This window comes from Stenotrophomonas sp. GL_111, from assembly GCF_057835245.1.
Map to the genome: position 1 here is coordinate 4,225,125 of NZ_CM174421.1, position 114,402 is coordinate 4,339,526.

Sequence of the window (114,402 nt, forward strand, 5' to 3'; positions counted from 1 at the left end):
CCAGCACCAGCGCGACGGCGCGCTCATCGGCGGCAGGCACGTCGCGGTAGGCCTTGAGGATGCGCGAGACGCGGGTGCGGCCGATCAGTTCATGCGACAGGCGCAGGTCCAGCGGCGGCAGCGCCAGCGCCTTGTCATCGATGACTTCCACGGCGGTGCCGCCGCGACCGAACACCACCACCGGGCCGAAGGTGGGATCGTCGGCGATACCGGCGATCAGTTCGCGTGCCTTGGGCCGCACGATGGTGGGCTGCACCAGCACGCCGTCGATGCGCGCATCCGGGCGCTTTTGGTGGGCGCGGGCGAGGATCGAGGTGGCGGCGGCGTGCACGGCCTGCAGGCTGCCGATATTGAGCCGCACGCCGTCCACATCGGACTTGTGCGGGATATCGGCCGAGAACACTTTCACTGCCACGGTGGCGCCCTGTTCGAGCAGCGGCTGCGCCAGGTCCATGGCCTCGTGTGCATCGCGTGCCAGCATCACCGGCGCCGATGGAATGCCGTAGGCGGTGAGCAGCTGGTGGGTGGCGATCGGGTCCAGCCAGTGCTGGCCCACGGCCAGTGCGGCCTCGACCAGCGCGCGCGCGGCGGCGGTGTCCACCACGAAATCCTCGGGCAGGCTGGGCGGGGTTTCCATCAGCGCGGCCTGGGCGTCGCGGTAGCGCACCAGGTGCTGGAAACCGCGCACGGCTTCGGCCTCGGTGGGATAGGTGGGCACGCGTGCGGCGTTGAGGGTGGCGGTGGCGCGGTCGTCGTTGCCCAGCCACACCGCGAACACGGGTTTATCGCGGTGGTGGCGCGGGCGCAGGCCGAGGGTGCGGGTGAGCGCCTGCGCGGCGTCGGCCGAGGAGGTGAACGCGGTGGGTACGTTGACCACCAGCACGGCGTCGTTTTCGCTGTCGGACATCAGGGCGTCGATGGCCGCGGCATAGCGCTCGCCATCGGCGTCGACCACGATGTCGACCGGGTTGCTGCGCGACCAGCCTTCGGGCAGCACGGTGTCGAGCTGGGTGACGGTGGCCGGCGAGAGTTCGGCAAGGCTGCCACGCAGCGCCAGCAGCTGGTCGACGGCGAGGCGACCGACGCCGCCGCCGTTGCTGAGGATGGCCAGGCGGCGGCCGGGGAAGGTGCCGAGGCGGCCAAGGGTTTCAGCAGCGGTGAACAGTTCGTCCAGGGCGCTGACGCGGAGCAGGCCGGCGCGGTTGAACGCGGCACCGTAGACGGCATCGCTGCTGGCCAGGGCCTGGACGTGGGTGTCGGCATCAGGATCGATGCGGATATGGCGGCCGGATTTGACCACGACAACCGGCTTGGCACGCGCAGCGGCACGCGCGGCGGACATGAACTTGCGCGCGTCGCGGATGTTTTCGACGTACAGCAGAATCGCGCGGGTGCGGTAGTCGGTGGCGAAGTAGTCGAGCAGGTCGCCGAAGTCGACGTCGAGGGTGTCGCCGAGCGAGACCACAGCCGAGAAGCCGACGGAGCGGGCGACACCCCACTCGACGAGGGCGGCGGCGATGGCGCTGGATTCGGAGATGAGGGCAAGGTCGCCAGCCTGGGGGAAGTGCGCGGCGATGCTGGCGTTGAGGCGGGCATGCGGGGCGATGACGCCGAGGCAATGCGGGCCGAGGATGCGCAGGCCTTTGGCGCGGGCAGCGGTTTCGACCTGGGCGGCGAGCGAGCCGGGGCCGTGGCCGAGGTTGGCGGTGAGGATGATGGCGGCGCCGACACCGCGTTCGGCGGCGGTGGTGATGACCTGGGGAACGATGCTGGCGGGCGCGGTGATGACGACGAGTTCGGGCACCCAGTCGAGGTCTTTGAGGCGTTTGACGGTACGGATGCCGTCGATGTCGCTGTAGCGGGGGTTGATCCAGGCGACTTTGCCGGGGAAGCCGGTGGCGCGGAGGTTGCGCATGACGGCGCGGCCGGCGGAGCGTTCGCGGGGGCTGCCGCCGATGACGGCGACGGATTGCGGGCGGAACACGGACTGAAGGTGGTAGGTGCTCATGGGGCGGAACGGTCACCGGGGCGCGTGGGTACACGGTACACGGGTGGGGGTGCGCTGGGCATGATCTGGCGCAAGATCCGGCATCTGCGATCTGCGTCAACGTCAACGTCAACGTCAAAAGCGTCGGCTGTTTTGGACTTGGCGCCTGGGCATGGGTCGGTACGCCCCCGACGGGACACGCCGTGAACCCGTCCATGGGGGCTCGTCCACAACATCCATGTTGTGGACGGTCCCGTCGGGGGCGTACCAACCCATGCCCTCCGTTGAGTACATGCAACCGGTGGGTTTGGTAGAGCCACGCCATGCGTGGCTGCATGCCACCCCATTCGACTACAACAGCGTGCCGCTCAGAATCATCGCCGCAATGCTGAAATGAATGACCAGGCCGGTACGCTCCCGCCGGGAGCGCACCAACCTCGGTGGGTTTGGTAGAGCCACGCCATGCGTGGCTGCGTGCCACCCCGCTCGACTACAACAACGTGCCGCTCAGAATCATCGCCGCAATGCTGAAATAGATGACCAGGCCGGTGACATCCACCAGGGTGGCCACGAACGGGGCCGAGGCGCTGGCGGGGTCGAAGCCTAGGCGTTTGAGGATGAAGGGCAGCATCGAGCCGGACAGGGAGCCGAAGGTGACGATGCCGACCAGCGCCGCGCCGATGGTGAGGGCGAGCAGCTGCCAGTGTTCGCCGTAATCGTGCAGGCCGAGCAGCTGCCAGGAGACGATGCGGATCATCGCCAGCACGCCCAGGATGGTGCCGAGGGTGAGGCCGGTGGGGACTTCGCGCAGGGCGACTTTCCACCAGTCGCGCAGGCGCAGTTCGCGCAGGGCCAGGCTGCGGATGAGCAGGGAGGTGGCCTGGGAGCCGGAGTTGCCGCCGGAGCTCATGATCAGGGGGATGAACAGGGTGAGGACGACGGCGCGGGCGAGTTCGTCTTCGTAGTGCTGCATGGCGCTGGCGGTGAGCATTTCGCCGAGGAACAACACGCTGAGCCAGCCGGCGCGCTTGCGGATCATTTCGAAGAAGCCGATCTGCATGTACGGCTTTTCGAGGGCTTCCATGCCGCCGAACTTGTGCGCGTCTTCGGTGGATTCCTCGATGAGGGCGTCGAGGATGTCGTCCACGGTGACGATGCCCAGCACGTGCAGCTGGGCGTCGACGACGGGGATGGCGAGCAGGTCGTGGCGGCGGATGAGCTGGGCGACTTCTTCCTGGTCGAGCATGGCGTCCACAGTGACCGGGGGATTGACCTGGGCCACGTCGAGGATGGGCTCCTCGGGCAGGCCGGTGATCAGCCGGCGCATGGTGACCACCTGCACCAGCACGCGGCTGTGCGGGTCCAGCACGTAGATGGCGTAGACCGTTTCGCGGGTGCGTTCGACTTCGCGGATGTGCTGCAGGGTGCGGCCGACGGTCCAGTCGGCCGGGACGCTGACGAACTCGGTGGTCATCAGGGCGCCGGCGGTGTGCGCGGGGTAGCTGAGCAGCTGCTGGATGGACTGGCGCGATTCGGGGCTGAGCAGCGGGATCAGCCGCGCGCGCTCGTCATCGTCCAGTTCGTGGACGATGTCGGTGGCGCGGTCATCGGCCATCAGCCCGAGCAGGGCGGCGGCGCGGGCGACCGGCAGCGCGGCGACCAGGTCACCACTGCGGTTGAGCTCGGGCTGTTCGAGCATCTTGACCGCGCGCGACAACGGCAGCGCGGCCAGGGTGTCGGCGGCGCGCGACAGCTCCAGCGTATTGAGGAATTCCACCGCGTCGGCGGTGTTGTACTGGGCCAGGGGCGCGCTCAGGGTGGCGGCATCGGCCACCGGGCGCAGCAGGTCTTTCTGGTTCATCGGGTTCGCCTGTGGGGATCGCCTTGCGCGACGCCAGCGGGGGCGAACCGGCCCGATGTCAGGCGGCAGCCATCACTGGCGTCGAGCAAGGTCGACTTCTACTGTCGCTGGACATGGGTTGGTGACTCCGGAAGGGTGTACTGGCGGCCGCACGGATGTGCCGACAGCGGCGGGCAGTCTGGACCCGGGCGCCGATGGGGTCAACCCGCTGCCCTGCCCTGCTGTTGGGCCGGGATTGGCGTTGCTCACACGTCCCGGTCGCATAATGGGCTGCGGCCACCGGTCGCCGCCCCGCGCCGCGGGGTGCGCCTCCCCGACTCGACGTGGCCACGATTCCATGAGCAGGTTCCCCCATGCATAGCGGCGCCCTCGAGCTGGCCCTGGTGCTGCTGCTGGCCGCGGTGATCGCAGTGCCGGTGTTCAAGAAGCTCGGGCTGGGCGCGGTGCTGGGCTATCTGGCCGCCGGCGTGGTGCTGGGCCCGGACGGGCTGGGCTTCGTGCAGGATGCCGACCGCATCCTGGGCGCCGCCGAGATCGGCGTGGTGATGCTGCTGTTCGTGATCGGGCTGGAGTTGTCGCCGGCCCGCTTGAAAGTGATGCGGCGTTCGGTATTCGGGGCCGGTGCGTTGCAGGTGGCGCTGAGCGCGCTGGTGCTGGGCAGCCTGTTGCTGCTCGACCAGTTCCAGTGGAAGAGCGCGCTGATCGTGGGTATCGCGCTGGCGCTGTCGTCCACTGCGGTGGGCCTGCAGCTGTTGTCCGAGCACAAGGCGATCAACAGCGACTACGGGCGTTTGGGCTTTGCCATCCTGCTGTTCCAGGACCTGATCGCGATCCCGCTGCTGGCGGCGATTCCGCTGCTGGGCGGGGCGCGCAATGAAACCCTGCACTGGAACGACGTGGCCATCGCGCTGGGCGCGCTGGCGGTGGTGATCCTGTGCGGGCGGCCGGTGCTGCGCCAGCTGTTCAACATCATCGCGCGCACGCGCAGCCCGGAGGTGTTCACCGCAATGGCGCTGCTGGTGGTGCTGGGCACCGCCTGGTTCATGCAGGAAGCCGGGCTGAGCCCCAGCCTGGGCGCATTCCTGGCCGGTGTGCTGCTGTCCGATTCGGAATTCCGCCACGAGCTGGAATCGCAGATCGAGCCGTTCAAGGGGCTGCTGCTGGGCCTGTTCTTCATCGCGGTGGGCATGGGCATCGACCTGGACCGGGTGGTCGCCGAGCCGTGGATGATCGCCGCGGGCGTGGCGATCCTGCTGCTGGTCAAGTTCAGCCTGCTGTTCGGCATCGGCAAGCTGGCCAAGCTCAGTTCGCGCCACGCGATACTGCTGGGCAGCGTGCTGTGGCTGGGCGGCGAGTTCGCCTTCGTGGTGTTCAACGAAGCGCAGCGCGCGCAGCTGCTGGGCAATGCCAACCATGACCGGCTGGTGGCCATCGTCGGCCTGTCGATGGCGATCACGCCGCTGCTGATGATCGCGCTGATGCGTCTGCTCGGCCGCGATGACCAGGCCAAGGCCAAGGCGCCGCCGGCCGACAAGGTCGAGATCGAGGGCAGCCAACCGCAGGTGATGATCGCCGGCATGGGTCGCTTCGGCCAGGTGGTGGCACGCCTGCTGACCGCGCAGAAAATTCCCTTCGTGGCGCTGGAATCCAACCCGGATACGGTTTCAGACCTGCGCCGCTTCGGCAACAAGTTGTTCTACGGTGACCCGACCCGTCCAGAAATGCTGCGCGCCGCCGGGGGCGAGCACATCCGTGTCTACGTGGTGACCCTGGATGACCCGGACGCGAACATGCGCGCCACCCGTCTGATCCGGCGCATGTACCCGGATGCGGTGGTGCTGGTGCGCGCACGCAATCGCCAGCACGCCTGGCGGTTGATGGACATGTCGGCCGAACCGTTCCGCGAGGTGTTCGGCACCAGCCTGGAACTGAGTGAGCGGATGCTGGTGGCGCTGGGCATGTCGGCGGCCACCGCGCGCAGCCACGTACAGCGTTTCCGCGAGCACGATGAAAAGCTGCTGCGCGACCAGTACCTGGTCTACGACGATGAAACGGCGGTGATCCAGACCTCGCGCGATGCGCGCGCCGATCTGATGCACCTGTTCGAGGCCGATGCGGAGAGCGAGGGCAAGGCCGCGCGTGGAGAGGGGGAAACGCGCGGGAGTTGAGCGGTGCGCTGCGGGGGTGACGAGCATGCCGATGCACGCGTGCGAACTGGACCGACAACGAATACAGGGAATACGGCTGCCAATGGTGGCCCAGCGCAGCGCATCCTTGGCCTGAGCCCCGTTGGCTGCGGGTTTCCGCCAGCCAGAAAGAACTTACCCCGGCCGCGTGCCAGTGGCAGAGACGGTACCGGGGTATACGGGGCCAGCGTACCTCGCCCGGGGCGACGGCTCAAGTGAGGCCACTCATGATTATTGAGATGGATTCATGGCTTCCGATAGCTTTGAGGAATGGCTTTCCGAGGAGCGCTTTGCGCGCTACCTGCGCTGGGCAGATGGCTGCCGAAGGCGCGCCGCCGAGCTCTATCGACTGAACATGCAACTCAGCGAGAGCTTCTACCCGTCCCTGCATACGCTGGAAGTCCTGCTGCGCAATCGCATTCACCACGCGCTGGCCGGTACCGCGAACACCGCGTGGTATCTCCCCGCGTCCAGGGTTCTACAGACCGTACAGCAATCCGACCAGGTCCATCGCGCCCTGTCGGACCTGCACCGACGCCGCAGGCCAATGGTCCCGGGCACCATCATCTCCACGCTGACGTTGAGCTTCTGGACCACCATGTTCAACACCGAGTACGAGGTGCTGTGGCAGCAAAAGCTGCATGGCATCGTCGTGCCACCGGCACGGCGCGGACTGCACCGGAAACACTTCTCGGGCCCGTTGACGGAGATTCGGCGGTTGCGCAACCGCATCGCACATCACGAACCGATCCTGCACTGGCCGCTGCAGACGCAGCATGATCGCCTGATGTGGCTGATGGCATGCATGTCGCCCTCGACCGCTCAGTGGTGTCGGAAACATGATCGTTTCCGTTCGCTGTACCCGGCCAGCGGTGTCGCGCTCGTCAGCTGAGTACCGACCCACGGTCGGCACCCACCGCGTCGCCGCGTGGATCGGTAGCGCGTTCGCTCAACCGTTGTCGCGCAGGAACCGGGCCATCGACGAGACGCCGGGGACGCGGGGTTCGAACTCGCCGGCGACGTCGATGAAACCGCGCATCACCGCGATTTCGCGCGGGCTACGGTTGAGCGCATCGCGCACTTCCGGGTCGGCACCGGCGCGCAGCAGGCGCTGCACCAGCAGCGGCAGCCCGTGCAGGGCGGCCAGATGCAGCGGGCCGAAGCCGCGCGGATCGCGCACGTCCAGCGACACGTCTTCATCGAGCAGGCGTTCGACCGCAGCCAGCACCACCTGCTCATCGCACGCGGTGCCCGGTTCGGCACGCGCACCGAGCAGCAGCAGCAGCGGCGTGACCGAGCCCGCGGCGGCCTGGTCGGGTTCGGCCCCGGCCAGCAGCAGGGTGTCCAGCAGCGCCAGCAGCCGTGCACGGTCACGTGCGCTGAAGCCGTACAGCGCGGCGCAATGCAGCGGGCCCAGTTGCTGGGCGTCGCCGGCATGCACGTTGGCACCGGCGGTGAGCAAGCGCGCGACGATGTCGGGCAGGCCCAACGCCGATGCCAGCATCAACACGGTCACCCCGCCCGGCAGGCGGTATTCGAGTTCGGCACCGGCATCGAGCAGGGCCGAGACGATGTCGATCTGGCGCATGCTGACCGCCGCCGACAGCGGTGTAGCACCACTGGCGGCCGCGTGCTGGGGGTTGGCGCCACGCGCCAGCAGCAGGTCGACCACGGCCAGCTGGCCACCGCCGGCGGCGCGCAGCAAGGCGGTACAGCCCTGCGCGTCGACCACATCCACCGCGAATCCAAGATCGATCAGGCGGCGCACCGCATCGGCGTCGCCGGCCATGGCCGCGGCTGGCAGGTCGCCATCGCGCAGCGCGCGACGCGGCAACGGCCACACCCGCCAGTCCAGCCAGTCGGCCAGATCACGGCGGCCGATCGACAGCGCCACGCCCAGCGGCGTCTGGCCATCGGCGGCGCGCGCTTCCGGCGAGGCACCCTGTTGCACCAGCAGCTTCAGCGAACCTTCGCGGGCCAGCGCGGTGGCCAGGTGCAGCGCGGTCATGCCATGGCTGTCGCGGGCTTCGCGGTCCACGCCCAGCGACAGCAGCGCCTGCTGCAGGCGCAGCCAGCCCAGCCGGACCGCCAGCGACAACGGCGGATCGCCGGCCGGGGACGGCGCGAACGGATCAGCACCGCGTTCAAGCAGTTCCAGCGCCAGCTGTTCCAGCCCGCGCGAGGCGTGGTCGTGCTGCGCGCAGGCGCTCAGCAGGCGGGCCAGGCCGCCACGACCAGCCGGCGACAGGCCACGCCGGAGCAGGACCTGCAGCGCCGGTACGGCGTCGATGCCGCGAGCCAGCAGCGCGAACATCGGGGTATCGGCGCAGGCATCCAGCACTTCCGGGGCAGCGCCGTGCGCCAGCAACCAGTCCACCGCATGCGGATCCAGCGCCAGTTCGGCATCGTGCAGCAGGCCGCCCAGTTCTTCCGGCGCACACAGCCGCGCCAGCGAAGCCATGCCATCGACATTGCCGAAGCTCAGCGCTTCGCGCAGCAGCTCCAGCGGCGGGCGGTCCGGTAATGCAGACGTGCCGGTGTCGGTATCGCTGCTGGCGGTGAGCCCATCGCTGACCGCGGCCGGCAGCGGGTAGCTGCGGTCGAGCAGCGAGACAATTGCCCAGCGCCCGGCGCTGGCGGCGATATCCACCGCGCGGCGGCCCTGCGGGTCCGGCACATCGGCGGCGATGCCCAGGTCGAGCAGGCGGCGCACCAGCAGCGGCGACACGGTGTCGGCCATGCAGGCCAGCAGGACCGCGTTGCGGCCTTCGCCATCCACCGCGTTGAGCTCGGGCTGGTGCGGCAGCAGGTGTTCGATCACCGCGGCACGGCCACCGCGCGCGGCTTCCAGCCACGGCGTGCGCGACAGCGCGTCGCGCGATTCCAGGTTGGCACCGGCGGCGAGCAGTACATCGATGATGTCGACGTGGCCGGCCAACGCCGCTTCATGCAGGGCGCTGCGGCGCTGGCGGTCGCGCGCATCGGCGCGCGCCTTGTGCTTGAGCAGCAGCTGCACGCCGGCCGGATCGTCTTCTTCGGTGCCGGCCGCGGCCAGCAGCACGGGCGTGCCTTCGGCCGGCTCGGTCTTGGCACCGCGTTCAAGCAGGAACTTGGCCAGGCGCCAGTTGCCGACCTGGCAGGCCACCGCCAGCGGCGACCAGCCTTCCCGGTTGAGCGCGTCGACTTCGGCGGCGGCGTCACGCAGCAGCGCGGCCACGCCCGGGTCGGAGCTGCGAGCGGCGTGATGCAGGGGGGTGTTGCCTTCGCCATCCACGGCGCGCGAATCGGCACCGTTGGCGAGCAGGGTCATCACCGCTTCGGGGCGACCGTGCCAGCTGTCGCGGGTGGCGGCCAGCAGCGGGGTCATGCCGCGATGCGGGGCGTTGATGTCCACGCCACGCGCGATCAGCTCGCGCAGCAGGCGCAGGTCCGGCAACACGGCGGCGAGCACGACCAGGCTGCGCTGGTCGCGCCAGTTCGGATCCGGCGCGCCGAAGGGGTCGGCGCCGGCGGCAAGCAGCTGCAGGGCGCGGTCGACGCGGCCACTGCGCGCGGCTTCATACAGGGCCGGCAGGCGTTCGTGCTGGCCCAGCGCTTCCAGCGGCTGCGGCGGATGCGCGGCATCGGCGAAGGCATCGGCCGGCGTGCTGTCCAGGTCGAGGTGGGTCCGCGTGGCCAGCGTATCGGCCGGTGGGATCGACTGCAGCAGCAGGTGCGCCAACGGCGAGAGCACCACCACGGCAATGGCCAGTGGCCAGCGCAGGCCCTCGGCGACCAGGCCCGGCCACGCCGGGATCACCACCAGCGCGCAGACCGCCACCACCAGCGCGGCCACGGCCAGCCCGCGCCAGGCGCTCAGGTCACGCCCGGACAGGGCCTGCCAGTGCCGGCTCAGGCTGCCGTCACTGCGTTCGAGTTCATTCCACAACGGCCACGTGCGCCACACCCCAAGCAGCGCGGCGCTGACCGCAACGCTCAGGCCAAGCACCGCGGCCAGGCTGCCGCTGTCGTGCAACGCGCCCAGCGGCCAGGCCACCAGCGCGGCGAGCAGCAGCGGGCCGGCCAACCACGGCACCAGCAGCGCCGGTACGTCCTGACGGGCCAGCTGCGCCAGCGCGGGGACCGGACGGGTCCGCCGCCACCACGACACGCCCAGCGCGAACGCCGGCTGGGCCAGCGCGGCGCCCAACGCACCCGGGATGCCGCCGAGCACGCTGGCCAGCGCCAGCAGCGCGCCGACGCCGAACGCGGTGGCCAGGGCGCGGGAGCGCAGGGATTCAGTCATTGCGGCGCGGCACCCGCACGGGCGCGACCGGGGGCGGTGGCAGCTGCAGGTGGAATCCGCGCTCGGCCAGGTTCGCGCGCACTTGCGCGGCGTCGGCCAGGGCAAGGCGACGGTCGGGAGTGAGGGCAACTTCGAGCACGAATGCGAACGGCGCCAGCGTGGCTTTCAACGCATCGGGGATGGCGTTGAAGTCGTCGCGGACGGCGAGGTAGACGAAGGTGTCCTGCTTGCGTTGGCTTTTGTAGACGTAGGCTTGCATTGCCCGCGGGGCTTGGCCCTGGGAGAGAGTGGGATGATTGTGGAGTAAAGCAGGCAAGGGGGAAAGCCGCATCACGCGCGCGGCGGCGGTTTACCGGCGCGCGGCAGATTCAGGTTCATCAATGTCGCGGCGTTGTTCAGGTGGCGCGGCGGCTGCGCGCGGCCACCGCTCCAGTGGAACGGTGGCCGCCAAGGGCCTTACTTCACCTTGGCGTAGGTGCCCTTCAGCGCAACACCGGCCATCAGCGTGCCGGCATAGCATTCGTAGTTGGTGCTGCTCTTGAACTCGTTCTTCTTGTAGTAGCTGACGATGTCGACCACGGCGTTGCCGCCGCGCGACTTGGCGCCATCCTGCAGCGCGCGCAGCGCCGACAGGGCGACCCAGCGGCAGGCGTCCTCGTCGGACTTGTTGGCGGCGTTGGTCTTCTTGTTGGTCACGTCCTCACCCAGGCGCTGCTGGACGTTGACCTTCTCCCCGGCCAGGTAGAAGCGCACGCTGCCATCGATTCCGGCATCGCGGGCGGCCTGGGAATTGACCAGTTCGCGCAGCGACTGTTCAACGCGGGTGTCACGGGCCTGGGCGGTGCTGGCCAGGGCGAGCAGCGCGGTGGTGGCGATCAGGGCAAAACGACGCATTCAAACTTCTCCTTGTTGGTAGGGCGCGGAATGACACAGGGGGGACACAGCCCGCCGGCGACGGGTGGGCTACGGCTTTCAGTCCTGCCAGCGACGGAAGATCAACGAGGTGTTGATGCCGCCGAAGGCGAAGTTGTTGCTCATGACGTAGTCGGTCTGCAGGCGGCGGCCCTCGCCCCGGATGTAATCGAGCGCGCCACAGCGCGGATCGACCTGCTGCAGATTCAGGGTCGGGGCGAACCAGCCTTCGCGCATCATTTCGATGGTCAGCCACGCCTCGAACGCACCGCAGGCCCCGAGCATGTGGCCGACATAGCTTTTCAGCGAGCTGATCGGCAGGGTGGGCCCGAACACCTGTGCGGTGGCCTGGGTCTCGGCGATGTCGCCATGGTCGGTGGCGGTGCCGTGGGCGTTGACGTAACCGATCTGCGCCGGCTGCAGGCCGGCATCGTCCAGCGCCAACCGCATCGCCTGGGCCATGGTGTCGGCGCTGGGCTGGGTGACGTGCTGGCCGTCGCTGTTGGTGCCGTAGCCGACCACCTCGGCGAGGATGGTGGCCCCGCGCGCCTGCGCGTGTTCGAGCTCTTCCAGAATCAGGGTACCGGCGCCCTCGCCCAGCACCAGGCCGTCGCGGTGGGCATCGAACGGGCTGGGCGTGGTCTGCGGCGCCTCGTTGCGCACGCTGGTGGCGAACAACGTGTCGAACACGGCCGCGGCGGTGGCATCGAGCTGCTCGGCGCCGCCGGTGACCATCACCAGCTGCTTGCCGCTGCGGATGGCTTCATAGCCCGCACCCACGCCCTGGCTGCCCGAGGTGCAGGCGCTGGAAGTGGTGTAGACCCGCCCGGACAAACCGAAGAACACCCCGATGTTGACCGGCGAGGTGTGGCTCATCATCTTCAGGTAGGTGGTGGCGCTGATGCCTTCGGTGGTGTGCTCGTGGAGCATCCGGCCGAACTCGGCCGTGGCTTCGTGGCTGCCCGAGGACGAACCATAGGCGACGCCGGCCATGCCACTGCGCAGCACCGGGTGGCCGAGCAGGCCGGCCGCTTCCAGCGCCAGTTCGGTGGCGCGCACCGACATCACCGCCACCTTGCCCATGCTGCGGGTGGTCTTGCGGTTGTAGTTGGCAGGCAGGTCGTAATCCTGCACGGGGGCGGCCAGGCGGGTATTGAGCCCGTCGAACACTTCCCACTCGGGGATGTAGCGCACGGCATTGGTGCGTGCATGCAGGCGCTCGCGGATGCTGGCCCAGTCATGCCCCAACGGGCTCAGCGCGGCAGCGCCGGTGACCACGACGCGACGATCGGTTCGGCTCATCAGACCATGCCTCCATTGACCGAAATCACCTGGCGGGTGATGTAGCCGGCCGACTCGGACAGCAGGAAGGACACCGCGTGGGCGACCTCCTCCGGCTGGCCCAGGCGCCCGGCGGGAATCAGTTTGAGCGCGTGCTCGACCACTTCCTCGTTGACCATCTCGGTCTCGATCAGGCCCGGCGCCACGCAGTTGACGGTGATGGCGCGGCTGGCCAGTTCCAGCGCCAGCGCCTTGGTGGCACCGATAATCCCGGCCTTGGCCGCGCTGTAGTTGGTCTGCCCGCGGTTGCCGACCAGCCCCGATACCGAGGACAGGGTGATGATGCGGCCGGGCTTGCGCCGGCGCACCATCGGCATCACCAGCGGGTGCAGCACGTTGTAGAAGCTGTCCAGGTTGGTATGCACCACGGCGTCCCAGTCCTCGGCGGGCATCGCCGGGAAGGCGCCATCGCGGGCGATGCCGGCATTGCAGACCACGCCGTAGTAGGCGCCATGCGCCTCGACGTCAGCCTCCAGCGCGGTGCGCGCAGCATCGCGATCAGCGACGTCGAACGCCAGCACGCGGGCCTGTCGCCCCAACGCCTGGATCTGTGCGACCACCGCCTGTGCTTCCTCCACGCGGCTGCGGCAATGCACCACCACGTCGAAGCCGTCGCGCGCGATCCGCAGCGCCACGGCGCGGCCGATGCCGCGGCTGGCGCCGGTCACCAGCACTGTCAAATTCCCTGTCATGCCTCTCCACTCTCCAGATAGGCCATCGCATCGCGTGGTTCGAACACGGATACGTTGGCGACTGCCAATTCGGTCGTGCCTGCCAGGATCCGGCAGGCGAACATGCCCAACCCATTTTCGCCCATCAGCTCGCACTGCGCCTCCACCCGCAGGCAGCTGCCCGGGGTGAAGTACGGCTGGTGCGCGGTATAGCGGCGGGTGCCAAGCAGAAAACCGATCGAAGGCTCCGCCCCGGCCTGGCGCGCGCGGCACCCGGCCCAGGCGGCGATCGCCTGCGCCATGTATTCCACCCCGACCCAGGCCGGCACGCCCTGCGGGCTGCTGAACAGGCCGTGGGCAGGCACATCAACCTCGACCACGATCGCCTCGGGCTGCCAGGCGATCACCCGGTCGATCAGCCGCATGCTGTCGCGGTGGGGCAGCACCGCATCGATGTCATCGGGCAGCCACATGCTCAACCCCGCGCCAGGGCCAGCACGGCATTGCTGCCGCCGAAGGCGAACGAATGGCTGAGCACGTGCTGCGGCGCGCGCGCGGCACGGGCGCCGGGGGCAACCAGCGCCAGCGCGGGCAGTGCCGGGTCGGCCACGCCGTCCCACCAGTGCGGTGGCAGCTGCTGGAGCGGGTTGTCGGCCAGAGTCATCCAGCACAGCGCCGCCTCGATTGCCCCCGACGCGCCCAGGGTGTGCCCGGTCAGCGGTTTGGTCGAACTGGCCGGCACGCCGGTACCGAGCACGGCCGCCACCGCCTGGCTCTCCATGGCATCGTTGTGGCCGGTGGCAGTGCCGTGCAGGTTCACGTAGTCGACCTGCGCGGCGGTCAGCCCGGCGCGCTGCAGCGCCTGCTGGATCGCATCGATGGCGCCACGCGCCTGCGGATCGGGCGCAGACATATGGTGCGCATCGGACGATTCGCCCCAGCCGGACAGCTGCACCGGGCCAGGCTCACGGGTCATCACGAACAGCGCCGCGCCTTCGCCGATGTTAATGCCGTTGCGATGCAGCGAGAACGGGTTGCAGCGCGCCGCCGAAACCGACTCCAGCGCGCTGAAACCGGCCACGGTGAACCGGCACAGCGAATCCGCACCGCCGGCCACCACCGCATCCACCACCCCGGCACGCAGCAGACGCGCGGCCGACATCAGCGCCTTGGCGCTGGAGGAGCACGCGGTGGACAGCGTCCAGGCCGGGCCGCAGCTGCCGATGCGCTCGCGCACGAAGCGCGCCGGGCTGCCCATCTCCTGTTGTGCGTAGTGGAAGTCGGCCGGCCAGTGGCCGTGCTGGTGCTGCGTGCGCAGTGCATTCTCCGACTCGCCGATGCCCGACGTGCTGGTGCCGATGATCACGGCGACGCGCTCGGCGCCATAGCGCGCGATCGCTGCATCCACTGCCGGGCGGATCTGCAGCAGCGCGCATTCCAGCAGCGCGTTGTTGCGCCCCCGCAACGCCACCGGCAGTGCTTCCAGGCTGGGCAGCGCGGCGCGGACCTCGCCCAGCGCCAGGCGACGCCCGGGCATGACCGTGTCGTTGTCGTGCAGGCCGCCGGGCTGGTCGGCGAACAGACCTGCGCGCACCTGTGCACGATCGGCGCCGAGTGCGCAGACCACGCCCAGTTCATTCAAATAGATCGCACTGCTGCTCACGGTTGCGCGTGTCCCATGTCCAACGATTCAATCACCAGTTCGTAGCCCTCGGCCAGGTTGCGCAGGCGCACGCGCCCGTCGGGCAGCGGTTCGCGTACCAGCCAGGGCGTGCCCTGCAACTCCAGGCTGCGCACGTCGCCGTCTTCGCGCAGGCTCCAGCCGCTGGGCAAGGCCGCGCGGATCGCCGCGGCCGGCCACAACGCGAACTGCAGGTCATCCAGCACCCGCTCACCGCGCACCTGCGGCGGCAGCCATGGCGCGCGGGTCTGCTCCAGGGTGTGCCCGTCCCAGACCATGCGCACGCCGGTCTGGCCCATGGCCTGCACCGCCAACCGCACCTGCTCGCCGTCCGCTTCCAGCAGCGCGTCGAGCTCGCGCTCGTGGCTGCCGAAGCGGAACTGCAGGCGTTGCTGCAACTGCAGCGGCTGCGGCAAGGCCGCAGGCGCCAGCTGCAGGGTGGGCAGCTGCACCTTCGGCGCGGGCATGCCGGTGCTTGCGCAGGACGCCAGCAGCAGGCACAGCAACAGGGTTGCGATCAGGCGCTGCACAGTTCCTCCAGCACCCGCAGGCGCCGACCGCTGTCATCGGCCACGTACGGATTTTGGGTATCCCAGGCGTAGCCCGCGAGGATCGAGGAGATCATGCGGCGCACGTCCGGCTGCGGATCGGGGTGGTAGATGATCTTCTGGAAGCCACCGGCATACCAGGCCTCCACGAAGCGGCGGAAGGTCTTCACCCCGGCGCGCAGCGGGATGGAATAGTCCTGTTCCCAGTCCACCGTTTCACCGGCGTGCTCGCGCGCCAGGCAGGCGCTGGCCAGCTGCGCGGACTTGAAGGCGATGGTCACCCCGGAGGAGAACACCGGGTCAAGGAATTCGCCGGCGTTGCCGAGCAGCGCGTAGCCCTCACCCCACAACGAAGACACGTTGGCCGAATACCCGGTGATGGTGCGCACCGGCAGCACCGCCCATTCGGCGTTCTTCAGCAGACGGGTCAGGTTGGGGTCTTCGCCGACGATGGCGCGCAGCTTGTCTTCGTCGCTGCCCGGGTACTTCGCGAAGAAGCTCGGCTCGGCCACCACGCCCAGCGAACAGCAGCCGTTGGAGAACGGGATGGTCCAGTACCACACGTCCACGTGCTCGGGATGGGTGGTGATCAGGATCTTGTTGCGGTCAAAGCCGGCATCGGCGGGAATGTGGTCGCGCACGTGGCAGAAGATCGCCCCGCGCACCGGGAAGTTGGACGGCGACTCCAGCTTCAGCAGGCGCGGCAACAGACGCGCGAAACCGCTCGCATCGAGGATGAAACCGGCTTCGATGACGTACTCGCTGCCGTCCGGGCGACGCACCTGCACTCGTGCGGGGCGGCCGGGCTCGACGGCCAGCACTTCGTCGCCAAAGCGCAGCGTGGTGCCCATGCGCTCGGCGCCACGGGCCAGCACGTCATCGAAGGTGGCGCGCTGTACCTGGTAGGTGGTGCCCCAGCCGGGTGAGAACTTGTCGCGGAAGTCGAACTCGGTGGTGGCCTCGCCGCGCACGAACGCGGCGCCGTTCTTGTACTGGAACCCGGCCTCGACCACGTCCTGCAGCAGCCCGGCCGCTTCGATGTACTCCATGCTCTGCGGCAGCAGGCTCTCGCCGATGGAGAACCGCGGAAAGTGCTGGCGCTCCAGCATCAGCACCTGGCGGCCCTGCTGGCGCAGCATCGCCGCGGCCACCGAGCCGGCCGGGCCGGCACCGATCACGAGGATTTCCGTACGTTCCACCGCGGCCTGCGCGGAGGCGGATTCAGCCACTTGCGGGTTCATCGATACTTCCTTGATCAAAGAGGTGAGAGGACAAGGCGGGTTGCCCGGACAGGGCGTGCTCAGTGCGCCGCATCGTGCGGTGGTGGGCGGAACAACGGCGAGATCAGCCAGACCAGGCCGATGCCGAACAGCAGGGTCAAACCGAACGCACGCAGCGCCGGCGTCGCCGACAGGCCGAGCAGGCCGAACGACAGCCAGGTGCTGGCCGCGCCCACGCACACCGCCAGCCAGGCGCTGGCATCGCCCCGGTGTTCCACCAGGAAGATGCCGTAGTCGATGCCCATACCCAGCAGCAGCATCAAGGCCAGGATATTGAACAGCTGCAGCGGCTGCCCGAACAGCCCGAGCAGGGCCAGGGTCAGCGCGCCGGCCACCAGGGTCGGGGCGAACACGCGCCAGGCCTGCGCGCGGTAGCGCCAGTACAGCACCGCGAACACCAGCACGATCCCGACCAGCAGCAGCACGCTCATCAGCTTGCGGTAGTGCTTGAGCAGCTTGGAGAAATCGGCGGTGCGATCCACCCAGCGTACGCCGTCGATGCCCTTGGCCTGCGCCTGCAGCAGGCTCAGCCCATCGGCGCGCGAGAGGTCATCCACCATCACCACCGAGGCCATGCCCTGCCCCACCTTGCCCAGCCACAGGTGGCGGAACGGCATCGCCGCCGGCGAGGCCAGGAAGGCCTCGGCCTGCAGATCCTGGGCGGCGTAGTCCGGGCGCAGCAGCGGCTCGCCGACGGCCGCGCCGACCTTCTCCAGCACCTGCGGCTCGACCTTGGCGGTCAGTGCGGCATCGGCGTGCTGGCGCTGCACCGACGGCAGCCACTCGCTGATCGCGCGGTAGCCGCCGATCTGCTTGTCGGCAGCCAATACACGCAGACGCTCGATCAGGGCCTCTTCGCGCTGCAGCACCTGCTCGGCGGTGTCGCCCTGCACCAGGTAGAACTGCGCCGGGCTGGGCAGGCCCAGCATCTGGCTGATGCGGATCTGCTGGGCGATCAGTGCCGGCGGCGAGGACTGCAGGCTGCGCAGGTCATCATTGCTGGTCAGCCGCGTCATGCCGAACGCCGAAAGCAGCGCGATCACGCCGAGGAAGACCACGGTCCTGCGCCCCTGCAGGCGCGGCCAACGCTCCAGCGTGCTGCCCAGCCACCGGGCGAAGCGCGTGGTGCGGATCTGCCCGCCATCCAGCCACGGGAACCAGAAGATCACGGTCAGGAATGCGGCGGCCAGCCCGACCACCGAGAACAGCGCCATCTGGCGCAGGCCCGGGAACGGTGCCAGGCCAAGCGCCAGGTAGGCCAGCGCGCTGGTCAGCAGCGCCAGCCACAGGCCTGGCAGCAGATGCCGCAGCAGCTTCCAGCGGCGGTCGGCCGGTTCGGCCTGGCGCGAGGCGAACCAGTGGATGCCGTAGTCCTCGGCGACGCCGACCAGCGACGCGCCAAATACCAGGGTCAGCACGTGCACCTTGCCGAACACCAGCACCGTCACCGCCAGCGCCACCCCGCAGCCGATCAGCAGCGAAGCGCCCACCAGCAGGATCGGGCGCAGCGAGCGGAACGCCAGCCAGACCAGCAGCAGCACGGCGGCCAGCGAGCCCCAGCCGATGGTGTTGATCTCGCGATTGGCCTGTACCGCGGCCGCCTCGGCATGCAGCGGCACGCCGGCGCGGAGGATTTCCAGACCGGGTGCATGCGTGCCCGCAGCAGCGGCGGCCTCCTCCAGCAGCGCGTCGATATGGCGTTCGCCATCGAGCTGGAAGGCCGAGCCCACGGTGTCGTACTGCACGATGGACCAGTGCTTGCCGTCGGCCTCGAGCAGGCCGTCATCGCCCATCTGCAGCCCCGAGCCGAGCGCGCGCTCCTGCCACCACTGCGGCCACAGCGACAGCGGATCCTGTCGCCACTGCGTCAGGCGCGGCGCCCCCATCGGGCCGTACAGCGCGGCCAGCGCCGATTCGGACAGGGCATCGGTCGAATCGTCCTGCAGGCGCTGGCGCTGCGTGGTGGTGAGCAGGCGGTCGCGGTACGGCGCGTAGAACGTGCGCGCCTGCTCGAACCAGCCTTCGATCGAGCCGCTTTCCTGCAGCAGCGCCTTGCCCTGCGCGCTGTCACGCAGGGTGTCACGGAACGCCTGTTCGGCTGCCTTGGTCTGCGCCGCGTCCGCACTGCCCAGCAGCACCACGATCTGGCGCGCGTTGGCATCGGCGATGCGCCGGGTCACATCGGACAGCAGCCGGTCGTGTGCATCCTGCGGCAACAGCGCCAGGATGTCGGTATCGATGCGCGCTTCGCTTTTCCATAGGTGCCACTGCTGCGCGCCCAGGCCGATCAGCACCAGCAGCCACAGCACGGCCAGCCAGCGCCAGACGCGCTGCAGGCGGCCGTCGGCCATCAAGGCGGTCTTCAACGACTCATTCAAACTTGCGGCCCTCGTCGGCGCTGAGCTGCGCCGGCGTCTCGCTCATGCCGCTGAACTGGATGCGGGTGACGTCCTGGTTGGCCTCCACGATCTCCACGCTGCGCACATAGCGGTCGCCGCTGAGTGTGAGCGCGGTGAACACCTTGCCCAGCATCGCCGAGCGCGGATGGAGCTGCATGCGCCAGCCGTTGTCCGGGAGCGTCTCCACCTTGACCGTGAACTGCGCCGACAGTGCCTGCGCATCACCGCTCATCAGTGCAAACATGATCGCGTTGACCGAGCGCATCGCCGGTTGCTGGCGGCCATCCAGTTCCACTCGGCTGCTGCCGTCATGCTGGCGGCTGAGGATGCGGTCGCGGGTGACCACCACTTCGGAGGGGAACGGCTTGAGCGTGCTCCAGACCACGCCGTGGTCCTGGGCGAGCACGAAACGGCCCTGCGAGCGCAGCGGATTCTTGAACCCGGCCACCTGCTTTTCCTGGCTGAACGCACCGCGCAGCACGCTCACCTTGGCCACGCGCTGTTTGACCGCGTCGACATCGGCGGCCGGGGCGGCCAGCGACGGCGTCGCCACGGCCAGCAACAGGGGCAGCAACAGCACATGCAACGTGCGCAGGATCTTGATCATGGGGCGTCCACTCCAAGGCGCTCCCACAGGATCGCCGGGCACAGGTACAGCATTTCGTTGGTGGTCGCGTCGACCGCGACCTGGATGGTGTGGGCGCGGGTGAGCACCGCACCACTGTCGGCATCGAGGATTTCGTAGGCGATCTTCAAGCGGTTTTCCCACTCGGTGATGGTCGCGCGCACACGCAGCGCCTGGCCGTACAGCAACGGGCGGATGTACTTCACCCGCGCATCCACCACCGGCCACAGGTAGCCGGAGTCGCGCATCTGCGGGTAGTCGTAGTCGTAGCGCTGCAGCAGTGCGCAGCGCGCGACCTCGAAGTACTTGAAGTAGTTGCCGTGCCAGACCACGTGCATCGGATCGCAATCGTGGAAGGTCGGCGACAGCGTGATCTCACCGCTGAGTTCAGGGCTGGTCATACAGGCTCCAGCGCTGGCTGCGGATGTCCTCAAGCAGGGCGCGCAGCTCGGTGTCCAGCGCGCGGTCCTCCTCGATCAGCGCGATGCGCGCGCACAGGTCCTGGTACATCGCATCCAGCGCGCCGTGCAGGCTGGCCTTCATGCCCACCCGCTGGCGCAGCGCCACGCCCTGGCGGGCAGTGATCAGCAACGCGGCGACCACCTGCTCGGTCAGCTCGATCACGCGCAGGCAATCGCGCGCGGCGATGGTGCCCATGCTGACCTTGTCCTGGTTGTGGCATTCGGTCGAACGCGAGAACACCGAGGCCGGCATGGTCTGCTTGAGCGCTTCGGCGGTCCAGGCCGAGACACTGATCTGCAGCGCCTTGAGGCCATGGTTGATCGCCGCGCGCTCACCGCTGGCGGCCGACAGGTTGGCGGGCAGGCCATGATTGAAACGCGCGTCCACCACCAGCGCCATCTGCCGGTCGAGCAGGTCGGCCAGGTTGGCGATGGTGGTCTTCAGCGCATCCATCGCAAAGGCGATATGGCCGCCATAGAAATGACCGCCGTGCAGGATACGTTCCCCCTCGACATCGATCAGCGGGTTGTCATTGGCGCTGTTGAGTTCGGTTTCGATCAGCTGGCGCAGGAACGGCAACGCGTCCTGCACCACGCCGATCACGTGCGGCGCGCAGCGCAGCGAGTAACGGTCCTGCAGGCGCTGCTCGTTGCGTGGCGGGCGGTCGCTGTGCAGGTCCTCGCGCAGGCGCGCGGCAATCTGCATCTGGCCCGGGTGCGGCTTGGCCGCGAACAGCATTTCATCGAAATGGTGCGCGTTGCCGTCGCTGGCCAGCACGTTGAAGGCGGTCAGGCGCGTGGCCAGCTTGGTCAGGTAGTCGGCGCGGTCATAGGCCAGGCAGGCCAGCGCGGTCATCACGGCGGTGCCGTTCATGATCGCCAGGCCTTCCTTGGGGCGCAGCCGCAGCGGGGTCATGCCGATCTCGGCCAGCACCTCGGCTGCCGGGCGGCGCGCGCCCTGGTACATCACCTCGCGCTCGCCACACAGCACCGCAGCCACGTAGGACAGCGGGGTGAGGTCGCCACTGGCGCCGACCGAGCCTTCAGCCGGGATCAGCGGCAGCACATCGTGGCGCAGCAGCGTGGCCAGGCCCTGCAGCAGCGGATGGCTCACGCCGGACATGCCGCGTACCAGCGAGGCCAGACGCGCGGCGATCACCGCGCGGGTCTCCTGCGGGTCCAGGAACCGGCCGAGGCCGCAGCCGTGGTAGGTGAACAGGTGGTGCGGCAGTTCGGCCACCAGCGCCGGCGGGATGTTGACCGTGCACGAATCGCCGTAGCCGGTGGTCACCCCGTAGATGACGCCGTCCTCGCGCAGCAGGCGGTCGAGGAAGTCGGCCCCCTTCTGGATGCGCGCCTGGAAGGCCGGGTCGTCGCTGACCACGGCCTGGGCCTGGCGCTGCGACAGCGCGACCACGTCTTCGATGGTCAGCGGCGCATCGCCGAAGCGGATATCGGGTGACTTACTTGCCATGAGATGCCTGATCCCAGAAGGGGAAGAAATTGAACCAGTCCAAGGGTGCCTGGGTGACCTGAACTTCCAGCCACCGGGCGAAATGTTCGGCCTGCGCAGTCAGCGCGGCGTCACGCGAGCCGCGCGGCAGCACGATGCGGTCGCTGAAATGCTCGAAGCGCACACGGTAGCCGTCGCCGTCGTGCAGGCAGGCCATGGTGTACACCGGGCAGGCCAGCGCGGAGGCCAGCACGTAGGCGCCGATCGGGAACTGCGCCACATGGCCCAGGAACGGTGCCGGCACGGTACGCCCGCCACGCAGCGGCACGCGGTCGCCGACGATGGCCACGAAGCCGCCCTCTTTGACCCGGCGCTGCAGTTCCACTGCGGTGGCCGGGCCCATGTCGGTGACCTGCATGAGCTCCACCGACGCCAGCGGATCCAGCCGCTGCATCAACCGGTTGAAGCGTTGCGCGTGCGCGGTGTGCACCAGCACGGTGATGCGGAAACCGGGGACCTGTTCGGCCAGCACCTGGCACAGCTCCAGGCAGCCGATGTGCGCGGTGAGGATCAACCCGCCCTCGCGGCGTGCGATCTTTTCCAGCATCAGGTCGCGCTGCAGGCGGATGCGTTCGGGCGGATAGCGCCCGCCCAGGCCGAGCAGCTTGTCCAGCAGGGTATCGGCGAACAGCGCGAAGTGTTTCAGGCTCTGCCAGCGGCCGGGGGCAGCGCCGAGCACACCGGTGTGGGCCTGCAGCCGCTGCAGGTACTGCATCGAGGACTGGCGTGCCACGCGGTTGCCCAACCAGTGGCACAGCACCACCGGGTAGACGCACAGCCGGAAGGGCCAGCGCCCGAACCAGCGGTGCACCCAGCACAGGAACAACACCCCGGCGGCCGACGTGGTTTCGCCAAGATCGGCCCAGTGCGGGCTGCCGTTGGAGGCAGGCGTGCTCATCGGCCTGCAGCCACGGTGCGTTGCCAGAGCAGACGCGGCGCGCGGCGCAGCATGCCGAAGAACAGGCGCGTGTGCATGCAGCTGATGCGCACGTTGTCGCGCCACACATCGAAGTGCGACACGCCATCGCTGGGATAGGTGACCCGGGTGGGCACGCTGATCACCGCCACGTTGCGCCAGAACAGCCGCACCAGGATCTCGCTGTCGAAATCCATGCGCCGGCCGATGGTTTCCTCGCCCACCAGGCGTGTCACCGGTGCCAGCGGATAGACCCGGAACCCGCACATCGAATCGCGGATGTGCAGCGACAAGGTATTGATCCAGACCCAGATATGGGTGGCGTAGCGACCGTACAGGCGCGCCTTGGGCACGCTGGCGTCATAGGCCGGAATACCGCAGATCACCGCCTGCGGGTGCGCCTGGGCCAGGGCGATGAAGCGTGGGATATCGGCGCTGTCGTGCTGGCCATCGGCGTCGATCTGCAGCACGTGGCTGTGCCCGCGCCGCGCGGCCTCGGCGAACCCGGCCAGCATCGCCCCGCCCTTGCCCTGGTTGCGCGGCAGGCGCAGCAAGGCCACCTGCGGCGCATGCGCCTGTGCCAACGCGTCCAGCACGCGGGCGCAGGACGGCTGCGAGCCATCATCCACCAGCAGGCACGGCACGCCGCTGGCCAGCACGCCACGCACCACCGCGCCGATCGCGTGTTCGTGGTCGTACACGGGAATCACCACCAGCGGCGCGAAGGCGGCCGCCGGCAGATCGATGCCAGGGGTTTCACGCATCGCCGAACACCACCCGGCCGCTGGCGTGCACGCCGTGGTCGGACACGTAGCGGAAGCTGAGCACCGATTTCACCGCGTCCCAGTCCAGGCGCAACTGCAGGCGATCGCCCGGGCGCGCGACATGCTGGAACTTCAGCGCGTCCATGCGTTCGAAAAGCGGCGGCATCGTGAAGGCTTCACGCCCGTAGTGGATCGCCCAGTCCAGCTGGACCACGCCGGGCAGGATACGCGCCTGCGGGAAGTGACCGTCGAAGGCGACCAGCTCCGGGTCCAGCGGCAGTTCCAGCACGGCATGGTTGGCCTCGCGCTGCTGCCACTGGGCCGCCGGCAGCAGCGGCCGGAACAGCGCGGCCAGCGCCGCTGCGGTGACTTTGCCCTGCGCATTGATCGGCAGTTCATCGACGAAGCGCCAGCGCCGTGGCCGGGTCACCGCATCGTGGCTGTGCGCCAGATGCGCGCCGAGCGCCTGCGCATGGCGACGACGCTCGGCCTCGTCCCACTGCGCTACGCCCGGCTGCGCCGGCACCACCACGGCGGCCAGCTGCTCACGGGCGCCCGGCAGCACCAGCACGCGCACGTCCTGCACCTGCGCATGGCCGCGCAGCTGCTGTTCCAGTGCATCCAGCGAGACCCGGCGCTCTTCAATCTTGACGATGCGGTCGGCGCGACCGAGCAGGCGGAAACTGCGCCCGGCATCGGCCACCACCCGGTCCTGGGTCTGCCACCAGGCAGCGCTCTCCAGGTGCGGCGAGGACACCGCCAGGCAGCCATCGTCGATCCGCCAGGACACGCCCGGCAGCGGGTGCCACTGCGGCTGTTCGGCACTCCAGCGACGCCAGGCGATACCGCCGGTTTCGCTGCTGCCGAACACTTCGGTCGGGGCCACGCCGAGCAGCGCGCGTGCCTGCAGGGCCGCGTCCTCGGGCAGCGGCCCACCGGAGGAAAACACCGCGCGCAGCTGGCCGGCCAGCGCGGACCAGTCCAGCTGCTCGGGCAGGCGCTTGAGGTGGGCCGGGGTGGCCACCAGCACCGAAGGCTGCTGCGCCAGCGCGCTGACCAGGTCTTCGTGGAAGAAGCGACGCGGCTGGATCGGGCGCCCGGCCACCAGCGGCCACAGCACCCGGAACAGCAGGCCGTAGATGTGCTGGTGCGAGACCGTGCCGTGCACCTGCGCGCCTTCCAGCTGTTCGCCGAAGGCGGCCTGCAGCGCATCCACTTCGCGGGTCAGCTGGCGCATGCGTTTGACGATCGCACTGGGCGCGCCGGTGCTGCCGGAGGTGAACACCACCAGTTCCAGCTCGTCTTCGTCCAGCGCCTGCAGCACCGTGGCCGGGCCCACCTCGGCATCGGCCTGCAGTGGGGTCCAGCGCGCCGGCACGTCACCGGCGAAGCCGGCCACGCGCGGGCTCAGCCCTTCCAGGGTGGCCGGCAGGCTGTCGCCGCCAAGAAACACCCGCTTGCCAGCGTGCCACGCGCCCAGCAGGGCGGCGGCAAAGGCCAGCGTGTCATCGAAGTACAGGGCCCAGTCGCGCCCCGGGGCGCGCGCGAAGGCCTGCTGCCAGCGCAGCACCTGCGCGCGGAACTGCGGGTGGGTGACGGGTGCACCGCCCGCGTCGATACCGACCACGCGCGCCGGGTGCGGCCGCAGCGCCAGCTGGTCCAGTGCGATCCACTCAGCCATGCGCGTGCGCCGCTTTCACCCGCAGTCGCACCAGCCATTCACCGGCAAACAGAACACCCATCATCAGGTAGGCCAACAATCCGTTGTACAGCGCCCAGACCTGGTTGGACGCCCACAGCGCCGTTGCCAGGGCCAGGCCCCCATTGAGAACGAAGAAACCGCACCACACCCAGGTGACGCGGCGCGTATAGATCACCGCAAAGGGCGGCAGGTCCGGTTCACCGAGACGCGCCAGGCGTTCCACCGCGCTGGGCGGGAAGCGCAGGCTGGTGGCGAAGATCACCAGCATCACCGCATTCACCAGCGCCGGGTACAGCTTCAACGGCAAGGCCTGGTTGAAGGCGGTGGCGACCAGCGCCAGCACCCCGGTGCCCATCGCGGCCACCCACCACACCGGCTGACGGGTGGTCAGCGCGCGCAGCGCGGCCAGGCCGAACAGCAGCAGCGACAGCCAGCGTGGCTCGAAACGGCCCAGCGACAGGTACACCACCACCGGGTAGGCCAGCGACAGCACCGCAAACGCCGCGACGCGGACCCGGACCATGGTCAGTCTTCAGCGGCAGCCGTCAGGCGGCCGCTTGCCCGGGCAGCAGCCCATGCACCACATCCACGATGTCCTGCACGGTGCGGACCGCCTTGAAGGCTTCCGGCTGCAGGTTGCGGCCGAGCAGCGGCTTGAGCTGCACGATCAGGTCGACAGCGTCGATGCTGTCGATGTCCAGGTCGTCGTACAGACGCGCCTCGGGGGTGATGCGGGTCGGCTCGATCTCAAAGCTGTCCTTGAGGATCTTGACGATACGCTCGAAAAGTTCGGTCTTGGTCATGGCAAATCCTGACGCAGCGTTACGTCGGCTGGCGTGCGGCGACAAACTCGCTCAATGCACGCACGCTGGAAAAATGGCGACGGGTCTCTTCCGAGTCCGCGGACAGGCTGACACCGTACTTTTTCTGCAGGGCCAATCCAAGTTCAAGCGCGTCAATCGAATCCAGGCCCAGCCCCTCGACAAACAGGGGAGCCGCCGGATCGATATCGTCAGGAGTGATGTCTTCCAGCGAAAGCGATGAAATGATCAATTCCTTGATCTCGTGCTCAAGTGCCTGCACGGCTCGGTTCTCCAGCGGTATCGAAGTAATGGGCAAGATGATCGGTCACACGCCTGGCCGCCAAGGCATCCCCCCTGGGCGGGTCGTCGGTCCCCGTCAGGAACGGGGCAATCGGGATATCTTCCCCGACTTCCAGCTGAACGTGAAAGCGCCGTGAGGGCACACGATACCATTTCTGGCCCTTGGTCAGTGTAGGCGGGCTGCAGCGGATGGTGACCGGGGTGATGTCCAGCCGGCCGCGCACGGCGATATTGGCGGCCCCGCGCTGCAGGCGCAGCGGCTGTCCCGGCACGCTGCGGGTGCCTTCCGGGAAGATCACCAGGGTGCCGCCGGCCTTGACCGCGGCGATGCAGTCATCGATCAGCCCGGCACCGTCGTCATTGGACACATAGCCGGCGGCGCGGACCGGCCCACGCATGAACGGATTGCAGGCCACGGCCCGTTTCACCACGCAGTCGGCGTTGGGCAGCTGGGCGATCAGCAGCACCACATCGATCAGGGTCGGGTGGTTGGCCAGGATCAGCAGGCCGTCGCGCTGCAGGCGTTCGCCGCCACGGATTTCATAGGTCATCACCCCCAGCCGGTGCATCAGCCCGACATGGCTGGCGAAACTGAACTGGACCAGCCGCCGCGCCAGCCGTTGCCGGCGCGCGGTGTCGCGCACCAGAAACAGCAGCGGGAACAGCAGCCCGCCCAGCAGCAGCCCGCCGATCCCGAAGACGGCAAAACTCAGCCCGGTGCCCAGCACCCGCCAGGCATGGTCGAGGCGGGCCCAGCGCTCAGCCATGGCGCTGCCAGGTCCATTGCTGGCCGTCGCTGCTGAACTGCAGCGCGGGCTGGCCGGACAGCAGGAAGCGCAACGCGTCCAGGCTGTGCGGCAAGGCGCCGGGGCCACTGTCGGCCGTGGCGGGGTCCCAGCCCAGCGAGATCCGGGTGCCCGGGCGGTCGGCCTTGCCCAGCCGCCAGCACCAGGCGAAGTACGGGTCCGGCTCGTCGGCGAAATCGCTGTAGATCGGCGGCAGCGGCGATTCGTAGACCACCACGCGCACTTCCGGCGCGCCATCGGCAAGCAGGCCGAACGCTTCCACGCACGCCGCCTCGACCGTGGCGCGGCCAGCGGCCAGGGCCAGGTAGTTGCCGCGGTGGCCACGGGCGATCGAATACAGCGCCGCCACGGCGTTGTGCACCGACAGCCCGAAGGCGGTGGGCGACATGCCGCTGTCGTTGCTCAAGGTGTCCAGCAGTTCCATCGAGCGGGCAACGTCGCCGTGCCGCGAGGCGAACACCAGCGGCACCTGGCCGGCGTCATCGGGTTGCTCGCACCAGCAGGCGGCCTGGATGGCCATGCGCCCCAGGCGTTCGATACGACGCCGCTGCATGGCCGGAATCTCGGCCAATGCGGGGGTGTCCTCGCCGTGCGGCAAGGTCGGTGCCTGCGCCCAGGACTGCCACGCCTCGCGGCTGGTCAGGCCTGGCGCCCACGCCGACCACTCCATTACTGAAAACTCGATCATTCACGCCGCCCCGCGCCCGGCTTCAACATCGTCCGGCACCCGCAGGGACGCCGTGAAAGGAGCGCACGCTATCATGACAACCTCGGCACTGGCAGCATTCACAATCTGAAATGAGCAGCACGATCCACACGGCGCCAGCGGCGCAGGTCGCTTCGATTCCCACCGCGCCGTTGTTCAGCGCGCACTATGCGGCGGCCGACCAGGCCGGGGCGGCATTGGCTGACCCGTGCACGCTGGCGGTGTTCAGCTTCGGCGCGCGCGCGGCCTCGCTGCCCGACCCGCGCCAGGTGCAGGTGCCGCTGGCTGAATGCGGCCCGGCGCAGATCGAGATCTGGCGCAGCAGCCACCCGGTCGAACACGGCGTCACCGACGACGTGCGCTGGGCACACAACGCCGCGCTGCTGTTCGGGGTGCTGGAGATCGAGGAGGTCGACGGCGATATCGAGGCCGCCGCGGCCGATGCCTACGCGCGGATGAGCAGCTTCCTGTCCCGTTGTGGATTCCCGCACCTGTTGCGGACCTGGAACTACCTCGACGCCGTCACCGAGGGTGAGGGCGACCAGGAGCGCTACCGGCGCTTCTGCGTCGGCCGCGTCCGCGGGTTGCGCGAACTGGACGAGGCCGCGTTGCCGGCGGCGACCTGCATCGGGCGTTTCGACGGCGACCGCCGCCTGCAGGTGTATTGGCTGGCCGGGCGCGAACCGGGGCAGCCGCTGGAAAACCCACGCCAGGTGAGCGCGTTCCGCTACCCGCGCCAGTACGGGCCGCAATCGCCGAGTTTCTCGCGCGCGTTGCTGGCACCGCCGGCGACCGGGCTGCCGCTGCTGCAGTCGGGCACGGCGGCGATCGTGGGCCATGTGTCCCAGCACAGCGAGGCGGTGGATGAACAGCTCAACGAGACGCTGACCAACCTGCAGAGCCTGGTCGATGCGGCGCGCCGCCAGCGGCCCGCGTTGTCACCGCAGCTGGGCGCCGGCTCGGTGTTGAAGGTGTATGTGCGCCGCGCCGAGGACATGCCGGCGGTGGCGGCACGGATGGCGACGCTGCCGGGCGCACCAGCCTTCGTGGTGCTGCACGCCGAAGTGTGCCGGGCCGAACTGCTGGTGGAAATCGAAGGCCTGCACGCCTGAAACACCACCGCGCTCAGTGATACCCCGCATCGGCCGTAACCTTGCCGCGGAACACCCGGTACGACCACGCCGTATAGCCCAGGATCACCGGCAGCAGCACCACCAGGCCGACGAACGTGAAGCCCAGCGAGGAGGCCGGCGCCGCCGCCTGCCACAGGGTCATGCTGGGCGGCAGCAGGTAGGGCCACATGCCCAGCACCAGGCCGATGAAGCCCAGAATGAACAACGCCAGGGTCAGCAGGAACGGCGGCAGGTCCCGGCGAGGGTGCATGGCACTGCGCCACAGCGCCACGGCCACGGCCAGGGTCAACAGCGGCACCGGCGACAACCACCAGAAGTTGCCATCGCTGAACCAGCGCGCCATCAGGCGTGAATCCAGGAACGGCAGCCAGGTGCTGACCAGGCCCATGAACACGATCACCGCCACCACCAGCGGCCGCGTCAATGCGCGCGCCATGGCCTGTTCGCGGCCTTCGGTCTTGAGGATCAGCCAGGTGCTGCCCAACAGCGCGTAGCCGAACACCACCGCCACCCCGGTCAACATCGAGAACGGACTGAACCAGCTGAAGGCACCGCCGACATAGCGGCCATCCACCACCTGCAGGCCCTCCACCAGCGCGCCGAGAATGACCCCTTGGGCGAAGGCGGCCAGCAGCGAACCCAGCCCGAAGGCCACGCTCCACAGCCGCCGCGAGCGGTGTGCCTTGAAACGGAACTCGAAGGCGACGCCGCGGAACACCAGCGCCACCACCAGCAGCAGCACCGGCAGGTACAGCGCCGAGAGCATGGCCGCATACGCCTTGGGGAAGGCCGCCATCAGCCCGGCCCCGCCGAGCACCAGCCAGGTTTCGTTGCCATCCCAGATCGGCGCGGCGGTGTTCATCATGATGTCGAGCTGGTGTTCGTCCTCGGCCATCGGCGCCAGGATGCCGATGCCGAGCACGAAGCCATCCAGCACCACGTACATCAGCACGCCAAAACCAATCACCGCAAACCAGGCCACGGGCAGCCAGGTGGTCATGTCCATGTCAGCGCTCCTCCAGCGGTTCATCGGCACCGGACAGCGGCCGCGCCGGGGTGTGGCTGCCCGCATCCAGGGCGGGGGCCGGTTCGTGCGGCTTGGGGCCGCTGCGGATGATCTTGGCCAGGTACCAGATGCCCCAGCCGAATACGAAGGCATAACCGACAACGTAGATGCCCAGCGACAACGCGGTCATCCATGCGCTCTGCGGGCCCACCGCATCGGCCGTACGCAGCACGCCGTAGACCACCCACGGCTGGCGCCCCATTTCGGTGACGAACCAGCCCGATAGCAGTGCGATGAAGCCGCTGGGCAGCATCCAGTTCCAGCCCCGGATCAGCCAGCGCGACTGCAGCAGCTTGCCGCGCCACCACTGGAACGCCGACACCCAGGCCAGCAGCAGCATCAGCGTGCCCAGGCCGACCATGATGCGGAACGCGAAGAACACCGGCGTCACCGGCGGTCGGTCGCTGGCCGGCACCGAGGTGAGCGGGTCGAAGGTGCCGTCCAGCGAGTGGGTCAGGATCAGGCTGCCCAGCCGCGGGATGGCGATTTCATAGTCGTTGCGCTCGGCCTTCTCATTGGGCAGCGCGAACACCACCAGCGGCACGCCCTTGCCCTCGCCTTCGCTGCGCCAGTGCGCTTCCATCGCCGCGACCTTCATCGGCTGGTGCTCAAGCGTGTTCAGGCCATGCATGTCGCCGACGAAGATCTGCACCGGCACGGTGAGCGCGGCGAAGCCGACCGCGGCCAGAAGCATCTTGCGCCCGGCCTCGCGATGGACATCCTTGCGCAGATACCACGCGCCGACCCCACCGATGACGAAACAGGTGGTGATGAACGAGCCCAGCGCCATGTGCGCCAGCCGGTACGGGAAGGAGGGATTGAAGACGATCTTCCACCAGTCCTGCGGGTGCACGATGCCGTCGATCATCGAGTAGCCGGCCGGCGTGTGCAGCCAGCTGTTGGAGGACAGAATCCAGAACGTGGAGAACAGCGTACCCAGCGCCACCATGCAGGTGGAGAAGAAGTGCAGGCGCGGGGATACCTTGCCCCAGCCGAACATCATCACGCCCAGGAAACTGGCTTCCAGGAAGAAGGCGGTGAGCACTTCATAGGTGAGCAACGGGCCGATGATGCTGCCGGCCACTTCACTGAGCCGCGGCCAGTTGGTGCCGAACTGGAAGGCCATGACGATGCCACTGACCACGCCCATGCCGAAGGACACCGCGAAGATCTTCTGCCAGAAGAAATACAGCTCGCGCCAGACCGGATTGCCGGTACGCAGCCAGCGCGATTCCACGAACGCCAGCCAGCTGGCCGTGCCGATGGTGAAGGCGGGAAACAGCACATGGAAACTGATGACGAACCCGAACTGGATCCGTGACAACAACAACGCGTCCACGAGACGCCTCCGGCAGATTTCTGGAATCCGCACCAGTCTGGGCCGGTATTCGTTAAAGGCATATGCGACCCAGTGCCGCACTGCAGCAATATGTCGCAGGTGGAGGGATTCAAGCTTGGCGGATGCTTCTGCCGGGTCGCCGCCGCTACTGCGTGGCTTCTTCGCTGGTGGCCAGATCCGGCTCGTCGGGAAAATAGGTTTCCAGCTGGAATCCGATCCGCAGGTCTGCCAACAGCCTTACCAGATCGTCATCCAGCGTGAACCCGGCCCATGTCCCGTGGCGATGGCCAAAAAGGCCGATCCTCAGGCCGATCTCGGCACCCTGCTGCGCCAACGCGGTGATCGCCTCGGCGCGGGATCGCAGCAGGTCAACCACCGCCGGCCACGCATCCATCAGCCAACCGTCCTTGCCATCTGGCAGCTTGAACAAGGCCCAGGTAAACGCCTGCACGCGGATCAGGACTCCATCGGCACCGTGAAGGTCGGTGCCCACATCCCGAAAAAAATACGGCTCCAGGCCCAGTCCGGAAGCGATGTCGGCGCTGACCGCAGTGGGGTGACGGACACCCAGGGAAATGGTGTAGTCATAGCTGTACATGGCGGTTCCCTCCGATCCAGCGGTCATGATGCCTTGTTGGAGGTCACACGGGTTCTTCCGATCCTGTCTCCATGACCTGTGGCCCCTTCCCCCAGCCCTGACGGCTGCTACGCTTGCGGGGTTTTCCACTATGGTGCCGCCCGCAATGCCCAGAACGCTGCCCTTGTCCCTGCTACTGCTCGCCGCTCTCGGCGGCACGGCCCATGCGGCGCCGACGCCGATCACCATCGAGCAGGCCATGGCCGACCCGGACTGGATCGGCCCGCCGGTCGAGAGCGCGTGGTGGTCCTGGAACAGCCAGCAGGTGGAGTACCAGCTCAAGCGCACCGGCAGCCCGGTCCGCGACACCTTCCGCCAGCCGGTCGCCGGCGGCGTCGCGGCGCAGGTCGGCGACGACCAGCGCGGCAGCCTGGACGTGGACAGCCCGGTGTATGACAGCGCGCGCCAGCGTTCGGTGTTCGTGCGCAATGGCGACGTGTTCCTGCGTGACCTGCGCAGCGGCGCGTTGACCCAGCTCACCCGCAGCACCGAGAAATCCAGCGCGGTCAATTTCGCCCGCGACGGCGGCGTGATCTGGCGCACCGGGCAGGACTGGTTCCATTGGACCGCCGCAGCCGGCGTGCAGCAGGTGGCCAGCCTGAAGGCCGAGAAGAACCCCGACGATGCGCCCAAGGCCGATGTGCTGCGCGACCAGCAGATGCGCACGCTGGCCACGCTGCGCAACGACCGCGCGCAGCGCGATGCGCTCAAGCAGCAGGAAGCCAGCTGGCGCCGTGCCGACAGCACCCGTGCACCGGGCCCGGTGTACCTGGGCGCCGAGGTGGAGATCGTCGACAGCGCGCTGTCGCCGGATGCGCGCAGCCTGATCGTGGTGACCAAGCCGAAGGGCTTCGATGAAGGCCGCGGCGGCAAGATGCCCAAGTACGTGACCGAGTCCGGTTACGAGGAATTCGAAGACACCCGCACCCGGGTCGGTCGCAACGATCCGGAGCCGCACGCATTCTGGCTGGTCGATGCCGTCACGGGCACGGTCAAGCCGCTGTCGCTGGATGGCCTGCCGGGCATCGGCACCGATCCGCTGGCGGCGCTGCGCAAAGCCGCCGGCAAGGACGTCCTGAAGGGCAACCGCCCGCTGGAACTGCTGGCCGGCCCGGGCAGCCCCGGCATCCGCTGGAGCGCCGATGGCCAGCAGGCCGCGATCATGCTGCGCGCCAACGACAACAAGGACCGCTGGATCACCAGCGTCAGCGCCAGCGGCGGCAAGCTGGAAAACCGCCACCGGCTGACCGACAACGCCTGGATCAACTGGGGCTTCAACGATTTCGGCTGGTCCAACGACAACCGCACGCTGTGGCTGCTGTCCGAAGAATCCGGTTATTCGCACCTGTACACCCAGCAGGGCACCGCCAAGCCGGTGGCGCTGACCGGTGGCAAGTGGGAAACCTCGATGCCGGTGCCCAGCGCCGATGGCCGCGGCTTCTACTTCCTGTGCAACCAGCAGACGCCGGGCGACTACGAAGTGTGCGCGGTGGACAACGCCAGCAAGCAGGTGCGTGAGCTGACCACGCTCAATGGCGTGGAAGATTTCTCGCTGTCCCCGGACGGCCAGCAGCTGCTGGTGCGCTACTCCGGCGCCTACCTGCCGACGCAGCTGGCCGTGGTGCCCACCAGCGGTGGCCAGGCCCGCGTGCTCACCGATACCCGCAGTGCCGCCTTCAAGGCGCGCGAGTGGATCCAGCCCAAGCTGGTGCAGGTGCCGTCCAAGCACGGTGCCGGCGTGGTCTGGGCCAAGTATTACGGCCCGGAAACCATGGAGCCGGGCAAGCAGTATCCGATCGCCATGTTCGTGCACGGTGCCGGTTACCTGCAGAACGTGCACCAGCGCTACCCGGCCTACTTCCGCGAGCAGATGTTCCACAACCTGCTGGTGCAGCAGGGCTACATCGTGCTGGACATGGATTACCGCGGCAGCGAGGGCTACGGCCGCGACTGGCGCACGGCGATCTACCGCAACATGGGCCACCCGGAACTGGAAGACTACAAGGACGGCCTGGACTGGCTGGTCACCACCCGGCAGGGTGATCGCGACCATGCCGGCATCTACGGCGGTTCCTACGGCGGCTTCATGACCTTCATGGCGCTGTTCCGCTCGCCGGGCACGTTCAAGGCCGGTGCCGCGCTGCGCCCGGTGGTGGATTGGCACCAGTACAACCACGGCTACACCGCCAACATCCTCAACACCCCGGACATCGACCCGGAGGCCTACCGCAAGTCCTCGCCGATCGAGTACGCCGAGGGCCTGCAGGACAACCTGCTGATCGCCCACGGGATGATGGATGACAACGTGTTCTTCCAGGACTCGGTCAACCTGACCCAGAAGCTGATCGAGCTGCACAAGGACAACTGGTCGATCGCGCCGTACCCGCTGGAACGCCACGGCTATGTCCGTCCGGATTCGTGGCTGGACCAGTACAAGCGCATCCTCAAGCTGTTCGAAACCAACCTGAAGTAAGTCTCAGGCGGGATGAACCCTGACGCGGCGCCGATCGAGATCGTCGCCGCGGTCAATTCCGACAGCACCGGCCGCGGATACCCCTTGGCACTCCTGGGCGCAGGCCATATCCTGCCCGCGGCCGCGCACGCGCTGGCGACGACCTGACGGCCGCCGCCCACCTACCAGGACACCGGATGTCATCCCTCCCTCCGCCGCATCTGCCCAACGCCACGCCCCGCGTGGATCCCGACGCGCCGCCGAAGTTCCTGGCGCCGGTGGCCAAATCGGTGCTGCTGGTCTGCATCGTTTCCGCGTTGAGCTGGGCGGTGGCGGCCCTGGTGGCCGCGCCGCTGTCGCGGGCCGAGTGGTTGCAGACGCTGCTGCACGATGAGGATCTGACCTGGATGCCACCGGCGCTGCACTGGCTGGGATCGCACATGGTGGCGTTCAGTGTTGCGATGCTGCTCACCTCCATTGCCGGTATCGCCGCCAGTTGGGGCCTGCTGTACCGCCACCGCTGGGCGCTGTGGCTGTTCATCGTGCTGCTGGTGTTGACTGCGCTGTCCAACTTCGTCGGCACCTGGCTGTTCGACGATATCTTCCGCCACCTGCTGGCCTTCCTGCCCGCCGAATCGCCGACGGCCGACATGCGCGAACTGCGCATGGAACTGCAACTGCAGCGCCTGCTGTTCACCAGCACCATGCTGTTGACCTCCGTGGCCTTCGCCGCGCTGCACGGCTGGCTGGTAGTGCGCCTGCTGCGCGCGGACGTGCAGGCCTATTTCCGCCGCTGAGCCGGTGGTTTCTGATTTCTTCAAGGATGTTGCCGTGACCGCTCCTGCTCTCCCCTCCCGCCGTCTCAACGGTTGGCGCACCGCCGTGTTCGCCGTGCTGGCCGGTGCCAGCCTTCCGGCCTCGGCTCAGTCGCTGCTGTGCGGCACCTTCAAGGCCGACGATACCGGCACCACCATCACCCTTGAGAGCCCCAACCAGGGTGTGCGCCAGATCCCCGGCATGGCCCCGGAACCCTACCTGGTGCACCGGCTCGGCAACGAATTGAAGATGGCCGACCTCGACAGTGGTGGCATCAGCACGCTGACCCTGAGCGAGGGCGGCCGCCACCTCAGTGACGGCGTCAACGAATACGCGTTGGTCACCCCGGCCACCTGCCGCCCGGTCACCGTGTTCGCACCGAACACCTGCCGCGCCGAGATCGCCTCGTGCATGACCGATATGACCTTCGCCAGCAACGACAAGCTGCGCCAGTGGTGCGACGAAGACGTGCCCGCCGCCTGCAGCCGCCTGCTCGGCAATTATGACTCCGAAGCGCGCGCGGCCACCCGTGCTGCTACACCGGCCGATGAAGACCCGGACCTGGCCGAACCGGACGTGTGCAAGCCCAGCTCCGGCAAGTACGACGAAGCGGCCTGCCAGCAGGCGGCCGGCGAGGCCATGGCCAAAGCGATGGCCAAGGCCCTGATGGGCGCGCTGGGAAACAGCGTCGCCGCCCCGCTGCCGGCCGCCCAGCTCGATGAAATCACCGGCCTGTGCCGCGCCCAGCGCACCGGCACGTTCTGCACCAAGGCAGCGGCCGCCCTGTGGGACGCCGGCCGGCTGGCCGATGCGCGCGATGCCCTGCAACGGGCCTGCAGCCGTGGCAAAGACCCGCGTGCCTGCGAACAGGCCGCACCACTGGCTTCGCTCAGTGCGCGCGAGCTGGTCACCGTGCCGGTCACCGTGCTTCCCTGCGGCACCTACACCGCTGAGCGGGGCTTGATCGACCAGCTTGCGTTCGGCGATGGCGGTCTGGTCGACACCGGCCTTGGCGGCGGGCTGCGTGCGCGGCTGGAAGCCGGCGACGTTCGGGTTCGCCACGACAAGGGCGGCGACTTCGTGTTCCAGCGCCTCGCCAATAGCGACCTGGTCGGCAGCGACAGCTGGAACCAGTACAGCCGCTATCGCCGCAGCGGCGGGCCCACCCAGTGCGCGCCGCCGGTGGTGTTCGTGGAAACCCGGCTGCCCCTGGACTGCCCGGCCGCAGGCACGGCACAGGGCGCGCGTGATTGCTGCGACGCGGGCAAGCTGCAGGGCTGCAATGCCGCTGGCCACCACCTGGCACTCGGCGAGCGCTGGGCCGACGCCGCCCCCTACTACCTCAAGCTGTGCACGGCCGGCGTGCGCGAAGGCTGCGAAAACCTCGCCACGGTCTATCAACACACCGGCGATGACGCCATTCCGGCGTCGATCCAGCAGCTGTGCCAGCGCGATGGCAAAGGCACCCACGTGGCCTGCGATGTGCATGCCACCCGCAACTGGGAAGCGTTGAAACTGGGCGCCGATCTGGAAGGCCTGGCCGAGCGCCTGGCGGCGGAGGCCGAAGCGGCCGAAGATGACGCCGATGCCGATGCCGGCAGCGACACTGCGCCAGCCTCCGCGCGCCGCAATCGCAAGGGCGACTGAGCATCGATACAGGGCTGCGGTAAAGTACCGCCATGAACGAATTCGAGCGCGTACGCAGCTACCTGACCGACCTGCAGAACCGCATCTGTGCGGCCATCGAGGGCGCCGATGGCCAGGCCCGGTTTGCCGAAGATGTCTGGCAGCGGGCCGAAGGCGGCGGCGGCCGTACCCGCATCCTGCGCGATGGCGCGGTGTTCGAGCAGGCCGGTATCGGCTTCTCCGACGTGGCCGGCACGCGCCTGCCGCCATCGGCTTCGGCCAACCGGCCCGAACTGGCCGGTGCCTCGTGGCGGGCCACCGGGGTATCGCTGGTGTTCCACCCGGCCAACCCGTACCTGCCCACCACGCATGCCAACGTGCGCTATTTCCGCGCCGAGCGCGATGGCGTGGAAGTGGCCTCATGGTTCGGCGGCGGCTTCGATCTCACCCCGTTCTATCCGTTCGATGAAGACGTGCAGCACTGGCATGGGGTGGCACGCGATCTGTGTGCACCGTTCGGCGAAGAACGCTACGCCGCGCACAAGCGCTGGTGCGATGAGTATTTCTTCCTGCGCCACCGCAATGAAACGCGCGGCGTGGGCGGGCTGTTCTTCGACGATCTGCATGGCGATTTCGAGCGTGATTTCGCCTACCTGCTTGCGGTCGGCGATGGCTTCCTGGACGCCTACCTGCCGCTCGTCGAGCGCCGCAAGGACACCGCCTACGGCGAGCGCGAACGCGAGTTCCAGCTGTACCGGCGTGGCCGCTACGTCGAGTTCAACCTGGTCTACGACCGCGGCACCCTGTTCGGGTTGCAGAGCGGCGGGCGCAGCGAGAGCATCCTGATGAGCCTGCCGCCGCGGGTACGCTGGGAATATGGTTTCCAGCCCGAATCGGGCAGCGATGAAGCGCGCCTGGCCGATTATCTGGTGCCGCGCGATTGGGTGTGAGGCGTTACCGCTTGGGCACGATGGTGATGTGGCCGTTGATCTCCAGCAGCGCCATTTCCACTTCGCTGATGTCCAGACAGCCCTGCTGACGCAGCGCGGCGTCGAAGTCGGTGGGCGTGACCAGTTCGCGCTTCAGCACCGAGGCCAGCAGCTTGCCATCGCGGGCGATCAGCACCGGCTCGCCTTCCACCAGCCGTTCAATGCGGCGGCTGCGCGTGCTCAGCCAGCCCACCGCGTAGTTGATGGTGATCAGGGTGGCGGCCAGCAGCAGCCCGCCCGCCAGTGAGGTGTCCTGGCCGAGCAGGGCGTTCTGTACCGCGTTGCCGAGCAGCACGATCAACAGCACATCGAACGGGGTGATCTGGCCCAGCGCGCGCTTGCCTGACAGGCGCACCATGCCCAGCACCACCACGTACACCACCACCGCGCGCAGCATGAATTCCCACCACGGCATGGCCATCGTAAACAGATCGCTCATTGCAGCCTCCCCGGTACCTGCAGCCAGCATGGGCCGGGGCGGGGTCTGGAGGCAATGGGTGCGGTTTGGGATGCCCAAAATAAAAAGCCCCGCCGACCAGGGGGAGGTCAGCGGGGCCGGGGAACGGGCGCTTGGGGAGTAGCCCCCGTTCCGAGATCTGCTCCAGGGGATGGGAGAGATCCACAACAGGCGTTGCGCCTGTCGAGGTCTATAAAAGCACCCCGAACATTGATAGTTCGTGAAGGGGCCCAATTAATCCAAGCACCATCAGGGAAACATTCATCCACGAGTCAGTTAATGGGATGTAGTCCGTCCAATTCAGCTTTTCCGCTGTGATTCCCGTCTCAGTGTGCCTCGTCCCAGTTATCACCAACCCCGGCATCGACCACCAACGGCACGCGCAGTTGGGCCGATGACGACATCAATTCAATCACCTGGGAACGCAAGGTTTCCAGGAAATCACTTTCGGTTTCGAACACCAGTTCATCGTGCACCTGCAGGATCATCCGGGCCTGGTCGCCCTGCCCCTGCAGCCAGTCGTCCACCCGCACCATGGCGCGCTTGATGATGTCCGCCGCCGTCCCCTGCATCGGCGCATTGATCGCCGCGCGTTCAGCCCCGGCGCGCAGGCCCTGGTTACGTGCATGAATATCGTTCAGGTACAGCCGGCGGCCCTCCAGGGTTTCCACATAGCCCTGGTCACGGGCCTGCTGGCGCATGCGTTCCATGAAATCGCGCACGCCCGGATAGCGGCTGAAGTACAGCGCCACATAATCCTGGGCCTGGCCGCGGTCGATGCCCAGGTTGCGGGCCAGCCCGAACGCGCTCATGCCGTACATCAGGCCGAAGTTGATCGCCTTGGCGGCGCGGCGCTCGTTGGGGGTGACCTCGTCCAGCGCGCGCCCGAACACTTCGGCCGCGGTGGCACGGTGCACGTCCACGCCCTGCTCGAAGGCACGCACCAGTCCCGGATCTTCGGACAGGTGGGCCATGATCCGCAGTTCGATCTGGGAATAGTCGCAGGCCAGGATCTTGCGCCCGGCCGGGGCCACGAAGGCGCGGCGGATGCGGCGGCCGTCCTCGGTGCGGATCGGGATGTTCTGCAGGTTCGGGTCCGAGGACGACAACCGGCCGGTGGCGGCGCCGGACTGGTGGTAGCTGGTGTGGACCCGGCCGGTATCCGGGTTGACCATCTCCGGCAGCTTGTCGGTGTAGGTGCTGCGCAGCTTGGCCAGCCCGCGGTACTCCAGGATGACCCGCGGCAGCTCGTGCTGCTCGGCGATCGCCTCCAGCGCCTCTTCGTTGGTGCTGGGCTGGCCCTTGGGGGTCTTCACCAGCGCGGGCAGCTTGAGCTCGTCGAACAGCACGGCCTGCAGCTGCTTGGGCGAATCCAGGTTGAAGGTGTGCCCGGCCAGTTCGGTGGCCTTCTGCTGGGCGGCCAGCATCCGCACGCTCAGGTCCTGGCTCTGCCGGCGCAGTTCGGTCATGTCGATGTGCACGCCGTTGGCTTCGATCCGGGCCAGCACCGGCACCAGCGGCATTTCGATATCGCGGTACACCCGCTCCAGCGACGGTACCGCCTGCAGCTGCGGTTGCAGCACGTGGTGCAGGCGCAGGGTGATGTCGGCGTCCTCGGCCGCGTAGCGTGCCGCCTCGTCCAGGCCCACCTGCGAGAACGGGATCTGCTTGGCGCCCTTGCCGGCCACGTCCTCGAACTTGATGGTGTTGTAGCCCAGATAGCGCATCGCCAACGAATCCATGTCGTGACGGGTGGCGGTGGAGTTGAGCACGAAGCTCTCCAGCATGGTGTCGTCGTGGTAACCGCGCACGTCGATGCCATGGCGGCGCAGCACGTGCATGTCGTACTTGCCGTGCTGGCCGAGCTTCTTCTTGTCCGGGCTTTCCAGCAGCGGGCGCAGCGCGTCGAGCACCTGCGCCAGCGGCAGCTGCGCCGGGGCCCCGGGGTAGTTGTGGCCGACCGGAATATAGGCGGCGCGGCCGGGTTCCACCGCCAGGCTGATGCCAACCAGGTTGGCGCGCATCGCGTCCAGCGCATCGGTCTCGGTGTCGAAGGCGATCAGCCCGGCGGCCTGTGCCTGCTGCACCCAGTCTTCAAGCTGTGCGGTGGTCAGCACCGTCTCGTATTCACCCGGCGCGGACAGCGCCGCATCCAGCGGCGCGGCCGCCTCGTCCGGCGTGCCGCGTGCGTAGCCGGCGGCGGTGCCGCGCAGGCTGACCGGGGCATCGCTGGCGGCGGCCGGCGCGGCCACCGGCCCACCCAGTTCCTTCAATGCCTGGGTGAAGCCGTAGCGCAGGTACAGCTCGCTCAGCGTGGGCACGTCCGGGTCGCGCATCGCCAGGGTCTGCGGGCTGGCGTCCAGTGGCACGTCGGTGCGGATGGTGACCAGCTCGCGGTTGAGCGGCAGCCGTTCCAGCGCGGCGCGCAGGTTCTCGCCGATTTTGCCCTTCATGGTCGGCGCGGCCGCCATCACGCCATCCAGCGTCTGGTATTCGGCCAGCCACTTGGCGGCGGTCTTGGGCCCGCACTTCTCCACACCGGGCACGTTGTCCACGGTGTCGCCCATCAGCGCCAGCAGGTCGACGATCTGGTCGGCGCGCACGCCGAACTTTTCCATCACCGCCGCGTCCGAATCCATGCGGCTGCCGGTCATGGTGTTGACCAGTTCGATGCCCGGGCGCACCAGCTGGGCGAAGTCCTTGTCGCCGGTGGAGATGGTGACGTGCAGGCCGTCGCGGTGACCCTGCAGCGCCAGCGTACCGATCACATCATCGGCTTCCACGCCAGGTACGCGCAGGATGCTCAGGCCCAGCGCCTCGACGATGCGGCACATCGGCTCCACCTGCGGGCGCAGATCGTCGGGCATCGGCGGGCGGTTGGCCTTGTAGTCGGCGTAGAGGTCGTCGCGGAAGGTCTTGCCGGGCGCATCCACCACGAACGCGACGAAGGCCGGGCGCTCCTTCAGCGTGGCCCGCAGCATGTTGACCACGCCGAACAGCGCGCCGGTGGGTTCCCCCTGGGCGTTGCTCAGCGGCGGAAGCGCGTGGAACGCGCGGTACAGGTAACTGGACCCGTCAATCAGGACTAATCGGCTCATGCGACGATTCTACGCGCCCTGCCGAGCCCGCCAAAGGCACGCCGCTCACGGTGCGTGGGGCATAATCAAGGCTCCCCCGTCCAAGGACCCTCGGCCCATGAAGACCCTGTTGCTGGTTGGCCTGCTCGCACTGGCCGGTTGCGCCACCACCGGTGGTGGCGGCACGCCCCCGGTCGACGTCAACGGCGCCGATGTCACCCGCAAGACCCTGGACAATGGCGATGCCATCGAGGAGTACCGGGTTGGCGGCCAGCTGCGCATGGTCAAGGTGACCCCGTCGCGCGGTGCGCCGTATTACATGTACGACCGCAACGGCGATGGCCGCATGGACAATGACAAGGACGGCGTCTCGCCGGTCTATTGGAAGCTGTACAGCTGGTGATCCCGGCGGTGCTGTCCGCCCTGCCCGCAGGCCGCGCTGGAACGCGGCTTGCAGGCACAGGCTACCTGCCCGAGCTGTTGCCGTAACGCATGACCACCCCCGAACGCCGCCAGCTTCCCGATTCCAGCACGCTGCGCGCCGGGCTCAGTGCCGAACAGCGGCAGGCGCTGGAAACCCTGGAGCATTTCGGTTGGCAGTTGCGCTTCGTGCGCCGCCCGCTGTTCCGCGACCCGATCCCGGTGCTGTTCGACCGTACCGGCCAGCGCTACGTGGTATTGCAGCCGGACGGCAGCCTGGACGAATCACAGACCCTCAAGCTGCGCGATTGATCCGCGGTAGTGCCGGCCGCTGGCCGGCTCGCCGGAAAAGTACGCATCGCATGGAGCCGGCCAGCGGCCGGCACTACCCGGTGTGGGATTGCAGCGCGCGGCTCAGCGGATCACCAGCACCGGTACCGTGCTGCGTGCCAGCACTTCCGCCGTCTGGCTGCCCAGCAGCACGCGGGTGACGCCACGACGGCCATGCGAGGTCATCACGATCAGGTCGCTGCCACGCTCGGTGGCGGTATCGATGATGCCGTCGGCCGCGTAGCGGTCCAGCACATGCACCACGTTGGCGCGCAGGCCCTGGGCCTCGGCCGCGGCCTTGGCCGGCGCCAGCACCTGCTGTGCGGTCTCTTCGCGGTCGGACTTGTACTCGGGGCTGTTCATATAGCCCACGCTCCAGCCCATCGCGTCGTACATGCCCACCGCCCACGGCTCGGACACGGTCACGATATCCACTTCGGCATCAAGGTCCTTGGCCAGCTCCAGGCCTTTGAGCAGGCCCTTTGCGGCCAGTTCGGAACCATCGGTGGCAATCAGGATGCGCTTGTACATGGCAGGGCTCCAGGGAGCGGGCAAGGGGGACACCACCATTGCATACCGGCTGTGGAGACCGCGCCTTGAGCCAGATCAAAAACGCGCGTCGCGCCGCCAACGGCTGGCCGCCAGCACCGGCAGCAGGCCGATCGCCACCACCGTGGACCAGAACGGCCACGAAGCCAGCACCGCGCACAGGCCGCTGGGCCGGGGCTCGCAGCGCAGCCGCACCAGGTCCAGCCCGCCGCCGCCTTCCAGGCAGGCGTAGGCATGCTGGATCAGGGCCAGCACCGGGGCCGCCCACTCGGCCGATACCGCCAGCGCGAACAGGACAGCCAACAGGTACGGAATTCCCTTGTTCATATGCGCGCTCCGAGCGGACAGCGCCAGACTCTGGGCGCCGCCGCCGGTGCCCACAAGCGCCTGCCGACGAAGCGGCGAATGCGGCGATGAGTCGGGGTCGCGGCGGGATGAACCGTGCCATCTGTCCGTGGCGATGCCAGAATGCGCGCATGCGCCTGCTGCACTTCCTGCCGATCCTGCTGGCCCTGTCCTGGGCCAGCCTTGCCGCCGCTGCCGCGCCCGACCGCGTGCTGGTCTTCAGCCACACCGCCGGTTTCCGCCATGACGCCATCCCGGTGGCGGTGACCACCCTGCGCGCACTGGCCGACAGCGCCGGGCTGGCGGTGGACCACAGTGAAGACCCGCATGATTTCAATGCGCGCACGCTGGCCCGCTACCGCGCGGTGGTGTTTGCCAGTACCACCGGTGACATCCTCGATGCCGGGCAGCAGACCGCCCTGCAGGATTTCATCCGCGCCGGTGGCGGCTTCATGGGCGTGCACGCCGCCGCCGATACCGAGTACGACTGGCCCTGGTACGGCGCACTGGTCGGGGCCTGGTTCGACAACCATCCGCCGGGCCTGCAGGACACCCTGGTGCAGCCCGAGCACGACGGCCAGCGCCACGGCGCACCCTGGCCAGTGCGCGACGAGCTGTACAACTACCGGCGCAATCCGCGGGGACAGGTACAGGTGATCGCCACGGTGGACGAATCCCGCTACGCCGGCGGCCGCATGGGCAGCGACCACCCGATCGCCTGGTGCCACCGCTTCGACGGGGGCCGCAGCTGGTACACCGGGCTCGGCCATGACGCGGCGGTGTACGCCGACCCGAACCTGCGTGCGCAGCTGCACCAGGGCCTGCTGTATGTCAGCGGTCGTTCGCCGGACTGCTGAGCGGCTACCGTCCGTCGGCGCGTGACTTCCGGCAGTCCCGCCCACCGCCAAGGCGCTCTACGTTGGCGGCGACCGGGCAACCCGCACCGGCACCGGGAGCGGCGCGATGGCAACGCAACAACGAACCGGCCGGCTGGCGGGTGGGATGTACCTGGCGGTGATCGCCACCGGTATCTTCAGCCTGGCCTACGTGCCCTCGAAGATCAGCATCGGCGGCGACCCGGCCGCCACCGTGGCCAACATCGCCGCGCAGGCAGGATTGTTCCGCGCCGGCATCGCCGCGTTTGCGTTGGAACAGATCGCCTTCCTGCTGCTGCCATTGCTGCTGTTCCGCCTGTTCGCACCTACCCATCGCCAGGCTGCGGTGGCGATGGTGGCGCTGGCCGTTACCGCGGTACCGATCGCCTTGGTTGCCTTGGCGCACCGCCTGGATGCGGTGAACCTGCTCACCGACCCGGCATTGGCCCGGGCGATCTCACCGGAGCATCTGCAGGCGCTGTCGATGGCCGCGCTGAAAAGCTGGAGCAGCCACATCTTCCTGGCCAGCCTGTTCTGGGGCCTGTGGCTGCTGCCGTTTGGCTGGCTGGTCTGGCGCACACGCGCCATTCCACGCGTGCTGGGCGCATTACTGATGCTGGGCGGGCTGGGCTATGTGCTCAATGTGTTCGGCGAACTGCTGATCCCCGGCTACGCCAGCACGGCGCTGTCGGACTACGCCACCCTGCCCGCTTCGCTCGGCGAGATCGGCAGCGGGCTGTGGCTGGCGCTGGTCGGCGCAAGGCGCACGCCATGAACCGCCCCGGCCTGCACGACATCCCCATCCACGTCCGCTTCAAGCTGTCGGCGCTGTGGACGGCACTGATGTTCTGCTACATCTACGGCGACTACTTCGGCCTGTACGTGCCCGGCAAGCTGCAGGGCATGCTCGATGGCAAAGGGCCGGTCGGGCCGGTCAGCGAAGGCACGCTGGTGGGCACCGCGCTGATGCTGGCGATTCCCGCGCTGATGGTGCTGCTGTCGCTGGTGGCACCGGCCGCGCTGGCGCGCTGGCTGAACATCGGTTTCGGGCTGGTCTACACCGCGATCATGCTGCTGACGATGCCTGGCGCGTGGTGGTTCTATCTCACCCTGGGCGTGATCGAAATCGCGCTGTCGTTGGCCACCGTGGTGGTGGCGTGGCGCTGGCCGCGCGGCTAGGCACCACGTGACGGTCAGGTGCTGACCGTCACCCGCCACGCACCGGCGTGCGGCTGCCAGTCGAATTCGACCGGCAGGAATTTCTCGATCAGGCGCGCGTTGCTGGCCAGATGCTCGCTGATGACGCCGGTGGTGAAGGTACCGGCACCGGCCAGCGCCATCGGCAGCAGCAACTGATCGGACAGGTGCTCACCCACGCAGCCCGTGCCGTCCAGGTACTGACGGACCTGCCCGGCCAGGCGCGCGCCCACCTGCTCGGCCGAGAGGCCGCGCTCGCCATGCCCACTGAATACTTCCACGTGCGCGGCATGGTGCACGTGCACCAATGCCACGTTGCCCGGGCCCAGCGCCGGGCGTACCGACTGCACGTGGCGCGGGTGCGCATCCACGCCCAGTTGCTCGGCCAGCACCTGCAGCTCGCGCAGGCCGATGCCGCTGGACAAGCCGGACATCAGCACGCGTGCCTGCACCGACGCCAGTTCTCCGCGTGCGTCCAACTGCACCGGCTGCAAGGTCGCGCACGGTGCAACCTCGACCTGCAGCACGCCGCCGCCGGCCGGATGGAAGCCATGCTGCTCCAGCGACAGCGTCGCCTGCACACCCATCCTGGCCAGCGCCGGCAGGTAGGCATCGGCGATGAAATCCGCGCTGGGTGCCAGCGGATTGTGAGTGCCACCTTCCAGCCGCACCCGCGAGGATGCGTTCGCCCGCCACAAGGCCGGCAGCACGGTCTGCAGCACCAGCGTCGCCGACCCGGCGCTGCCGGTGGCGAAGTGATAGTCGCCCGCGCTGACGACACCCGGCTCGAAACGCAGCGCCGTGGCGCCCAGCGCGGCACCGTGCGTGCGCGCGTTGCCCACCCGGGCTGCGGCGTTCACCGCGGTCAGGTGCTGGCGCATCAGGCCCGGCTTGCGCCGGATCGCGCGGATGTTGTTCAAGGTGAAGCCGATGCCGGTGCACAGGCTCAAGGTCAGCGCCGAGCGCAGCAGCTGCCCGCCGCCGTGCCCGCCATCCAGTTCGATCATGTCCATGTGTCTTTCCTCCGTGCCCGCTGTTTCCACAGCGGGCCATAGTGCCCTACCCCTTCACGCACACCACCTGGCGCAACGTATGCACGATCTCGACCAGATCGCGCTGGGCCTCCATCACCGCCTCGATCGGCTTGTAGGCCGCCGGCGACTCGTCCACCACGTCCGCATCCTTGCGGCATTCCACGTGCGCGGTGGCCTTGACGTGGTCATCCACCGTGATCAGCTTGCGCGCCTGGGTACGGCTCATCACGCGGCCGGCCCCGTGGCTGCAGCTGTTGAAGCTGTCTTCGTTGCCGAGACCACGCACGATGAAGCTCTTGGCCCCCATGCTGCCCGGGATGATGCCCAGCTCGCCCTTGCGCGCACTCACCGCGCCCTTGCGGGTCAGCATCACTTCCTGGCCGAAGTGCACCTCGCGGCTCACGTAGTTGTGGTGACAGTTCACCGCCTCGGCCTGCGCCTCGAACGGCTTGCTGATCACCGTGCGCACCGCAGCTACGACGTTGCGCATCATCACCTCGCGGTTCATGCGGGCGAAACGCTGCGCCCAGTCCACCGCGAACACGTAGTCGCCGTAGTGCTGGCTGCCTTCGGGCAGGTAGGCCAGGTCCTGGTCGGGCAGGTTGATCATCCAGCGACGCATTTCCTGCTTGGCCAGCTCGATGAAGTAGGTGCCGATGGCATTGCCCACGCCACGCGAGCCGGAGTGCAGCATGAACCACACGCGCTGGTCCTGGTCCAGGCAGACCTCGACGAAGTGGTTGCCGGTCCCCAACGTTCCCAGGTGCTTGAGGTTGTTGGTGTTCTTCAGCTTCGGGTGGCGCTCGCAGATCACCGCGAAGTCATCCACCAGCTGCGCCCAACCCTCCACCGCCAGCTCCGGCGGCGTGTCCCAGCTGCCCTTGTCGCGGCCGCCGCGGGTCACCGTGCGGCCATGCGGCACGGCGCGCTCGATCGCGCTGCGCACCGCCGACAGGTTGTCCGGCAGGTCGTTGGCGGTCAACGTGGTACGCACGGCGATCATGCCGCAGCCGATGTCCACGCCCACCGCGGCAGGAATGATCGCACCGATGGTCGGCACCACCGAACCCACGGTGGCGCCCTTGCCCAGGTGCACGTCGGGCATCACGGCAATCCACTTGTGGATGAAGGGCAGCTTGGCGATGTTCTGCAGCTGCGCACGCGCCTGGTCTTCCAGCGGCACGCCGCGGGTCCACAGCTTGATCGGTGCAGCGCCCGGCTGCTGGATCACGTCGTAATTGATGGTGGTCATGCTGATGTTTCCTTTCATCCAAAGCAAAAACAGAAAAGTGCGGTGACAGGAGGGTGGCTCGGCCCGGCTGGCCCCATTGCCAGCCGGGCGTTCCCTGGCGACGTCCGTGTCGCGATGCAACGTCATGTTCTGATGGGCCGGAACCGCCCCGTCGTGTCTTGCTGGATATAAAGCAATGGGCGTGCCAACTTTTTCGAGTTCATATCAAGTCATTGATATAAATGAAATTACGCACATATTTCGCCGAATGCACAGGCGCCAGCGCGCCAAAATGTATATAGTTTTTGCGCATCATTTATAGGAATGGCTATGGAAAGGCGACAGGTGGTGTTCGGCATGCTCGGTACCCAGCTCGACGCGGGCGAAGGCCCGGGCCGCTGGCAGAAATGGCGCCCGACGGTGTCGCTGGGCATGCACGAGGATTTCCTGCCCGATCGGCTGGAACTGCTGTTGGACGAGCGCCGCTTCAGCAAGCTGGCGCGCGTGGTCAGCGAGGATCTGGCCCAGACGGCGCCGGGTATCACCGTGCAGCGGCATGACACCTACCTGGCCGATCCGTGGGAATTCGAAGGCGTCTACGCCACCCTGCACGACTTCCTGGCCAGCTATCCGTTCGTTCCGGAGGAAGAGGATTACTACATCCACATCACCACCGGCACCCACGTCGCGCAGATCTGCTGGTTCCTGCTGGCCGAGAGCCGGCACTTCCCCGGACGCCTGCTGCAGACCTCGCCGCCGCGCAAGCAGGACGGCGCCGCCGGCACCTACGCGATCATCGACCTGGACCTGTCGCGCTACGACCACATCGCCCAGCGCTTCGCCCAGCAGCAGTTGCAGGATCGCGACCTGCTCAAGGGCGGCATCGCGACCCGCAACGCCGCCTTCAACCGCATGATCGAGCAGATCGAAACGGTGGCCACGCGCTCGCGTGCGCCGATGCTGTTGATGGGGCCGACCGGTGCCGGCAAGAGCCAGCTGGCCAAGCGCGTATTCGAACTGAAGAAGCTCAAGCACCAGTTGCCCGGCCGCTTCGTGGAGGTGAACTGCGCGACGCTGCGCGGGGACGGTGCGATGAGCACGCTGTTCGGCCACACCAGGGGTGCCTATACCGGCGCCTCCAGCGACCGCGCCGGGCTGCTGCGCTCGGCCGACAAGGGCCTGCTGTTCCTGGACGAGATCGGCGAACTGGGCCAGGACGAACAGGCCATGTTGCTGCGTGCGCTGGAAGAGAAGCGCTTCCTGCCGGTGGGCAGCGACCGCGAAGTGGACAGCGACTTCCAGCTGATTGCCGGCACCAACCGCGATCTGCAGCAGGCCGTGCGCGAGGGGCGCTTCCGCGAGGACCTGCTGGCCCGGCTCAACCTGTGGACCTATCCCCTGCCCGGACTGGCCGAGCGCCGCGAGGACATCGAGCCGAACCTGGTGTTCGAGCTGGAGCGCTGGTCGCGCGAGCAGCACCAGCAGGTGCGCTTCAACGTGGAGGCACGCACCCGCTACCTGGCCTTCGCCACCAGCGCCGAGGCGACGTGGCGCGGCAACTTCCGCGATCTCGGCGCCTCGATCATGCGCATGGCGACGCTGGCCACGGCCGGGCGCATCCAGACCGAAGGCGTGGAGGAGGAGATCTTCCGGTTGCGCGCGCAATGGCACGAGGGTGACGCGCCTTCGGTGCTGCTCCCGTTGCTCGGCGACGCCGCGCTGGCGCAGCTGGACCGCTTCGACCGGATCCAGCTGGAGGATGTGGTGCAGGTCTGCACCCGCTCGGCCTCACTGTCCGCCGCGGGCCGCGAACTGTTCGCGGTCTCGCGCGAGCAGCGTGCCAGCACCAACGATGCCGACCGCCTGCGCAAGTACCTGGCCAAGTTCGGGCTGGACTGGGCGCAGGTGCGCGGGGATCAGGCGATGCGCACCACGCGCGCGCCCTGACACAGCGGATAGCTGGCCAGCAGGTCGGCGATGCGCTCATGCAGGGTGTCGAAGGACGCGCCATAGAGGTACAGCGCGGTCTCGGTCGGACCCTGCCACCAGCTGCAGATCTCACCGTGGCCTTCAATGCGCTCCACGATCTGTTCGAACACGTAGTTGGAATCGCACTGCTCGTACACCTCGTCGGGCAGGTCCACGCCGTTGAGGTACAAGCCCAGGCCCTCGGTGACACCGAACGGCTGGTCCGGCGCACCCTCGCGCTGGATCTGCGACCCCTTCGGCGCGCCCAGCTGTTCCAGCAGTTCGATCACGCCGGGCAGCGAGGCCGGATCCTTCAGCGCGATCTCGATATCGCCGTAGTCCACTTCGCCCTCTTCGGTCATCGCCGTGCCGCCGCCGGTGAGCTGGCCCAGCTCGGCGCTTTCCAGCAGCGCATCGAGCGGATCCTCGAACAGTTCGTGGCGGTGTTCCGGCTGCAGCCGGGCATTCAACTTCACGGTGATGTGCAGCGGCGAATCGGTCATGGGGGCGATCTACGCAATGGAGGTCGCACCCATTGTAGAGCCGAGCCATGCTCGGCTGCTTCCAATGGTCCGGCCGGAACACCGCAGGGCGCAGCCGCGGCATAATGGACGGCACAAGGACATCATTCCAACAGGGGGAATCATGAAGTCGATCGTCGCTGCTGCCATGCTGCTGCTCCTCGCCGCGTGCGGAGCCCGTACGGAGATCGTGCGGGTGAACGTTCCGGACGTGCGGGTGAATCCCGAGCAGGGCTCGATCGTGGTTGTCGCACCCGTGCGCGACAACCGACCGGCCGAATTCCTGTCCCAGATTCCTGCGTCAGAGCGTGCGACCAACATCGGCGGTGAGATTCGCCACGGCAATGGAATCATAGTGGCCCTCGAATCGGATACCACCGCCGGGAAGGCCCGCGAGATCATGGTCCAGGCGTTGCGCAATATGGGCTACCGCACCGCAGAACGCTGCGAAACGCAGTGTCTGCAGGTGGACGCCTCGATGAACGAGTTTGCGGTCAGGATGCCCTTCAACTTCTGGCGTGCGGCGGGTTGGGCCCAGCAGATGGTGGCCGACGTCGCTGTCGAGGTCACCGTGCGCGAAGGTGACCAGTCCAGGACCTTCACGGCAAAAGGTCATGGCACAAACGTCTTCCAGGTGGTCTCGCGTGAGAACTGGGAGATCGCACTTGAGCGCGCCGTTCGCGATTTCACCAGCAACTTCAAGCAGGGCATGTCCGCGCAAGAGACCGCCACGCGTGTGGACGCACCGTCACAGGCAGTGAACTGACCTTTCAGGGCCAGCATGCGCGACGGCATCAGCGCAGAAGCGGCACCACCTTGCGTTCAAGCAGCGCCACCAACGCCGGCTGCATGAAGGCGTAATCGTCCGGGATATCCAGGCAGACGATACGCTTGCCGTCCAGCCATGGCCGGAACCGGCTGGACAATCGACTGCGGTGCTCGCGCTCCATCACGAAGATCAGATCAGCCCACTGCAGCAGCTCCGGGCTGACCGGCACATCGGCATCGGGCTTGAGGCCCGCCGAGGCCGTTTCGATGCCCGGCCAATCCGCAAATACCTGCTCGGCGGTCGGGCTGCGCAGGCGGTTCTGGCTGCAGATGAACAGGATATGGCGCGTCATCCGTGGCGCACCATCCTCAGAGCACCGTGAGGTTGGCGTAGGCCATCACCAGCCACTTGCTGCCGGCGTCGGCGAACTCCACCTGCACACGTGCGTGTGCGCCGCTGCCTTCGTAGTCGGTGACCATGCCTTCGCCGAAGCGCGCATGGGTAACCATCGCGCCAAGCTTGAGCGGCGGTGCTTCCAGCGCGGCATGGCCCATCACCCGGTTGGCGCCGAGCGAGGCGGTGCGCGAGACCTGCACCTTGGGGCGGACCTCGTTGAGCAGCTCACGCGGGATTTCGCGCAGGAAGCGCGAGGGCACGTTGTAGTTCTCCTGGCCGTGGATGCGCCGCGATTCGGCGTAGCTGAGCACCAGCTTCTGCCGCGCGCGGGTAATGCCCACGTAAGCCAGGCGGCGCTCTTCTTCCAGCCGGCTGCTGTCTTCCAGCGAGCGTGCGCTCGGGAACAGGCCATCTTCCATGCCGGCCAGGAACACCAGCGGGAACTCCAGGCCCTTGGCCGAGTGCAGCGTCATCAGCTGCACGCCTTCCTCGCCGGCCTGGGCCTGGCCTTCGCCGGCCTCCAGCGAGGCGTAGGACAGGAAGGCGACCAGCTCGCTCATGGTCTCGCCGGTCTCTTCGATGTCGTCTTCGCGGCGCACGAAACGCGAGGCCACCGAGATCAGTTCGTCGAGATTGTCCGCGCGCGATTCGGAATCCAGCGCGTTGCGGCTTTCCTTGGACCAGTGCTCGCGCAGGCCCGAGCGCAGCAACACATGGTCGATGCGTTCGGCCAGGGTCATCTCGCCGGCTTCGGCATGCAGCTGGTTGACCAGGGTCAGGAACCCGGCCAGCGCATTGCGCGCGCGCGCGGCCAGTTCATTGCCCTGGGTGGTCAGCATGGTGGCCTCCCACAGCGAGATGGCCTGGTTGCGTGCCAGCCGGCGCACCTCGTCCAGGGTGCGGTCGCCAATGCCGCGGGTGGGCGTGTTGACCGCACGCTCGAACGCGGCGTCGTCATTGCGGTTGGTCATCAGCCGCAGGTAGGCCAGCGCGTCCTTGATTTCGGCACGTTCGAAGAAGCGCACGCCGCCATACACGCGGTACGGCACCTGCTCGGAAATCAGCGCTTCTTCAAATGCGCGCGACTGCGCGTTGCTGCGGTAGAGCACGGCGGCATCGCCGTAGCTGCCGCCGTCGCGTACCCACTGGCGTGCCCGCTCGACCACGTAACGCGCCTCGTCCATCTCGTTGTAGGCCGCATACAGGTCGATGGCTTCACCATCGCCGCTGTCGGTCCACAACTCCTTGCCGATGCGGTCCGGGTTGTGTGCGATCACCGCGTTGGCCGCGCCGAGAATGTTGGCGGTGGAGCGGTAGTTCTGCTCCAGGCGCACGGTCTGCGCGCCGGGGAAATCCTTCAGGAAGCGCTGCACGTTCTCCACTTTCGCGCCGCGCCAGCCGTAGATGGCCTGGTCATCGTCGCCGACCACGAACACATGGCCACTGTCACCAGCCAACACGCGCACGAAGGCGTACTGGATGGCGTTGGTATCCTGGAATTCGTCGACCAGGATTTCGCGGAAACGCGAGCGGTAGTGCGCCAGCAGCGCCGGGTTGTCGCGCAGCAGTTCATGCGCGCGCAGCAGCAGCTCGGCGAAGTCGACCAGACCGGCGCGGTCGCAGCGTTCCTGGTAGGCGATGTAGCACTGGCGCATGGTTTCCAGCCAGGCATCGTGCGGCTCGGGCTGGATGTGCTGCGGGCGGCGGCCTTCGTCTTTCTGTTCGTTGATCCACCAGGCAATCTGCTTCGGCGGGAACTTGCCGTCATCGATCTCCAGCTGCTGCACCACACGTTTGACCAGGCGCAGCTGGTCGTCCGAGTCGAGCACCTGGAAGCTGTCGGGCAGCTTGGCGTCCTGGAAATGCAGGCGCAGCAGGCGGTGGGCCAGGCCGTGGAAAGTGCCGATCCACATGCCGCGGCTGCCGTGCTGCAGCTGCAGGTCGATGCGGTGGCGCATCTCGCCGGCGGCCTTGTTGGTGAAGGTCACCGCAAAAATGCCATGGGTCGGCACGCCGCAGACTTCGTTGAGCCAGGCGATGCGGTGAATCAGTACGCGGGTCTTGCCGGAACCGGCACCGGCAAGCACCAGATGGTGGCCGGGCGGGGCGGACACAGCTTCGCGCTGGGCGGGGTTGAGCCCGTCGAGCAAGTGGGAGACATCCATGCCCCCATTTTACGCCCTTGCCGTCCGCTGCGGGCCGTCCACCGCAATGCCCGATGGCGGCCTTTCAGGGTTTGCGCCCGGCACGCTCATCGTCAAGCCGCGCGTCCAGATTCGCGTGCCCGCTCTGGGCATAGCGCCGGCACGCGGCAGGATCCACCAGCGGCGTGCCCGGCGCGCCCTGCAGCCGGGCGAACAGCGCACTGCCCAGCGGATGCGGGGTGATCTGGATATCGCAGGGCAGCGCGGCCAGCGTGTCCAGGCCGCGGCGGAAGGCGGCCACCATCGCCGGATGGTCCAGGTAGCGGTACTGCGCATCCGAGAGCGCACTGACGCTGTCGGTATAGGCGATGTCGTGGCAGCGCGCGCCCTCGCAGGAACGCCAGGTCCAGCTGGTCCCGCCCGGAGTGTGGCCCGGGGTGGCGTGTGCGGTCAGCGCCAGCGGGCCCACGCGCACGGTGGCGTCGTCGCCGATGGCCGTGACCTTTGCTACCGGCGGGAATCCGGCCTCCAGCTCAAGCTGCTGCGGGTCGTCGCGGTCGCTCCTGCCGCTGCGCAGGGTGGCGATGCTGGGCGTGCGCGCCAGCACGGTGGCGCCGGTGACGCCCTGCAGGTAGGCCAGGCCAGCGGCGTGGTCGTGGTGCGCATGCGAGTTCAGCAGGTACTTCACGTCCTTCGGGTCGAAACCGAGCGCGCGGATGTTGGCTTCGATCAACGGGCCGGCCGCGGCGCTGGCGCCGTCGATCAGGATATGGCCCTGCTCGGAGGTCACCAGCACGGCCGTCAGCCCGCAGGTGCCCACATACCAGGTATTGCCGTAGATCCGCCGGGGCGGCGCGCGGTCGTCCCAGCCGTCCATCACGGTGGCGTTGGCCGGACAGGCGGGAACGGACTCCGCCGCCGTGCGTGCTGGCGGCGCCGCAGCGGGCGTTGCGGGCACAGAGCCGTGCGTCGCAGGCTGGCAGGCGCCCAGCAGCAGGGCGGCGGCAAGGGCGCTGAGCGCGCGGTGGGGCGAGGACGACATCGGCATCTCCTTGGGGAAACCCGAGCATAGAAGCTGCCCGATGGCCCGACCAACGCGAAGAACTTGCCGGAGGTATGAGGAGAATTTGCCACGCATGGCGTGGCACTACCGGGGTGGGGTGGCTGCCTGCTGGGCTTGGACGCGCAGCTCGGGAATGGCCAGGCTTTCCCACAGCGTGCCGATGCGCAGGCTGCCCACGACATGGATGGCCGGCTGCGGCTGGCCGTTCGCGTCGATCAGTTGGCCTTCCTCGGCCGTGGTGTCCACGCCCAGGCCATGCGGGCCCGGGCGTGCATGGCCCTGCGCGAGCAGGTGCTGCACCAACGGATTGCGCATCGCGTCGGCACGGGTTTCCACGCCCGTGGCATTGATCACCGCCGTCACATGCAGCGGCGGCAGCGCACGATCCCGGTGGTGGGCATGGATCTGCAGCATGCCGCCCTGGACCAGCAGCGTGTCCAGCCGTGCACGGTGGCGCTGCAGCTGGCCGCTGCGCTCCAGCGCGCTCACCTGGGCGTGTACCGACTCGGCGATGCGGTGCCGGTGCACGTCCCAGTAGCGCGCACCGTGGCGCAGGAAACGACGCTGGTCGGCCGCATCCAGGCTGCGCCACAGCGCCTGCCCCATCGGCCGGATGCGGTCCATCACCGCCTGCCACGGAATGCCCTGCGCCGCTGCATCGCGCGCGTGCGCGCGCAGCGCATGCAGGCGCTGGCGCAGCGACATCGCCAGCAGCGGTTGCGGGTCGAATTCGGCCACCGCACCATGCGCGTGCGGCAACGGCAGCAGCGCATGCCGCGACAGCACGTGGATACGTCCGCGGTGACCGGCCTGGACCAGCGCAAGCGCACTGTCGGCCATGCTCAGGCCCGCGCCGATGATGGCCACATCGTGCTCACCCGCGAGCACGCGCACGCCGTCGTAGTCCCAGGCTTCCACGGCCTGCGCCGGTGACAGCGCCTCGGCGCCGGGCACCGGCAGCGGCCGCATGCTGTTGCCACAGGCCAGTACCACGCGCTGCGCCGACCAGGCCGTGCCATCGTCGAGCTGCAGCTGTACGCCTGCGGCCTCCGGGTGCAGCGCGAGCACCGGCTGCGCGACCACCTCCAGGGTGGCGGCACTTTCCGCGGCAGCCTGCTGCAGGCGTGCGCGCAGGTAGGCGGCATAGTGGTGGCGCGGCACATACTCGGCGGCCAGCGCCTCGGGTGACAGCGCCGGGAAGGCCTGCACATCGATCAGGTAGGCCAGGAAATCCGCCGGCTGCGCGGGCAGTGCGCTCATCTTGCCGGCCGGCACGTTGAGCAGGTGCTCCGGCCACGGGGTGGCGTAGGCGATGCCTTCGGCCAGGGCCGAGGCCGGCTCGAACAGCACCACGCGCAACGGGCCCGTCGCTGCATGCAGCGCGTTCAGCGCGACCAGGACGCCGGCAGCACCGCCGCCGATGATGGCCAGGTCGTGCTGGCGGGGAGGTGCGGTAACAGTCATGCCGTGATTGTAGGCGATGCCGGCGACAGTCCCGTTGCGGCGGTGGCCACAGGTTCAGACCGCTGCGGTTTCACATCAGCGCATCGGCCAGCCGCGCGATGCCTTCGCGGCTGCGTCGCCAGGTCGCACGCTGGCGCCAGCTGGCCAGCTCGAGCTGGCGCGATTGTCCGAGGTAGTCGTTCTCGATCTGCAGCAACTGCGCCACGATGCCGGTGTCATAGCAGAGCATGCCGATCTCGGCGTTGAGCGCGAACGAGCGGATATCCAGGTTGATCGAACCGACCAGCGCGATGTCCTCATCCACGGTCAGGTGCTTGGCATGCAGGAAGCTGGGCTGGTACAGCGCGATGCGCACACCGCTGCGCAGCAGTTCGTCGTAGTAGGCCTCCTGCGCCCACGCGGTGAGCCGCTGGTTGCTGCTGGCCGACAGGATCAACTGCACCTGCACGCCGGACAGCGCGGCGATGCGCAGTGCGCTGAGCGTGGCTTCATCGGGAACGAAATACGGCGTGACCAGCACGATCCGCCGCCGCGCCAGGTGGATCAGTGCGTTGACCGCGTCGCGCGCGTTGCTGAACGGATACGCCGGGCCGCTGGGCAGCAGCTGGGTGGCGACATCGGCCGAGCACACCGGCACGGCCGTCATCACCTCCAGGCGCTGGCCGGTTTCCATGTACCAGTCGCTGGCGAACACGGCCTCCAGGTGCGCCACGGCCGGGCCGCGCACGCGCGCGACCAGCTCCTTGTTCGGGGACCCGGGCACGAACTGCGGCTGGGCCAGGTTCTGCGAGCCGATGTAACCGACCCGGTTGTCGATCACCGCGATCTTGCGGTGGTTGCGCAGGTCCATGCGCCCACTGCGGCGCCAGCGCAGGCCGCCGGGCAGCATCGCTCGTACATCCACGCCCAACGCCTGCAGCCGGTGCCGGTAGTGGCGCAGGCCACGCTTGGCGCCCACCGCATCCAGCAGCAGGCGGCAGTGCACCCCGCGCGCGGCGGCGCGCTGCAGCGCCTGCACGATCGCCTCGCCCACCGCGTCGTCGAACATCAGGTAGTACAGCAGGTGGACGCGGTCACGGGCCTGGTCGATATCGGCGATCAACGCCTGCAGCGAGGCGTCGTAATCATTGAGCAGTTCGACCGCGTTGCCGTGGATCGGCATGAAGTCGCCCTGGCGTTCGATCAGCGGCACGATCTCGGCGGTGGCGGTGTCCGCCACCGGGGTCCAGCGCAACGGCGGCTGCAGTGCCTGTTCCTCGCGGATCACCTGGGAGGCCTCGGCCTGGCGCTGCACGCGCTGGCGCGACAGCCACGGGTGGCCGAACAGCAGGTACAGCGGCAACCCCAGCAATGGCACGAAACCGACCAGCAGCAGCCAGCTGCGCGCAGCCCCGGGCGTGGTGCGGGTGGGAATCCAGAACAGCGCGGCCAGCCGGATCAGCCAGTCCAGCATCAGCAACCATGAGCCCAGCAGCCACTCGAACAGCATCGTGTCGCCCGTCGGGGATGTCGCAGGCATTCTGCCACGGGCGGTGCGCCCAACAAAAAACCCGCCTCTCGGCGGGTTTTTCGCGGGAATCAAACAATCCGGTGACGGATTACTTGATCTTGCCTTCCTTGTACAGGACGTGCTTGCGCACGACCGGATCGTACTTCAGGAATTCCATCTTCCCGGGGGTGTTCTTCTTGTTCTTGTCCGTCGTGTAGAAGTGGCCAGTGTTGGCCGTCGAAATCAGACGGATCTTGTCGCGCTTGCCTGCCATGATCGTTTACTCCTCAGACCTTTTCGCCGCGCGCACGCAGCTCAGCCAGAACGGAATCGATACCGTTCTTGTCGATGGTGCGCAGGGCATGCGCGGAAACACGAAGCTTGACCCAGCGGTTCTCGCTGGCAACCCAGAAGCGGCGCTCGTGCAGGTTGGGCAGGAAACGACGGCGGGTCTTGTTGTTGGCGTGCGAGACGTTGTTACCCGTCTGCACTCGCTTGCCGGAAACTTGGCATACGCGGGACATTGCGCACCTCGATGAAAGTAATTGTCAGCCCATAGCCCGGGCGACGGCGGCCTCGACGGTTTCCCGCCACACATCATGAGAATCAAAGGGTTACGCTGACGAGGGCGAGCCGGATGACGTGTTCCCGGCCACCGATCCAGAGGTTTTCTGGACACAGCGAGCCGCGCATTATGCCTATATCTTCTGAACATAGCAACCCCGACCGATCGCGGTCGCAGTCTACTTCCATTGCTATTCAGTGTACTGATCTGGGGCCGAGGTTGCCTCTTCTCCGGTCGGGTCGATAGGATCCACCCGGTCCAAGACCTCCCAGACCTCCAAGAGATTGGACTGGTACGTAGCCGAGTAATTGGCAGTAACAACCTTGCGATTGAGCTTCTCAAGACCGGCAGTTCTGTATTCATGGCCATGAACGCGCCAGAAGTCCCTAAATGCCAAGGGATCCAGCCCCTGCTCCAAGGACTGTCTCGTGGGAGTAGGTCCTGCGTCATCAAAGTAGTCCCGCGAAAAGTTCGCCAAGCAGTAGTCGGCAAATGCCAACCTGTTCGCTTCAATCTTTGGCGAAAAACAATGATCGAATAGATACTCGTTCATGGCCCGAGAAATTCCTTTGCTATCGTCGGTACCAATCTCGTCAAAATATCCGCACCCGACCCCACTCCCCGTTGGAGCCGAGGTATTCGTCAACTGGTAGGCAATGAATCCCTTCCCGAATTTGTCTGTTACCACCACCTCATCCGTGGCTAAGTCAACCGCCATGTCATCTGCCATAGACTCCATGAAGTTCAGCCCCTGATCCACGTATCTTGCCTTGAAGATGCCGAACGCTATCTGCGAAAGCTGGCGGACGCCATCTACCACAACACGATTGTGGATTGACGCAACACGATTTCTCAGTTGACCAGGAACCAATGCAAGATGAATATTTCGGAGCTGATTTCCTCGATCTGCACAACAAAGTAATCGGAACAACATCATGTCATGTATGCCAGATATGCCGCGCACAGGTGATGCAAGGGCTCTAAACACCCCCTCGCCTCCATCCACACCAAGGATTAAATTCCTAATTTGCTCGGTTCGCGTGGCCTCCTCGGCCTCTCCTTGAACGATCTCGCCAAATGTGGAATTTATGATAATCGCGAGCGAGTAAACCACCGATGATCTCGGAGAAGGGCCAGAGATCGCTCTGGAATCGTAGGATGGCAGCATTCGAACAATGGTAGCAATCGCCTCAACGAGCTTTGCTTGATCAAAACTCTTAGCAGAGGCGGCGAGCGAACCCCAGAACTTTACATGGGCCCCATCATTCCCCTTCAACAATGAATCGACCAGCACCTCCGAGAGTGCAGCGCCAGACCGAACTCTTGTGAGTAGCCCTTCGTAAAGCGCCTCTGTTTGCAATGGATCCGGAACAACTGATCGTACGATAAGCCGAAGATACGCAGACAAATTTCGGCGACCGGAGGAGTTGAAGCACGCAAGCGTGTTTATCTGTTCTCTACTTGGCCTTTGATTGACAAGATCGCGCGCACCCACTTCAAATAGCTGGGCGACAAGATATCGCTGCTCAGGCGCAATTCGATCCTGATATGCGCTCAATTCTTGGTGGTTTTCATAGCCCACTACTCCAGGGCTCGTTACCGGGCGCAGGGAGAACATGCCCTCCCTGTTTTCACCCTCACTGGCATATATATCTCGAAATACCCCCGGGCAAGTAAGGTAGAGAAGCAGGAGATGCACCAGATCTCGACGATCAAAGTCGGTTTGATGGAGCTCAACGATCTCCATCTCCATCAAAAGCATGGCATTGATAAGCCGTTTGATCTTCCTGATGTTTCCCATCATGCCGACATATTTACCCCCAGAACTTCCTTCCAAGATACCTGCAAGTTCGGAGAGGATGGATTGCAGCCCAAAGACTCTAGCAGACTGTCGGGATTGACCTTGCGGAAGAGATGTCCTCCACCCTTCTCTAAGAAACCCACCCAACGCTTCGAGATCAACAAAAAGAGATATCTTCGCGTTGACAAATTTTTCCAAGTACTCGCGCGTCTCTTCATTTCCCGAGCGGGATACGAGGCGCTCTGTATCATATACGAGCACATACGTTACATTCCGCGCAGACATTGATCGCCTAATCATGAAGAGAACACGCTTCACCGTCTCATGATCAATTCTGTCCAAGTCATCGACCACCACAATCACCCGTTTCCCAACCCTTTCAAGAGACCTACTGACATCCAAAACAATCTCATCGATTGTGCTTCCGTCGGGATCAACCGATAGCTTTAAACCTGGAACTGAGACCGACGGGTCCGCTTTAAAAATACGTGCGTATCTAGATGCCAATGGACGAAGCTCGGGAGCAAAGAATCTGGAGCGAAGTTCACCTGACAGCTCTTGGATAAACGATCTGACCAGATCCTTATCCGCCGGATGCTTTAGCGGCTCGAAACGGAAGACAATAATTCCTTCATTCAAATCCCATGTTCGCTGCGCGAAGTTCACGAACGTGCTTTTTCCAATCCCCCACGGTCCATCGATACCAAATACGATCGCACCTCTGGCGCTCTCTGTTGCAACGATTGACGCGAACTTGTCGGCTAGAACACGACTATTCAAAAGATCGAGGTCAGCGTCTTCGATCTCTTCATCTGACAGAAACGCGAATCCATCCTGCGCCTCCGGAACTCGCGTGGCTCTTTCCTCTTTTAGCAGCGATGCTCCCATCGACACACTTAGAATCGCCAACACGAGTGAGGTCAGTGCGTGGTCAACACGAAGGAGGCGCCCCTCGAGACCAAGGTATGGAACGATATAAAAAGTCATTCCTGCCCCAATCGCCATAGCAAAGAACAGATCCACGCGATCTGCCTTCACAATAGTTCGAACGTACTTCAACGGATTCCGTTCCATCACGTAGGTCACTGTGATGAGCGCTAGAGATAGCACCAACATGGTTGCGAGGACTGGACTATCCTCGTAATAGCCGAGCCAGAGGCTGCTGCCAAGAACAAAAGAAGATTGAGCTACTAGTTGAAATAGTGCTCCAGCAAGCACCATCTTTGCTGTGACCTCGAAATCCATCATCCTTGAGGATCTAGTTCGCAAGCTCATTTACATTGCTTTGTAAGAGGTAAGATGTGTGAACTATGACAATTGAAGGGATTGCCTTCAACAGCAACTCTCTTGGTGGCTAGGAAACAGGGGGGTGTAGGGTCATAACAGAATGTGGCGCATCACTTCGCAGGTGACACTGGCGGTCCCAGCGAAGCGCTCGGTGAGGGTCATATTACGACCGAGGGCGTACTGGTCTTCGCCGAAGCGATGCAGACAATTCTCGATGATGATCACCGCGCCATCGACGATCAGGCCGATGGCGAGCGCTCCATTGTCCACAGGCAGGCGCCTGAATGCGCAGCTAGCGCAGATGCGGGACCACCTGGGCCAGCAGGTGCGCGTCCTTCAGGGCCCCGTGCAGGCCGCGGCTGTGCGGGATGCGCAGGCGCTGCAGCAGGTCATCGAGCTTGTTGGGCAGGCCCGGCCAGCGCTTGCGGGCCAGTTTGAGGCTGCAGGTGACCTGGCAGTGCTGGCCGAGCCCGCCGGGAATACCGGCCAGGCGCAGTTCGTTGTCCAGGAAACCCACGTCGAAGCTGGCGTTGTGCGCCACCATTTCGCTGCCGCCCAGGAAGTCCAGCAGCGCGGCCGCCTTGCTGGCGAACAACGGTTGGCCGACCAGCATCGCATCGCTGATACCGTGCACGCGCCGGGCGCCCCAGTCCACCGCGCGCTCCGGCTGCAGGTAGGTATGGAACTGGCGGCCGGTGATGCAGCCGTCGATGAGTTCCACCGCGCCGATCTCGATGACCCGATGGCCCATCCGGTGCGAAATGCCGGTGGTCTCGGTGTCCAGGGTGATCAATCGCGTCATGCTACTCCTTGGGGTTGGATGGCCACCTGAACGGGATACGCCGACATTTTCCCGAGGTCGCCGTTGATATTGTATCCGGCGAAAACCGCTTGCTAGCATCCCTTCATGCGCCGGATCACCCGCCAACTGAGTACGTACCTGCTGATGCTGCTGATGGCGGCATTCGTGGTCGTGCCGGTGGCCGATGCACTGGCGTGTTCGGTGGAACCGCATACCAGCACGCTGCATGTGGAGGCCACGGCCGACGCGGCCGATACTGACGCCGATGGCGATACCGACAGCGGCAAGCATGCCGGCGGCGGTGCCTGCAGCCACAACCACTGCCACCACTCCACCCTGAGCCTGCCGGCGCAGCACTTCGCCGCGTTCGCTGCGCCGTTGATGGCGCGCTGGATGCCGGTCGGCGATGCCGTGACCTATGCGGTCACGCTGGATGAATTGACGCGCCCCCCCCGGGCGTGAGCTGAGCGCGTCCCGCAATCGCGGGCTCCCGTTTCACTCACAACCGGAATCCCCCTATGTCGATCCAGATCCGTCGGCCGCCGCGCGCGGTCGGGCTGGTCGTTGCCGTGCTGCTGGGCCTGACCCCCGCAGCGCAGGCGATGGCGCAAGCCGCCCCGTCCTATGACACCCTGCTTGAACGACTCGACCAGCTGCCCGGCACCCGCCAGGGCGTGGCGCTGGCCGAGGCCGCCGATGCCCGTGCCGACCAGGCCCGGGCACTGCCCAACCCGTCACTGTCCTACACAGCCGAAAACGCCTGGGGCAGTGGCGCCTATGCGGGCATGGGCAAGTCCGACAGCGTGCTCACCCTGTCCCAGCCGCTGGAGATCTGGGGCCAGCGCGGCGCCCGCGTGCGTGCCGCCCGGGCCGAAGCCCAGGCCGCCTCCCTGCGCGGCACGCAGAGCCGCAGCGATGTGGCCAGCCAGCTGGCCGCCGTGTATGCACAGGCCGAAAGCGCCCTGCGCCGCTACACCCTGGCCGACGAAGCGCTGGCGCTGACCCGCGACGACGCGGCCGCCGTCACCGCCATGGTCAAACAGGGCCGTGAGCCCCAACTGCGTGCGGTGCAGGCGCAGAGTGAAGTGGCCAACGCCACCGCTGCACGGGACGAAGCACAGGCGTTCCGCGAGGCCGCCCTGGCCCGCCTGGCCGGTACCGCCCTGCTCGACACGCCGGTACAGACCATCGCTGAAAGCCTGCTCGACCGCAGCCCGCCGTTGCCGCGCGGCGCCGGCGATGTCGCGCTGGCGGTGCGGGTGGCCGAAAGCGAAGCCGAGGCGGCCGGCCGGTTGGTCGAGGTGGAGCGCAAGCGCGCCCTGCCCGACCTGAGCGCCACCGTGGCGCAGACGCGTTTTCGCGAAAGCGGCGAGCGCGCCTACAACCTCGGGGTCAGCCTCTCCATCCCGCTGTTCGACCGCAACCGTGGCGGTGTGCGCGCGGCGTCTGCCGAGCAGCGCGCGGCCGAGGCACGCCTGGACCAGCAGCGCCGCGACAGCAATGCCGAACGGCTGTCGGCGATTGCCGGACTGAAGGCGGCCGGCAGCCGTACCCGAGCCTCCGATGAAAGCGTGGTCGCCGCCGAAGAAGCGTATCGGCTGGCCCGCGTCGGCTTCGACGCCGGCCGCATCTCGCAACTGGAACTGCGCAGCACGCGCAGCGCCCTCATCGCCGCCCGCGGCACTGCGGTGGATGCGCGGCTGTCGCGCGTTGCTGCGGAAATCGATCTCGCCCGCCTCGAAGGGCGCGCACCATTTGTGGAGGCCCGATGAACCTGTCCCGCTCTTTCCCCCTGATCGGCAGTGCGCTGCTGATCGTGCTGCTGGCCGGTTGCGCCGGCAATGCGCAGACACCGCAAGCCGAAGAGAAAGCCGCCGCCAAGACGGCCGCTGATGACGGCCACGGCCATGCCGCCGACAGCAAGGAAGCCAAAACGGAAACCGGCGCCCCCGGCAACACCGCTGCCGATGCCGATGAAGGCGTGGTGCTGCTGACATCCGAACAGATCAAGGCCTCGGGCATCGACGTGGTCGCGGTAGGCCGCGGTGGCGGTGCTTCGACCCGGCTGTCCGGCCGCGTTGAACCCTCGGTGGGTGCACGCGCCTCGGTGGCCTCCACCGTGGCCGGCCGCGTTGAACGCGTGCTGGTCGCGCCCGGCACCGCAGTGAAGCAGAACCAGGCGTTGGCCGTGGTGGTCAGCGGTGAAGCGGCGGTGTTCCGTGCCAATGCCGTGGCCGCCGCCGCCGAAGCCGAGGCCGCGCGCCTGGCGCATGGTCGCGACAAGGCGCTGGTCGAGCAGGGCGTGGTGGCCCGGCAGGACCTGGAGGCCTCGCGTGCGCGTTCGCTGGCCGCCCAGGCCCAGGCCGCCGCCGCGCAGGCCCAGGCCGCCGCGAATGGTTCACCGGACAGCAGTGGCCGGGTGCGCATCACCAGCCCGGTGGCCGGCATCGTCGGCAACGTGCAGGTCACCCCCGGTGGCGTGGTGGCCGCCGGTAGCCCCATCGCCGATGTCGCCGATCCGACCATGAACGAGCTGGTGTTCACCGCCCCGCCCGCGCTGGCCGCGCAGGTCAGCCCGGGCATGCGCCTGGAAGTAAGCACCTCCAACGGCAGTTTCACCGCCACCGTTACCGGCGCCGCGGCCGATGTGCGCCAACAGGGCGGCGTGGCGGTGATTCGTGCCATGCCGGTGGATGCCACGTTGCCGCCGGCCGGTTCGCCGGTCTCGGCGGTGGTGGTGATCGACGGCCAGGACGGCGCGTTGAGCGTGCCGGCCGATGCCGTGCAGAACGTGGATGGCAGCAGTGCGGTGTTCGTCGCCGTCGAAGGCGGCTTCAAGGTGCAGCCGGTGCTGGCCGGCCGACGTGCCGGTGATCGCATCGAGATCCTCTCGGGCCTGGTGGGCAACGAACGCATCGTTGGCGCCAACGCTTTCCTGCTCAAGGCCGAACTGGCCAAGGGCGAAGCCGAGCACGGTCACTGAGGAGCGCCCCCATGTTCAAGCTCATCATTGAAAGCGCGGTGCGCTTCCGCTGGCTGATGGTCTTCCTGGCGGCGCTGATCGCCGCGGTCGGCCTGTTCCAGCTTGGCAAGCTGCCGGTCGACGCCGTCCCGGACATCACCAACCGCCAGGTGCAGATCAATACCGTGGCACCGGCGCTGACCCCCGAGCAGATCGAGCGGCAGGTGACCTATCCGCTGGAAACCGCATTGGCCGGCATTCCCGGCCTGACCACCACCCGTTCGCTGTCGCGCAATGGTTTCTCGCAGGTCACCGCGATCTTCACCGACCAGACCGACATCTACTTCGCCCGCCAGCAGGTGACCGAGCGCATGCGCGAGGCCGCCGACGCGTTGCCCGACGGTGCCTCGCCGATGCTGTCGCCGGTCACCACCGGCCTGGGCGAAGTGCTGATGTGGACGGTGGACTTCACCGCGTTCGATCCGGCCAAGCTGGCCAAGCCCGGTGACGCCGGCTGGCAGGCCGGTGAGGTGTACCGCACCCCGGAAGGCACCCTGCTGCGCACACCGGAAGAACGCGCCACCTACCTGCGCACCGTGCAGGACTGGATCATCGCCCCGCAGATGCGCTCCAGTCCCGGCCTGGCCGGGGTCGACACGGTGGGCGGCTACGTCAAGGAATATGGTGTGCACCCGGACAGCGCGCGATTGGCCGCGCATGGGCTGGGCCTGGCCGACCTGGTGCAGGCCCTGCAGCGTTCCAACGTGCAGGCCGGCGCCGGCTTCGTGCAACGTGCCGGCGAAGGGCTGGTGGTGCGTGCCGATGGCCTGGCCTTGACCACCGAGGACCTGGCCCAGGCACCGGTGGCCACCCGCAACGGCGTGGTGGTCCGCGTGAGCGATGTGGCCGAGGTGGCCCTCAGCCGCGCACCACGCCTGGGCGCGGCCAGCCGCAACGGCCATGAAGCCGTACTGGGCACCGCGCTGATGATCGCCGACGGCAACAGCCGCACCGTGGCGCAGGCGGCTGCGGCACGACTGGAGCAGGTCAACACCTCGCTGCCCCCCAGCATCGTGGCCGAACCGGTGCTGGATCGCAGCGTGCTGGTGAATTCCACCATCAAGACCGTGGCCAAGAACCTCACCGAGGGCGCGCTGCTGGTGGTGGTGGTCCTGTTCCTGCTGCTGGGCAACCTGCGCGCGGCCACGATCACCGCGCTGGTGATTCCGCTGTCGTTCCTGTTCGCGGTGATCGGCATGAACCGCTTCGGCATCAGCGGCAACCTGATGAGCCTGGGCGCGCTGGACTTCGGCATCCTGGTGGACGGTGCGGTGATCGTGATTGAATCCACGCTGCTGATGCTGGGCCAGCGCCGTGCCGAACTGGGGCGTGCGTTGACCGCGATGGAGCGGCTGCGCGTGGCCGCCGATTCGGCACGCAAGATGGCGCGGCCGGCTGCATTCGGCCAGTTGATCATCCTGCTGGTGTTCGCCCCGATCCTCACCCTGGAAGGCGTGGAGGGCAAGACGTTCCACCCGATGGCGGCGACCTTCATGCTGGCCCTGATCGGCGCCTTCATCTTCTCCTTCACCTTCGTGCCGGCCATGGCCGCGCTGGTGGTGCGTGAGCCCAAGCTCAAGGAAGGCGACGACCACCCGGACAATGGCGAGCACGAGACCAAGCTCATCCGCTTCCTGCGTGCGCGCATCGAGCCGGTGATCCGGCAGGCGGTGGCGCGTCCACGCACAGTGATCGCCGGTGCGGTGATGATGGTGGTGGTGGGCATCGGGTCGTTCACCCTGCTCGGCCGCGAGTTCATGCCGACCTTGGATGAAGGCAACGTCGCCATGCAGGCCCTGCGCGTGCCGTCGACCTCGCTGGAGCAGTCGTTGGCGATGCAGCTGGCGCTGGAAAAAGCGCTGGCTACGCAGCCGGAAGTGGACACCGTGTTCTCGCGGACCGGTACCGCCGAAGCGGCGATCGATCCGATGCCGACCAACATCTCCGACAGCGTGATCGTGCTCAAGCCGCGCAAGGACTGGCCCGATCCGTCACTGGACAAGGAAGCGCTGGTGGCCCGTTTCGAGACGTTGGCCGGGCAGCAGCTGGGCAACAGCTTCGAGTTCAGCCAGCCGATCGAACTGCGCTTCAACGAGTTGATCTCCGGCGTGCGTACCGACCTGGCGGTGATGATCTACGGCGATGACTTCAGCGCGCTGCAGAAGGTGGCCGACCAGGTCGCGTTGAAACTGCGTGCGGTGGAAGGTGCGGCCGATGTGCGGGTCGAGCAGATTTCCGGCCTGCCCACGCTCAACGTGAAGATCGATCACGTGGCGGCGGCGCAGTACGGGCTGACCGCCGCGGATGTGAGCGACGCGCTGTCGACCGGTATCGGCGGCACCGCGGCCGGCAAGATCTTCGAAGGCGACCGCCGTTTCGATGTGGTGGTGCGCCTGGACGATGCCGCGCGCAACAATCCGGACCAGCTCGCCTCGCTGCCCATCGCCACGCCGACCGGGTTGGTGATTCCGCTGTCGTCGGTGGCCCGCATCACCGTCACCGAGGGGCCCAACCAGATCAGCCGCAACAACGGCAGCCGCCGTGTGGTGGTGCAGGCCAACGTGCGTGGCCGCGACCTGGGTGGCTTCGTCGGCGCGGCGCAGACCGCGGTGGCCGATGTCGCACTGCCGCCGGGGACCTACCTGACCTGGGGTGGCCAGTTCGAGAACCTGCAGCGCGCGGAGAAGCGCTTGGCCACGGTGGTGCCGGTGGTGTTCCTGCTGATCGGCAGCCTGTTGTTCATGGCCCTGCGCAGCGGCAAGGAAGCCATCCTGGTGTTCAGTTGCGTGCCGCTGGCGCTGGTCGGCGGCGTGCTCGCCCTGCTGCTGCGCGGGATGCCGTTCTCGGTCTCGGCCGCGGTGGGCTTCATCGCGGTGTCCGGCGTGGCCACGCTCAATGGCCTGGTGCTGATGCAGTCGATCCGCGAGCGGCTTGATGCTGGTGATGTGCCGATGCTGGCCGCGATCAACGGTGCTTCCAGCCGCATCCGCGCGGTGCTGACCACCGCGCTGGTGGCCATTGTCGGGTTCATTCCGATGGCGATCGCCAGTGGTTCCGGCGCCGAAGTGCAGAAACCGCTGGCAACAGTGGTGATCGGCGGGCTGATCACCGCCACCGCGTTGACGCTGCTGGTGCTGCCAGCCTTCGCCGCACGCGTGGCGAGGGTGCGGCCGGCGGGCTGAAACAAGACGGGGTCGGATCGATGTGATCCGACCCCGTTTCCCGGTGCCCGGTAGTGCCGGCCGCTGGCCGGCAACCTGCACGCGCCGCGATTGTTCGACGTTGCCGGCCAGCGGCCGGCACTACCCTGATTGAATCAGGCCTTCTTGCGTTCCGCGATGTACGCCTGGATCTGTTCTTCCAGCACCGGCAGCGGCACCGAGCCCTGCTTGAGCACGGCGTCATGGAAGCTCTTGACGTCGAACGTGTCACCCAGCTCCTTCTCGGCCTGCGCACGCAGGCGCACGATCGCGATCTCGCCCAGCTTGTAACTCAGCGCCTGGCCCGGCCAGGAGATGTAGCGGTCCACTTCGGTGGTCACTTCATGCTCGCTCAGCGCGGTGTGGTCGCGCAGGTAGGCCAGCGCCTGCTCGCGGGTCCAGCCCTTGCTGTGTACACCGGTGTCGATCACCAGCCGCGCGGCACGCCACATTTCGTAGGTCAGGCGGCCGAAATCCTCATACGGGGTTTCGTAGATGCCCATCTCCACGCCAAGCTTTTCGCTGTACAGGCCCCAGCCCTCGCCGTAGGCGGAGATGTAGGCATTGCGGCGGAACTCGGGCTGCTCACCCTGCTCGGCCGCCAACGCGCCCTGCAGCGCATGGCCGGGGTCGGACTCGTGCAGGGTCAGCGCCGGCAGGTTGTACAACGGGCGCGCCGGCAGGTTGTAGGTGTTGAGCCAGTAGGTGCCCATGCCACCGCGGCCGGCGGTCCAGAACGGGGCGATGTCCGGCGGCACCGGCACGATGGTGAAGCGCGCGCGCGGCAGGGTCATGTACTTGCCGATCACCCCGTCGATGCGCTTGGAGATCCACGCCGCGCGATACAGCAGCTCGTTGGGGGTCTTGGCGTAGAACTGCGGGTCGGTGCGCAGGAAGGTCAGGAACTCGCCGAAGCTGCCCTTGAAACCGACCTGCTGGATGATCTGGTTCATCTCCTTCTGGATGCGCGCCACTTCGCCCAGGCCGATGCGGTGGATCTCATCCGGGGACAGGTCCAGCGTGGTGTATTCGTGGATCTGCTGCTTGTAGTACGCCTTGCCGTCGGGCATGGCCTCGGCGGCTAGGGTGGTGCGCGCCTGCGGCACGTACTCGGTGACGAAGAAGGTACGCAGCTTGACGAACGCCGGCACCACGCTGGCACTGATGGCCTGGCGCGCCTGCGCCTGCAGCGCGGCCTGCTCGGCGGCGGGGATGCTGGCCGGCAGCTTCTTGAACGGGGCATACAGCGGTGAGGCGGTCGGGTCCTTCAGCTCGGACACGGTGGCGATGGAGACTTCGCGGCCGTCGAGCACCGCGCGCGGCACACTGAAACCGCGCTTGAGCCCGGCACGCATGTTGTCTGTCTGCTGGTCGAAATAGCGCGGCACATCGTTGAGGCGCGCGAGGTAGTTGCGATAGTCCTGCGCGGTCTTCATCTCGCGGCGGGCCATGAACGAGAGGTTGGACCAGAACGAGGAGTCGGCGTTGAACGGCATTTCGTAGCTGCGCAGACGCACAGCGGCGGCCAGGTTGAAGACCTGGTCGTGGTAGATCGCATAGTTGATCTGGTTGGTGGCCGACAGCGTCTTGGGGTCGATCTTGCCGAGCTTGGCCAGCACCTCGTCCCAGATCTTCAGCCGCCCCTGCTGGGCCGATGCGCCGACATCGGGCATGCGGGTGGCATTGGCCGGGCCATCACCGTCTTCGCTGGCTTCGCCGCCACCGGCCTGGCGCCACTTCCACTCGGTCTCGTAGATCTCGCGGAACTGCGCATCGGCAGCGCTTTCGGCGGCCAGGGTAGCCGGGGCGGCGGCAGGGGCCGCCGGCGGCGCGGCCAGGGCGGCGCCTGCAGGAAGGGCCAGGGCGAGCAGCAGCGCGGTGACGAGGGGCGATTTCACGATCAGCGGTTCCCGGTGGACGGCAAACCCCGATCATGGCACCGGCCAAGGGCAGGCGCATGGATCAAAGGTCCTGCCCGCAGCGCGGGCAGGACCGGGGATCGGCCGCAGGGCAGTGCCGACCAACGGTCGGCACCCACCGCGTCAGGGGCCCTCAGTGCGTCGCCTTGTCGCGCTTCCAGCCGCGGTGCTTGATGTCCAGCTGCAGGCTGTACAGCGCGGTGAACGCCGGGAACAGGTTCTGCAGCACGCCCACCGAGTCCTGCTTGGCCGAGAACAGGAAGTAGCTCAGTGTCATCAGGCTGCCGACCACGCTCATGTACCAGAACACGCGCGGGATCACCGGCTTGCCGGCGCGCTTGGAGGCGATGAACTGCACCAGCCAGCGGCCGCCGAACATCAGCGCGCCGGTGTAGCCGATCAGCTTCCAGCCGGTGACATGCAGGCCGGTCCAGTACAACCAGGTCAGCGGTTGGTCGAGCCAGTGCAGCTCCATCAGCGCTCTTCCACGGCGGTGCGCTTGCTGCGCGTGATCAGCCACGCCACGCCGCGCAGGTCACGGATGCCGACCAGCGCGCGGCCCAGGTTGTTGTACTTGGATACCCCTGTGGTGCGATGGCGGTGGTTGACCGGCACGCTCACCGTCTTCCAGCCGGCGCGCTGCATCAGCGCGGGCAGGTAACGGTGCATGTGGTCGAAGTACGGCAGGTCGAGGAAGGCCTCGCGCTCGAACAGCTTGATGCCGCAACCGGTGTCGGGGGTGTCGTCGCGCAGCATGCGCGCGCGGATCGCGTTGGCCCACTTGCTGGCCCAGCGCTTGCTGCCCGAGTCCTGGCGGTTGACCCGCCAGCCGGCGAACAGCTTCACCTGCGCGGCAGCCGTGGCGCGTGCGGCGAGCAGCTTCGGAATGTCGGCCGGGTCGTTCTGGCCATCCCCGTCAAGCGTGGCGATCCACGGCGCACGCGCCTGCTTCACCCCGGTGCGCACCGCGGTGCTCTGCCCGCTCTGGCTGACATGGTGCAGCACCCGCAGCTCGGGGGTGTCGACCTTCAGCGCCTGCAGCACCGCCAGGGTGTCGTCGCGGGAATGGTCGTCGATGTAGACGATCTCGAAATCCAGCTGCCCGCGCAGGGCCGCCGTGATCTCGTCGATCAGGGGTTTTACGTTGTCGCGTTCATTGAAAACCGGAACGACGACCGACAACTGGGGTTGGCTCATGGTCGGGCTCTGCGAATGGCCGGGCATGGGAAAGAGCGCGCATTTTCCGTAGCGAAGGTTATCCGAAGATGAATCGGCGCATGTGTTTCAGGCGTGATCACCGAAATAATCACGGCACCAGGCCACCACGGGCGGCAGGCCCTGCGCGATCGGCGTGGCCGGTTCATAGCCGAAGGCGTCATGGGCGCGCGAAGTATCGGCCATGGTGCGGACCATGTCGCCGGGCTGCATCGGCTTGTAAACCTTGTGCGCCGGGCGCCCGGCAGCGGCTTCGATGATCCCGATGAACTGCTCGAGCTCGATCGGGGTGTGGTTGCCCAGGTTGAACACACGGTGCGGAACGTCCTCGCCGGACGGGTGCGCCAGCGCGCCGAGAATACCGGCGACGATGTCGGAAACATGTGTGAAGTCGCGCTGCATCTTTCCCTCGTTGAACACCTCGATCGGGCGTCCGGCCAGCACCGCGCGCGAAAACAGCAGCGGTGCCATGTCCGGGCGACCCCACGGGCCGTACACGGTGAAGAAGCGCAGCCCGGTGGCATGCAGGCCAAACAACTGGGCGTAGGTGTAGGCCATCAATTCATTGGCGGCCTTGGTGGCGGCATACAGCGAGCGCGGTTTGTCGATGCGCTGGTCTTCGGAGAACGGCGGGGTGGCCGAGTCGCCGTACACCGAACTGCTGGAGGCATACACCAGGTGCGCGATACCACGATGGCGGCACAGTTCGAGGATATTGACGAAGCCGACCACATTGCTGTCGATGTAGGCGTGCGGGTTTTCCAGCGAATAACGCACGCCGGCCTGTGCGGCCAGGTGGATCACCCGGGTGGGTTGTATCTCCTCGAACAGCGCGGCCAGGCCGTCGCGGTCGGTGACGTCGAGCACGCGGATGTCCGCGTCCGGGCACAACGCGGCCACGCGATCGCGCTTGATCTGCGGGTCGTAGTAGTCGTTGTAGTTGTCCAGGCCGACCACGCGCTGCCCGGCATCGAGCAGGGCACGCACGGTGTTGGCGCCGATGAAACCGGCTGCGCCGGTGACGAGAAGGGTCATGGCAGGTCGTCCTGGAAGTGCATGCTGCACATTGTGCACCGGGCCGCGTCGGGCCGGCACCTCACCACAAGGTAAGCGGCGCGTCCCTGGCGAGGGTGGCCTTGCGTTCCTTGCTGAAATCCCACCACGGACGCGGTGCTTCGCCCTGCATGAAGCGCACGATCGACAGGAACACATCGATCACACACGGGTCGTGCATCACCCCGGTGCGCAGGCACAGCTGCGCGTACATGTCATAGGCGTCGCGGCCGCGCAGATGCGCGGGCACGCGGATGCCGATCAATCGCAGATCCTTCTCACAGGCCGGCCCGACATTCGGCAGGTCGGTCAGACGCAACAGATGGTTGCGGTCGACCTTGGCGGGGTTCATTTCCGGGCTCAGCCCTTCTGTGCGCGGAGGCGTTCGAGCACGCCGTCCAGCGTATCCAGATCGGTGTAATGGATGATCAGCTTGCCCTTGCCGCCGCGGCCGTGGTTGATCGCCACGCGCGCGCCCAGCGATTCGGACAGCTCGGTTTCCAGCGAGGCGATATCGGCCTGCGGGGCGCTGGCGGCCGGCTTCTTGCGCAGCGAACCGGGCACTTTGCCGGCCGCGAACTGCTGCGCGCGGTGCTCCACTTCACGCACCGACCAGCCCTGGTCGGCCGCTTCCTGGGCCAGCTTGCTCGCCAGTTCCGGCGCCAGCGTCAGCAGCGCGCGGGCATGGCCCATTTCCAGCCGGCGGGTTTCCAGCAGCAGGCGGATCGCGATCGGCAGCTCGAGCAGGCGCAGCAGGTTGGACACCGCCGCGCGCGAGCGGCCGACGGCCTGTGCGGCCTCGGCATGGGTCAAGGCGAATTCGCTGATCAGCCGCTGCAGTGCTTCGGCTTCTTCCAGCGGGTTGAGGTCTTCGCGTTGGATGTTCTCGATCAGCGCCATCGCGATGACGGTGCGGTCTTCCAGCTCGCGCACCACCACCGGCACTTCGTCCAGACCGGCCAGCTGCGAGGCGCGCCAGCGGCGTTCGCCGGCGACGATCTCGAAGCTGTCCGCGCCGAGCTGGCGTACCAGGATCGGCTGGATCACGCCCTGCGCCTTGATCGACTCGGCAAGCTCGGCGAGCTTGGTTTCGTCCATGTCGCGGCGTGGCTGGTACTTGCCCGGCTGCAGGTGGCCGACCGGCAGCTTGCGCAGCACTTCACCCGGCTGCGCTTCGACCACGGCGGCGGCCTGTACCTGAGTCACCGCACCCTTGGGCCCCAGCAGCGCATCGAGGCCACGGCCGAGGCCGCGTTTCTTGCCGAGGGCGGGCTTGGTGCTCATCAGGCGGTCTCCAGGGCCTTGTCGGCCTTATTGCGTTGTTGGTGGCGGCGGATGATCTCGCCGGCCAGGCCGAGGTAGGCGACGCCGCCGCGCGAGGCGCGGTCGTAGCCAACGATGCTCTGCCCATGGCTGGGCGCTTCGGCCAGGCGCACGTTGCGCGGCACGATGGTGCGGAACACGCGGTCGCCGAAGTGCTCGGTCAACTCGGCCGAGACCGCGTTGGCCAGGTTGTTGCGCACGTCGAACATGGTGCGCAGCACGCCCTCGATTTCCAGGGCGGGGTTGAGGTTGGCGCGCAGCGCCTCGATGGTTTCCACCAGCGCGCTCAGGCCTTCCAGCGCGTAATACTCGCACTGCATCGGCACGATCACCGAGTCGGCGGCAGCCAGCGCGTTGAGGGTCAGCAGCGACAGTGCCGGCGGGCAGTCGATCAGGATGTAGTCGTACTCTTCGCGGATCGGCGCCAGCGCGCGCTTGAGGCGCTGCTCGCGCTCGCCCTGGTCCATCAGCTGGATTTCGGCGGCGGTGAGGTCGATGTTGCCCGGCAGCAGGTCGAAGCCCTCCGGCGTGGTCACCCGGACCTCGACGGCCGTGGCTTCGCCCAGCAGCAGATCGCAGGTGGACGCGGCGACTTCACGCTTGTCCACGCCGCTGCCCATGGTCGCGTTGCCCTGCGAATCGAGGTCGACGAGAAGCACGCGCTTGGGGGCAGCAGCCAGGGAGGCGGCCAGATTGACGGCAGTCGTGGTCTTGCCGACGCCACCTTTCTGGTTGGCGATGGCGATGATGCGGGCCATGCGGGTGAGCCTCATCGGCAGGGAGTGGGACTGGTCATTATGCGTATATGGGGCGTGTCATGCACTGTGAGATGCGCGCCGGGCCGCGCCCACGACCCCGCATGGCGGCCCGCAGTGCACCCGGTGGACAGCGCAGCGGCAGCTGCGACAGGCGCTGCCGCCGATATCGGGGCACGCGTGTGTCGCCACGACAACACGCGCGCCAGGACGGTCAAGGACCGGCCACCACCACCAGATGGCGCTCGCCGGTCAGCCCGGGCACGTGCAACGGCAGCACCTGTTCGACCTGCCAGCCGGCCGGCAGCTGGGCGATTTCGTCATGCGGGTACACACCCTTCATCGCCAGCAGGCGGCCACCGGGCCGCAGCAGGTGGCCGCCGACCTCGATGATTCCGGCCAGGGTATCCATGGCGCGCGCGGTCAGATGGTCGTAGGCACCGGGCTCGGCCAAGGCCTCGGCGCGCGACTCGGCCACCCGGGCGTTGCTGAGGCCGAGCTGGCGCACGGCTTCGCGCATGAAGCGGGCCTTCTTGCCATTGCTCTCCACCAGGGTCACCTGCAGCTGCGGGCGGGCGATCGCCAGGGGGATGCCGGGCAGCCCGGGGCCGGTGCCGAGGTCGGCCAGGGTGCCGCGCTCCAGGAACGGCTGCATCGCCAGCGAGTCGAGCAGGTGGCGGGTGACCATCTCCAGCGGGTCGCGGATGGCGGTGAGGTTGTAGGTGCGGTTCCAGCGGTCGAGCAGGGTCAGGTAGGTCAGCAACGGCGGCGCCAGGGCGGCGTCCAGGTCCATCGCGGCCAGGCCACGCTCAAGCGCTTCGGCCACGCCGGCCGGGAGTTTATGTTCGGTCATGCCGCGATTATCGCAGGGCCGGCCGGGTCAAAGCGCGTGGAAGGCCAACGCCGCGCGGAAATCATCGGCCGCCTGCCACTCGTGCAGATGCCAGCGTTCGGCCGGGCCGAGCTCGGGGTCGCACCAGGCCAGGTGCAGGCCGTCGTCCGTGCCAGGGGCCAGCTGCAGGCGGTGCAGGCCGAAGGAGATGCCCTGCCCCTGCGCCTTGAGGATGGCTTCCTTGGCGCACCAGACCCGGAAGAACCAGTGGGTACGGGCATCTTCGTCCAGCCCCAGCAGCCAGGCCACCTCGGCCGGATGGAAGAAGCGTTCCAGAATCTCGCGCATGCGCGGGCGCGGGCGCAGCGGCTCCAGGTCCACGCCCAGCCGCACGCCCTCGCCGAGGGCGACCAGCAGCAGGCCATGGCTGTGGCTCCAGCCGGTGCCCAGGTGCGCCAGCGCGCCGTGCAGTTCCGGGCGGCCGCGCGGGTCGCGCTGCAACGGCAAGGTCTCCGGCGTGCCGCCCAGCTGTTCGGCCAGCAGCACGCGCGCCTGCGGCTCGCCGCGGGTGCCGTTGACATGCGGCAAGCGCCAGACCGTGACCGGGCCGAACCGCCAGGGGCCGTCCAGGGTGGCCGGCAGGCTCATGCCAGGCTCCGGTGGGTATGGCTGCACGGCGATTTCACAGCGTCTGCCGTCAACTGCGCGGGTCGAGTACGCAAACCGGGAGTCAAGGCTATGGGCATCATCATCTGGCTGATCGTTGGCGGCATCGTGGGCTGGCTGGCCAGCCTCATCATGAAGCGGGACGCGCAGCAGGGCATCATCCTCAACATCGTGGTCGGCATCGTCGGCGCACTGCTGGCCGGCTGGCTGTTCGGCGGCGGCATCAACGAAGCGATCACGATCCGTACCTTCCTGTTCTCGTTGATCGGCGCGGTGATCCTGCTGGCCATCGTGAACCTGTTTACCCGCAAGAGCATCCGGTAAACGGCCCGGTAGGTACCGACCGTTGGTCGGTACACCAAACAAAACACAAGGCCCGGCCCTGCGCCGGGCCTTGCCGTTTCAGCCCAGCTGCACCCACGCCGGAGCGTGGTCGCTGGGGCGCTCCCAGGTACGCGGCTCGCGGTCGATGCCCGAGGCCACGGCACGCGCCTTGAGCGCATCGGAAACCAGGGTCAGGTCGATGCGCAGGCCCAGGTTGCGGCGGAAGCCGGCGGCGCGGTAGTCCCACCAGCTGAACACCCCTTCCTCTTCACTGTGCAGGCGGAAGGCGTCGTGCAGGCCCAGTCCCAGCAGCCTTTCGAGCGCGCCTCGCTCGGCGGTGGAAGTGAGGATGTGGTTTTCATTCCACACCAGCGGGTCGTGCACATCACGCGCGTCGGGGGCGATGTTGAAATCGCCCATCACCACCAGTTCCGGGTGCTTTTCCAGCTCAGCCGCGACCCAGGCGTGTACCGCTTCAAGCCAGCGCAGCTTGTATTCGTATTTGTCGGTACCGATGTCCTGGCCGTTGACCACGTACAGGTTGATGATGCGCACGCCATTGACGGTGCCGGCGATGGCGCGCTTCTGCTCATCCTCGAAACCCGGGATGCCGATCTGCACATCCTGCGCCGGTTCGCGCGAGAGCAGCGCCACGCCGTTGTAGGTCTTCTGCCCGGCAAACACGCTGCGGTAGCCCAGCCCGGCCAGCACCGCGTCGGGGAACTTGTGGTCCTCCATCTTGGTTTCCTGGATACCGACCACATCCGGCGCGAACGCGGTGAGCCATTGTTCCAGGTGCGGCAGGCGCACGTTGAGCGAGTTGACGTTCCAGGAGGCGATTTTCATGGGGGTCATTCTACCGGTGTAGTGCCGGCCGCTGGCCGGCCGAGGGACACATTCACCGCAGCAGCAGCTTCAACATCCCGGCGATCTTCGAATACGGCGGTTTGAGCAGGTCGCTGGCCGCCCAGCGCGACTGCCACAGGATCGGCAGCTGCTTGCTCAGCGCATCGAAGCCGGCGTGGCCGTGGTAGGCGCCCATGCCACTGGGCCCCACCCCGCCGAACGGCAGGTCGTTGATGGCGAAGTGCAGCAGGGTGTCGTTGACGGTGACACCGCCGGCGACCACCTGGCCGAGTACGCGTTCGACGGTATCGCGCTGCTGGCTGAAGACGTACAGCGCCAACGGGCGGTCGCGGCCCTGCACCTGGGCCAGTGCCGCCTCCAGGCTCGGATAGGCGCAGACCGGCAGGATCGGGCCGAAGATCTCCTCCTGCATCAGGTCCAGGTCGGCGGGCGGGTCGAGCACGATGGTCGGCACGATCAGGCGCTCGCGCGCGGCGCGGTCGGCGTCCACCGTGGCCAGTTCGATCACCGGCACGCCGCGCGCGCGGGCCTGGTCCAGATACCCGCGCAGGCGCTGGTACTGCCCTTCGTTGATGATGCGGGTGTAGTCGTCGGCATCGCTGAAATCGCCGTAGCGCGCCTGCACCTGGGTCTGCAGCTGCTGCACCAGTTCGCGCTGGCGGGCACCATCGATGAGCACGTAGTCCGGCGCGATGCAGGTCTGCCCGGCGTTGAACCACTTGCCGGTAGCCAGGCGTGCGGCCGCCTTGTCCAGCGGGTAGTCGCTGCACACGATGGCCGGCGATTTGCCGCCCAGTTCCAGGGTCAACGGGGTGAGGTGCTCGGCCGCGGCCGCCATCACCTTGCGGCCCACCGCGGTGGAGCCGGTGAACACCAGGTGGTCCAACGGCGAGCCGGCCAGGGCACTGGCCAGTACCGCATCGCCCTGCACCACCGCCACACGATCGGCAGGAAACACCTCGGCCAGCAGCGCCTGCAGGAAGGCACTGGTGCGTGGGGTGTGTTCGGACGGCTTGAGGATGACGTGGTTGCCGGCCGCGATCGCGGTGGCCAGTGGAATCAGCGCCAGGTTGACCGGGTAGTTCCATGGCGCGATCACCCCGACCACGCCCAAGGGCACCGGCCGGGTCTGCGCGCGCGCGGGCCAGAACCGCCAGCCCACGCTGACCCGGCGCGGGCGCGCCCAGCGAGGGAGGTGCTTGAGCAGGTGGTCGATCTCACCGAGTACCGTCATGCCATCGGCAATCAACGATTCGGCGCGCGCACGGTGGCCGAAATCGGCGGCGATGGCGTCGGCCATGTCGGGCAGGCGCGCCTTGAGCGCCGCACGCAGCCGCTGCAGGTCGTCACGGCGCTGGTCCAGCACGGGACGGTTACCCTGCCAGGCGCTGCGCAGGGTGTGCAGAATCGCCGGCAGCGCGGTGGGATTGGTATCGGAGTCGCTCATGCCCCGACTATAGCGGTGCGCCGTGAGCGCGCGGTGCTCGCCTCAGGGGTCCGAATCGAAGACCACCGTGACATCGCCCTGCCAACGCGAATCCGGCGCCTTGAGCATCTCGGTGACCGCCTCGCCATTGGCAGAGAAGCGCAGCTTGGACGGGCGCTGCAACAGATAGCTCTCCGGGCTGAAGCGCGGCGCGGTGACGCCGGTATGGTCGGCCAGCAGCGGGGCTTGGATCGCCCCCTGCCCGGTCACTGCGTCGCGCATGCCGGGCATGGTCACGTCCACATCAATGGGCACGATGACCTTGCTGGACACGTCCTGGATGCCACAACGCTGGCCGCTCTCGTGTTCGCAGCGCATCTTGACGCTGAAATCGTTGGAGCTGGTCAAGGTGAAGGGCAGTTCCTGCTGCATGCGGATCGGAGCCTTGCCATAGTCAGTCCATTGCCGCCAGCCGCCCACTGGGGCAAGAACAATCGTCGGGTTATCGCTAGGGAAGACCACGGTGAATTCATGCTCGACAGTGAGCGTAAAGTTCACGGTGAGGGTGTTGTCGGTGGGCGTCACGCGATCACCAAGATCGAAATCGAACCCATCACCGGAGCCTACCGAGTAGGTATGCGTTGCCCGGTACGTTCCATTCGGCAATGCCAAGGGAGAATCAACATCCAACCGATAAGTGATATCGAATGAGGCGATCTCCATTTCCCAGGTGGGAAAATCATTGGTCCAGCATGCCTGCCGTCCAGTACCGTTGTCCGGACGCCCGAAGAAGCTCATAAAACTGAACCATGCGCCCGGGTTCGAGGCACCTTCAGCGACCAAGCTGCAACCAGACTGCGTAACACGTGTCCAGTTCGCGGGGCGAGATGACCATGCCCCTCCTCCCATGCGGTTGTGCCTAAGTGCGGCTCCCACAATTAGTAGCTTCACCTCCACCTGACGATTTGTCTCGACATTCTCGGCCATGATCCGCAATGGCGCTGGCATGCCAAGGAAAGGACGGTCCCTTGGCGTGCCACCATCGGTAGTGCTGATGGAGTCTTTCACTCCACCAATTCCTGTTGCGATGCTGAACATGTTTGCTGCACGACACTTCGGACGATGGTCACTGATCGTGCAAACCCCGCTTTCCGGCGTCATGTTCTTGAATGAGAGATTGGAGGGGTTGCGACTATCAGGCTTGTACTCAGCCGCAATCTCAAGCGTGGCAGCGCGGATGGGGAACCCCACCAACAAGCCCACTAGCATGACGAGATGGTGGAACCCGGGACGGTGCAGCGTTTTCATTTGAGCATTCCTTTCAGTCGGCTGAGGTCAGCGCAATCAGACCCACCCTGGCTATCGTCGATGGCATCATGGGGAAGACGCGGTCTCATTTCCCCACCACCTGCACTGGGCACTGCAACCCGCCCACCATCAGCACATCGCCTTCGCGGGGGTAGCGGCCTTCGTCGAGCTGCAACGTGCAGCTGCTCTGGTCGGGATGGCGCAGTTCCACCACCGGCTCGCGCGCACTCAATTCCAATGTGAAGAAGCCATCATCCTGGCTGACGCTGCGGCCAGCGTGGTTGATCACATGCACGCCGCGCAGGCCGTTGCCATCGGCATCGATGACCTGGCCCATCACGGTGAAGGTACGCAGCACGTCGACTGTGGCGTGCATCACCCCGCCCTTGTTGAGGTGGTAGCTGACGGTGGCCGGGTGAATCGCGGCGGCCGGTGCAGTACCGCCGGTGAAATCGAACTGCACGTGGCCGGGGCGGTAGGCGTTGACCGGCACGAAATTGCGGCCCGGCTTGAGCGTTGCCCCCCCACCGCGGCTGTCGTCGGCACGCAGTTCCAGCCCCGGGTAGTCCGAGCGCAGGTCCACGATCATGCCGGTGTCGGCGCTCTGGGTCTGGCTGCGGCCCAGCAGGGCCAGCTTGCCGCCGCCCAGCGCCAGGGTGCTTTCCAGATTGGCGCTGCCGCTGACCAGCCCGCCCACCGAGGAACGCTGCAGCTGCACATCGCCCTGCAACTGCTGCCGGTCGAAATAGGCACCGCCGCCCAGGCCGAGGCCGGAGCGATCGACGCTGGCGGTGGCATTCACGCTCTCCAGCCAGGGCGTGTCCAACTGCTGCTGGACGTTGGCGCTGGCATAGAAGTCGCGTTCGCCGCGCTGCCCAGTGCGGCTGCCGAGGCTGCCGCTGTAGCGGCGGCCGTCGTTGCCCAGCGCCAGACTCAGGGTGAAATCTATACCGCGCTGGCGGCGGTGCCCGGTGAAGCTGCTGCCCGGGCGGTCGTAGACCGACACGCGCCAGTTGGCATCATTGCCGAAGATCGGCTGACGCCGCCAGTACGACGCATCCACGCTGGTGCCGGCGTTGAAGCCGCTGCTCTGGGCTACACGGAGCGACACGTTGTCGTGATCGCTGAAGCGATGATTGAACGAAATGGCGCTGCTGTCCTGCCAGCCACTGCTGGTTTCCCAATACGGGGCCGCGCCATCGCGCGGCAGCAGCCGTTCGCGCCGTTCCACCCAGCTGCGCGCATGCGAGACCATCACCGAGCCACGGCCATAGCGGTACATACCCTGGGCATCCAGACCACGGCCGGCATCGCTGGAATCGTAAACGTTGGCATATAGATTGAAGCGGTCGTTGGCCTGCCAATCCAGTGACACGCCCGCGCTGTGGCGATCGCCCACCTGCTGCACGGTGGCGCCGGCCACCGCACGTGGATGCAGCAGATAGTTGACCACCGCACCGGCGGCCAGCTTGCCATTCTGCGGGTCATCACCACTGTCGAGCAGGCCGGCCTGCTGGCCGGCAAACACGCTGTAGCGCCAGCGGCGGGTGGAGTCACGCCAGCTGTTGGGCTTGTGGATGGCGGCGGTTTCGCGCGAACTGACCTGGCCCTCTTCGACCACGCGCAATTCGACATCGTAGATGCCGCCGGGGAGGCGCCGGGTGTCGATCTCCTGCATGCCCGGCTTGACCGCCTGGGTGCCGATCAGGTTGCCATCCCGGTAGATTTCCACCACGCCCTCGCGGCTGGCGGTGACATAGACCGGGTATACGCTGACGCTGCTGTAGTCGGCCAGCAATGCGTCGGAGGAACCGGCCATGACCCCGAAACTGGTGTAGTTCTGGGTGCCCGGCGCGCGCGGCTGGCGCGCCACGCCCTGGAAGGTGGGCAGGAAGTAGCCCACGCGCAGGAAGTTGTCGCGGAATTCACGTTGCGCATACAGAGCACTCAGATAGTGGCCGGACGCGTCGCTGGCGTCGTCGGAATGGTAGTACTGGTAGTTGCCCAGCGTGGTCCACTGGCCCACGCTGCCCTGCAGCTCCGCACCGTAGCGCAGGGTGCTGCCCTGCTGCTGGCCGCCGCTGTAGGTAACGCTGTTACGCAGCATCAGGCCGCGGCTGCCGTTCTCCGGCTGCGGCAGGTAGCGCCCGCTCGCGCTGGCCTGGCTGCCCTCGCTGCTGAGCAGCGACAGCAGGGAATTTTCAAGGTTGTAGTGCACCGCCGCGATGCCCTGGCAGTTGGCCTGGCATAGCCCCAGCGGCATCGGCTCGGCCAACAGGCCGACCCAGCGCTCGCGGTCACTTGCCGACAACGGGCTGGCGTGGCTCTCGCCAAAGCCGAGCAGCTGCACACGGTTGTCTTCGCCCAGCACCACCTCGGCATCGCCCAGGTAGGTGCCGTCCAGCTCAACCCGTACCGTCAACGGCGCACCGAACAGGTGCGCGCGGAACTCGGCGGGCATCTGCTCTCGCTGCTGCAGCAGGGTGGCACCGCCCACGTCCACGGCTGCCCGCACCGGGAATGCCGGCAGCGAAGCCATCGCGCACAGGGTGGCGAAGGCAAGCAGGTTGGGACGGGGGGTGATACGCATGACAATAGGTCCTGTACGGGCTGGATTCAATCAGAACGAAGGGGCGGAAGCCGCCCCTTCGGGTACTGCAAGTGCAGCCAACGCGATTACCGGGTGGTCACGGTGCTTTCAAACATCATGTGCACCAGGCCGGCGTAGTTGCCTTCGATGTAGCCGCCGGTAGCCGGCTTGGTGGCAGAGATGGAGGCGTCGATGCGACGGCTTGCGGCGGCCTCGCTTTCGGTGAGCAGCTCCACGCCATTGGCGGCGCCGCTCGACAGGGTCTTGCCATGCAGTGCCACGACCAGCGGAATCGAGTTGGCGCCGGAAGTCAGCACCGCGTCATCGACCAGGTAGGCCTTGATGGCAGCGTTGCTCTTGACGTCGATCTGCTGGCGGATCGGCTCCAGTTCCTGGCTGGCCAGGCTCCAGGTCATCTTCTGGGTAATCTTGTCCCAGCCATTGACCGGGCTCACCTGCAGACCGTCCGCAGCCGGAACCACGGCCTCAACGGAGACGGTGACCGGGAAATCAGCAGCAAAGCTGGCGGCCGGGGCGATGATCAGGGCAGCGGTAGCGGCCAGCAGGGTCTTCTTGATGTTCATGCAGGGTGTTCCTCAGGGTGTTGGATGGTGTGAATCGGGGTGAGATCCCGGGTTGGTGGCATGGCTTCGCCACAGGCCCCGGGAGAGGCCTGGTGAAAATGAAACCGAGGGTGAAGCTGGAAACGCCTGAACAACTTCGCTCAACATCAGGCGTGTCGGATGATCGGGAATGCTGAGGTTTCAACGTCCCTACGGTGACAAACGATCAACAAACTCGATGGCGACATTCTTGGTATCGCACCACGTCTGCGCTATACAACAATATTCAAATTTGAAGTATCTGCCGTCGTTTACTGACCATCATTCGGTGTGATGGCTCAGCCACGTGTATCCAGGCTGCGTTGGCCACCACCTTCGATCAGGTCGTAGCGGCTGTAGTGCGTGGCGTCACTGAGCAGGGTGCGGCTCTGGCCCGGGCGCAGATGCACTTTTACGCCGTTGTCACAGTCGTCCGGCTTGGCCACGCGGCATTGCCGCAGGTTGTTCAGCACGATGGTGGCATTGCCGCGATTGGTGACCTGCAGGCCGTTGATCTGTGTATCGAACCGGGCAGCGCTGGGCGGTACGAACAACACCGTGCCGTAACCGGTGAAGACGTTCACGCCGGCGCTGACGGCCTGCTTGTAGTCCTCAGCCTGCTGCTCATCCAGCGAGAAGTCCGCGTTGTCGGGCACCACCGGCACAAAACGCAGGCGGTAATACTGTTCGCTGTCACGGGCACCACGAAACACCAGACGGGTGGCCTGCTGGCCGTTGTTGGCCGGAATGATCATCCGCGCCGGACTGGCGATCAGCCCACTGGCACCGGATTGATTGCGGGCCAGGGCGGACGCATCCACCGGCGTTTCGGTGACGGCGCCTGCCGCATCAAAGTGCATCCGGGTGACCTCCACCCGCACATAGGCGGTGGCATCACCGGTGTTGCGCACGCGCTTGAGCAGCTGGCTGCTGTTGGCCGGCATGTAGTCGAACAACATGCCGACATTGATCTGCGGCGAGGCCGCATGGCCGGTGGTGGTGGCACCCAGCAACATCAGGGCGAACAGGGAACGGCGCATGGCGGTTGCCTCGGAAGGTATCGGTTCAATGGGACCAGTCTGCAAGGGCGGGCGCGACGAAACCATGCAACTTGTTGCAGTTTGTCGTGATTGCCCCTTGCCCCGTCCTCACGTGTATGCGTTCGTGAAGAGACTGCTTTTTGAATGCGCGGAAGTGTGGCGCAGTGGGCATCCGAGGCCTATGCAACTTGTTGTATTCGCACTGTGAAGAAATGGCGGCCGGAAACGCAAAAAGGGCCGTGGCTTCCGCCACGGCCCTTTCCTGATCAGAAGTTGATCGGGGTTACTTGGTGATATCCACACCCTTGGTTTCATGCAGGAACAACCCGCCCACCACCACGGTCATCAACGCGATGATGATCGGGTACCACAGGCCGTAGTAGAGGTTGCCGGTGCCGGCCACCAGCGCGAAGGAAATCGCCGGCAGGAAGCCACCGAACCAGCCATTGCCGATGTGGTACGGCAGCGACATCGAGGTGTAGCGGATGCGGGTCGGGAACAGCTCCACCAGGTAGGCGGCGATCGGGCCGTAGACCATGGTGACGTAGAGCACCAGCAGCCACAGCATGAACACCGTGCCGGGAATGTTGATGCGTGCGTTGTCGGCCTTGGCCGGATAGCCGGCAGTACCCAGTGCGGACTTCAGCTCGGCCCCGAACGCATCGCCCTTGGCCTTGCCATCTTCCTTGGTCAGCCCGGCCGCCTCGTAGGAGGTGACCGCAGCGCTACCGACGTTGACCACCGCCAGCGTCCCTGCCGGTGCCGGCTTGACGTCATACGGCACGCCGGCCTTGGTCAGCGCCGCCGTGGCGACGTCGCAGGAGCTGGTGAACTTGCGCAGGCCGACCGGATCGAACTGGAACGAGCAGGTGTTCGGATCGGCGACCACCAGTGCCGGCGAGGACGTGCGGGCTTCTTCGATGGCCGGATTGGCGAAGTGGGTCAGGCCCTTGAAGATCGGGATGTAGGTGATGGCGGCCAGCAGGCAGCCGGCCAGGATGATTTTCTTGCGGCCGATACGATCAGACAGCCAGCCGAAGAAGATGAAGAACGGCACGCCCAACGCCAGCGCCGCGGCGATCAGCAGGTAGGACGTGGTGGCTTCAACCTTGAGCATGCTGCTCAGGAAGAACAGCGCGTAGAACTGGCCGCCGTACCAGACCACTGCCTGGCCCGCTGCGGCACCGAGCAGCACCAGCAGCATCAGCTTGAGGTTGCCGCCCTTGAGGCTGTCACGGAACGGGGTCTTGGAGCCCTTGCCTTCGGCCTTCATCTGCTGGAACAGCGGCGACTCGCTCAACTGCAGGCGGATCCACACCGAGATGCCCAGCAGCACGATCGAGACCAGGAACGGAATGCGCCAGCCCCAGGCTTCAAACGCTTCGTTGCCCAGGAAGTAGCGGCACGCCAGGATGATCAGCAGCGACATGAACAAGCCGAGCGTGGCGGTGCACTGGATGAAGCTGGTGTACAGGCCACGCTTGTCGGCCGGGGCGTGCTCGGCAACGTAGGTCGCCGCGCCACCGTATTCGCCACCCATGGCCAGGCCCTGGGCCAGGCGCAGGATGATCAGGATCACCGGGGCGGCGAAACCGATCGAGGCGTAGTTGGGCAGCACGCCGACCAGGAAGGTCGAGATGCCCATGATCAGGATCGTGACCAGGAAGGTGTACTTGCGACCGATGCGATCGCCCAGGCTGCCGAAGAACGCGGCACCGAACGGACGCACGAAGAAGCCGGCGGCGAAGGCCAGCAGCGCAAAGATCATGCCGGTGGTTTCATTGACACCACTGAAGAACTGCTTGGCGATGATCGCGGCGAGCGAGCCGTACAGGAAGAAGTCGTACCACTCGAAAACGGTACCCAGGCTGGACGCGAAGATGACCTTCTTGTGGCCTTGGCTTAGCTGGGCTTTTGCTGGTGCGGGTGTAGTGGACATGGGACGCTTCCCCTCCGAAGCAATCGTTGCTGGTAGGTGCCGACCAAGGGTCGGCACTCATTTAAAAACTGTATTTGGTGGTGAACTGCAGGCGGTTGATATCGCCCTTGCGGCCGTCCTCGATCTCGCGCACGCCGTACATGTACTCCGCACCGATATCGACCTTGGGCATCGGGGTGTAGAACACGTTGCCGCGGATGCTCTGCACGCTCTTGGTGACCAGCGGGCCGAGGCTGCCGTCATTGTCGTAGTCGCTGCGCGCATAGATCAGGTTGGTGCGCAGCTTGGGGGTGAAGGCGTGGCGCCAGCCGACATAGCCGGCCAGTACGCCGGTGGGATTGAGCTCGTCGCGGGCAACGTCGTAGGCGGTATCGGCGGTGACACCGAGGCCGACATAACGGGCGATGCCTTCACCGCCACTGAGCTGGTAATGCAGGGTGTCGCTGCCGCCCATCACCCACTTGCCGCCCAGGGTCAGGCCGCCGCCGATCTTGTCGGCGTCGGCGCCGTTGGTCTGGTTGTCGACCTTGAGCTGGCGCACCACCGCACCGACGCCGAAGGTGCCCCAGTTGCCCTTCCAGCCGTAACGCAGGGTCAGGTCGGGCAGTGCACCACGGTCGGAGCTGCTGGAGGCATTGGTCCATACCCCGGCCGGGTTGCGGGTGCCGGTGAGCACGGTGGTTTCCGGGTTTTCCAGCGCGACGCTGAAGCCGCCCTGGGTGTAGCGGATCTGTGCCTGGCGCACGAACAGCACGCCGTCGGTGGGCCCGACGAAGTCAACCGCTTCCGGCAGTGATCCGGCATCCATGAAGTTGGACCAGGTCTGCCCGGCCAGCCAGTTGTTCCAGTACATATAGGCGTGGCGCAGGGTCACGCCGTAGGTGTTGGTCGCGGTCTGGCTGCCCAGCGAGTTGCCGAAGAAATCCATCTCGAAGAACGCACCGGCCTTGTTGCCGCCTTCGCTGACGTTGTCGATGCCCAGGTTGAAGCGCGAGAACTTGGCGTGGGCGTTGTAGTCCACGTCCGAACGCTTGCCGCTGCCGCCGGCACCCGCCACCGGGGTCTGCCCGGGCAGGTACAGCGCGCGGCCGGTGGCGTCGTCGGCGAGCTGGCCATCGCTGGTCTGGGTGGCCAGGAAATCGGCCTTGATGAAGCCGCCGATCTTGACCGTGGTGCCCGGCGCGGCGCCCGGGGTGATGGTGGTGACCTGGATCGGCTGCTTGCCGGCCGGCACCTGCGCGGCCAGCGGCTGCTGGGCCTGCACGGTCTTGACCGCGGTGACATCGGTCTGGGCCTGGCTGATCTGGGTCTGCTGCATCTGGCTGGCAGACACCAGCAGTTGCACCTGGCGTTCCAGGTCGGCAACGCGGGCTTCCAGTGCTTTTTCTTTTGCGGTTTCGGCGAACGCCATGCCTGGCGCGATCAATGCAACGAACAGGCAGGCGGCCAACGGCCGGCGTGTCGTCTTCAGAATACGGTGGCTCATGTTGCCCTCTCTCCCGGGTGGCAAGTCGAACGCCGCGCATGGGCACGGTCGAGCCGACAGTGCGGCGCGTTCACCCACAGCGGCTATTGGCCATTAGTCGTACTCGCCCAACGGGCGAGCACGACCCGGGCGCCACAAGCGACCGGCAGGTGCCAACGGCACCTGGGTAGGTACCGACCGTTGGTCGGTACGCTGTGGCGCGTGGCCAACGGTCCTGATTTGCCGCCCACACGACCATGCACCAAGCAACCCCACGGCCCCGGACGGCGCGTACAACCCGCGCACCCCACCCAATCGGAACCTGCCCACCGGCACCGCAGAGCAACCCACCATGGCGCGGTACGCTCTGGCGCGCTACGACCAAGGTCTAAGCACCCGGATATCGCGAACGCAGGTGGATGCGGCAAACTGAGGGGGATGAATCGCCGGTTATGCTGCGATCGCACAACCCAAGTCCTAGTGCAAGTGAGGGTGCCATGGCTGATCTTTACCCCGTCAAGGCGGATGTTGCCGCCAAGGCGCGCATTGACAAGAACACTTACCAGCAGCTCTACCGCGAGTCGGTGGAGAACCCCGACGCGTTCTGGGGCAAGGCCGCCGAACGCCTGGACTGGTACAAGAAGCCGTCCACGATCAAGAACGTCAGCTTCCAGCTCGACGACTTCCGCATCAAGTGGTTCGAAGACGGCGAGCTCAACGCCAGCGTCAACTGCCTGGACCGTCAGCTCGACACGCGCGGCGACAAGGTCGCGCTGCTGTTCGAACCCGACAGCGCCGATGCGCCGGCCCAGGGCGTCACCTACCGCGAGTTGTACGAGCGGGTGTGCCGGCTGGGCAACGCGCTGCGTAATCTGGGCGTCAAGAAGGGCGACCGCGTCACCATCTACCTGCCCATGATCGTCGATGCCGCCGTGGCCATGCTCGCCTGCGCGCGCATCGGTGCGGTGCACTCGGTGGTGTTCGGCGGGTTCGCACCGAACTCCATCGCCGACCGCGTGATCGACTGCGCCAGCAAGCTGATCATCACTGCCGATGAAGGCCTGCGTGGCGGCAAGAAGATTCCGCTCAAAGCCAACGTCGATGCCGCGCTGAAAATGCCGGGCACCACCACGGTGGAAACCGTGCTGGTGGTGCGCCACACCGGCGGTGCGGTGGACATGCAGGCCCCGCGCGACCGCTGGTTCCATGATGTGGTGGACCCGCAGCCGGCGCAGTGCGAGCCCGAGCGCATGAACGCCGAGGACCCGCTGTTCATCCTGTACACCTCCGGCTCCACCGGCAAACCCAAGGGCGTGCTGCATACCACCGCCGGCTACCTGCTGTACGCGGCCTACACCCATGAGGCGGTGTTCGACCTGCGCGAGGACGACATCTACTGGTGCACCGCCGATGTGGGCTGGGTCACCGGCCACAGCTACATCGTGTACGGCCCGCTGGCCAACGGCGCCACCTCGCTGATGTTCGAAGGCGTGCCGAACTACCCGAACACCTCGCGCTTCTGGGAGGTGATCGACAAGCACCAGGTGACCATCTTCTACACCGCGCCGACCGCGATCCGCGCGTTGATGCGCGAGGGCGAAGCACCGGTCAAGCGCACCTCGCGTGCCTCGCTGCGCCTGCTCGGCAGTGTGGGCGAGCCGATCAACCCGGAAGCCTGGCGCTGGTACTACGAAGTGGTCGGCGACAGCCGCTGCCCGATCGTGGACACCTGGTGGCAGACCGAAACCGGCGGCATCCTGATCTCGCCGCTGCCGGGCGCGGTCGATCTCAAGCCGGGTTCGGCCACCCTGCCCTTCTTCGGTGTGCAGCCGGCGCTGGTCAATGCCGATGGCGAGATCAAGGACGGCCCCACCGAGGGCAACCTGATCATCCGCGACTCCTGGCCGGGCCAGATGCGCAGCGTGTATGGCGACCACCAGCGCTTCATCGATACCTACTTCCGCACCTATCCGGGCAGCTACTTCACCGGTGACGGCTGCCGTCGCGACGAAGATGGCTATTACTGGATCACCGGCCGCGTGGATGACGTGATCAATGTGTCCGGCCACCGCATCGGCACCGCCGAGGTGGAAAGCGCGCTGGTTTCCCACCCCAAGGTGGCCGAAGCGGCCGTGGTCGGTTTCCCGCACGACATCAAGGGCCAGGGCATCTATGCCTATGTCACCCTGGTGGCCGACGAGGCCCCCAGCGACGCACTGCACAAGGAACTGATCGCCTGGGTGCGCAAGGAGATCGGGCCGATCGCCGCGCCCGACCACCTGCAGTGGGCACCGGGCCTGCCCAAGACGCGCTCGGGCAAGATCATGCGCCGCATCCTGCGCAAGATCGCCGAGAACGCCCCGGACCAGCTGGGCGATACCTCCACCCTGGCCGACCCGTCGGTGGTGGCGTCGTTGGTGGAAGAACGCAAAGTGAAGTAACCCTTCATCGTGACGGCGCACGATGCGCCCCGTGGTGACCCGCGTGGAGGGACGCGGGTCACCATTGGAACGTAATCCTGCACACGATCACGGTGCCTGTTGGCTCCATCTGATTAGCTATCCCCCATGACGACCCTCCTGATTGCCGATGACCATCCGCTGTTCCGCGAAGCCCTTCGCGGCGCCGTGCAACGCGTGATTCCCGGCGTGCAGCTGTATGAGGCCGACAGCGTGGAAGCGCTGTACCAGCTGGCCGACCAGCACACCGATGCCGACCTGGTCCTGATGGACCTCAACATGCCCGGGGCGCAGGGCTTCAACGCGCTGGTGCACATGCGTGCGCTGCACCCGCAGCTGCCGGTGGTGGTGGTGTCCGCGCGCGAAGAACCCACGGTGATGCGCCGCGCGCTTGATCACGGTGCATTCGGCTTCATTCCCAAATCCGCCGACTCGGACACCATCGGCCATGCGCTGGGCACCATCCTGGATGGCGAAACCTGGGCCCCGCCGGAGGCGCACAACGTGCCCCCGACCGGGCGCGAGGAACGCGAGATCGGCCAGCGCCTGCGCGAGCTCACCCCGCAGCAGTTCCGCGTGCTGCAGATGCTCGGGGCCGGCCGCTTGAACAAGCAGATCGCCTACGACCTCAACGTCTCCGAAGCCACCATCAAGGCGCACGTCACCGCGATCCTGCGCAAGCTGGGCGTCACCAACCGCACCCAGGCGGTGCTGATGGCCGGCAAGCTGGCCATCGACGACGAGCCGATCGTGTTGCCGCCGGAAGAGGATTGATCCACCCGAACGTGACTGATGCCGCGCTGCGCGCGGTTGCAGAGCATGGCTCGGCACTACCCAAGGTCGCCCGGTAGTGCCGAGCCATGCTCGGCAACCCCAACCCCAACCGCATCCGCATCCGCATCCGCATCCGCATCCGCGCAGGCGTTATAGCCAGAGCTATGAATTCCAGCGTTACCTGCGCAATGCGCGCTAAACGCGCCACGCCGCGTACCCGGTGCTAAGCTTCGCGTCCCCTTGGGGAGTAGCCTGATTCCTGCTGCAGGAATCGCCCGTATCAACATACTCGGCCAGTGCGCCGTGGTGCGGGTAGCCATGATGGTTGGCGAGACCAGCGGTCCGCGTGCGCAACGACAGGTTGGGCGCGAGCGCGGCCCGTTGCCTGTCACTGCCCAACCTGCCGTACCCCACCATGTCCCCTCTCTCGATCCTGCTGATCGGCTTTGCCATGTCCACCGATGCCTTCGCCGCGGCGATCGGCAAAGGCGCTGCCATGCGCAAGCCGCGCTTCCCCGACGCCCTGCGCGCCGGCCTCATCTTTGGTGTGATCGAGGCGATCACCCCGGTGATCGGCTGGTTGCTGGGGCGTGCCGCCCTGCAGTACGTGGAGGCCTTCGACCATTGGATCGCCTTCGGCCTGCTCGGCGCGCTGGGCGTGCACATGATCATCAACGGCGTGCGCCCCGATGACGGCAGCGAGGAAGACGACCCCGACAAACACCACGGCTTCTGGCGGCTGGCCATCACCGGTTTCGCCACCAGCATCGATGCGATGGCGGTGGGTATCGGCCTGGCCTTCCTGGACGTCAACATCGGGGTGATGGCGCTGGTCATCGGCCTGTGCACGCTGACCATGGTCACCGCCGGCATCATGCTCGGCCGCGTGCTCGGCACCCTGGTGGGCAAGCGTGCGGAGATCATCGGCGGCGTAATCCTGATCATCATCGGCGCCACCATCCTGTACGAACACCTCAGTGGTGCGATGGGCTGAGCGCCCTGAACCTAGCGTCCCGCGCGGCTACATGTCACCGTGCGGGGCGTGGAAGGCGGCCAGAAATGCGCGCAGCGAGGCCGGTTTGATCGGCTTGGTCAGCAACCGGTAGCCACGCTCGCGCGCCATCCGCTTCAACTCATCGCGGCCATCGGCGGTCAACAACGCCCCGGGAATCGGCCGGCCGGCCTTTTCGCGCAGGGCCACCAGCGTATCCAGGCCATCCAGGCGGTCGTGCAGGTGGTAATCCACCAGCATTACATCGGGCTGCTGCACCACCTGCTGCAACGCCTGGTCCACGGTGCTGGCGGTGATCACCTCCACCTGCCAGCGCCCGAGCAGCGCGCGCATGCCGTCGAGGATTTCCTGGTCGTTGTCCACGCACAGCACACGCATGCCGGCCAGTGAATCGGTGCGCGGTACCGGGGGCGGCGACAGCGACGGCGCAGCCGAAGACGGTAGCTGCGGGGCCTGCACGCGCGGCAGCAGGATCGAGAACATGCTGCCACTGCCCACCCGGCTGCGCGCGTTGAGGCGGTGATCGAGCAGGCGCGAGATGCGCTGGCAGATCGACAAACCCAGCCCCAACCCCTGCTCGCCCCAGTCGAAGGGCTGCTGGTAGCGGTGGAACTCATCGAAGATCTGCTGCATGTGGTGCTCGGGAATGCCCGGGCCGGTATCCCACACCTGCAACTCCACTTCCTCGCCACGATGGCGCACGGCCAGCACGATGCGGCCCTGGCGGGTGTAACGCAGTGCATTGGCCAGGAAGTTCTGCAGCACCCGGCGCAGCAGGCGGCGGTCGCTGCGCACCCAGGCCGGGCGCGCGAACAGGTCCATGCGCAGGCCACGCCCGGCGGCGACCGGTGAGTACTGCGCGGCCAGCTCGCGCATCAGCAGGCTCACATCGAAATCGCCGATCACCGGGTGCAGGCCACCGGCGTCCAGCCGCGAGACATCCAGCAGGCCGTCCAGCAGTTCTTCAGCGGCACGCAGCGAGGCGTCCACGCGCTCGGCCAGATGGCGTTGTTCTTCGTTGTTGTGGTGGCTTTCGCGCAGTGCCGAGGCGAACAGGCGCGCGGCATTGAGCGGCTGCAGCACGTCGTGGCTGATCGCGGCCAGGAAGCGGGTCTTGGACTGCTGGGCGACTTCGGCCTCGTGCGAACGCTCGGCCACGCGCTGCTCCAGCGTTTCGTTGGCTTCCAGCAGCGCGCGCTCGGCATGCTTGTAGTCGGTGATGTCGTTGTAGCTGGTGACATAGCCCCCGCCGGGCAGCGCCTGGCCGCGCATCTCGATCACCTTGCCGTCGCTGCGGGTGCGCTCGAAGATGTGTGGCGAACCGGCCCGCATGTAGCCGATGCGGCGGTTGATCTGCACTTCGATCTCGCCCTCGCCCAGCTCGCCGCGCTCGGCGTTGTAACGGATCAGGTCGGCAACCGGGCGGCCCACATAGAGCATGCCGTCGGGATAGCCGAACATCTGCTGGTAGCGGCGGTTCCAGGCGGTGAGGCGCATGTCCGGGTCGACCACGCTGACCCCGGCGCTGATGTTCTCCAGCGTGGTGGACAGGATCTCGCGGTTGAAGCGCAGCTCCTGGCCCGCCTCGTCGAGCACCGCCACCACTTCGCCCAGGTCCATGCCCGAGCCGCGCAGCAGGCTGGTCAGCAGCAGGCGTGCCGAGGCCGCGCCGATCGAGGCGGCCAGCAGGCGCTCGGTGAACTGTACCCAGGCGCGGTCGGCGGCGGCCGAGGCCTGCAGCTCGCGGCCCATCGATTGCGCCTGCTCGAAGAACGACCGCCGCGCATGGCGTTCACCGACCACCCGCGAAGCCAGTGCCAGCAGATCGCCCACATGCACATGGCCCGGCCACGCCCCGGCCACCGAGGGCCGCTGTGCGTACGGGTCCAGGAACGGCGCCGCACGCAACCGCTCGTCCACGCCGGGGCGCCAGCGCACCGACACCAGCAGCATCGCCGCGGCATTGACCAGCAGCGACCAGAACGTGCCGTGGGTCAGCGGGTCCCAGCCACTCATGCCGAACAGCTGCTGCGGTTGCAGCCAGCTGATGCCGAACGGCCCCTGCTGCAACCACGTGGCGTCCATCCAGCCGGCATGGGTCAGCGCCGGCAGCAGCAGCGTGTAGATCCAGGTGCCGAAGCCGAGCAGCATGCCCACTTCCACGCCGCGCCGGCTGGCCCCGCGCCAATACAACCCGCCGATCAGGCCCGGGGCGAACTGCGCCACGGCGGCAAAGGCCATCAGGCCGTAGGACGCCAGCGTGCTGTCGTTGCTGCTGCCGCGGTAGTAGCTGTAGGCCACCAGTGCCAGCAGCAGGATCGCCATGCGCCGGATCCACAGCACCCGCGAGGCGACGTCGGCCGCTTCCTGGTGGTCGCCACTGCGGCGCAGCAGCACCGGCATCACCAGGTCGTTGCTGACCATCGTGGCCAGTGCGATCGAGGACACGATGACCATGCCGGTGGCGGCCGAGAAACCGCCCACGTAGGCGACCAGCGCCAGGAACTTGCGGCCCTCGGCCAGCGGCAGGGCCAGCACCATGCTGTCATCGGCGACGCTGCCGCCGGTGCCGAACAGGTGCACGCCGGCGGTGGCGATGGGAATCACCATCGCCGAGATCACCACCAGGTACGTGCCGAACATCCAGCGCGCGCGGCGCACATCGCGCACGTCACCGCATTCCACCACGGCCACGTGGAACTGGCGCGGCAGGCAGATGATCGCCAGGAAGCTGAGCAGGGTCTGCGAGATGAAGCCGACCGGCGGCAGCGCGGCGAACAAGGTGTGCGCCGACTCCACCACCGCCTCGGTGCGGTCGCTCAACCACACGTAGGCGAACACGCCCAGGGCCACCATCGCGAGCAGCTTGATCACCGATTCCAGCGCAATTGCCAGCATCATGCCGTGGTGGTGCTCGGTGGCATCCACCTGGCGGGTACCGAACAGCGTGGCGAACAACGCCATCAGCAGCGCCACGTACAGCGCCGGATCACTGAAGAAACCGGTGGGCCCGACGTTGCCGGTGAGCACCTGCAGGCTCATCGCCACCGCTTTGTACTGCAATGCCAGGTACGGCACGATGCCGATCAGCGCGATCATCGCCACCAGCGCCGCCAAGCGCCGCGAGCGGCCAAAGCGCGAGGAGATGAAATCGGCGATGGACACCACGTTCTGGCTGCGCGAGATCAGCGCCAGGCGCTCGATGATGCGCCAGCCAAACAGCCACAGCAGCAGCGGCCCCAGGTAGATCGGCAGGTAGCCGATGCCATTGCGTACCGCGGTGCCGACCGCGCCATAGAAGGTCCACGACGAGCAGTACACCGCCAGCGCCAGGCTGTAGACCACCGGGCGCAACCACGGGCGATCCGGGTACATCGGCCGACGGTCGCCCCACCACGCCACGCCGAACAACAGCGCGGCATAGGCCACCGACACCAACAGCAGGATCCAGCTGGAGATCACGCGGGGGTTTCCGTGAGAGCAAACCGCAGTGTAGGCCACGACCGAGGGTCGTGGCCGTGGCGCTTATTCGGCAGGCACGCCCATTTCTTCCAGCAGTTCCGGTGCCGGGTAGACCTTGGCCAGCAGCCAGCGCAGGTAGCGCATGTCCACGTGCACGGCCCGCTTGTAGCGGGGGTCGAACCACCAGCTGGCGCTGACCGACTCCCAGTTGCTGTCGAAGTTCAGCCCGATCAGCTCGCCCTTGGCATTGAGCACCGGCGAACCGGAGTTGCCGCCCGTGGTATCCAGATTGGTCAGGAAGTTGACCGTCTGGGTCTTCAGCACCGGGTCGGCGGTGCTGCCGAAATCGCCCTTGGCGATGGCGTCCAGCAGCGGCTTGGGCGCATCGAACGGGTAGGCGTTGGTGTTCTTCTCCACGATCCCGGCCACGGTGGTCACCGGGTCGAAATGCACCGCATCGCGCGGCGACAGCGCTTCCACCTTGCCGTAGCTCACGCGCAGGGTGCGGTTGGCATCCGGGTACACCGCACGGCCCTGCTTGGCCCGCCAGGCAAACAACGCCTGCATGTAGGCCGGGCGCAGGCGCAGCTGTTCGCCTTCGCGGGTCTTGCGCTGGTCTTCCAGGCGCAGCTGCGCGGCCACCAGCGGGCCGGCGATGTCGATCAGCGGATCGCGTGCGAGCGCCTTGCCGTCCTTGGCCGTGGCAAAGCGCGACAGCCGCTCGGCTTCCTCGCCCAGGCGGGTACCGGCGTACAGCGTGTCCAGCGCCTTGGTCAGCGCGGCCGGGGTGCGGCCGAACGCGGCGTCGAACTCGGGCAGGCGCTGTGCATCGGGCAGCTGCTGGTAGCGGCCCAGCAACGCGCTCAGCAGGGCCTTTTCCACCTCGGGCGCATAGCGGCGCTGGACCTGCTTGAGCACGCCTTCGATCAACGCCTGGTCGCGCTGCTGGTAGCCGCTCTCGCGCTCGGCATCGGGCTTGGCCGATTCAATGCGCAGGCGCTCCAGCGTCAACGCCGACCGCAGCAGCTGGCTCTGGGTGGCCGCCTGTTCCAGGAGCAGGTCGCGCTCACCGAACGCGGCCCCCTGCGACAACGAGCCCAGCAGGGCCTGGATATCACCGCGGTACTTCACCTCGGTGGCCTGCAGCATGGCGGCTTCATCGCTGGCACGCTGGGCCTTGGCATCGCTGCGCAGCAGGCCTTCCAGCTCACCGGCGGCGCGCTTGCGGTTGTTCTTCAGCGACTGCAGCTGCGAGGCGTAGCGGGTGCGCGCCTGCGCATCCTTGGCGCTGGCCGCCTCGATGGTGTCGATCATCTGCTGGAACAGCGCCACCCGGCGCGGCAGCACCGCATCGATCTGGCCGCTGAACTCGGCGGCGGTGCGGTGCCGGTAGGTGATGCCCGGGTAGCCGGCCAGCATGGCGAAATCGCCGGTCCTGGGACCGTCCACCGACATCTTCAGGTGCGCCGGTGCCTGGTAGGGCACGTTGTCCGGGCTGTACGCGGCCGGCTTGCCGTCCTTGCCCACGTAGGCGCGCAGCAGGGTGAAATCACCGGTGTGGCGCGGCCACATGAAGTTGTCGATCTCGTCGCCGTAGTTGCCGATCGCGCGCGGCGGTGCATACACCAGGCGCACATCGCTCAGCTCCAGCTGACGGATGCGGTAGAAATCGGTGCCGTAGTACATGTCCGCCACGCTGCAGCGCACGTTGCCCTCGGCCTCGCAGTCGGCCACCAGCTGCTTGCTGGCGCGGTCCACCGCGTCGTAGTACGCGCGGCCGGTCTTGCCACGCGCATCGCGCAGCACTTCATCGGTGACCTTGTCGAACCCGGTGGTGACCAGCACGCGGAAATCCGGGTTGGCCGCGCGCTCGTCGCTGCGCCCCTTGGCGATGAAGCCATCGTTGATCAGGTTGTGCTCGGGCGAGCTGTTGTACTGGATCACGCCCATCGCCACGTGGTGGTTGGTCAGCAGCAGGCCGTCGGCGGATACGAACGAGCCGGTGCCGCCACCGGCCCGGACCACCGCGCTCAGCGGCGCCGCGGTGACATTGGCCAGGTCGGCCGGATCGCCCTTGAACCCGGCCGCCTTCAGCGGCTTGGCCAGCTCGGGCAGCTGGGTCGGCATCCACATGCCTTCATCGGCGTGGGCGGCCGCGGCGAGGGTGAGGCCGAGGGCCAGGGCGGTAGGGAGGGCTTTGCGTGGCGACATGAGGCAATCCGGTACGACAGAACAGCCCGGGACCATAGCCGCTGGAACGCTGTGGGGCAACGCCGGGCCGCAGCCGGACGTGAGAATCCGCCGGGCATGGCCCGGCGCTACCTTGTGAACAACGCCGGGTTATTTCTCCCGGCGCCAGTTCAACGAACCGCGGTTTTCCACCGTGCTCGATTCCACTTCCACGTCGAAACCGCGGCGCAGCAGGTACTTGAGCGTCAGCACCGAACCACTGCCCACCAGCGACACGCCGTAGCCGACATACAGCTTGGGCGAGATGAACTTGCCCACGCCGATCACCGAGCCGCCCAGCGCGCGCGACTGGCTCACACCGGCATCGTCCAGGCCGAGCTTGGCGCCCAGCTGGGCGGCGAGCAGGCCGCTGCCGGCCGACAATGCCGCCGAGGCCGCGTTGACCTGCTGGGCCTGGTCGCTGCTGGCGCCGGTCAGGCTACGGCCCAGCACCAGGTAGGCCAGTGCTTCGGACTGCGACATCGACGGGTTGGACCACACATCCACGCGCGGCGACTGCGCGCGCCCGGTCACGTCGATGCCCGCGGTGATATCGCCGATCTTGCGTTCGGCGCGGATGTTGATGCGCGGGTCGGCCACCGCGTTGTAGTTCCAGCTCAGGTTGCCGCGGGTGATGGTCAGGTCCTGGCCGTAGGCCTTGTAGCGGCCGCTGACTTCCAGGCCGCCATTGGCGGTCATCTCGCGGCCCGGCCGCGACCACACCTGCATCTTGCCGCCAAGCGCGCCCTTGAGTCCGAAGCCACTCATCTTGACCTTGTCACCCAGGCTCACGGTGAGGTCCATGTCCAACGGCGAGGTCGGCGTTTCTTCCGGGTCCACCGGGTCCAGCACCACCACGTCTTCAGACACCGACGTACCGCGGTCCAGACGTTCCAGGTCCAGGTCGGCCTCGGGCACATGCACGGTGCCGCGCAGCTGCATCGCCTTGCCGGCGAGGCTGAAATCCAGGTTCGGATTGGCGATCACGCGCAGTTCGCTGGTATTGGCCAGCAGCACGTTTTCACCGTGGATATGCAACTGCAACGGCTGCGCATCACCGAACCACGACAGCCCACCATCCACATACAACGTGCCCTTGCCGGAGTTGGCCTGCGCGTTGATCTTGGCCGAACCATCCGGCTGTGCGGTGAAGCTGCCCTTGCCTTCATCGAAGGTCAGGCCCAGCGCGGGGAACTCGCCCTTGAATTTGCTCAAGGTGGCTTCGCCGCCCAGCGATGGCGTGCCGCGCGTGCCGCGCAGGCTGACGTGGCCTTCGATCAAACCGGTGGGGCGCACGATGTCCGGAGAGAACAGCTCCAGCCAGTACAACCGCGCGATGTTCATGTACAGCTCGCCGTTGAGCGGCGCATTGGCGTCCCAGCCGGTCTGCACCTTGGCGTCGACGAAGCCGTCACCCTTGAAACCGACGCCGAGCTTGGCGTTGATCTGCGACTGGGTCATTTCCAGCGTGGCCGAGAACTGGTCGTAGCGCACCAGTTCGCCGCGCGCGTTGTCGCCCAGGCGGATGCCACCTTCCGGCGAGGCGATCTTGGCGCTGCCTTCCCACGCGTTGCCGCGCGGACGGATGCGTCCGTCCAGGGTCAGCTCGCCGCGCAGGTAGATGCGTCGACCCGCCTGCGGCGGCAGCCACGGCTGCACCAGCGCCAGCGGCAAAGCATCGCCGCGGATCTGCAGGCCTTCGCGCGGCCAGTTGGCGCTGGCGCACAACGCACCGCCGGTGGCCGCACCCAGGCACGCATCGCTGAGGGTGAAGTTGCTGCCCTGCACACTGAAGCTGGCCGGCGAACGCAGGCTCCATGCATCGCCCTTGACCGGTGCAATGCGCAACGCGCTCAGATCGCCACGCCAGGCCTGGCCTTGCTGACGCACGCTGCCGCTGAGCGCGACCGCGCCCAGTTCGTTCTTTGTCTGTGCGTCCAGGCGCAGGTTGGAGACACTGCCGCGTGCATCCACGTTGAGCGTGTCCAGCAGCATGCCCACCTGCACCTTGCTGCCCTGCACCGCCAAGGCACCGCTGTCGCCCTGCCACGGCAGGCGACCCTTGATGCTGACCGCCTCGGCGCTCCAGTCATCCCAGCGCAGCCCGCTGCCGACCAGGTCGGCGGTGATGTCCGGCGCGGTACGCGGCCCCTTCACCAGCACATGCCCGCGCAGGCTGCCGCTGCTGCCGGGCAGCAGGTCATCGAGCTGCACCGGCTCGAGCTGTGCCTCGATATCCAGGCGGTCGCCGACCGAGCCCTTGGCCGTCAGGTGGCTGTTGCCCAGCGCCAGTTTCAGGTTGCCCTCGCCCTGCTCACCGCGCAGCGCGAATCTGCCCTGCGCATCCAGCGCGCGCTTGCGCAGCATGCCCTTGATACCCGGCACATCCACGGTAGCTTCATAGACGCCGGTGGTACCGGCCGGGCTGCCCGCCGGCACCGGCAACTGCCGGCCCTTGGAGGCCAGTGCACCGGACAGCTTGCCGTCCCAGCCCGGCGCGAAGTAGCCCGGGTCGAAGCCGGCCAGCTTGGCTGCTACATCCCAATCCAGTTGCGGCGCCCACGCCACCTGGCCGGTGACATCCAGCGAACCGCCCGGGGTGCTGGCCTGCAGCTGCTTGATCAGCGCCGCCTGGTCGCTGCCGCGCACGTCGAAATTCAGGTCGGCGGTCTGCTTGTCGCGCTCGACCGACGCCTCGCCCACCGTGGCCCAGGCCTTCAACGTACCGGCCAGGCCCAGCCGGGCTTCCTTCAGCGTCACCGGCACCGGTGCGGCGGCGCCGGCGGTGCTGGTATCGGCGGCGGGCACGAAGGTCAGGTCGTTGGCCACGATCGAGAAGCGCAGGCTGGCGTTCTCCTTGTCGGTGAAATCAGCCTTGCCCTGCAGCCGCGCCTGGCCACCGAACGCCTTGAGCTGCAGCGGCGCCACGGTCAGCACCTGGTCGGCCAGGCCCACCTTGGACGGGGCCAGTTCCACCGCGATGTCGCCCTGCTTGAAGCTGCCCTGCAGGTTGGCCTGGCCGCCCTTGCCGTCGGCCTGGAAATCCAGCGCCATCGGCGTGCTGGTGCTGGCGTCCATGCCCGGCACCAGCAGTGCCAGGTCCAGTTCCTTGGTGCGCGCGCGCGCCTTCCACACCGGGTCGGTGCGGCCGTCGAAGACCAGGCTGGCCTGCAGCGGTGCGGGCGCATTGCCGGCCACGGCAACCTCCATGTGGCCCAGGTCACCCCGCGCCACCAGCCCCAGCCGCGCCGGGGTGCGCCCGCGCGGAGCCGGCAGCCGTGCGCCGATGGTGATGTCGGTGTCGTAGTCGCTGCGTGGCAGGTAACGGCCGTCCACGCGGAAATCGCCCAGGTCGCTGTCGACCTTGAGCTGGGTGGCGCGGAACTCGCCGTTGGCGATCTCCACACCGCCGCGCAGCTTGCTGATGTCGATCACCGGCTGCTGCGCCTGGGTGATGCGGAAGCCATCGATGATGATGGTATCGGCCTGGATCGCCAGCGGCATTTCAATCTGCGGCAGCGACTCCGGCCAGCTCGGCAGCTTGAACGGCTCTTCGCTCTTGGCCAGGTTGAGCGTGGCGTTCTTCAGCTGCAGCGCATCGAGCTGCAGCTTGCGGCCCAGCAACGGACGGATATCCGGATCCAGGTAGGCGCGCTCGGCGGTGAAATGGATGTCGTCGTAGCGGAATTCCAGGTCGTGCAGCACCAACGGGCCGGCAACCGGGCCTTCGATCCGGCTCCAGGTCAGCGAGGAGCCCACAGGCAACCGCGCGATCACCTGCGCCAGCAGCACGTCGCGGCCGGCCACGGTCTGCAGCAGCCAGTACAGCAGCAGCAGCGCGAGCAGTACCAGGCCCAGCACGGTGAAGCCCGACCATGCCCAGAAGCGACGCTTGCGGTAGAAACGCACGCGCGGCGGCGGCGTGGCGGGCGCGGAAGGCGTTGGCGTGCTCACAGGTCCGCTCCGATGTTCAGGTACAGCTGGAACTGCGAATCGGGGTTGTTCAGGCCGTGCGCGATATCCACGCGCACCGGGCCCACCGGCGATTTCCAGCGCACGCCGAAGCCCACGCCGGTGTGCAGGTCGATGGTGTTGTCGAACGCGCTGCCGGTATCCACGAACACCGCCGCGCCCCAGGGGCCGCCCTTGAAGTAGTGCTCGTACTCGGCCGAGCCGATCACCAGGTTCTTGGCACCCAGCGCGAACTTGTCCGGTTCGGGCGTGCGCGGGCCGACTTCGCGGTACGCATAGCCGCGGATGCTGCGGTCACCGCCGGCGAAGAAACGCAGGCTCGGCGGCATCGCCACCAGGTCGCTGGTCCAGGTGGTGCCGCCTTCGCCGCGCAGGATCAGGCGGTCGGTCGCACCGATCGGCACATACCAGCGCAGCACCACGTTGGCCTGCACGAAGCTGGTGTCCGAACCGGCCCCTTCGATGCCGCCGCGCAGGGTCGCACTGCCGCTGATGCCCTTGCGCGGGAACAGCCGGTCATCGACGTTGACGTAGTCGGCCACCAGCTGCGGGTAGACCAGCGTGGAGGTGTTGTAGACCGCATCGGTGAATTCGGTGCCCGAGGCATAGCGCCAGCGCTCGCGCAGCGCATTGACCGAGGCGATCGCGGTCCAGTACTCGTTGATCTCGCCGCTGCGGCTGGCACTCAGCTTGAAGTTGCGCAGGTCGATGTAATCGGTCTGCTCGTCATAGGCGCTGGCGGTCAGCGCGTACCAGCCGTCCAGCCATTTGAAGGCAGGAATCCGGTAGCTGGTGATCAGGCTCTTGCGCTTCTGCGCATAGTCCAGCTGGGTGTTCATCTTGTGGCCGCGGTTGTTCAGGAACCGCCGCTCCAGGCCGCCACGCACACCGGCGCCACTCTCACTGCCGTAGCTCAGGCCGGCCGTGTAGATGGTGCGCTTGGCCCGGGTCAGGTTGACGTCCACCGGCACGTCGCCATTTTCGTCGGCCTGGTCCGGGCGCGGCTGGATGTCGATCACGCTGAAGTAGTCCAGCTTGCTCAGCGACTCGCGCAACCGGTCCAGCTTGCCTTCGTGGAAGTAGCTGCCCTTGTCCCAGTACACCAGCGGATCGAACAGCCGGTCCACGAAGTAATCCTGGTGGAAGCGGATGTCGCCCATGTTGTAGCGGCGGCCGCTGTCCCAGGTCAGGTCGATGTCGGCGGCGTTCTCGGCCCGGGTGATCTGCACCTGGCGCTGGGTGTAGTCGGCATCGAAGTAGCCGCGCTCGGCCAGGCGCCGGGTGATGGTGATCTTGCTGGCTTCGTAGGTGGTGTGCTCGAAGCGCTGGCCCTTGCGCGGCTTGAAGTTCTCCAGGTCGTCCTGCAGGTACTGGTCGTTCAGGGCCGGGCCGGTGATATCGATGTGCTCGCGCCGGACCACGGTGGCCGGGCCCTTGTCGACCTGGATCACCACGCGCAGGTTCTCGCCTTCGCGGGGGCTCTCCACCGTGATCGTCGGGTTGTAGTACCCGAACGGCTCCAGGGCCTGGCGGGTCTGGCGTTCGGCCTGGGACAACAGGTACTCCAACCGCGACTCGCCCTGGGGCTTGCCGATGGTGTCGTACAGCGACAGCGAGACCTCGATGTTCTCGATCATCTCGGCGTCGTCGCCCTTGTCCAGTCCTTTGATGTCCACTTTCTCGATGGTCCCGCGTGCGTGTGCCACCGAGGCGGTGGCCAGCGACAGGAACATCAGCGGAAGGGCGTAATTCTTTGGCTGCATGCGGACAGCATAACGGGCCATCGTGACCATGCGAAATCGCGGGGGGTGTTTCAGAACGACGGTTAAGTGACCGTAAAAATCCGCGACCGCGTGAGCATCGCCGGATTCAAGCGTTGGCGATCACCGCCGTTGGCGCGTCCGGGCAGCGCGCGGGCACAAAAAAAGCGCGCCAGGCAGGGCCTCGCGCGCTTGAGATGCCGGAATCGGCCAATCCGTGTGGGATCAGCTGGACAGGTGCTCGATCGCCGCCACGCTGCCCAGGCGGTCGCCCAGGCGCTTGAGCAGGGCCAGGCGGTTGGCCCGCAACGCCGGGTCCTCCGCATTGACCATCACCGCGTCGAAGAACGCATCCACCTGCGGCCGCAGCCGGGCCAGGCGCGCCAGCACGCTCATGTAGTCCTTCTGGTGCAGGCTGGCGTTGCTGTCGTCGATGGCCGCTTCCACTGCCTCGGCCAGCTCGCTTTCGGCCGGCTCGGCCAGCAGCGCCGGGTCGATCATGCCCGGGATATCGCCCTCGGCCTTGCGCAGGATGTTACGGATGCGCTTGTTGGCAGCGGCCAGCGCCTCGGCTTCGGGCAGCGAGGCGAAGCTGCCGATCGCATCGATACGGCGGTCGAAGTCGTACAGCGAGGCCGGCTTCAGCTCGGCCACCGCGTTGAAGTGCGTGGCCGGTACACCCTTGTCGGCGTAGTAGCCGCGCAGACGGTCGAGGATGAAGTCGTACAGCTCCTGCGGCAGGGCCTCGGTCTTGCGCTCGGCACTGGGCTGCACGCCCGCCGGCAACCCGGCGATGGCGGTGGCGATCAGCGCGCGCAGGTCCACGTCGAAGCCCGACTCGATCACCGTCCGCGCCAACCCCAGCGCATTGCGGCGCAGCGCGAACGGGTCCTTGTTGCCGGTCGGCTTCAGGCCCGCGGCGAAACCACCGGCCAGCGTATCCAGGCGCTCGGCAATGGCCAGCACCTTGCCCAGCGCCGACAGCGCGATGTCATCGCCGCCGAAACGCGGCTGGTAGGCCTCGTCGATGGCCAGCGCGACCTCGGGCGACTCGCCACCGGTCAGCGCGTAATGACGGCCGGCGATGCCCTGCAGTTCCGGGAATTCGTTGACCATGCGCGACTGCAGGTCGTTCTTGGCCAACAGCGCCGCGCGTTTGGCCAGCACCGGGTCCACGCCCACCTGCGGGGCGATCGCCTCGGCCAGGGCCACCACGCGCTGCACCTTGTCGGCCAACGAGCCCAGCTTGGCCTGGTAGGTGACGCTCTTCAGGCCGTCGCCCATCGATTCCAGGCCCTGCTTGAGGTCCTCATCGAAGAAGAACTTGGCATCGGAGAAGCGCGGACGGATCACCCGCTCGTAGCCCTTGGCCACCTCGGCCACGTCCTTGGACTCGATGTTGGCGATACCGATGAACTTCTCGGTCAGCTTGCCGTGGGCATCCAGCACCGGGAAGAACTTCTGGTTGATCTCCATCGTCTCGATCAGCGCTTCCTGCGGCACGGCCAGGAACTCACGCTCGAAACTGCACAGCACCGCCGCCGGCCATTCGACCAGGTTGACCACCTGCTCCAGGTTGTCCGGAGTGATCCGTGCCTGGCCACCGGCGCTGGCCGCCGATGCCTTCACCGCCTCGACGATGCGCGTGCGGCGCACGTCGGCATCCACCAGCACGTAGGCCGCCTGCAGCGAGGCGACGTAGTCGTCCGGCGAGGTCAGCCACACGGTTTTGTCGTGCATGAAGCGATGGCCGCGGCTCATGCGGTCGGCCTTCAGGCCCAGTACCTCGGCCTCGATGATCTCGCCACCGTGCAGCAGCACCAGCCAATGCACCGGGCGGGCGAACCCGTAGGTGTGGCTGCCCCAGCGCATCGGCTTGGGGATCGGCATCGCCGCGATCGCCTCGCGCAGGATCTCCGGCAGCAGCGTCGCAGTGCGCGCGCCCGGGGTGGTGGAGCGGTGCACGAAACGCTCGCCCTTGGCGTCGCTGGTGCGCTCCAGCGAGCTCCAGTCGATCCCGGCCTTGGCCGCGAAACCCTGCAGCGCCTTGGTCGGCTGGCCCTCGGCATCCAGTGCGATATTCAGGTACGGGCCCAGCACTTCGCTGTGCTGTTCGGGCTGTTCCACGGCCACGCCGGGCAGCAGCACGGCCAGTCGGCGCGGGGTCGACAACGGTTTGGCATCGCCCAGCTCGACGGTCACGCCACGCTTGGCCAGCCCGTCGACCACGCCATCGAAGAACGCCTGGGCCAGGCCCGGCAGCGCCTTCACCGGCAATTCTTCGGTACCCAGTTCAATCAGCAGCGGCAGCATCGTGCTCATGCCTGCACCTCCTTGGCCGCGACTGCTTCCAGGCGCTTGGCCTCATACAGCCTGGCCACCGCCTGGGCCAGCGCGCGCACGCGCAGGATGTAGCGCTGGCGCTCGGTCACGCTGATCGCACGGCGCGCATCGAGCAGGTTGAAGGCATGGCTGGCCTTGCACACCTGCTCGTAGGCCGGCAGCGGCAGGCCGACATCGACCAGCTTCTGCGCTTCTTTCTCGCAGGCATCGAAGCGATGGAACATCTCTTCCACGTCGGCGTATTCGAAGTTGTAGGTGCTCTGCTCGATTTCATTCTGCAGGTACACATCGCCGTAGGTCACCGGCGTGCCGTCCGGGCCGTAGGTCCAGACCAGGTCGTAGACGTTGTCGCAGTTCTGCAGGTACATGCACAGGCGTTCGAGACCGTAGGTGATCTCGCCCAGCACCGGCTTGCACTCCAGGCCACCGGCCTGCTGGAAGTAGGTGAACTGGGTGACTTCCATGCCGTTGAGCCAGACTTCCCAGCCCAGGCCCCAGGCGCCGAGCGTCGGCGATTCCCAGTTGTCCTCGACGAAGCGCAGATCGTGCACCAGCGGGTCGATGCCCAGCGCCTTGAGCGAATCCAGGTACAGCTGCTGGATGTTGTCCGGGCTCGGCTTCATCGCCACCTGGTACTGGTAGTAGCGCTGCAGGCGGTTGGGGTTCTCGCCGTAGCGGCCGTCGGTGGGGCGGCGCGAAGGCTGCACGTACGCGGCATTCCAGCTTTCCGGGCCGATCGAACGCAGGAACGTGGCCGGGTGGAAGGTACCGGCGCCCACCTCCAGGTCCAGCGGCTGGATCAGCACGCAGCCCTGCTGCGCCCAATACTGGTTGAGGGTCTGGATCAGGCCCTGGAAAGTGATCGGAACGCTCTTGGTGACGGACATGCGGCGGATTCTTGCCTGCAGGAGGGGTGCGCTAGTATAGCGAGGCGGTCCGGGGGGATACCGGCCACCCCTACCCACATTCTGCGTGCCTGGCACGCCCCGAGGATTTCGGCGGATGGATCAGCGCCCCGTGGTTTCAGTCCCGCCCCAGGTCCCGGCCACGTTGCCGATGGGCCGGCTCGGCTTCGAGCAGGTGGTGGCGGCGCTGATCGCCGACGGCCTGGTCGCCGACGCCGATCAGGAGCGCATCCGTTTCTCTGCCCAGGGCGCGCGCAACGCCAGCGAGGTACACCCGCTGGTGCTGCTGGCCAACCTCAAGCTGGCCGCCAACGGTGGCGGCGAGCTCGGCCTGGAACGGCTGACCGAGTGGCTGGCCACCCGCACCGGCACCCGTTACCTGCGCGTGGACCCGACCCGGGTCGATGTGTCCTCGGTCACCGCGCTGGTCTCGCACGCCTATGCACGCCGCCACCGCTTCCTGCCCCTGGCCGTGGATGCCGAGCGCGTGCTGGTGGCCACCAGCGAGCCGCTGGCCCAGGAATGGCTGCGCGACCTGCAGCACCTGACCCGGCGCCGCATCGAGCTGGCGATGGTCAACCCGCTCGACCTGCACCGCTACACCATGGAGTTCTACGGGGTCACCCGTTCGGTGCGAGGCGCGCGCGGCGATGTCCGCGGCGAAACCAATTCCACCCTGCCCAGTTTCGAACAGCTGGTCGAGCTGGGCCGCACCGGCGACGTCAACGCCGACGACCAGCACATCGTCCACATCGTCGACTGGCTGCTGCAGTACGCCTACGAACAGCGCGCCTCGGACATCCACCTGGAGCCGCGCCGCGACATGGGGCGCATGCGCTTCCGCATCGACGGCGTGCTGCACAAGGTGTTTGAAGTCCCGCCGGCGGTGATGACCGCCGTGGTCAGCCGGATCAAGGTGCTCGGGCGCATGGACCTGGCCGAGCGCCGGCGCCCGCAGGACGGCCGCATCAAGACCCGCTCGCCGGGCGGCCGCGAAGTGGAAATGCGCCTGTCCACCATGCCCACCGCGTTCGGCGAGAAGTGCGTGATGCGTATCTTCGACCCCGATGCCGCCTTCAAGAGCATCGACCAGCTCGGTTTCAGCCCGCAGGAAGCGGCCGGCTGGACCGCCCTGGTCGAGCGCCCGCACGGCATCGTGCTGGTCACCGGCCCGACCGGCTCGGGCAAGACCACCACCCTGTATTCCACGCTCAAGCGGCTGGCCACTCCGGACGTGAACGTGTGCACGGTGGAAGATCCGATCGAAATGATCGCGCCGGAATTCAACCAGATGCAGGTGCAGACCAACATCGACCTGGATTTCGCCAGCGGCGTGCGCACCCTGCTGAGGCAGGACCCGGACATCATCATGATCGGCGAAATCCGCGACCTGGAAACCGCGCAGATGGCGGTGCAGGCCTCGCTCACCGGCCACCTGGTGTTGTCCACCCTGCATACCAACGATGCGCCCTCGGCGATCACCCGCCTGCTCGACCTGGGCGTGCCGCATTACCTGCTCGCCTCCACCCTCAACGGCATCCTGGCCCAGCGCCTGGTGCGCACCCTGTGCCCGAACTGCAAGGTGCCGCGCCCGCTCAGCGCCGCCCAATGGGCGGTGTTGGCTGATGCCGATGAAGCATTACCTGAGTCGCCCACGCCATATGCACCGGCCGGCTGCATCGACTGCCGGCGCACCGGTTACCTCGGCCGGATCGGCCTGTATGAGTTGCTGCCATTGGGCTCGCGCCTGCGCAGCCTGATCCGCGCCGACATGGATCTGGCCGCTTTCAACCGTGCCGCGCGTGCTGAGGGAGTGCGTACCCTGCGCCGCGCGGGACTTGAAAAGGTGGCCGCAGGGCTGACTACAATCGAGGAAGTCCTGTCAGTGCTGCCGCCCCCGGATGAATTCCGCCCCGTTCCTGATTCTTGAAACCGGCCAACCCGTCGCCTCGCTGCGGCGCTACGGGCGATTCCCGCACTGGATCCGCGTCGCGGCCGGGCTGGACGCCGACGAGACCGTGGTGGTCGATGTCGAGCACGGCGGCGCCCTGCCCGACCCGCGCCAGTTTGCCGGGGTGATCGTCACCGGCTCGGCCGCCTTCGTCACCGATCGCGCCGACTGGAGCGAACGCAGTGCGCAGTGGCTGCGTGCCGCCGCCCACGACGACCGCCCGGTGTTCGGCATCTGCTACGGCCACCAGCTGCTGGCGCATGCGCTGGGCGGTGAAGTCGCCTACAACCCGGCCGGTCGCGAGTCCGGCACGATCGAACTGGCGCTGGATCCCTCGGCCGGGGACGACCCCCTGTTCGCCGGCCTGCCCGAGCGCTTCCCGGCCCACGCCACCCACCTGCAGACCGTGCTGCGCGCGCCCGACGGCGCCGCCATCCTGGCGCGTTCGGCGCAGGACAACTGCCATGCCTTCCGCTGGGGCCGCCAGGCCTGGGGCGTGCAGTTCCACCCCGAGTTCGCCACCCACCACATGCGCGGCTACGTGCGCGCCCGCGCCGAGTGCATCCGCCAGCACGGCGGCTGCGCGCGCAGCGTCGCCCGCGACGTCACCGCCGCACCACTGGCCCGCCAACTGCTGCGCCGGTTCGTGCGCCAGGCGCGCCTGGCCTGAGCCCGCGCGCGGCCTTCAGGTGCCGCGCCCCGAAAACCGCCATAATCGATCCGATTCGGGGCGACCGCGCCCTTCCTCCCCTGTTTCGGATTGGTATGAGCGAGATTCGCAAGCTGCCGGCCTCTGCTGGCGCCCAATGGCTGCTGGATGCGTTTTCCCTGTTTCGCCGCGCCCCCATGCAACTGGCCGTCCTCGGTGTGGTGTGGATGCTGGTCACCTCGCTGATCCTGCTGCTGGCGCAGTTGCTGCCCGGCTGGCTCGGCCTGCTCGTGCAGCTGGCATCATTCGCGGTCGGCCCGCTGATGTTCGGCGGCATGCTCTGGGCGGTCGGTGAAATCGACCAGGGTCGCCCGGGCCAGCCCGCACATCTGCTGCAACCGATCCGCGACCGCCGCGTCACCCACCTGCTGGTGCCGCTGGCGATCCAGCTGATCGCCGTCATCGCGCTCGGCACCCTGCTGTTCGCCCTGATCGGCACCCAGGGCCTGACCGCCCTGACCGACATGCTGCACAAGATGCAGGAACTGCAGCAGTCCGGCAGCCAGCCCAGCAACGAGCAGACCCTGGCGTTGATGGCCGACGTGCCGGTCAAGCGCATCCTGCTGTGGATCCTCATTGCATTCAGCACCTTCGTGGCGCTGAGCATGGCCATGTTCACCCAGCCGGCGCTGGTCGTGTTCGACCGCCACAGCGGCATGCATGCCCTGCGCATGAGCCTGCAGGGCTGCATCGAGAACTTCTCGGCGATGGCCGTGTTCATGGCGCTGGGCCTGATCGCCACGATGTGCATCTACTTCCTGGTGATGATGCTCATGCAGATCGCCATGCTGGTCGGTGGCATGGGCGCTGCCGCCTTCGTCATGCAGCTGTCGATGACCACCGTGATCATGCCGCTGTATGTCGGTGCGGTGTACTCGGCCTGGAAGCAGATGTTCGCGCACCGCGACCGCAGCACACCGCCGCCGGTGCCCAAGCCGGACAACGTGTTCGCAGCCTGATACAAAAAACCCCGGCAATGCCGGGGTTTTTTCATGTGTGCCCGTAGCGCAGCCACGCATGGCGTGGCGCTACCCGCTTTTCAGTGAGGGGCCCTTCCCTGTCGAAGGGCTGGCGTGGGTGGGTGGGCGGGACTGTCCACGACATGGATGTCGTGGACAAGCCTCCATGGATGGATTTACGGCGTGTCCCGCCTACCCGCACACGTCAGCCCAAACCTGCGCAAACGACGCCCCGCTCTTGATCTGCGTTATTGATCTGCGCTTTCAGCGCAGCCACGCGTGGCGTGGCTCTACCCGTCGGCAACCCCGACCTGACAGCAACCTCAGCTCGCCGGCTTCGTCGCCGAAGAGGGCACCAGCCAGCGCGCCGCGTGAATGCCCAGCTCGTAGAGCAGGCACATCGGAATGGCCAGCATCAGCTGCGACACCACGTCCGGCGGCGTCAGCACCGCGGCCAGCACGAAGATACCCACGATCGCGTAACCGCGGCCGTCCTTGAACTGCTGCGGCGTGATCCAGCCCATCAGCACCAGAATCACCATCGCCACCGGCAACTCGAAACTGCTGCCGAACGCGAAGAAAATCGCCAGCACGAAATCCAGGTACGCCGTCGCATCCGGCGTGATCGCAATCACCTCCGGCCGGAACGTCGTCAGGAAGTGGAACACCGCCGGCAGCACCAGGAAGTACGCAAACGCGCAGCCCAGGTAGAACAGCAGCACCGACGAAGCCAGCAGCGGCACTGCCAGGCGCTTCTCGCGCGCATACAACCCCGGCGCCACGAACGACCACAGCTGATACAGCAGCCACGGCACCGCCACGAACACCGCCACGAAGAACGTCAGCTTCAGCGGCGCGAAGAAAGCGCCCGCCGGATTCGTCGCAATCATCGTCTGCCCGTTCGGCAGCTGCGAAATCAACGGCGCCGCCAGCGCCGTGTAGATCTGCCGCGAGAATGGCAACAGCCCCAGCAGCACCACGCCCAGCCCCAGCAGCGCACGCACCAGCCGCGCACGCAGCTCGATCAGGTGCTCCACCAATGAACTCTCGGGGGTCTCGTGCTCACTCATCGCGTTGCATCCGGAAGCGGCGGGTCCGGCGCGCGCGGTGGCGTGCCATCGATGCCCGGCGGTGCCATCGCATCACGCGGGGCTGGCGGCTCCATCGGCGCCTCGCCCTCAGGTGGCGCCTCAGGCGCCATCACATGCTGGGCCACGCTCGCCGGCGAACCCGGTGCCGGACCGGTCATCACCGGCTCGGCTGCGGCATCGCTGGCCAGCGCATCACCCCCGCGGGCCAGATCCTGGCGCACCTGCTCGGCCTCGCGGCGTACCGCTTCGCCACTGGCACGCAGCTGCGCCTCGGTGTCCTGCATCGAGGATTTCACGTCATTGAACTGCCGCTTGATCTCATCGGCGTGCAGCTCGCGTTCGAGCTCCTGCTTCACCGAATCCCACTGGTTGCGCGCACGTCGCACCCACAGCCCGGCGAAGCGCGCTGCCTTGGGCAGCCGCTCCGGGCCGAGCACGACCAAGGCCACCACCGCGATGACCAGCAGTTCACTGAAACCGATATCGAACACGCCCAGCCGCCCCGATCAACGCGGGTCGCGGTCGTGCTCGGTCTGCGACGTGGTCGTCGAGTCCTGCGGACGCGCACTGTTGTCGCTGAGCTGCGCGTTCGGCTTGTCCTCGTCGCGCATGCCCTTCTTGAATTCCTTGACGGCGCCGCCAAGGTCCTTGGCGCCACTGGTCAGTTTCTTGGTGCCAAACACCAGCAGAACGATGACCAGCACGACCAACCAATGCCAGATGCTGAAACTGCCCATGAGGTGCTCGCGTTACGTAGTGATCAGACGGTTGAGCATAGCGCACCGCCGGTAAGGCGGCGCGCGTGACGAAAGTCAGTTGCCATCCAGCGATTCAGTGCGCACTTCACCGTCGCCGACCGGCTGGAAGCCCTGCTGCGGGGCCGGCTGGGCCGGGGTCGACTGCAGCGGTGCGGTGGTCGCACCGGCGGCCGGTGCCTGTTCAGCCACCGGCGCAACTGCCGGGGTGGCGGTACGCGCGGCCGGCGCCGGCGCGGCGCCCGCGGTGCCACGCTTCTCGCGGGCACTGTAGGTCGCCTCTTCCAGGCGGTCGCGGAAGGCCACCACGTCTACCGACGGCGGTTCACCCACGCGCCCTTCGAAGACCATCCGCGGCGTGGTGTTGCTGCCGTAGGCGTCCAGGTTGGCGGCATCGTCGATCTGCAGAATCGCACCGTCCAGTGCGACACCGGCGAACAGGCCACGCGCCCGCGACCACGACCAGATCTCCGCCTTCAGCTGGCCATCGGTGGCCGCGGCGGCATTGCGCCCGACCGGACCGGCGGCCACACCGGCATCAGCGCCCAGGGTGAACTTGCCGTTGACGAGATTGTCCAGGCTGCGGTCGTTGCGGAACACCAGCACCACGTCCGAGGACTGCACGCCGGCCTGGAAGCCGATGCTGCCGCCGGTGAGCTTGACGAAAACCGGGTTGGACCAGCTGCCATCGGCATTCTTGACCGACATCAGGCCATGCCCACGACGCCCGCCAATCACCAGGCCGGCCTTGATCGTGTCGGGAATGACCACGATCGCGCGGCCTTCATCCAGCAATTTGTCCGGAATGCCCTGCTCGGGCATCTGCTGGATCTCATTCAACACGCGGACCGCGTTGCGGGCACGCTGGTCCTCCTGTGGCCCGGCCATCGCCTGGGTCGACAACAGGCTGGCGGACAACAACAGTACAAGGCTCAGGCGGCGCATGGCGGGCTCCAGAAAGTCGGTCCAGACAAAGATAAAGCAATGTGGGTACAACCGTGGGTCATACGCAGGCTTTGAAACTAGTGGGGGTGCGATGAATCTGCAATGAGTGATCCTGCCTATCAATAGGCAGGAGGAATGATTGGCATACGACGTTTGCATCCCGTCATTCGCGTAGACCTGCGAGAATACAGGCATGCTCGACGCACCCGACACCGCCGTGCTGGCGGTCAACCTAGGCACGCCCGAGACGCCCACTGCGCCTGCAGTGCGTCGTTACCTGGCTGAGTTCCTCAGCGATCCACGCGTGGTGGCGATCCCGCCGCTGCTGTGGAAACCCTTGCTGTACGGGCTGATCCTGCCGTTGCGCAGCGGTCGCTCGGCGGCCAAGTACGCCCAGGTCTGGTTGCCCGAGGGCTCGCCGCTGATGGTGCATACCCGCCGCCTGGCCGAGGCCATGCAGGCGTTGATGCCGAACCTGCGGGTGCGTCATGCGATGCGCTACGGCGCGCCCGCGCTGACCGCCGAGCTGGACCGGCTGGCCGCCGAGGGCGCGCGCCGGATCGTGGTACTGCCGCTATATCCGCAGTACTCCACCACCACCACCGCCTCGATCGAGGACCAGGTGCGCGACTGGCAGCCCCGCCATCCGGCCGTCACCGTCACCCTGGTGCGCGACTACGCGGTGGACCCGGACTGGGTGGCCGCCGTCGCGGCCAGCATCCGCCAGTGGTGGGCGCGCGAAGGCCGCAGCGAGAAGCTGGTGTTCTCTTTCCACGGTATTCCGCAGCGGCTGGCCGATGCCGGCGATCCGTACCCGCAGCGCTGCGAAGCCAGCGCCCGCGCCATCGCGCAGGCGCTGGAACTGGCCGACGATGCCTGGCAGCTCACCTATCAGTCGCGCTTCGGCCGTGAAAAGTGGCTGCAGCCGTATGCCGAGCCAACGCTGTGGGCGTTGGCCGAAAGCGGGGTGCGCAGCATCGACGTGGTCTGCCCGGGCTTTGCCACCGACTGCCTGGAAACCCTGGAAGAAGTCGCTCTCGGGTTCACCGAAACGGTGGCCCAGCGCGGTGCGACGATGCGCTACATCCCCTGCCTCAACGCGGCACCCGAGCATGCGCTGGCGCTGTCGCGGTTGAGCATCGCGGCGCTGGCATGAGCCTGCAGCCGTTCGAATTTGCCGTCGCCGGCAGCCGCGTCGCCGGATTGCGCGCCGATCAACACGGTGGCATCCGCGTGCTGGCCCTGCATGGCTGGCTCGACAACGCGGCCAGCTTCGTGCCGCTCGCCGCGCATCTGCCCGGCCTGGACCTGGTCGCGCTCGATCTTCCCGGCCATGGACACAGCGCGCACCTGCCAGCGGGCACGCAATACAACACCCCCGGCGCGATCTGCCACGTGCTCGATGTCGCCGATGCGCTGGGCTGGGACCGCTTCATCCTGCTCGGTCACTCGATGGGCGCCGGCATTGCCAGCCTCACTGCCGCGGCGGCGCCAGAGCGGGTTGAACGCCTGATCGCGATCGAAGCACTCGGCGGCCTGCGCGGGCCGGAGAATGAAACCGCACAGCGCCTGCGCGACCATGTGCGTGCCGAACGCGCGCTGCCCGGCAAGCGCCTGCGCGTGTTCCCGGACCTTGGCGCACCGATTCGTGCGCGGATGATGGCCAACCAGCTCAGCGAGCCGTGCGCGCGGCTGCTGGTTGAGCGTGGCGTGATGCCCGTGGACGGCGGCTACAGCTGGTGCAGTGATCCGCGGTTGATGCTGCCCACCGCGTTCCGGCTCAGCGAAGGGCAGATCGATGACCTGCTCGGCGCGATCGAATGCCCCACCCAGGTGATCTACGCGACACCCGCACAGTCGTACTATCCCGAGCCGCTGCGCAGCCAGCGCATCGGCCTGCTGCGCGATGGCCGCCTGGCGACGTTTGCCGGCAACCATCAT

98 protein-coding genes (2 of these 98 running past the window's edge) are annotated in these 114,402 nt (G+C 67.1%); 28 read left to right on the forward strand and 70 right to left on the reverse strand.

Features of this window, described 5'->3' with window-relative positions; genetic code table 11:
* Positions 1-2,008 carry the 5' portion of a bifunctional acetate--CoA ligase family protein/GNAT family N-acetyltransferase gene (locus AC3IPM_RS18775; protein ID WP_489301748.1) on the reverse strand. The gene continues 710 nt to the left of window position 1, outside the view, so the window shows 2,008 of its 2,718 coding nt (coding positions 1-2,008); the start codon lies at positions 2,006-2,008; its stop codon lies beyond the left edge, outside the window.
* A gap of 469 nt (positions 2,009-2,477) precedes the next feature.
* Positions 2,478-3,848: a magnesium transporter gene (gene mgtE / locus AC3IPM_RS18780; protein WP_489301749.1), complete on the reverse strand. Its 1,371-nt coding sequence runs from the start codon at positions 3,846-3,848 to the stop codon at positions 2,478-2,480.
* Positions 3,849-4,201: 353 nt separating this feature from the next.
* On the opposite strand from mgtE, the gene AC3IPM_RS18785 reads away from it, so the two are divergent.
* Both AC3IPM_RS18785 and AC3IPM_RS18790 read left to right on the forward strand, forming a co-directional pair.
* A complete protein-coding gene (locus tag AC3IPM_RS18785; protein ID WP_489301750.1) occupies positions 4,202-6,016 on the forward strand; it encodes a monovalent cation:proton antiporter-2 (CPA2) family protein in 1,815 nt (604 codons plus the stop codon).
* 265 nt (positions 6,017-6,281) lie between these two features.
* On the forward strand, positions 6,282-6,926 hold the full coding sequence (locus tag AC3IPM_RS18790; protein ID WP_489301751.1) for a hypothetical protein: 645 nt from the start codon (positions 6,282-6,284) through the stop codon (positions 6,924-6,926).
* A 57-nt stretch (positions 6,927-6,983) separates the two neighbouring features.
* Here the strand turns inward: AC3IPM_RS18790 and AC3IPM_RS18795 are convergent, their stop codons facing one another.
* From AC3IPM_RS18795 to AC3IPM_RS18895, 21 genes are all read right to left on the reverse strand, one after another.
* Complete coding sequence (locus AC3IPM_RS18795; protein ID WP_489301752.1) at positions 6,984-10,319, reverse strand: ankyrin repeat domain-containing protein; 3,336 nt, start codon at positions 10,317-10,319, stop codon at positions 6,984-6,986.
* Positions 10,312-10,578 (reverse strand): YcgL domain-containing protein, encoded by a 267-nt coding sequence (locus tag AC3IPM_RS18800; protein ID WP_489301753.1) that lies wholly within the window; start codon positions 10,576-10,578, stop codon positions 10,312-10,314. Before AC3IPM_RS18800 ends, AC3IPM_RS18795 begins: the two co-directional genes overlap by 8 nt.
* A 197-nt stretch (positions 10,579-10,775) precedes the next feature.
* On the reverse strand, positions 10,776-11,213 hold the full coding sequence (locus AC3IPM_RS18805) for an excinuclease ATPase subunit (protein ID WP_489301754.1): 438 nt from the start codon (positions 11,211-11,213) through the stop codon (positions 10,776-10,778).
* 78 nt (positions 11,214-11,291) lie between these two features.
* The gene (locus AC3IPM_RS18810; RefSeq protein ID WP_489301755.1) at positions 11,292-12,533 is read right to left on the reverse strand and encodes a beta-ketoacyl-ACP synthase; all 1,242 of its coding nucleotides are present in this window, start codon (positions 12,531-12,533) and stop codon (positions 11,292-11,294) included.
* Positions 12,533-13,264, reverse strand: coding sequence for a 3-oxoacyl-ACP reductase FabG (fabG, locus tag AC3IPM_RS18815; RefSeq protein ID WP_489301756.1), 732 nt, complete (start codon positions 13,262-13,264; stop codon positions 12,533-12,535). Before fabG ends, AC3IPM_RS18810 begins: the two co-directional genes overlap by 1 nt.
* Positions 13,261-13,716: a hotdog family protein gene (locus AC3IPM_RS18820; RefSeq protein WP_489301757.1), complete on the reverse strand. Its 456-nt coding sequence runs from the start codon at positions 13,714-13,716 to the stop codon at positions 13,261-13,263. The genes fabG and AC3IPM_RS18820 overlap by 4 nt, the downstream gene beginning before the upstream one ends.
* Before the next feature lie 2 nt (positions 13,717-13,718).
* Positions 13,719-14,906, reverse strand: coding sequence for a beta-ketoacyl-[acyl-carrier-protein] synthase family protein (locus AC3IPM_RS18825; protein ID WP_489301758.1), 1,188 nt, complete (start codon positions 14,904-14,906; stop codon positions 13,719-13,721).
* The gene (locus tag AC3IPM_RS18830; protein WP_489301759.1) at positions 14,903-15,454 is read right to left on the reverse strand and encodes a DUF3261 domain-containing protein; all 552 of its coding nucleotides are present in this window, start codon (positions 15,452-15,454) and stop codon (positions 14,903-14,905) included. Before AC3IPM_RS18830 ends, AC3IPM_RS18825 begins: the two co-directional genes overlap by 4 nt.
* Positions 15,442-16,713 carry an NAD(P)/FAD-dependent oxidoreductase gene (locus AC3IPM_RS18835; protein WP_489301760.1) on the reverse strand — a complete coding sequence of 424 codons (1,272 nt, stop codon included), beginning with the start codon at positions 16,711-16,713 and terminating at the stop codon, positions 15,442-15,444. The genes AC3IPM_RS18830 and AC3IPM_RS18835 overlap by 13 nt, the downstream gene beginning before the upstream one ends.
* Before the next feature lie 59 nt (positions 16,714-16,772).
* Positions 16,773-19,103: an MMPL family transporter gene (locus AC3IPM_RS18840; protein WP_489304216.1), complete on the reverse strand. Its 2,331-nt coding sequence runs from the start codon at positions 19,101-19,103 to the stop codon at positions 16,773-16,775.
* A 19-nt stretch (positions 19,104-19,122) separates the two neighbouring features.
* Complete coding sequence (locus AC3IPM_RS18845; protein ID WP_489301761.1) at positions 19,123-19,758, reverse strand: outer membrane lipoprotein carrier protein LolA; 636 nt, start codon at positions 19,756-19,758, stop codon at positions 19,123-19,125.
* Complete coding sequence (locus tag AC3IPM_RS18850; protein ID WP_489301762.1) at positions 19,755-20,177, reverse strand: acyl-CoA thioesterase; 423 nt, start codon at positions 20,175-20,177, stop codon at positions 19,755-19,757. Before AC3IPM_RS18850 ends, AC3IPM_RS18845 begins: the two co-directional genes overlap by 4 nt.
* Positions 20,164-21,711, reverse strand: a complete 1,548-nt coding sequence (locus AC3IPM_RS18855) for an HAL/PAL/TAL family ammonia-lyase (RefSeq protein WP_489301763.1) — start codon at positions 21,709-21,711, stop codon at positions 20,164-20,166. Before AC3IPM_RS18855 ends, AC3IPM_RS18850 begins: the two co-directional genes overlap by 14 nt.
* Positions 21,701-22,648 carry a lysophospholipid acyltransferase family protein gene (locus AC3IPM_RS18860; protein ID WP_489301764.1) on the reverse strand — a complete coding sequence of 316 codons (948 nt, stop codon included), beginning with the start codon at positions 22,646-22,648 and terminating at the stop codon, positions 21,701-21,703. The genes AC3IPM_RS18855 and AC3IPM_RS18860 overlap by 11 nt, the downstream gene beginning before the upstream one ends.
* Entirely contained in the window at positions 22,645-23,430 is a 786-nt protein-coding gene (locus AC3IPM_RS18865; protein WP_489301765.1) for a glycosyltransferase family 2 protein, read from the reverse strand. The genes AC3IPM_RS18860 and AC3IPM_RS18865 overlap by 4 nt, the downstream gene beginning before the upstream one ends.
* Entirely contained in the window at positions 23,423-25,111 is a 1,689-nt protein-coding gene (locus tag AC3IPM_RS18870) for an ApeI family dehydratase (RefSeq protein WP_489301766.1), read from the reverse strand. Before AC3IPM_RS18870 ends, AC3IPM_RS18865 begins: the two co-directional genes overlap by 8 nt.
* Positions 25,104-25,655, reverse strand: a complete 552-nt coding sequence (locus AC3IPM_RS18875) for a COG4648 family protein (protein WP_489301767.1) — start codon at positions 25,653-25,655, stop codon at positions 25,104-25,106. The genes AC3IPM_RS18870 and AC3IPM_RS18875 overlap by 8 nt, the downstream gene beginning before the upstream one ends.
* Before the next feature lie 22 nt (positions 25,656-25,677).
* Complete coding sequence (locus AC3IPM_RS18880; RefSeq protein WP_489301768.1) at positions 25,678-25,935, reverse strand: acyl carrier protein; 258 nt, start codon at positions 25,933-25,935, stop codon at positions 25,678-25,680.
* Between the two features lie 19 nt (positions 25,936-25,954).
* Positions 25,955-26,215 (reverse strand): phosphopantetheine-binding protein, encoded by a 261-nt coding sequence (locus AC3IPM_RS18885; RefSeq protein WP_489301769.1) that lies wholly within the window; start codon positions 26,213-26,215, stop codon positions 25,955-25,957.
* Complete coding sequence (locus AC3IPM_RS18890; RefSeq protein WP_489301770.1) at positions 26,202-27,002, reverse strand: lysophospholipid acyltransferase family protein; 801 nt, start codon at positions 27,000-27,002, stop codon at positions 26,202-26,204. The genes AC3IPM_RS18885 and AC3IPM_RS18890 overlap by 14 nt, the downstream gene beginning before the upstream one ends.
* Entirely contained in the window at positions 26,995-27,729 is a 735-nt protein-coding gene (locus AC3IPM_RS18895; RefSeq protein WP_489301771.1) for a beta-ketoacyl synthase chain length factor, read from the reverse strand. The genes AC3IPM_RS18890 and AC3IPM_RS18895 overlap by 8 nt, the downstream gene beginning before the upstream one ends.
* A 110-nt stretch (positions 27,730-27,839) precedes the next feature.
* Here AC3IPM_RS18895 and AC3IPM_RS18900 point away from each other — a divergent pair, with 110 nt between their 5' ends.
* A complete protein-coding gene (locus tag AC3IPM_RS18900; protein WP_489301772.1) occupies positions 27,840-28,859 on the forward strand; it encodes a chorismate transformation FkbO/Hyg5 family protein in 1,020 nt (339 codons plus the stop codon).
* A 13-nt stretch (positions 28,860-28,872) separates the two neighbouring features.
* Here the strand turns inward: AC3IPM_RS18900 and cydB are convergent, their stop codons facing one another.
* The 3 genes from cydB to AC3IPM_RS18915 form a co-directional block, all read right to left on the reverse strand.
* Positions 28,873-29,886: a cytochrome d ubiquinol oxidase subunit II gene (gene cydB / locus AC3IPM_RS18905; RefSeq protein ID WP_489301773.1), complete on the reverse strand. Its 1,014-nt coding sequence runs from the start codon at positions 29,884-29,886 to the stop codon at positions 28,873-28,875.
* A gap of 1 nt (position 29,887) precedes the next feature.
* The gene (locus tag AC3IPM_RS18910; protein ID WP_489301774.1) at positions 29,888-31,285 is read right to left on the reverse strand and encodes a cytochrome ubiquinol oxidase subunit I; all 1,398 of its coding nucleotides are present in this window, start codon (positions 31,283-31,285) and stop codon (positions 29,888-29,890) included.
* A 145-nt stretch (positions 31,286-31,430) separates the two neighbouring features.
* Positions 31,431-31,883, reverse strand: coding sequence for a hypothetical protein (locus AC3IPM_RS18915; protein WP_489301775.1), 453 nt, complete (start codon positions 31,881-31,883; stop codon positions 31,431-31,433).
* A 145-nt stretch (positions 31,884-32,028) separates the two neighbouring features.
* Between AC3IPM_RS18915 and AC3IPM_RS18920 the strand changes: the two genes are divergently transcribed.
* From AC3IPM_RS18920 to hemF, 5 genes are read left to right on the forward strand one after another with little or no spacing between them, the layout of a single operon-like run.
* A complete protein-coding gene (locus tag AC3IPM_RS18920) occupies positions 32,029-34,395 on the forward strand; it encodes a S9 family peptidase (protein ID WP_489301776.1) in 2,367 nt (788 codons plus the stop codon).
* Between the two features lie 12 nt (positions 34,396-34,407).
* The gene (locus tag AC3IPM_RS18925) at positions 34,408-34,542 is read left to right on the forward strand and encodes a hypothetical protein (RefSeq protein ID WP_489301777.1); all 135 of its coding nucleotides are present in this window, start codon (positions 34,408-34,410) and stop codon (positions 34,540-34,542) included.
* 29 nt (positions 34,543-34,571) lie between these two features.
* On the forward strand, positions 34,572-35,171 hold the full coding sequence (locus AC3IPM_RS18930; protein WP_489301778.1) for a hypothetical protein: 600 nt from the start codon (positions 34,572-34,574) through the stop codon (positions 35,169-35,171).
* A gap of 34 nt (positions 35,172-35,205) precedes the next feature.
* On the forward strand, positions 35,206-36,837 hold the full coding sequence (locus AC3IPM_RS18935) for a hypothetical protein (protein WP_489301779.1): 1,632 nt from the start codon (positions 35,206-35,208) through the stop codon (positions 36,835-36,837).
* Between the two features lie 32 nt (positions 36,838-36,869).
* Complete coding sequence (gene hemF, locus AC3IPM_RS18940) at positions 36,870-37,766, forward strand: oxygen-dependent coproporphyrinogen oxidase (RefSeq protein WP_489301780.1); 897 nt, start codon at positions 36,870-36,872, stop codon at positions 37,764-37,766.
* Between the two features lie 4 nt (positions 37,767-37,770).
* Here the strand turns inward: hemF and AC3IPM_RS18945 are convergent, their stop codons facing one another.
* Positions 37,771-38,244, reverse strand: coding sequence for a DUF421 domain-containing protein (locus AC3IPM_RS18945; protein ID WP_489301781.1), 474 nt, complete (start codon positions 38,242-38,244; stop codon positions 37,771-37,773).
* Positions 38,245-38,588: 344 nt separating this feature from the next.
* Positions 38,589-41,360 carry a DNA polymerase I gene (gene polA, locus AC3IPM_RS18950; RefSeq protein ID WP_489301782.1) on the reverse strand — a complete coding sequence of 924 codons (2,772 nt, stop codon included), beginning with the start codon at positions 41,358-41,360 and terminating at the stop codon, positions 38,589-38,591.
* 97 nt (positions 41,361-41,457) lie between these two features.
* Between polA and AC3IPM_RS18955 the strand changes: the two genes are divergently transcribed.
* A complete protein-coding gene (locus AC3IPM_RS18955) occupies positions 41,458-41,742 on the forward strand; it encodes a DUF2782 domain-containing protein (protein WP_489301783.1) in 285 nt (94 codons plus the stop codon).
* Positions 41,743-41,831: 89 nt separating this feature from the next.
* Positions 41,832-42,071 (forward strand): hypothetical protein, encoded by a 240-nt coding sequence (locus AC3IPM_RS18960; protein WP_489301784.1) that lies wholly within the window; start codon positions 41,832-41,834, stop codon positions 42,069-42,071.
* Between the two features lie 102 nt (positions 42,072-42,173).
* On the opposite strand, the gene AC3IPM_RS18965 is transcribed toward AC3IPM_RS18960, so the two are convergent.
* Positions 42,174-42,620 (reverse strand): universal stress protein, encoded by a 447-nt coding sequence (locus AC3IPM_RS18965; RefSeq protein ID WP_489301785.1) that lies wholly within the window; start codon positions 42,618-42,620, stop codon positions 42,174-42,176.
* 75 nt (positions 42,621-42,695) lie between these two features.
* A complete protein-coding gene (locus tag AC3IPM_RS18970) occupies positions 42,696-42,965 on the reverse strand; it encodes a hypothetical protein (protein WP_489301786.1) in 270 nt (89 codons plus the stop codon).
* Positions 42,966-43,114: 149 nt separating this feature from the next.
* Between AC3IPM_RS18970 and AC3IPM_RS18975 the strand changes: the two genes are divergently transcribed.
* The 3 genes from AC3IPM_RS18975 (at position 43,115) to AC3IPM_RS18985 (ending at position 45,037) form a co-directional block, all read left to right on the forward strand.
* Positions 43,115-43,840 (forward strand): ThuA domain-containing protein, encoded by a 726-nt coding sequence (locus AC3IPM_RS18975; RefSeq protein WP_489301787.1) that lies wholly within the window; start codon positions 43,115-43,117, stop codon positions 43,838-43,840.
* Between the two features lie 106 nt (positions 43,841-43,946).
* Positions 43,947-44,633 (forward strand): DUF4386 domain-containing protein, encoded by a 687-nt coding sequence (locus tag AC3IPM_RS18980; RefSeq protein ID WP_489301788.1) that lies wholly within the window; start codon positions 43,947-43,949, stop codon positions 44,631-44,633.
* Positions 44,630-45,037, forward strand: coding sequence for a DUF6326 family protein (locus tag AC3IPM_RS18985; RefSeq protein ID WP_489301789.1), 408 nt, complete (start codon positions 44,630-44,632; stop codon positions 45,035-45,037). Before AC3IPM_RS18980 ends, AC3IPM_RS18985 begins: the two co-directional genes overlap by 4 nt.
* A 14-nt stretch (positions 45,038-45,051) precedes the next feature.
* On the opposite strand, the gene rtcA is transcribed toward AC3IPM_RS18985, so the two are convergent.
* Both rtcA and AC3IPM_RS18995 read right to left on the reverse strand, forming a co-directional pair.
* Positions 45,052-46,068, reverse strand: coding sequence for an RNA 3'-terminal phosphate cyclase (gene rtcA, locus AC3IPM_RS18990; RefSeq protein WP_489301790.1), 1,017 nt, complete (start codon positions 46,066-46,068; stop codon positions 45,052-45,054).
* A gap of 46 nt (positions 46,069-46,114) precedes the next feature.
* Positions 46,115-47,341, reverse strand: a complete 1,227-nt coding sequence (locus tag AC3IPM_RS18995; RefSeq protein ID WP_489301791.1) for an RtcB family protein — start codon at positions 47,339-47,341, stop codon at positions 46,115-46,117.
* A gap of 309 nt (positions 47,342-47,650) precedes the next feature.
* Between AC3IPM_RS18995 and rtcR the strand changes: the two genes are divergently transcribed.
* Positions 47,651-49,267, forward strand: a complete 1,617-nt coding sequence (gene rtcR / locus AC3IPM_RS19000) for an RNA repair transcriptional activator RtcR (protein ID WP_489301792.1) — start codon at positions 47,651-47,653, stop codon at positions 49,265-49,267.
* Here rtcR and AC3IPM_RS19005 read toward each other — a convergent pair.
* Positions 49,237-49,791 (reverse strand): hypothetical protein, encoded by a 555-nt coding sequence (locus tag AC3IPM_RS19005; RefSeq protein ID WP_489301793.1) that lies wholly within the window; start codon positions 49,789-49,791, stop codon positions 49,237-49,239. The genes rtcR and AC3IPM_RS19005 overlap by 31 nt on opposite strands.
* Before the next feature lie 142 nt (positions 49,792-49,933).
* Here AC3IPM_RS19005 and AC3IPM_RS19010 point away from each other — a divergent pair, with 142 nt between their 5' ends.
* A complete protein-coding gene (locus AC3IPM_RS19010; protein ID WP_489301794.1) occupies positions 49,934-50,575 on the forward strand; it encodes a hypothetical protein in 642 nt (213 codons plus the stop codon).
* Positions 50,576-50,603: 28 nt separating this feature from the next.
* Here AC3IPM_RS19010 and AC3IPM_RS19015 read toward each other — a convergent pair whose 3' ends face one another.
* From AC3IPM_RS19015 to AC3IPM_RS19060, 10 genes are all read right to left on the reverse strand, one after another.
* Positions 50,604-50,930: a low molecular weight protein tyrosine phosphatase family protein gene (locus tag AC3IPM_RS19015; RefSeq protein WP_489301795.1), complete on the reverse strand. Its 327-nt coding sequence runs from the start codon at positions 50,928-50,930 to the stop codon at positions 50,604-50,606.
* 16 nt (positions 50,931-50,946) lie between these two features.
* Positions 50,947-53,139: a DNA helicase II gene (gene uvrD / locus AC3IPM_RS19020; protein WP_489301796.1), complete on the reverse strand. Its 2,193-nt coding sequence runs from the start codon at positions 53,137-53,139 to the stop codon at positions 50,947-50,949.
* A gap of 64 nt (positions 53,140-53,203) precedes the next feature.
* Positions 53,204-54,160 (reverse strand): subclass B3 metallo-beta-lactamase, encoded by a 957-nt coding sequence (bla, locus tag AC3IPM_RS19025; RefSeq protein ID WP_489301797.1) that lies wholly within the window; start codon positions 54,158-54,160, stop codon positions 53,204-53,206.
* Positions 54,161-54,265: 105 nt separating this feature from the next.
* A complete protein-coding gene (locus AC3IPM_RS19030; RefSeq protein WP_489304218.1) occupies positions 54,266-55,663 on the reverse strand; it encodes an FAD/NAD(P)-binding protein in 1,398 nt (465 codons plus the stop codon).
* A 52-nt stretch (positions 55,664-55,715) separates the two neighbouring features.
* Positions 55,716-57,134 (reverse strand): cardiolipin synthase, encoded by a 1,419-nt coding sequence (gene cls / locus AC3IPM_RS19035; protein WP_489304220.1) that lies wholly within the window; start codon positions 57,132-57,134, stop codon positions 55,716-55,718.
* A gap of 109 nt (positions 57,135-57,243) precedes the next feature.
* A complete protein-coding gene (rpmG, locus tag AC3IPM_RS19040) occupies positions 57,244-57,411 on the reverse strand; it encodes a 50S ribosomal protein L33 (protein ID WP_172407465.1) in 168 nt (55 codons plus the stop codon).
* A gap of 10 nt (positions 57,412-57,421) precedes the next feature.
* Positions 57,422-57,658, reverse strand: coding sequence for a 50S ribosomal protein L28 (gene rpmB, locus AC3IPM_RS19045; protein WP_005411638.1), 237 nt, complete (start codon positions 57,656-57,658; stop codon positions 57,422-57,424).
* 231 nt (positions 57,659-57,889) lie between these two features.
* Complete coding sequence (locus AC3IPM_RS19050; protein ID WP_489301798.1) at positions 57,890-60,775, reverse strand: P-loop NTPase fold protein; 2,886 nt, start codon at positions 60,773-60,775, stop codon at positions 57,890-57,892.
* Positions 60,776-60,877: 102 nt separating this feature from the next.
* Positions 60,878-61,057: a hypothetical protein gene (locus tag AC3IPM_RS19055; protein WP_489304245.1), complete on the reverse strand. Its 180-nt coding sequence runs from the start codon at positions 61,055-61,057 to the stop codon at positions 60,878-60,880.
* 22 nt (positions 61,058-61,079) lie between these two features.
* Entirely contained in the window at positions 61,080-61,589 is a 510-nt protein-coding gene (locus AC3IPM_RS19060) for a DNA polymerase III subunit epsilon (protein WP_489301799.1), read from the reverse strand.
* 105 nt (positions 61,590-61,694) lie between these two features.
* Between AC3IPM_RS19060 and AC3IPM_RS19065 the strand changes: the two genes are divergently transcribed.
* From AC3IPM_RS19065 to AC3IPM_RS19080, 4 genes are read left to right on the forward strand one after another with little or no spacing between them, the layout of a single operon-like run.
* Positions 61,695-62,051: a hypothetical protein gene (locus AC3IPM_RS19065; RefSeq protein ID WP_489301800.1), complete on the forward strand. Its 357-nt coding sequence runs from the start codon at positions 61,695-61,697 to the stop codon at positions 62,049-62,051.
* A 56-nt stretch (positions 62,052-62,107) separates the two neighbouring features.
* Complete coding sequence (locus AC3IPM_RS19070) at positions 62,108-63,361, forward strand: TolC family protein (RefSeq protein ID WP_489301801.1); 1,254 nt, start codon at positions 62,108-62,110, stop codon at positions 63,359-63,361.
* On the forward strand, positions 63,358-64,572 hold the full coding sequence (locus AC3IPM_RS19075) for an efflux RND transporter periplasmic adaptor subunit (RefSeq protein ID WP_489301802.1): 1,215 nt from the start codon (positions 63,358-63,360) through the stop codon (positions 64,570-64,572). The genes AC3IPM_RS19070 and AC3IPM_RS19075 overlap by 4 nt, the downstream gene beginning before the upstream one ends.
* 11 nt (positions 64,573-64,583) lie before the next feature.
* Entirely contained in the window at positions 64,584-67,793 is a 3,210-nt protein-coding gene (locus AC3IPM_RS19080; RefSeq protein WP_489301803.1) for an efflux RND transporter permease subunit, read from the forward strand.
* Between the two features lie 134 nt (positions 67,794-67,927).
* On the opposite strand, the gene AC3IPM_RS19085 is transcribed toward AC3IPM_RS19080, so the two are convergent.
* From AC3IPM_RS19085 to AC3IPM_RS19125, 9 genes are all read right to left on the reverse strand, one after another.
* A complete protein-coding gene (locus tag AC3IPM_RS19085) occupies positions 67,928-69,709 on the reverse strand; it encodes a DUF885 domain-containing protein (protein ID WP_489301804.1) in 1,782 nt (593 codons plus the stop codon).
* A gap of 154 nt (positions 69,710-69,863) precedes the next feature.
* On the reverse strand, positions 69,864-70,205 hold the full coding sequence (locus AC3IPM_RS19090) for a lipid-A-disaccharide synthase N-terminal domain-containing protein (RefSeq protein WP_489301805.1): 342 nt from the start codon (positions 70,203-70,205) through the stop codon (positions 69,864-69,866).
* On the reverse strand, positions 70,205-70,927 hold the full coding sequence (locus tag AC3IPM_RS19095; RefSeq protein ID WP_489301806.1) for a glycosyltransferase family 2 protein: 723 nt from the start codon (positions 70,925-70,927) through the stop codon (positions 70,205-70,207). Before AC3IPM_RS19095 ends, AC3IPM_RS19090 begins: the two co-directional genes overlap by 1 nt.
* A gap of 87 nt (positions 70,928-71,014) precedes the next feature.
* A complete protein-coding gene (locus tag AC3IPM_RS19100) occupies positions 71,015-71,980 on the reverse strand; it encodes an NAD-dependent epimerase/dehydratase family protein (protein WP_489301807.1) in 966 nt (321 codons plus the stop codon).
* A gap of 61 nt (positions 71,981-72,041) precedes the next feature.
* The gene (locus AC3IPM_RS19105; RefSeq protein ID WP_332807086.1) at positions 72,042-72,350 is read right to left on the reverse strand and encodes a helix-hairpin-helix domain-containing protein; all 309 of its coding nucleotides are present in this window, start codon (positions 72,348-72,350) and stop codon (positions 72,042-72,044) included.
* 8 nt (positions 72,351-72,358) lie between these two features.
* Positions 72,359-73,282: a ParB/RepB/Spo0J family partition protein gene (locus AC3IPM_RS19110; RefSeq protein WP_489301808.1), complete on the reverse strand. Its 924-nt coding sequence runs from the start codon at positions 73,280-73,282 to the stop codon at positions 72,359-72,361.
* Complete coding sequence (locus AC3IPM_RS19115) at positions 73,282-74,079, reverse strand: ParA family protein (protein WP_489301809.1); 798 nt, start codon at positions 74,077-74,079, stop codon at positions 73,282-73,284. Before AC3IPM_RS19115 ends, AC3IPM_RS19110 begins: the two co-directional genes overlap by 1 nt.
* A 211-nt stretch (positions 74,080-74,290) precedes the next feature.
* Entirely contained in the window at positions 74,291-74,929 is a 639-nt protein-coding gene (gene rsmG / locus AC3IPM_RS19120) for a 16S rRNA (guanine(527)-N(7))-methyltransferase RsmG (RefSeq protein WP_489301810.1), read from the reverse strand.
* 27 nt (positions 74,930-74,956) lie between these two features.
* Complete coding sequence (locus AC3IPM_RS19125; RefSeq protein WP_489301811.1) at positions 74,957-75,556, reverse strand: 4'-phosphopantetheinyl transferase family protein; 600 nt, start codon at positions 75,554-75,556, stop codon at positions 74,957-74,959.
* Positions 75,557-75,646: 90 nt separating this feature from the next.
* Between AC3IPM_RS19125 and AC3IPM_RS19130 the strand changes: the two genes are divergently transcribed.
* The gene (locus tag AC3IPM_RS19130) at positions 75,647-75,898 is read left to right on the forward strand and encodes a GlsB/YeaQ/YmgE family stress response membrane protein (RefSeq protein ID WP_489301812.1); all 252 of its coding nucleotides are present in this window, start codon (positions 75,647-75,649) and stop codon (positions 75,896-75,898) included.
* A gap of 78 nt (positions 75,899-75,976) precedes the next feature.
* Here AC3IPM_RS19130 and xth read toward each other — a convergent pair whose 3' ends face one another.
* The 8 genes from xth to AC3IPM_RS19170 all read right to left on the reverse strand — a co-directional run bounded on the left by xth (position 75,977) and on the right by AC3IPM_RS19170 (position 87,156).
* Positions 75,977-76,744: an exodeoxyribonuclease III gene (gene xth / locus AC3IPM_RS19135; RefSeq protein WP_489301813.1), complete on the reverse strand. Its 768-nt coding sequence runs from the start codon at positions 76,742-76,744 to the stop codon at positions 75,977-75,979.
* Between the two features lie 52 nt (positions 76,745-76,796).
* A complete protein-coding gene (locus AC3IPM_RS19140) occupies positions 76,797-78,212 on the reverse strand; it encodes a coniferyl aldehyde dehydrogenase (RefSeq protein ID WP_489301814.1) in 1,416 nt (471 codons plus the stop codon).
* 42 nt (positions 78,213-78,254) lie between these two features.
* A complete protein-coding gene (locus tag AC3IPM_RS19145) occupies positions 78,255-79,499 on the reverse strand; it encodes a hypothetical protein (protein ID WP_489301815.1) in 1,245 nt (414 codons plus the stop codon).
* Between the two features lie 85 nt (positions 79,500-79,584).
* Positions 79,585-82,089, reverse strand: a complete 2,505-nt coding sequence (locus AC3IPM_RS19150; RefSeq protein WP_489301816.1) for a TcfC E-set like domain-containing protein — start codon at positions 82,087-82,089, stop codon at positions 79,585-79,587.
* Positions 82,090-82,175: 86 nt separating this feature from the next.
* A complete protein-coding gene (locus AC3IPM_RS19155) occupies positions 82,176-82,673 on the reverse strand; it encodes a CS1 type fimbrial major subunit (protein WP_489301817.1) in 498 nt (165 codons plus the stop codon).
* A gap of 317 nt (positions 82,674-82,990) precedes the next feature.
* Positions 82,991-83,731: a fimbrial biogenesis chaperone gene (locus AC3IPM_RS19160; protein ID WP_489301818.1), complete on the reverse strand. Its 741-nt coding sequence runs from the start codon at positions 83,729-83,731 to the stop codon at positions 82,991-82,993.
* 283 nt (positions 83,732-84,014) lie between these two features.
* Positions 84,015-85,670 carry an MFS transporter gene (locus tag AC3IPM_RS19165; RefSeq protein ID WP_489301819.1) on the reverse strand — a complete coding sequence of 552 codons (1,656 nt, stop codon included), beginning with the start codon at positions 85,668-85,670 and terminating at the stop codon, positions 84,015-84,017.
* A gap of 61 nt (positions 85,671-85,731) precedes the next feature.
* On the reverse strand, positions 85,732-87,156 hold the full coding sequence (locus tag AC3IPM_RS19170) for a DcaP family trimeric outer membrane transporter (RefSeq protein WP_489301820.1): 1,425 nt from the start codon (positions 87,154-87,156) through the stop codon (positions 85,732-85,734).
* A gap of 476 nt (positions 87,157-87,632) precedes the next feature.
* Between AC3IPM_RS19170 and acs the strand changes: the two genes are divergently transcribed.
* From acs to mntP, 3 genes are all read left to right on the forward strand, one after another.
* Positions 87,633-89,576: an acetate--CoA ligase gene (acs, locus tag AC3IPM_RS19175; RefSeq protein ID WP_489301821.1), complete on the forward strand. Its 1,944-nt coding sequence runs from the start codon at positions 87,633-87,635 to the stop codon at positions 89,574-89,576.
* Between the two features lie 126 nt (positions 89,577-89,702).
* The gene (locus AC3IPM_RS19180) at positions 89,703-90,368 is read left to right on the forward strand and encodes a response regulator transcription factor (RefSeq protein WP_489301822.1); all 666 of its coding nucleotides are present in this window, start codon (positions 89,703-89,705) and stop codon (positions 90,366-90,368) included.
* Between the two features lie 415 nt (positions 90,369-90,783).
* Positions 90,784-91,362, forward strand: a complete 579-nt coding sequence (gene mntP, locus AC3IPM_RS19185) for a manganese efflux pump MntP (protein ID WP_489301823.1) — start codon at positions 90,784-90,786, stop codon at positions 91,360-91,362.
* Between the two features lie 27 nt (positions 91,363-91,389).
* Here the strand turns inward: mntP and AC3IPM_RS19190 are convergent, their stop codons facing one another.
* The 6 genes from AC3IPM_RS19190 to glyQ all read right to left on the reverse strand — a co-directional run bounded on the left by AC3IPM_RS19190 (position 91,390) and on the right by glyQ (position 106,033).
* The gene (locus tag AC3IPM_RS19190) at positions 91,390-94,842 is read right to left on the reverse strand and encodes a hybrid sensor histidine kinase/response regulator (RefSeq protein WP_489301824.1); all 3,453 of its coding nucleotides are present in this window, start codon (positions 94,840-94,842) and stop codon (positions 91,390-91,392) included.
* A 63-nt stretch (positions 94,843-94,905) separates the two neighbouring features.
* The gene (locus tag AC3IPM_RS19195; protein WP_489301825.1) at positions 94,906-97,053 is read right to left on the reverse strand and encodes a S46 family peptidase; all 2,148 of its coding nucleotides are present in this window, start codon (positions 97,051-97,053) and stop codon (positions 94,906-94,908) included.
* 129 nt (positions 97,054-97,182) lie between these two features.
* The gene (locus AC3IPM_RS19200) at positions 97,183-101,025 is read right to left on the reverse strand and encodes a translocation/assembly module TamB domain-containing protein (RefSeq protein WP_489301826.1); all 3,843 of its coding nucleotides are present in this window, start codon (positions 101,023-101,025) and stop codon (positions 97,183-97,185) included.
* A complete protein-coding gene (locus tag AC3IPM_RS19205; protein ID WP_489301827.1) occupies positions 101,022-102,827 on the reverse strand; it encodes an autotransporter assembly complex protein TamA in 1,806 nt (601 codons plus the stop codon). Before AC3IPM_RS19205 ends, AC3IPM_RS19200 begins: the two co-directional genes overlap by 4 nt.
* Before the next feature lie 201 nt (positions 102,828-103,028).
* Positions 103,029-105,125, reverse strand: a complete 2,097-nt coding sequence (gene glyS / locus AC3IPM_RS19210; RefSeq protein ID WP_489301828.1) for a glycine--tRNA ligase subunit beta — start codon at positions 105,123-105,125, stop codon at positions 103,029-103,031.
* On the reverse strand, positions 105,122-106,033 hold the full coding sequence (gene glyQ / locus AC3IPM_RS19215; RefSeq protein ID WP_489301829.1) for a glycine--tRNA ligase subunit alpha: 912 nt from the start codon (positions 106,031-106,033) through the stop codon (positions 105,122-105,124). Before glyQ ends, glyS begins: the two co-directional genes overlap by 4 nt.
* 115 nt (positions 106,034-106,148) lie before the next feature.
* Here glyQ and AC3IPM_RS19220 point away from each other — a divergent pair, with 115 nt between their 5' ends.
* From AC3IPM_RS19220 to AC3IPM_RS19230, 3 genes are all read left to right on the forward strand, one after another.
* Positions 106,149-107,981 carry a GspE/PulE family protein gene (locus AC3IPM_RS19220; protein WP_489301830.1) on the forward strand — a complete coding sequence of 611 codons (1,833 nt, stop codon included), beginning with the start codon at positions 106,149-106,151 and terminating at the stop codon, positions 107,979-107,981.
* The gene (locus AC3IPM_RS19225; protein ID WP_489301831.1) at positions 107,953-108,672 is read left to right on the forward strand and encodes a glutamine amidotransferase; all 720 of its coding nucleotides are present in this window, start codon (positions 107,953-107,955) and stop codon (positions 108,670-108,672) included. The genes AC3IPM_RS19220 and AC3IPM_RS19225 overlap by 29 nt, the downstream gene beginning before the upstream one ends.
* A 95-nt stretch (positions 108,673-108,767) precedes the next feature.
* Entirely contained in the window at positions 108,768-109,670 is a 903-nt protein-coding gene (locus AC3IPM_RS19230) for a BPSS1780 family membrane protein (protein ID WP_489301832.1), read from the forward strand.
* A gap of 323 nt (positions 109,671-109,993) precedes the next feature.
* Here AC3IPM_RS19230 and tatC read toward each other — a convergent pair whose 3' ends face one another.
* The 4 genes from tatC to AC3IPM_RS19250 all read right to left on the reverse strand — a co-directional run bounded on the left by tatC (position 109,994) and on the right by AC3IPM_RS19250 (position 112,461).
* Positions 109,994-110,740 carry a twin-arginine translocase subunit TatC gene (gene tatC / locus AC3IPM_RS19235; protein WP_489301833.1) on the reverse strand — a complete coding sequence of 249 codons (747 nt, stop codon included), beginning with the start codon at positions 110,738-110,740 and terminating at the stop codon, positions 109,994-109,996.
* Positions 110,737-111,252 (reverse strand): Sec-independent protein translocase protein TatB, encoded by a 516-nt coding sequence (gene tatB, locus AC3IPM_RS19240; RefSeq protein ID WP_489301834.1) that lies wholly within the window; start codon positions 111,250-111,252, stop codon positions 110,737-110,739. Before tatB ends, tatC begins: the two co-directional genes overlap by 4 nt.
* 15 nt (positions 111,253-111,267) lie before the next feature.
* Entirely contained in the window at positions 111,268-111,498 is a 231-nt protein-coding gene (gene tatA / locus AC3IPM_RS19245; protein WP_489301835.1) for a Sec-independent protein translocase subunit TatA, read from the reverse strand.
* Between the two features lie 75 nt (positions 111,499-111,573).
* A complete protein-coding gene (locus AC3IPM_RS19250) occupies positions 111,574-112,461 on the reverse strand; it encodes a lipid-binding SYLF domain-containing protein (protein WP_489301836.1) in 888 nt (295 codons plus the stop codon).
* A gap of 193 nt (positions 112,462-112,654) precedes the next feature.
* On the opposite strand from AC3IPM_RS19250, the gene hemH reads away from it, so the two are divergent.
* Positions 112,655-113,617, forward strand: a complete 963-nt coding sequence (gene hemH / locus AC3IPM_RS19255) for a ferrochelatase (RefSeq protein WP_489301837.1) — start codon at positions 112,655-112,657, stop codon at positions 113,615-113,617.
* Positions 113,614-114,402, forward strand: the 5' portion of a protein-coding gene (locus AC3IPM_RS19260) for an alpha/beta fold hydrolase (RefSeq protein WP_489301838.1). It continues 60 nt past the right edge of the window; 789 of the gene's 849 nt are visible here — the first part of the coding sequence; the start codon lies at positions 113,614-113,616; its stop codon lies off the right edge, out of view. Before hemH ends, AC3IPM_RS19260 begins: the two co-directional genes overlap by 4 nt.

Excerpts from the sequence above, each read along its gene's own strand:
- mgtE (WP_489301749.1), bottom strand. The coding sequence starts at position 3,848 with ATGAACCAGAAAGACCTGCTGCGCCCGGTGGCCGATGCCGCCACCCTG.
- AC3IPM_RS18785 (WP_489301750.1), top strand. The coding sequence starts at position 4,202 with ATGCATAGCGGCGCCCTCGAGCTGGCCCTGGTGCTGCTGCTGGCCGCG.
- AC3IPM_RS18790 (WP_489301751.1), top strand. The coding sequence starts at position 6,282 with ATGGCTTCCGATAGCTTTGAGGAATGGCTTTCCGAGGAGCGCTTTGCG.
- AC3IPM_RS18795 (WP_489301752.1), bottom strand. The coding sequence starts at position 10,319 with ATGACTGAATCCCTGCGCTCCCGCGCCCTGGCCACCGCGTTCGGCGTC.
- AC3IPM_RS18800 (WP_489301753.1), bottom strand. The coding sequence starts at position 10,578 with ATGCAAGCCTACGTCTACAAAAGCCAACGCAAGCAGGACACCTTCGTC.
- AC3IPM_RS18805 (WP_489301754.1), bottom strand. The coding sequence starts at position 11,213 with ATGCGTCGTTTTGCCCTGATCGCCACCACCGCGCTGCTCGCCCTGGCC.
- AC3IPM_RS18810 (WP_489301755.1), bottom strand. The coding sequence starts at position 12,533 with ATGAGCCGAACCGATCGTCGCGTCGTGGTCACCGGCGCTGCCGCGCTG.
- fabG (WP_489301756.1), bottom strand. The coding sequence starts at position 13,264 with ATGACAGGGAATTTGACAGTGCTGGTGACCGGCGCCAGCCGCGGCATC.
- AC3IPM_RS18820 (WP_489301757.1), bottom strand. The coding sequence starts at position 13,716 with ATGTGGCTGCCCGATGACATCGATGCGGTGCTGCCCCACCGCGACAGC.
- AC3IPM_RS18835 (WP_489301760.1), bottom strand. The coding sequence starts at position 16,713 with ATGAACCCGCAAGTGGCTGAATCCGCCTCCGCGCAGGCCGCGGTGGAA.
- AC3IPM_RS18840 (WP_489304216.1), bottom strand. The coding sequence starts at position 19,103 with ATGGCCGACGGCCGCCTGCAGCGCGTCTGGCGCTGGCTGGCCGTGCTG.
- AC3IPM_RS18845 (WP_489301761.1), bottom strand. The coding sequence starts at position 19,758 with ATGATCAAGATCCTGCGCACGTTGCATGTGCTGTTGCTGCCCCTGTTG.
- AC3IPM_RS18850 (WP_489301762.1), bottom strand. The coding sequence starts at position 20,177 with ATGACCAGCCCTGAACTCAGCGGTGAGATCACGCTGTCGCCGACCTTC.
- AC3IPM_RS18855 (WP_489301763.1), bottom strand. The coding sequence starts at position 21,711 with ATGGCAAGTAAGTCACCCGATATCCGCTTCGGCGATGCGCCGCTGACC.
- AC3IPM_RS18860 (WP_489301764.1), bottom strand. The coding sequence starts at position 22,648 with ATGAGCACGCCTGCCTCCAACGGCAGCCCGCACTGGGCCGATCTTGGC.
- AC3IPM_RS18865 (WP_489301765.1), bottom strand. The coding sequence starts at position 23,430 with ATGCGTGAAACCCCTGGCATCGATCTGCCGGCGGCCGCCTTCGCGCCG.
- AC3IPM_RS18870 (WP_489301766.1), bottom strand. The coding sequence starts at position 25,111 with ATGGCTGAGTGGATCGCACTGGACCAGCTGGCGCTGCGGCCGCACCCG.
- AC3IPM_RS18875 (WP_489301767.1), bottom strand. The coding sequence starts at position 25,655 with ATGGTCCGGGTCCGCGTCGCGGCGTTTGCGGTGCTGTCGCTGGCCTAC.
- AC3IPM_RS18880 (WP_489301768.1), bottom strand. The coding sequence starts at position 25,935 with ATGACCAAGACCGAACTTTTCGAGCGTATCGTCAAGATCCTCAAGGAC.
- AC3IPM_RS18890 (WP_489301770.1), bottom strand. The coding sequence starts at position 27,002 with ATGGCTGAGCGCTGGGCCCGCCTCGACCATGCCTGGCGGGTGCTGGGC.
- AC3IPM_RS18895 (WP_489301771.1), bottom strand. The coding sequence starts at position 27,729 with ATGATCGAGTTTTCAGTAATGGAGTGGTCGGCGTGGGCGCCAGGCCTG.
- AC3IPM_RS18900 (WP_489301772.1), top strand. The coding sequence starts at position 27,840 with ATGAGCAGCACGATCCACACGGCGCCAGCGGCGCAGGTCGCTTCGATT.
- cydB (WP_489301773.1), bottom strand. The coding sequence starts at position 29,886 with ATGGACATGACCACCTGGCTGCCCGTGGCCTGGTTTGCGGTGATTGGT.
- AC3IPM_RS18915 (WP_489301775.1), bottom strand. The coding sequence starts at position 31,883 with ATGTACAGCTATGACTACACCATTTCCCTGGGTGTCCGTCACCCCACT.
- AC3IPM_RS18920 (WP_489301776.1), top strand. The coding sequence starts at position 32,029 with ATGCCCAGAACGCTGCCCTTGTCCCTGCTACTGCTCGCCGCTCTCGGC.
- AC3IPM_RS18925 (WP_489301777.1), top strand. The coding sequence starts at position 34,408 with ATGAACCCTGACGCGGCGCCGATCGAGATCGTCGCCGCGGTCAATTCC.
- AC3IPM_RS18930 (WP_489301778.1), top strand. The coding sequence starts at position 34,572 with ATGTCATCCCTCCCTCCGCCGCATCTGCCCAACGCCACGCCCCGCGTG.
- hemF (WP_489301780.1), top strand. The coding sequence starts at position 36,870 with ATGAACGAATTCGAGCGCGTACGCAGCTACCTGACCGACCTGCAGAAC.
- AC3IPM_RS18945 (WP_489301781.1), bottom strand. The coding sequence starts at position 38,244 with ATGAGCGATCTGTTTACGATGGCCATGCCGTGGTGGGAATTCATGCTG.
- polA (WP_489301782.1), bottom strand. The coding sequence starts at position 41,360 with ATGAGCCGATTAGTCCTGATTGACGGGTCCAGTTACCTGTACCGCGCG.
- AC3IPM_RS18955 (WP_489301783.1), top strand. The coding sequence starts at position 41,458 with ATGAAGACCCTGTTGCTGGTTGGCCTGCTCGCACTGGCCGGTTGCGCC.
- AC3IPM_RS18960 (WP_489301784.1), top strand. The coding sequence starts at position 41,832 with ATGACCACCCCCGAACGCCGCCAGCTTCCCGATTCCAGCACGCTGCGC.
- AC3IPM_RS18965 (WP_489301785.1), bottom strand. The coding sequence starts at position 42,620 with ATGTACAAGCGCATCCTGATTGCCACCGATGGTTCCGAACTGGCCGCA.
- AC3IPM_RS18970 (WP_489301786.1), bottom strand. The coding sequence starts at position 42,965 with ATGAACAAGGGAATTCCGTACCTGTTGGCTGTCCTGTTCGCGCTGGCG.
- AC3IPM_RS18975 (WP_489301787.1), top strand. The coding sequence starts at position 43,115 with ATGCGCCTGCTGCACTTCCTGCCGATCCTGCTGGCCCTGTCCTGGGCC.
- AC3IPM_RS18980 (WP_489301788.1), top strand. The coding sequence starts at position 43,947 with ATGGCAACGCAACAACGAACCGGCCGGCTGGCGGGTGGGATGTACCTG.
- AC3IPM_RS18985 (WP_489301789.1), top strand. The coding sequence starts at position 44,630 with ATGAACCGCCCCGGCCTGCACGACATCCCCATCCACGTCCGCTTCAAG.
- rtcA (WP_489301790.1), bottom strand. The coding sequence starts at position 46,068 with ATGGACATGATCGAACTGGATGGCGGGCACGGCGGCGGGCAGCTGCTG.
- AC3IPM_RS18995 (WP_489301791.1), bottom strand. The coding sequence starts at position 47,341 with ATGACCACCATCAATTACGACGTGATCCAGCAGCCGGGCGCTGCACCG.
- rtcR (WP_489301792.1), top strand. The coding sequence starts at position 47,651 with ATGGAAAGGCGACAGGTGGTGTTCGGCATGCTCGGTACCCAGCTCGAC.
- AC3IPM_RS19005 (WP_489301793.1), bottom strand. The coding sequence starts at position 49,791 with ATGACCGATTCGCCGCTGCACATCACCGTGAAGTTGAATGCCCGGCTG.
- AC3IPM_RS19010 (WP_489301794.1), top strand. The coding sequence starts at position 49,934 with ATGAAGTCGATCGTCGCTGCTGCCATGCTGCTGCTCCTCGCCGCGTGC.
- AC3IPM_RS19015 (WP_489301795.1), bottom strand. The coding sequence starts at position 50,930 with ATGACGCGCCATATCCTGTTCATCTGCAGCCAGAACCGCCTGCGCAGC.
- uvrD (WP_489301796.1), bottom strand. The coding sequence starts at position 53,139 with ATGGATGTCTCCCACTTGCTCGACGGGCTCAACCCCGCCCAGCGCGAA.
- bla (WP_489301797.1), bottom strand. The coding sequence starts at position 54,160 with ATGTCGTCCTCGCCCCACCGCGCGCTCAGCGCCCTTGCCGCCGCCCTG.
- cls (WP_489304220.1), bottom strand. The coding sequence starts at position 57,134 with ATGCTGTTCGAGTGGCTGCTGGGCTCATGGTTGCTGATGCTGGACTGG.
- rpmB (WP_005411638.1), bottom strand. The coding sequence starts at position 57,658 with ATGTCCCGCGTATGCCAAGTTTCCGGCAAGCGAGTGCAGACGGGTAAC.
- AC3IPM_RS19050 (WP_489301798.1), bottom strand. The coding sequence starts at position 60,775 with ATGAGCTTGCGAACTAGATCCTCAAGGATGATGGATTTCGAGGTCACA.
- AC3IPM_RS19060 (WP_489301799.1), bottom strand. The coding sequence starts at position 61,589 with ATGACGCGATTGATCACCCTGGACACCGAGACCACCGGCATTTCGCAC.
- AC3IPM_RS19065 (WP_489301800.1), top strand. The coding sequence starts at position 61,695 with ATGCGCCGGATCACCCGCCAACTGAGTACGTACCTGCTGATGCTGCTG.
- AC3IPM_RS19070 (WP_489301801.1), top strand. The coding sequence starts at position 62,108 with ATGTCGATCCAGATCCGTCGGCCGCCGCGCGCGGTCGGGCTGGTCGTT.
- AC3IPM_RS19075 (WP_489301802.1), top strand. The coding sequence starts at position 63,358 with ATGAACCTGTCCCGCTCTTTCCCCCTGATCGGCAGTGCGCTGCTGATC.
- AC3IPM_RS19080 (WP_489301803.1), top strand. The coding sequence starts at position 64,584 with ATGTTCAAGCTCATCATTGAAAGCGCGGTGCGCTTCCGCTGGCTGATG.
- AC3IPM_RS19090 (WP_489301805.1), bottom strand. The coding sequence starts at position 70,205 with ATGGAGCTGCACTGGCTCGACCAACCGCTGACCTGGTTGTACTGGACC.
- AC3IPM_RS19095 (WP_489301806.1), bottom strand. The coding sequence starts at position 70,927 with ATGAGCCAACCCCAGTTGTCGGTCGTCGTTCCGGTTTTCAATGAACGC.
- AC3IPM_RS19100 (WP_489301807.1), bottom strand. The coding sequence starts at position 71,980 with ATGACCCTTCTCGTCACCGGCGCAGCCGGTTTCATCGGCGCCAACACC.
- AC3IPM_RS19105 (WP_332807086.1), bottom strand. The coding sequence starts at position 72,350 with ATGAACCCCGCCAAGGTCGACCGCAACCATCTGTTGCGTCTGACCGAC.
- AC3IPM_RS19110 (WP_489301808.1), bottom strand. The coding sequence starts at position 73,282 with ATGAGCACCAAGCCCGCCCTCGGCAAGAAACGCGGCCTCGGCCGTGGC.
- AC3IPM_RS19115 (WP_489301809.1), bottom strand. The coding sequence starts at position 74,079 with ATGGCCCGCATCATCGCCATCGCCAACCAGAAAGGTGGCGTCGGCAAG.
- rsmG (WP_489301810.1), bottom strand. The coding sequence starts at position 74,929 with ATGACCGAACATAAACTCCCGGCCGGCGTGGCCGAAGCGCTTGAGCGT.
- AC3IPM_RS19125 (WP_489301811.1), bottom strand. The coding sequence starts at position 75,556 with ATGAGCCTGCCGGCCACCCTGGACGGCCCCTGGCGGTTCGGCCCGGTC.
- AC3IPM_RS19130 (WP_489301812.1), top strand. The coding sequence starts at position 75,647 with ATGGGCATCATCATCTGGCTGATCGTTGGCGGCATCGTGGGCTGGCTG.
- xth (WP_489301813.1), bottom strand. The coding sequence starts at position 76,744 with ATGAAAATCGCCTCCTGGAACGTCAACTCGCTCAACGTGCGCCTGCCG.
- AC3IPM_RS19140 (WP_489301814.1), bottom strand. The coding sequence starts at position 78,212 with ATGAGCGACTCCGATACCAATCCCACCGCGCTGCCGGCGATTCTGCAC.
- AC3IPM_RS19145 (WP_489301815.1), bottom strand. The coding sequence starts at position 79,499 with ATGAAAACGCTGCACCGTCCCGGGTTCCACCATCTCGTCATGCTAGTG.
- AC3IPM_RS19150 (WP_489301816.1), bottom strand. The coding sequence starts at position 82,089 with ATGCGTATCACCCCCCGTCCCAACCTGCTTGCCTTCGCCACCCTGTGC.
- AC3IPM_RS19155 (WP_489301817.1), bottom strand. The coding sequence starts at position 82,673 with ATGAACATCAAGAAGACCCTGCTGGCCGCTACCGCTGCCCTGATCATC.
- AC3IPM_RS19160 (WP_489301818.1), bottom strand. The coding sequence starts at position 83,731 with ATGCGCCGTTCCCTGTTCGCCCTGATGTTGCTGGGTGCCACCACCACC.
- AC3IPM_RS19165 (WP_489301819.1), bottom strand. The coding sequence starts at position 85,670 with ATGTCCACTACACCCGCACCAGCAAAAGCCCAGCTAAGCCAAGGCCAC.
- AC3IPM_RS19170 (WP_489301820.1), bottom strand. The coding sequence starts at position 87,156 with ATGAGCCACCGTATTCTGAAGACGACACGCCGGCCGTTGGCCGCCTGC.
- acs (WP_489301821.1), top strand. The coding sequence starts at position 87,633 with ATGGCTGATCTTTACCCCGTCAAGGCGGATGTTGCCGCCAAGGCGCGC.
- AC3IPM_RS19180 (WP_489301822.1), top strand. The coding sequence starts at position 89,703 with ATGACGACCCTCCTGATTGCCGATGACCATCCGCTGTTCCGCGAAGCC.
- mntP (WP_489301823.1), top strand. The coding sequence starts at position 90,784 with ATGTCCCCTCTCTCGATCCTGCTGATCGGCTTTGCCATGTCCACCGAT.
- AC3IPM_RS19195 (WP_489301825.1), bottom strand. The coding sequence starts at position 97,053 with ATGTCGCCACGCAAAGCCCTCCCTACCGCCCTGGCCCTCGGCCTCACC.
- AC3IPM_RS19205 (WP_489301827.1), bottom strand. The coding sequence starts at position 102,827 with ATGGCCCGTTATGCTGTCCGCATGCAGCCAAAGAATTACGCCCTTCCG.
- glyS (WP_489301828.1), bottom strand. The coding sequence starts at position 105,125 with ATGAGCACGATGCTGCCGCTGCTGATTGAACTGGGTACCGAAGAATTG.
- glyQ (WP_489301829.1), bottom strand. The coding sequence starts at position 106,033 with ATGTCCGTCACCAAGAGCGTTCCGATCACTTTCCAGGGCCTGATCCAG.
- AC3IPM_RS19220 (WP_489301830.1), top strand. The coding sequence starts at position 106,149 with ATGGATCAGCGCCCCGTGGTTTCAGTCCCGCCCCAGGTCCCGGCCACG.
- AC3IPM_RS19225 (WP_489301831.1), top strand. The coding sequence starts at position 107,953 with ATGAATTCCGCCCCGTTCCTGATTCTTGAAACCGGCCAACCCGTCGCC.
- AC3IPM_RS19230 (WP_489301832.1), top strand. The coding sequence starts at position 108,768 with ATGAGCGAGATTCGCAAGCTGCCGGCCTCTGCTGGCGCCCAATGGCTG.
- tatC (WP_489301833.1), bottom strand. The coding sequence starts at position 110,740 with ATGAGTGAGCACGAGACCCCCGAGAGTTCATTGGTGGAGCACCTGATC.
- tatA (WP_489301835.1), bottom strand. The coding sequence starts at position 111,498 with ATGGGCAGTTTCAGCATCTGGCATTGGTTGGTCGTGCTGGTCATCGTT.
- AC3IPM_RS19250 (WP_489301836.1), bottom strand. The coding sequence starts at position 112,461 with ATGCGCCGCCTGAGCCTTGTACTGTTGTTGTCCGCCAGCCTGTTGTCG.
- hemH (WP_489301837.1), top strand. The coding sequence starts at position 112,655 with ATGCTCGACGCACCCGACACCGCCGTGCTGGCGGTCAACCTAGGCACG.